This is a genomic window from Actinomadura meridiana (assembly GCF_039537545.1).
GTDB lineage: Bacteria > Actinomycetota > Actinomycetes > Streptosporangiales > Streptosporangiaceae > Spirillospora > Spirillospora meridiana.
In genome coordinates this window covers 1-113,099 of the sequence record NZ_BAABAS010000027.1, presented here as the reverse complement: position 1 = coordinate 113,099, position 113,099 = coordinate 1, and the positions used below count along the sequence as shown (strand labels likewise).

General features: G+C 72.3%; 107 protein-coding genes (1 of these 107 running past the window's edge). 69 read left to right on the top strand and 38 right to left on the bottom strand.

Translation table 11 applies throughout. From position 1 onward, the window contains the following. A protein-coding gene (locus ABD808_RS34420) for a M20/M25/M40 family metallo-hydrolase (protein WP_344906248.1) crosses the window boundary here: on the bottom strand, positions 1 to 24 show its 5' portion. 1,272 nt of this gene lie to the left of the window's left edge; only the first 24 of its 1,296 coding nucleotides appear in the window; the start codon lies at positions 22 to 24; its stop codon lies off the left edge, out of view. A 558-nt stretch (positions 25 to 582) separates the two neighbouring features. Here ABD808_RS34420 and ABD808_RS34415 point away from each other — a divergent pair. Next, positions 583 to 1,338 carry a spermidine synthase gene (locus tag ABD808_RS34415; protein WP_344906245.1) on the top strand — a complete coding sequence of 252 codons (756 nt, stop codon included), beginning with the start codon at positions 583 to 585 and terminating at the stop codon, positions 1,336 to 1,338. Positions 1,339 to 1,404: 66 nt separating this feature from the next. Beyond that, positions 1,405 to 3,411 (top strand): ATP-binding SpoIIE family protein phosphatase, encoded by a 2,007-nt coding sequence (locus tag ABD808_RS34410; RefSeq protein WP_344906242.1) that lies wholly within the window; start codon positions 1,405 to 1,407, stop codon positions 3,409 to 3,411. Here the strand turns inward: ABD808_RS34410 and ABD808_RS34405 are convergent. The 10 genes from ABD808_RS34405 to ABD808_RS34360 form a co-directional block, all read right to left on the bottom strand. Then, the gene (locus ABD808_RS34405) at positions 3,395 to 4,990 is read right to left on the bottom strand and encodes a SpoIIE family protein phosphatase (RefSeq protein ID WP_344906239.1); all 1,596 of its coding nucleotides are present in this window, start codon (positions 4,988 to 4,990) and stop codon (positions 3,395 to 3,397) included. The genes ABD808_RS34410 and ABD808_RS34405 overlap by 17 nt on opposite strands. Before the next feature lie 5 nt (positions 4,991 to 4,995). After that, positions 4,996 to 6,771 carry an ATP-binding protein gene (locus tag ABD808_RS34400; protein ID WP_344906236.1) on the bottom strand — a complete coding sequence of 592 codons (1,776 nt, stop codon included), beginning with the start codon at positions 6,769 to 6,771 and terminating at the stop codon, positions 4,996 to 4,998. A gap of 4 nt (positions 6,772 to 6,775) precedes the next feature. Beyond that, positions 6,776 to 7,897, bottom strand: coding sequence for an ATP-binding protein (locus tag ABD808_RS34395; protein ID WP_344906233.1), 1,122 nt, complete (start codon positions 7,895 to 7,897; stop codon positions 6,776 to 6,778). Beyond that, a complete protein-coding gene (locus ABD808_RS34390; protein WP_344906230.1) occupies positions 7,885 to 8,325 on the bottom strand; it encodes an ATP-binding protein in 441 nt (146 codons plus the stop codon). Before ABD808_RS34390 ends, ABD808_RS34395 begins: the two co-directional genes overlap by 13 nt. Further along, entirely contained in the window at positions 8,322 to 8,711 is a 390-nt protein-coding gene (locus ABD808_RS34385) for an STAS domain-containing protein (RefSeq protein WP_344906228.1), read from the bottom strand. The genes ABD808_RS34390 and ABD808_RS34385 overlap by 4 nt, the downstream gene beginning before the upstream one ends. Then, a complete protein-coding gene (locus ABD808_RS34380; RefSeq protein WP_344906225.1) occupies positions 8,711 to 9,625 on the bottom strand; it encodes an STAS domain-containing protein in 915 nt (304 codons plus the stop codon). Before ABD808_RS34380 ends, ABD808_RS34385 begins: the two co-directional genes overlap by 1 nt. A 107-nt stretch (positions 9,626 to 9,732) precedes the next feature. Further along, complete coding sequence (locus ABD808_RS34375) at positions 9,733 to 10,563, bottom strand: DUF4253 domain-containing protein (protein ID WP_344906223.1); 831 nt, start codon at positions 10,561 to 10,563, stop codon at positions 9,733 to 9,735. A gap of 75 nt (positions 10,564 to 10,638) precedes the next feature. Next, a complete protein-coding gene (locus tag ABD808_RS34370; protein ID WP_344906220.1) occupies positions 10,639 to 10,806 on the bottom strand; it encodes a hypothetical protein in 168 nt (55 codons plus the stop codon). A gap of 29 nt (positions 10,807 to 10,835) precedes the next feature. Continuing rightward, positions 10,836 to 13,274 (bottom strand): FtsX-like permease family protein, encoded by a 2,439-nt coding sequence (locus ABD808_RS34365; RefSeq protein WP_344906217.1) that lies wholly within the window; start codon positions 13,272 to 13,274, stop codon positions 10,836 to 10,838. Further along, positions 13,271 to 14,020: an ABC transporter ATP-binding protein gene (locus ABD808_RS34360; RefSeq protein ID WP_425549012.1), complete on the bottom strand. Its 750-nt coding sequence runs from the start codon at positions 14,018 to 14,020 to the stop codon at positions 13,271 to 13,273. Before ABD808_RS34360 ends, ABD808_RS34365 begins: the two co-directional genes overlap by 4 nt. 173 nt (positions 14,021 to 14,193) lie before the next feature. Here ABD808_RS34360 and ABD808_RS34355 point away from each other — a divergent pair, with 173 nt between their 5' ends. Genes ABD808_RS34355 through ABD808_RS34345 form a run of 3 tightly spaced genes read left to right on the top strand, consistent with a single transcriptional unit; the run spans position 14,194 to position 16,507 of the window. Next, positions 14,194 to 15,429, top strand: coding sequence for a sensor histidine kinase (locus tag ABD808_RS34355; protein ID WP_344906214.1), 1,236 nt, complete (start codon positions 14,194 to 14,196; stop codon positions 15,427 to 15,429). Next, on the top strand, positions 15,417 to 16,055 hold the full coding sequence (locus ABD808_RS34350; RefSeq protein ID WP_344906211.1) for a response regulator: 639 nt from the start codon (positions 15,417 to 15,419) through the stop codon (positions 16,053 to 16,055). The genes ABD808_RS34355 and ABD808_RS34350 overlap by 13 nt, the downstream gene beginning before the upstream one ends. Next, positions 16,052 to 16,507, top strand: a complete 456-nt coding sequence (locus tag ABD808_RS34345; protein ID WP_344906208.1) for an NUDIX domain-containing protein — start codon at positions 16,052 to 16,054, stop codon at positions 16,505 to 16,507. Before ABD808_RS34350 ends, ABD808_RS34345 begins: the two co-directional genes overlap by 4 nt. Here the strand turns inward: ABD808_RS34345 and ABD808_RS34340 are convergent. Both ABD808_RS34340 and ABD808_RS34335 read right to left on the bottom strand, forming a co-directional pair. Beyond that, entirely contained in the window at positions 16,502 to 17,149 is a 648-nt protein-coding gene (locus tag ABD808_RS34340; protein WP_344906205.1) for a TetR/AcrR family transcriptional regulator, read from the bottom strand. The two genes, ABD808_RS34345 and ABD808_RS34340, sit on opposite strands and share 6 nt — an antisense overlap. Before the next feature lie 81 nt (positions 17,150 to 17,230). Continuing rightward, positions 17,231 to 17,725 carry a MarR family winged helix-turn-helix transcriptional regulator gene (locus ABD808_RS34335; protein ID WP_344906323.1) on the bottom strand — a complete coding sequence of 165 codons (495 nt, stop codon included), beginning with the start codon at positions 17,723 to 17,725 and terminating at the stop codon, positions 17,231 to 17,233. Positions 17,726 to 17,785: 60 nt separating this feature from the next. Between ABD808_RS34335 and ABD808_RS34330 the strand changes: the two genes are divergently transcribed. The 3 genes from ABD808_RS34330 to ABD808_RS34320 all read left to right on the top strand — a co-directional run bounded on the left by ABD808_RS34330 (position 17,786) and on the right by ABD808_RS34320 (position 21,854). Beyond that, positions 17,786 to 19,264 (top strand): FUSC family protein, encoded by a 1,479-nt coding sequence (locus ABD808_RS34330; protein ID WP_344906201.1) that lies wholly within the window; start codon positions 17,786 to 17,788, stop codon positions 19,262 to 19,264. 83 nt (positions 19,265 to 19,347) lie between these two features. Beyond that, the gene (locus tag ABD808_RS34325) at positions 19,348 to 20,961 is read left to right on the top strand and encodes an ABC-F family ATP-binding cassette domain-containing protein (RefSeq protein WP_344906198.1); all 1,614 of its coding nucleotides are present in this window, start codon (positions 19,348 to 19,350) and stop codon (positions 20,959 to 20,961) included. Between the two features lie 29 nt (positions 20,962 to 20,990). Continuing rightward, positions 20,991 to 21,854 (top strand): alpha/beta hydrolase, encoded by an 864-nt coding sequence (locus ABD808_RS34320; protein WP_344906195.1) that lies wholly within the window; start codon positions 20,991 to 20,993, stop codon positions 21,852 to 21,854. Here the strand turns inward: ABD808_RS34320 and ABD808_RS34315 are convergent, their stop codons facing one another. Beyond that, entirely contained in the window at positions 21,855 to 22,784 is a 930-nt protein-coding gene (locus ABD808_RS34315; protein WP_344906192.1) for a LysR substrate-binding domain-containing protein, read from the bottom strand. It lies immediately after the preceding gene. Positions 22,785 to 22,893: 109 nt separating this feature from the next. Between ABD808_RS34315 and ABD808_RS34310 the strand changes: the two genes are divergently transcribed. From ABD808_RS34310 to kynU, 7 genes are all read left to right on the top strand, one after another. Beyond that, the gene (locus ABD808_RS34310; RefSeq protein WP_344906190.1) at positions 22,894 to 24,330 is read left to right on the top strand and encodes a 2-hydroxymuconic semialdehyde dehydrogenase; all 1,437 of its coding nucleotides are present in this window, start codon (positions 22,894 to 22,896) and stop codon (positions 24,328 to 24,330) included. Between the two features lie 11 nt (positions 24,331 to 24,341). Then, the gene (locus ABD808_RS34305) at positions 24,342 to 25,130 is read left to right on the top strand and encodes a 2-keto-4-pentenoate hydratase (protein ID WP_344906188.1); all 789 of its coding nucleotides are present in this window, start codon (positions 24,342 to 24,344) and stop codon (positions 25,128 to 25,130) included. Positions 25,131 to 25,203: 73 nt separating this feature from the next. Continuing rightward, on the top strand, positions 25,204 to 25,947 hold the full coding sequence (locus ABD808_RS34300; RefSeq protein ID WP_344906186.1) for a 2-keto-4-pentenoate hydratase: 744 nt from the start codon (positions 25,204 to 25,206) through the stop codon (positions 25,945 to 25,947). After that, on the top strand, positions 25,944 to 26,390 hold the full coding sequence (locus tag ABD808_RS34295) for a RidA family protein (protein ID WP_344906184.1): 447 nt from the start codon (positions 25,944 to 25,946) through the stop codon (positions 26,388 to 26,390). Before ABD808_RS34300 ends, ABD808_RS34295 begins: the two co-directional genes overlap by 4 nt. Then, positions 26,387 to 26,959: a 3-hydroxyanthranilate 3,4-dioxygenase gene (locus ABD808_RS34290; protein WP_344906181.1), complete on the top strand. Its 573-nt coding sequence runs from the start codon at positions 26,387 to 26,389 to the stop codon at positions 26,957 to 26,959. The genes ABD808_RS34295 and ABD808_RS34290 overlap by 4 nt, the downstream gene beginning before the upstream one ends. Positions 26,960 to 26,970: 11 nt before the next feature. Next, positions 26,971 to 28,011 (top strand): amidohydrolase family protein, encoded by a 1,041-nt coding sequence (locus ABD808_RS34285; RefSeq protein ID WP_344906178.1) that lies wholly within the window; start codon positions 26,971 to 26,973, stop codon positions 28,009 to 28,011. Further along, positions 28,008 to 29,264 (top strand): kynureninase, encoded by a 1,257-nt coding sequence (gene kynU / locus ABD808_RS34280; RefSeq protein WP_344906175.1) that lies wholly within the window; start codon positions 28,008 to 28,010, stop codon positions 29,262 to 29,264. The genes ABD808_RS34285 and kynU overlap by 4 nt, the downstream gene beginning before the upstream one ends. Here kynU and ABD808_RS34275 read toward each other — a convergent pair. Then, entirely contained in the window at positions 29,245 to 30,192 is a 948-nt protein-coding gene (locus ABD808_RS34275) for a hypothetical protein (RefSeq protein WP_344906172.1), read from the bottom strand. The genes kynU and ABD808_RS34275 overlap by 20 nt on opposite strands. Positions 30,193 to 30,491: 299 nt before the next feature. Next, on the bottom strand, positions 30,492 to 31,664 hold the full coding sequence (locus ABD808_RS34270; RefSeq protein WP_344906169.1) for an MFS transporter: 1,173 nt from the start codon (positions 31,662 to 31,664) through the stop codon (positions 30,492 to 30,494). A gap of 72 nt (positions 31,665 to 31,736) precedes the next feature. Between ABD808_RS34270 and ABD808_RS34265 the strand changes: the two genes are divergently transcribed. Continuing rightward, the gene (locus ABD808_RS34265; protein ID WP_344906166.1) at positions 31,737 to 32,759 is read left to right on the top strand and encodes an ROK family transcriptional regulator; all 1,023 of its coding nucleotides are present in this window, start codon (positions 31,737 to 31,739) and stop codon (positions 32,757 to 32,759) included. 123 nt (positions 32,760 to 32,882) lie between these two features. On the opposite strand, the gene ABD808_RS34260 is transcribed toward ABD808_RS34265, so the two are convergent. Further along, positions 32,883 to 33,557 (bottom strand): response regulator, encoded by a 675-nt coding sequence (locus ABD808_RS34260; protein ID WP_344906163.1) that lies wholly within the window; start codon positions 33,555 to 33,557, stop codon positions 32,883 to 32,885. Between the two features lie 71 nt (positions 33,558 to 33,628). Further along, positions 33,629 to 34,882: a sensor histidine kinase gene (locus ABD808_RS34255; RefSeq protein WP_344906160.1), complete on the bottom strand. Its 1,254-nt coding sequence runs from the start codon at positions 34,880 to 34,882 to the stop codon at positions 33,629 to 33,631. Positions 34,883 to 35,012: 130 nt separating this feature from the next. On the opposite strand from ABD808_RS34255, the gene ABD808_RS34250 reads away from it, so the two are divergent. The 4 genes from ABD808_RS34250 (at position 35,013) to ABD808_RS34235 (ending at position 40,006) form a co-directional block, all read left to right on the top strand. Next, positions 35,013 to 35,642 carry a class I SAM-dependent methyltransferase gene (locus tag ABD808_RS34250; RefSeq protein ID WP_344906157.1) on the top strand — a complete coding sequence of 210 codons (630 nt, stop codon included), beginning with the start codon at positions 35,013 to 35,015 and terminating at the stop codon, positions 35,640 to 35,642. 90 nt (positions 35,643 to 35,732) lie between these two features. Beyond that, on the top strand, positions 35,733 to 37,172 hold the full coding sequence (locus tag ABD808_RS34245; RefSeq protein WP_344906154.1) for a sugar porter family MFS transporter: 1,440 nt from the start codon (positions 35,733 to 35,735) through the stop codon (positions 37,170 to 37,172). A 248-nt stretch (positions 37,173 to 37,420) separates the two neighbouring features. Continuing rightward, positions 37,421 to 39,397, top strand: a complete 1,977-nt coding sequence (gene thrS / locus ABD808_RS34240; protein ID WP_344906151.1) for a threonine--tRNA ligase — start codon at positions 37,421 to 37,423, stop codon at positions 39,395 to 39,397. Between the two features lie 66 nt (positions 39,398 to 39,463). Beyond that, positions 39,464 to 40,006, top strand: a complete 543-nt coding sequence (locus ABD808_RS34235) for a hypothetical protein (RefSeq protein WP_344906148.1) — start codon at positions 39,464 to 39,466, stop codon at positions 40,004 to 40,006. On the opposite strand, the gene ABD808_RS34230 is transcribed toward ABD808_RS34235, so the two are convergent. Next, positions 39,985 to 40,545, bottom strand: coding sequence for an Asp23/Gls24 family envelope stress response protein (locus ABD808_RS34230; RefSeq protein ID WP_344906146.1), 561 nt, complete (start codon positions 40,543 to 40,545; stop codon positions 39,985 to 39,987). The genes ABD808_RS34235 and ABD808_RS34230 overlap by 22 nt on opposite strands. Positions 40,546 to 40,744: 199 nt before the next feature. On the opposite strand from ABD808_RS34230, the gene ABD808_RS34225 reads away from it, so the two are divergent. After that, positions 40,745 to 41,314, top strand: coding sequence for an HIT family protein (locus ABD808_RS34225; protein ID WP_344906143.1), 570 nt, complete (start codon positions 40,745 to 40,747; stop codon positions 41,312 to 41,314). Between the two features lie 52 nt (positions 41,315 to 41,366). Here the strand turns inward: ABD808_RS34225 and ABD808_RS34220 are convergent, their stop codons facing one another. Further along, on the bottom strand, positions 41,367 to 42,206 hold the full coding sequence (locus ABD808_RS34220) for a polysaccharide deacetylase family protein (RefSeq protein ID WP_344906140.1): 840 nt from the start codon (positions 42,204 to 42,206) through the stop codon (positions 41,367 to 41,369). 134 nt (positions 42,207 to 42,340) lie between these two features. Then, on the bottom strand, positions 42,341 to 44,506 hold the full coding sequence (locus tag ABD808_RS34215) for an elongation factor G-like protein EF-G2 (RefSeq protein ID WP_344906137.1): 2,166 nt from the start codon (positions 44,504 to 44,506) through the stop codon (positions 42,341 to 42,343). Positions 44,507 to 44,845: 339 nt separating this feature from the next. Between ABD808_RS34215 and pgsA the strand changes: the two genes are divergently transcribed. The 18 genes from pgsA (at position 44,846) to ABD808_RS34125 (ending at position 63,163) form a co-directional block, all read left to right on the top strand. Continuing rightward, entirely contained in the window at positions 44,846 to 45,481 is a 636-nt protein-coding gene (pgsA, locus tag ABD808_RS34210; protein ID WP_344906134.1) for a phosphatidylinositol phosphate synthase, read from the top strand. After that, positions 45,478 to 46,392 (top strand): phosphatidylinositol mannoside acyltransferase, encoded by a 915-nt coding sequence (locus ABD808_RS34205; protein WP_344906131.1) that lies wholly within the window; start codon positions 45,478 to 45,480, stop codon positions 46,390 to 46,392. The genes pgsA and ABD808_RS34205 overlap by 4 nt, the downstream gene beginning before the upstream one ends. Before the next feature lie 10 nt (positions 46,393 to 46,402). Further along, a complete protein-coding gene (locus ABD808_RS34200) occupies positions 46,403 to 47,575 on the top strand; it encodes a glycosyltransferase family 4 protein (protein ID WP_344906128.1) in 1,173 nt (390 codons plus the stop codon). Further along, the gene (locus ABD808_RS34195) at positions 47,575 to 48,117 is read left to right on the top strand and encodes a LemA family protein (RefSeq protein ID WP_344906321.1); all 543 of its coding nucleotides are present in this window, start codon (positions 47,575 to 47,577) and stop codon (positions 48,115 to 48,117) included. The genes ABD808_RS34200 and ABD808_RS34195 overlap by 1 nt, the downstream gene beginning before the upstream one ends. Before the next feature lie 92 nt (positions 48,118 to 48,209). Next, the gene (locus ABD808_RS34190) at positions 48,210 to 49,247 is read left to right on the top strand and encodes a DUF3048 domain-containing protein (RefSeq protein ID WP_344906125.1); all 1,038 of its coding nucleotides are present in this window, start codon (positions 48,210 to 48,212) and stop codon (positions 49,245 to 49,247) included. Positions 49,248 to 49,360: 113 nt separating this feature from the next. Next, on the top strand, positions 49,361 to 50,299 hold the full coding sequence (pdxS, locus tag ABD808_RS34185; protein ID WP_425549011.1) for a pyridoxal 5'-phosphate synthase lyase subunit PdxS: 939 nt from the start codon (positions 49,361 to 49,363) through the stop codon (positions 50,297 to 50,299). 153 nt (positions 50,300 to 50,452) lie between these two features. Beyond that, positions 50,453 to 51,067, top strand: a complete 615-nt coding sequence (locus ABD808_RS34180; protein WP_344906122.1) for a DUF6928 family protein — start codon at positions 50,453 to 50,455, stop codon at positions 51,065 to 51,067. 144 nt (positions 51,068 to 51,211) lie between these two features. Beyond that, a complete protein-coding gene (pdxT, locus tag ABD808_RS34175; protein WP_344906119.1) occupies positions 51,212 to 51,829 on the top strand; it encodes a pyridoxal 5'-phosphate synthase glutaminase subunit PdxT in 618 nt (205 codons plus the stop codon). Positions 51,830 to 51,833: 4 nt separating this feature from the next. Further along, on the top strand, positions 51,834 to 52,586 hold the full coding sequence (locus ABD808_RS34170) for a YebC/PmpR family DNA-binding transcriptional regulator (RefSeq protein ID WP_344906116.1): 753 nt from the start codon (positions 51,834 to 51,836) through the stop codon (positions 52,584 to 52,586). 42 nt (positions 52,587 to 52,628) lie between these two features. After that, on the top strand, positions 52,629 to 53,780 hold the full coding sequence (locus ABD808_RS34165; RefSeq protein WP_344906113.1) for a GNAT family N-acetyltransferase: 1,152 nt from the start codon (positions 52,629 to 52,631) through the stop codon (positions 53,778 to 53,780). Positions 53,781 to 53,844: 64 nt separating this feature from the next. Next, on the top strand, positions 53,845 to 54,438 hold the full coding sequence (gene ruvC, locus ABD808_RS34160) for a crossover junction endodeoxyribonuclease RuvC (protein WP_344906112.1): 594 nt from the start codon (positions 53,845 to 53,847) through the stop codon (positions 54,436 to 54,438). Then, positions 54,435 to 55,040: a Holliday junction branch migration protein RuvA gene (ruvA, locus tag ABD808_RS34155; protein ID WP_344906109.1), complete on the top strand. Its 606-nt coding sequence runs from the start codon at positions 54,435 to 54,437 to the stop codon at positions 55,038 to 55,040. The genes ruvC and ruvA overlap by 4 nt, the downstream gene beginning before the upstream one ends. 23 nt (positions 55,041 to 55,063) lie before the next feature. Beyond that, positions 55,064 to 56,245: a Holliday junction branch migration DNA helicase RuvB gene (gene ruvB / locus ABD808_RS34150; RefSeq protein ID WP_344906316.1), complete on the top strand. Its 1,182-nt coding sequence runs from the start codon at positions 55,064 to 55,066 to the stop codon at positions 56,243 to 56,245. Positions 56,246 to 56,423: 178 nt separating this feature from the next. Further along, on the top strand, positions 56,424 to 56,945 hold the full coding sequence (gene yajC / locus ABD808_RS34145; protein ID WP_344906106.1) for a preprotein translocase subunit YajC: 522 nt from the start codon (positions 56,424 to 56,426) through the stop codon (positions 56,943 to 56,945). 42 nt (positions 56,946 to 56,987) lie between these two features. Continuing rightward, positions 56,988 to 58,808 (top strand): protein translocase subunit SecD, encoded by a 1,821-nt coding sequence (gene secD, locus ABD808_RS34140; RefSeq protein WP_344906103.1) that lies wholly within the window; start codon positions 56,988 to 56,990, stop codon positions 58,806 to 58,808. A 4-nt stretch (positions 58,809 to 58,812) separates the two neighbouring features. Further along, positions 58,813 to 60,024 (top strand): protein translocase subunit SecF, encoded by a 1,212-nt coding sequence (gene secF / locus ABD808_RS34135; protein ID WP_344906099.1) that lies wholly within the window; start codon positions 58,813 to 58,815, stop codon positions 60,022 to 60,024. Between the two features lie 62 nt (positions 60,025 to 60,086). Further along, positions 60,087 to 60,611 (top strand): adenine phosphoribosyltransferase, encoded by a 525-nt coding sequence (locus ABD808_RS34130; RefSeq protein WP_344906096.1) that lies wholly within the window; start codon positions 60,087 to 60,089, stop codon positions 60,609 to 60,611. A 377-nt stretch (positions 60,612 to 60,988) separates the two neighbouring features. After that, positions 60,989 to 63,163 carry a RelA/SpoT family protein gene (locus ABD808_RS34125; protein ID WP_344906313.1) on the top strand — a complete coding sequence of 725 codons (2,175 nt, stop codon included), beginning with the start codon at positions 60,989 to 60,991 and terminating at the stop codon, positions 63,161 to 63,163. Between the two features lie 30 nt (positions 63,164 to 63,193). Here ABD808_RS34125 and aspS read toward each other — a convergent pair whose 3' ends face one another. From aspS to ABD808_RS34110, 3 genes are read right to left on the bottom strand one after another with little or no spacing between them, the layout of a single operon-like run. After that, positions 63,194 to 64,963, bottom strand: a complete 1,770-nt coding sequence (aspS, locus tag ABD808_RS34120; protein ID WP_344906093.1) for an aspartate--tRNA ligase — start codon at positions 64,961 to 64,963, stop codon at positions 63,194 to 63,196. After that, positions 64,960 to 66,240 (bottom strand): histidine--tRNA ligase, encoded by a 1,281-nt coding sequence (gene hisS, locus ABD808_RS34115; RefSeq protein ID WP_344906090.1) that lies wholly within the window; start codon positions 66,238 to 66,240, stop codon positions 64,960 to 64,962. The genes aspS and hisS overlap by 4 nt, the downstream gene beginning before the upstream one ends. 13 nt (positions 66,241 to 66,253) lie before the next feature. Beyond that, entirely contained in the window at positions 66,254 to 66,994 is a 741-nt protein-coding gene (locus ABD808_RS34110) for an MBL fold metallo-hydrolase (protein ID WP_344906087.1), read from the bottom strand. 197 nt (positions 66,995 to 67,191) lie between these two features. On the opposite strand from ABD808_RS34110, the gene ABD808_RS34105 reads away from it, so the two are divergent. Beyond that, the gene (locus tag ABD808_RS34105; protein WP_344906084.1) at positions 67,192 to 67,956 is read left to right on the top strand and encodes a peptidylprolyl isomerase; all 765 of its coding nucleotides are present in this window, start codon (positions 67,192 to 67,194) and stop codon (positions 67,954 to 67,956) included. Between the two features lie 72 nt (positions 67,957 to 68,028). Next, entirely contained in the window at positions 68,029 to 69,264 is a 1,236-nt protein-coding gene (locus ABD808_RS34100; RefSeq protein WP_344906081.1) for a DUF349 domain-containing protein, read from the top strand. Positions 69,265 to 69,298: 34 nt separating this feature from the next. Here the strand turns inward: ABD808_RS34100 and ABD808_RS34095 are convergent, their stop codons facing one another. The 4 genes from ABD808_RS34095 to ABD808_RS34080 all read right to left on the bottom strand — a co-directional run bounded on the left by ABD808_RS34095 (position 69,299) and on the right by ABD808_RS34080 (position 71,730). Next, positions 69,299 to 69,859, bottom strand: coding sequence for a TIGR03086 family metal-binding protein (locus ABD808_RS34095; protein ID WP_344906078.1), 561 nt, complete (start codon positions 69,857 to 69,859; stop codon positions 69,299 to 69,301). Between the two features lie 87 nt (positions 69,860 to 69,946). Further along, entirely contained in the window at positions 69,947 to 70,582 is a 636-nt protein-coding gene (locus tag ABD808_RS34090) for a DUF305 domain-containing protein (protein ID WP_344906075.1), read from the bottom strand. Beyond that, a complete protein-coding gene (locus tag ABD808_RS34085; RefSeq protein WP_344906072.1) occupies positions 70,579 to 71,211 on the bottom strand; it encodes a thioredoxin-like domain-containing protein in 633 nt (210 codons plus the stop codon). Before ABD808_RS34085 ends, ABD808_RS34090 begins: the two co-directional genes overlap by 4 nt. An 84-nt stretch (positions 71,212 to 71,295) precedes the next feature. Beyond that, positions 71,296 to 71,730, bottom strand: a complete 435-nt coding sequence (locus ABD808_RS34080) for a hypothetical protein (protein ID WP_344906069.1) — start codon at positions 71,728 to 71,730, stop codon at positions 71,296 to 71,298. A gap of 95 nt (positions 71,731 to 71,825) precedes the next feature. Between ABD808_RS34080 and ABD808_RS34075 the strand changes: the two genes are divergently transcribed. From ABD808_RS34075 to ABD808_RS34045, 7 genes are all read left to right on the top strand, one after another. After that, a complete protein-coding gene (locus tag ABD808_RS34075) occupies positions 71,826 to 73,205 on the top strand; it encodes a replication-associated recombination protein A (RefSeq protein WP_425549010.1) in 1,380 nt (459 codons plus the stop codon). A 129-nt stretch (positions 73,206 to 73,334) separates the two neighbouring features. Next, a complete protein-coding gene (locus tag ABD808_RS34070) occupies positions 73,335 to 73,817 on the top strand; it encodes a DUF948 domain-containing protein (protein ID WP_344906066.1) in 483 nt (160 codons plus the stop codon). Then, positions 73,814 to 74,134: a hypothetical protein gene (locus tag ABD808_RS34065; RefSeq protein WP_344906063.1), complete on the top strand. Its 321-nt coding sequence runs from the start codon at positions 73,814 to 73,816 to the stop codon at positions 74,132 to 74,134. The genes ABD808_RS34070 and ABD808_RS34065 overlap by 4 nt, the downstream gene beginning before the upstream one ends. Before the next feature lie 2 nt (positions 74,135 to 74,136). After that, the gene (alaS, locus tag ABD808_RS34060; RefSeq protein WP_344906060.1) at positions 74,137 to 76,806 is read left to right on the top strand and encodes an alanine--tRNA ligase; all 2,670 of its coding nucleotides are present in this window, start codon (positions 74,137 to 74,139) and stop codon (positions 76,804 to 76,806) included. A gap of 58 nt (positions 76,807 to 76,864) precedes the next feature. Beyond that, positions 76,865 to 77,323, top strand: a complete 459-nt coding sequence (gene ruvX, locus ABD808_RS34055) for a Holliday junction resolvase RuvX (protein ID WP_344906057.1) — start codon at positions 76,865 to 76,867, stop codon at positions 77,321 to 77,323. Next, positions 77,320 to 78,483 carry an endolytic transglycosylase MltG gene (gene mltG, locus ABD808_RS34050; RefSeq protein ID WP_344906054.1) on the top strand — a complete coding sequence of 388 codons (1,164 nt, stop codon included), beginning with the start codon at positions 77,320 to 77,322 and terminating at the stop codon, positions 78,481 to 78,483. The genes ruvX and mltG overlap by 4 nt, the downstream gene beginning before the upstream one ends. Continuing rightward, positions 78,480 to 79,310, top strand: a complete 831-nt coding sequence (locus ABD808_RS34045) for a shikimate dehydrogenase (protein ID WP_344906051.1) — start codon at positions 78,480 to 78,482, stop codon at positions 79,308 to 79,310. Before mltG ends, ABD808_RS34045 begins: the two co-directional genes overlap by 4 nt. A gap of 34 nt (positions 79,311 to 79,344) precedes the next feature. On the opposite strand, the gene ABD808_RS34040 is transcribed toward ABD808_RS34045, so the two are convergent. Further along, the gene (locus ABD808_RS34040; RefSeq protein ID WP_344906048.1) at positions 79,345 to 80,733 is read right to left on the bottom strand and encodes a prenyltransferase/squalene oxidase repeat-containing protein; all 1,389 of its coding nucleotides are present in this window, start codon (positions 80,731 to 80,733) and stop codon (positions 79,345 to 79,347) included. Positions 80,734 to 80,900: 167 nt separating this feature from the next. Between ABD808_RS34040 and ABD808_RS34035 the strand changes: the two genes are divergently transcribed. Further along, positions 80,901 to 81,602, top strand: a complete 702-nt coding sequence (locus ABD808_RS34035) for an HIT family protein (RefSeq protein ID WP_344906045.1) — start codon at positions 80,901 to 80,903, stop codon at positions 81,600 to 81,602. On the opposite strand, the gene ABD808_RS34030 is transcribed toward ABD808_RS34035, so the two are convergent. Together ABD808_RS34030 and ABD808_RS34025 are read right to left on the bottom strand one after the other, a co-directional pair. After that, positions 81,578 to 82,552: a carbohydrate kinase family protein gene (locus ABD808_RS34030; RefSeq protein ID WP_344906042.1), complete on the bottom strand. Its 975-nt coding sequence runs from the start codon at positions 82,550 to 82,552 to the stop codon at positions 81,578 to 81,580. The genes ABD808_RS34035 and ABD808_RS34030 overlap by 25 nt on opposite strands. Positions 82,553 to 82,563: 11 nt before the next feature. Continuing rightward, entirely contained in the window at positions 82,564 to 83,061 is a 498-nt protein-coding gene (locus tag ABD808_RS34025; RefSeq protein ID WP_344906039.1) for an NUDIX domain-containing protein, read from the bottom strand. Positions 83,062 to 83,552: 491 nt separating this feature from the next. Here ABD808_RS34025 and infC point away from each other — a divergent pair, with 491 nt between their 5' ends. From infC to pheT, 8 genes are all read left to right on the top strand, one after another. Beyond that, complete coding sequence (infC, locus tag ABD808_RS34020; protein ID WP_344906307.1) at positions 83,553 to 84,101, top strand: translation initiation factor IF-3; 549 nt, start codon at positions 83,553 to 83,555, stop codon at positions 84,099 to 84,101. 181 nt (positions 84,102 to 84,282) lie between these two features. Continuing rightward, positions 84,283 to 84,477: a 50S ribosomal protein L35 gene (rpmI, locus tag ABD808_RS34015; RefSeq protein ID WP_344906036.1), complete on the top strand. Its 195-nt coding sequence runs from the start codon at positions 84,283 to 84,285 to the stop codon at positions 84,475 to 84,477. A 67-nt stretch (positions 84,478 to 84,544) separates the two neighbouring features. After that, entirely contained in the window at positions 84,545 to 84,952 is a 408-nt protein-coding gene (rplT, locus tag ABD808_RS34010; protein WP_344906033.1) for a 50S ribosomal protein L20, read from the top strand. A gap of 34 nt (positions 84,953 to 84,986) precedes the next feature. Continuing rightward, positions 84,987 to 85,802, top strand: coding sequence for a TrmH family RNA methyltransferase (locus tag ABD808_RS34005; RefSeq protein WP_344906030.1), 816 nt, complete (start codon positions 84,987 to 84,989; stop codon positions 85,800 to 85,802). 291 nt (positions 85,803 to 86,093) lie between these two features. Further along, a complete protein-coding gene (locus ABD808_RS34000) occupies positions 86,094 to 86,684 on the top strand; it encodes an STAS domain-containing protein (protein WP_344906027.1) in 591 nt (196 codons plus the stop codon). Between the two features lie 125 nt (positions 86,685 to 86,809). After that, a complete protein-coding gene (locus ABD808_RS33995) occupies positions 86,810 to 87,904 on the top strand; it encodes a sensor histidine kinase (RefSeq protein WP_344906024.1) in 1,095 nt (364 codons plus the stop codon). A gap of 138 nt (positions 87,905 to 88,042) precedes the next feature. Beyond that, complete coding sequence (gene pheS, locus ABD808_RS33990; RefSeq protein WP_344906022.1) at positions 88,043 to 89,152, top strand: phenylalanine--tRNA ligase subunit alpha; 1,110 nt, start codon at positions 88,043 to 88,045, stop codon at positions 89,150 to 89,152. Then, positions 89,152 to 91,716 carry a phenylalanine--tRNA ligase subunit beta gene (pheT, locus tag ABD808_RS33985; RefSeq protein WP_344906020.1) on the top strand — a complete coding sequence of 855 codons (2,565 nt, stop codon included), beginning with the start codon at positions 89,152 to 89,154 and terminating at the stop codon, positions 91,714 to 91,716. Before pheS ends, pheT begins: the two co-directional genes overlap by 1 nt. Positions 91,717 to 91,762: 46 nt before the next feature. Here pheT and ABD808_RS33980 read toward each other — a convergent pair whose 3' ends face one another. Genes ABD808_RS33980 through ABD808_RS33965 form a run of 4 tightly spaced genes read right to left on the bottom strand, consistent with a single transcriptional unit; the run spans position 91,763 to position 97,099 of the window. Beyond that, entirely contained in the window at positions 91,763 to 92,557 is a 795-nt protein-coding gene (locus ABD808_RS33980; protein ID WP_344906018.1) for an ABC transporter permease, read from the bottom strand. Further along, positions 92,554 to 93,327 (bottom strand): ABC transporter permease, encoded by a 774-nt coding sequence (locus tag ABD808_RS33975; RefSeq protein WP_344906015.1) that lies wholly within the window; start codon positions 93,325 to 93,327, stop codon positions 92,554 to 92,556. Before ABD808_RS33975 ends, ABD808_RS33980 begins: the two co-directional genes overlap by 4 nt. After that, positions 93,324 to 94,277 (bottom strand): ABC transporter ATP-binding protein, encoded by a 954-nt coding sequence (locus tag ABD808_RS33970; RefSeq protein WP_344906012.1) that lies wholly within the window; start codon positions 94,275 to 94,277, stop codon positions 93,324 to 93,326. The genes ABD808_RS33975 and ABD808_RS33970 overlap by 4 nt, the downstream gene beginning before the upstream one ends. 59 nt (positions 94,278 to 94,336) lie before the next feature. Next, on the bottom strand, positions 94,337 to 97,099 hold the full coding sequence (locus ABD808_RS33965) for an ATP-binding protein (protein ID WP_344906009.1): 2,763 nt from the start codon (positions 97,097 to 97,099) through the stop codon (positions 94,337 to 94,339). Between the two features lie 259 nt (positions 97,100 to 97,358). On the opposite strand from ABD808_RS33965, the gene ABD808_RS33960 reads away from it, so the two are divergent. Further along, positions 97,359 to 98,975 (top strand): ABC-F family ATP-binding cassette domain-containing protein, encoded by a 1,617-nt coding sequence (locus tag ABD808_RS33960; RefSeq protein WP_344906006.1) that lies wholly within the window; start codon positions 97,359 to 97,361, stop codon positions 98,973 to 98,975. A 47-nt stretch (positions 98,976 to 99,022) separates the two neighbouring features. Here ABD808_RS33960 and ABD808_RS33955 read toward each other — a convergent pair whose 3' ends face one another. From ABD808_RS33955 to ABD808_RS33945, 3 genes are read right to left on the bottom strand one after another with little or no spacing between them, the layout of a single operon-like run. Further along, positions 99,023 to 99,883, bottom strand: coding sequence for an ABC transporter permease (locus tag ABD808_RS33955; protein ID WP_344906003.1), 861 nt, complete (start codon positions 99,881 to 99,883; stop codon positions 99,023 to 99,025). Continuing rightward, positions 99,880 to 100,848 carry an ATP-binding cassette domain-containing protein gene (locus ABD808_RS33950; RefSeq protein ID WP_344906000.1) on the bottom strand — a complete coding sequence of 323 codons (969 nt, stop codon included), beginning with the start codon at positions 100,846 to 100,848 and terminating at the stop codon, positions 99,880 to 99,882. The genes ABD808_RS33955 and ABD808_RS33950 overlap by 4 nt, the downstream gene beginning before the upstream one ends. Beyond that, positions 100,845 to 101,357 (bottom strand): MarR family winged helix-turn-helix transcriptional regulator, encoded by a 513-nt coding sequence (locus tag ABD808_RS33945; protein ID WP_344905997.1) that lies wholly within the window; start codon positions 101,355 to 101,357, stop codon positions 100,845 to 100,847. The genes ABD808_RS33950 and ABD808_RS33945 overlap by 4 nt, the downstream gene beginning before the upstream one ends. Before the next feature lie 132 nt (positions 101,358 to 101,489). Here ABD808_RS33945 and argC point away from each other — a divergent pair, with 132 nt between their 5' ends. From argC to ABD808_RS33890, 11 genes are all read left to right on the top strand, one after another. Further along, a complete protein-coding gene (argC, locus tag ABD808_RS33940; RefSeq protein WP_344905994.1) occupies positions 101,490 to 102,518 on the top strand; it encodes an N-acetyl-gamma-glutamyl-phosphate reductase in 1,029 nt (342 codons plus the stop codon). After that, a complete protein-coding gene (gene argJ / locus ABD808_RS33935; RefSeq protein WP_344905991.1) occupies positions 102,515 to 103,672 on the top strand; it encodes a bifunctional glutamate N-acetyltransferase/amino-acid acetyltransferase ArgJ in 1,158 nt (385 codons plus the stop codon). Before argC ends, argJ begins: the two co-directional genes overlap by 4 nt. After that, positions 103,669 to 104,610: an acetylglutamate kinase gene (gene argB, locus ABD808_RS33930; RefSeq protein WP_344905988.1), complete on the top strand. Its 942-nt coding sequence runs from the start codon at positions 103,669 to 103,671 to the stop codon at positions 104,608 to 104,610. Before argJ ends, argB begins: the two co-directional genes overlap by 4 nt. Continuing rightward, entirely contained in the window at positions 104,607 to 105,794 is a 1,188-nt protein-coding gene (locus ABD808_RS33925) for an acetylornithine transaminase (RefSeq protein ID WP_344905985.1), read from the top strand. Before argB ends, ABD808_RS33925 begins: the two co-directional genes overlap by 4 nt. Positions 105,795 to 105,796: 2 nt before the next feature. Continuing rightward, positions 105,797 to 106,726 (top strand): ornithine carbamoyltransferase, encoded by a 930-nt coding sequence (gene argF / locus ABD808_RS33920; RefSeq protein ID WP_344905982.1) that lies wholly within the window; start codon positions 105,797 to 105,799, stop codon positions 106,724 to 106,726. Positions 106,727 to 106,734: 8 nt separating this feature from the next. After that, positions 106,735 to 107,238: an arginine repressor gene (locus ABD808_RS33915; protein WP_344906304.1), complete on the top strand. Its 504-nt coding sequence runs from the start codon at positions 106,735 to 106,737 to the stop codon at positions 107,236 to 107,238. A 126-nt stretch (positions 107,239 to 107,364) separates the two neighbouring features. After that, the gene (locus ABD808_RS33910) at positions 107,365 to 108,561 is read left to right on the top strand and encodes an argininosuccinate synthase (RefSeq protein WP_344905979.1); all 1,197 of its coding nucleotides are present in this window, start codon (positions 107,365 to 107,367) and stop codon (positions 108,559 to 108,561) included. Positions 108,562 to 108,686: 125 nt separating this feature from the next. Continuing rightward, positions 108,687 to 110,105, top strand: a complete 1,419-nt coding sequence (gene argH, locus ABD808_RS33905) for an argininosuccinate lyase (protein ID WP_344905976.1) — start codon at positions 108,687 to 108,689, stop codon at positions 110,103 to 110,105. Positions 110,106 to 110,125: 20 nt separating this feature from the next. Then, entirely contained in the window at positions 110,126 to 110,761 is a 636-nt protein-coding gene (locus ABD808_RS33900; protein WP_344905973.1) for a DNA-3-methyladenine glycosylase, read from the top strand. Between the two features lie 118 nt (positions 110,762 to 110,879). Continuing rightward, positions 110,880 to 112,157 carry a tyrosine--tRNA ligase gene (tyrS, locus tag ABD808_RS33895; protein WP_344905970.1) on the top strand — a complete coding sequence of 426 codons (1,278 nt, stop codon included), beginning with the start codon at positions 110,880 to 110,882 and terminating at the stop codon, positions 112,155 to 112,157. Between the two features lie 133 nt (positions 112,158 to 112,290). Then, on the top strand, positions 112,291 to 112,575 hold the full coding sequence (locus ABD808_RS33890) for a hypothetical protein (RefSeq protein ID WP_344905967.1): 285 nt from the start codon (positions 112,291 to 112,293) through the stop codon (positions 112,573 to 112,575). The last annotated feature ends 524 nt before the right edge of the window (positions 112,576 to 113,099 follow it).

The following is a 113,099-nucleotide window of genomic DNA, read 5'->3' as shown; positions in this document are numbered from 1 at the left end:
CGCCACTTCGTCCGCAGCCGTCATGCCACCCCTCAAGAGAGCCCGCCCGTTGTCGAACCCGCCCGGTCGGCGCCCCCGGTCCTGGCGTCTTCCGGTCCTGGCTGTCTTGACGTCCTACTCAGGCGCTGGAGCCGATTACGCGGGCACGTGGATCATTGATCTGGGTTGGGGCGGATCCTCAGGAGTTTCGAAGATATCCCCGCCCTCGTGGAGTCGGACGCACTCGTCGTGCACCGCCGGAAGGCTTCGGGGGACGTTGGGGAAGGACCAGGCGGCGGGCGCGATCGTTTACGCCGTTCGTACGCCCGTGGTCTCGGTGGTGTTCGACATCGGCGTGGCTCTGGGTTTGCGACGTCGGTGGGGACGGCGTGCGCGATCTTGGTCGGCCTCGTATGCCTGGCGGATGCCTGCGCTGTTGGCGAGACGAGGGCGGGCGGGGGTGGCTTGTGGGGTTTCGTGGGGTGGGGTCCGTAGGGTGGGGGGATGGCACGCAAGGGTAGGCGTGGGCCCCGGGCGAACCTGTTTGAGATCGACGCTGGGGAAGCTGAGTTGTTGCGTGACGCTGATCGTGACGGTGGGTGGATGTTGCTGGTCGGTGGGGTGCCTCAGTCGTACGTGGACCTGTCCGACCCCACTTATCTTGACTTCGAGTACATGCGGTTGATGGGGGACGTCGTCGACTGTTTGCGCGGGGACGTGTTCGACGCGGTGCATGTGGGTGGTGCGGGGTGCACGTTGGCGCGTTATGTCGCGGCTACGCGGCCCGGGTCCCGGCAGGTCGTGTTCGAGCCGGACGCGGGGCTGGTGCGGCTTGTTCGAGAGCGGTTGCCCGTTAAGGGGGTTTCGGGGCTGCGGATCCGTGTGGTCGATGGGCGTAGTGGGGTCGCGGCGCTGGGGGATGAGGTTGACGACCTTGTGGTGATGGACGCGTTCGCGGAGGCGTCCATGCCGCCCGATCTCGCCACCCGGGAGTTCGTTCTGGACGTGGCGCGGGTCCTGCGGCCCGGTGGGGTCTACATGCTGAACGTGGCCGACGGGTTCCGGTTGCCGTTCGCGCGGCGGGTCGCCGCCACCGTGCGGTCGGTGTTTCGGCACACGTTGATGATGGGCGACCCGGGGGTGCTGCGCGGTCGGCGGTTCGGGAATCTGATCGTGGCCGGGTCGCGGGAGCCGCTTCCGGTGGACGAGTTGCGGCGCCGCGCGGCAGGTGGCGCGGTGCGGGCGCGGCTGCTGGACGGGGGCGACCTCGCCGCGTTCTGCGCGGGTGCGGCCCCGTTGCGCGACGGGGAGGAGATCGTGGCTCCCGTCCCGCCCCCGCAGGTTTTCGGGAGGTCGTGAGTATTCCGGACGGCCTACCGTTCCGTATCGGCCTCACGGACCCCGGCCATGTCCCATAATCGAGCGATGGAGTCGTCCACCCGAATTCTGATTCTCGGCATGGATTCGTCGGGGAGAGTACTCCAGTTCGACCGTAATGCCGCCGCCGTCTTGGGACCGGATGGCAACGGCCTACTGGGCGCTCACCTCGACGAGGTGATCCCGGGCGCGCGGGAGCCGCTGCTGGAGGCATTGAAGGCCGGGCGGGAGCGCACCGCCATGCTCGCCGTGGAGGCGGCGTCGGGCGGGCTGCTCGACGCGGTCGTGACCGTGCATCCGATGAACGGGTCCGCGCCGGACATCGCGGCGCTCGCCGTCGTCCGGGTGCCGGTGCCGCTCGCCGACCGGTTCGTCGACCCCGCGGTCATCCGCCGGGCGCTGCTGGACGACGCGCTCCCGCGGATCGGTTCGACGCTCGACCTTGAGATGCTGGCGCGCGGCCTGATGGACGTCCTGGTCCCGCATTTCTGCAACTCCGGCGCATTGTTGCTGCTGGAGACCCATTTGGACGCCGACGAGGCGCCGGATGGTCCTGACGGCCCGCAACTGCGGCGGATGGCCATTGGGTTCGACGACGACGATCCGGCGTGGGACGCGACATTCCCGACCGGGGAGTCGGTCGTCTATCCGGCGGGCACTCCGTATGCGCAGTGCCTCTCGTCCGGGGAGGCCGTGTTGCGGGCGCTGGGCGGTGACGGCGCCTCGGTGCTCGCCTCCGACCTGCGGCGCCCGCCGGTCGGCGACCTGTTGAAGGGCGCGTCGATGCTGTTGCTGCCGATCACGTCGGCGGCGGGCGTCCTCGGGTTCTTCGTCTGCACGCGGACCGTGGCGCACCGTCCGTTCGACGCCTACGACGTCGAGATCGGGATGGAGTTCGCCAACCGGGCGTCCATCTTCATCGAGAGCGCCCGGCAGTACTCGCGGGAGCGTGCCACCGCGCTCACCCTTCAGCGCAGCCTGTTGCCGACAGGGCTGTCGGCACCGTCGCCGGTGGAGGTGCACCACCGGTACCTGCCGGGCAGCCGCCTCATCGAGGTCGGCGGCGACTGGTACGAGTCGATCGCGTTGCCCGGCGCGCGGGTCGCCCTCGTCGTGGGGGACGTCGCCGGGCACGGTGTGAAGGCCGCCGTCACTATGGGACGGTTGCGTACCGCCATTCATACTCTCGCCGGTCTTGAGCTGCCGCCCGCGGAGGCCCTGGAGCGGCTCGACTCGTTGATGCGGACGCTCGGCGAACGCGAGCCGCACTTCGCGACCTGCGCCTACGTCGTGTACGACGCGGTCAGCGGACGGTGCGAGGTCGCCAGTGCCGGGCATCTGCCGCCGCTGCTCGTCCCGCCCGGCGCGGAGCCCGAGTACCTGCCGGTGCCGCCCGCGCCGCCGCTCGGTGTCGGCGGTGACGGGCCGATCGTCAGCCGCGAGTTCGACGTCGAGGACGGGACGCTCCTGTTCCTCTACACCGACGGCCTGGTCGAGAACCGGGCCCGCGACATCGACGACGGCCTGGCCCGGCTGCGCGGCGTGTTCGGCGACGGCGCCGCCCGCCCGCTCGACGAGCTGTGCCAGACGGCCCTCGACGGCGTCTACGACGACGAGCACCGCGACGACATCGCGATGCTCGTGGCGCGCCTCGCGCGCATCCCCGCCGACCGGCACGCCACGTGGGAGTTGCCCGCCGAGCCCGCCGCCGTCCGGAGGGCGCGCGGCCTCATCCGCGACCAGCTGAACCGCTGGGGTCTGGACGACCTGGCGCACCCCACGATGCTGCTGGCGTCGGAGCTGGTCACGAACGCGATCCGGCACGCGGGTGGACGGATCAAGCTGCGGCTGGTCCGGGAGGGCGGGCTGGTCTGCGAGGTGTTCGACTCCGCCGACGGCCGTCCCCGCGTCCGGCACCGCGACGAGGACGGCGACATGGTCGAGTCGGGCCGTGGCCTGCACGTCGTCGGGCGGCTGGCCTCCCGGTGGGGCGTGCGCCGCACCCCGGAGGGCAAGGTCGTGTGGTGTGAGCAGGCGCTCAGCCCGCCCCGCTGAACCTCTCGTCCCGGCGCAGGACGACGAGGGCGACGTCGTCCTCGCGGTGGCCGAACTCGGCGATGATCCGGTCGCCGTACCGTTCGAGTTCGTCGTCGACGTCGGCCGCCAGGGTGCGCAGCCGTTCCAGGTTGTCGGCGAGGGGGATGCCACGGTCCTCGATCAGCCCGTCGGTGAGCAGCACGACGGTGCCGCCGGGCGGGATCCGCGTCTTCTCGACCGTGACGCCGCTCAGGTCGCTCGGGGCCCTGGGGAAGCCGAGCAGGACGCCGCCGCCGTCGCCGTAGCGGGCCCGGCCGCCGGAGATGTGCAGCGGCGGGATGTGCCCGGCGCTGGCGACATGCGCGTCGCCGCTCAGCGGGTCCACGGTCATCAGGCACATGGTGGCGGTCTGGTCGTCGTGGTAACGCTCCATCACGCCGTTCAGCAGCCGCAGGATCGTGACGGGGTCGTGGCCCTCGGCGGCGAACGCGCGCAGCGCGTGCCGGATCTCCGCCATGACGGTCGCGGCGTGCAGCGAATGCCCCTGCACGTCCCCGATGGCGACCAGCATCCGGTCGCCCCGGTCCAGGACCTCGTAGAAGTCGCCGCCGACCTCGGCCTGGTCGCTGGCCGGTTCGTAGCGGACGGCCAGCGACCAGCCCGGCACGGACGGCAGCGACGACGGGAGCAGGCTGTGCTGGAGGGTCAGGGACGTCGTGTGCTCCTCGGTGTAGGAGCGCAGGGCCTCCATGGCGAGCGCCACCGCCTGCCCGAGCTGGCGCAGCACGTTCGTGTCGTCCTCGGAGCGCGCGCCACGGCCCCCGAGGCCGATGCCGATGGGCGGACGGCCGTTCTTGAACCGCGCGACCACGAGCGACACGTCGTCCTCCACGACGCTGTCGGGCAGGATCTCCAGCCATCGTTCCAGCGGCACCTGCGTGACCTCCGCGCCGGTCGCGTCGTCCAGCCCGCTGATCGCGGCCAGCCGGGCGGGGAGGTCCGGCGGGCAGTCGCGGCGCCATGGGCCGATGCCGAGCTCCGACGTCCACCGCGCCCGGCCGTCGGGCGGCAGCACGAACACCGAGGCCGGGGCCCCGAAGATCGCGAACGCGCCGCGGGCGGCGACCGCGGCCACGCCGTCGAAGGACTCGGCGGCGTTGATGGCCATGGTCGTGCGGGTGAGTTCGTCCAGGCGGGCGGCCAGCCGTTCGGCGCGGCGGCGGGCCTGGTAGTAGCGCAGCACCGCCTCGACGGTGGCGAGGAACTCGCCGGGGTCGATCGGGTCGGTCATGTAGGCGTCGGCGCCGCTGCGCAGCCCCTCGGTACGGTCGGCGACGTTGACGGCCTGCGCCGAGATGTGGATCACGGGCAGCGCGGAGGTGTCCGGCGCGGCCTTGATCCGTTCGCAGACCTCCATGCCGCTCATGTCGGGGAGCCGGACGTCCAGCACCACCAGGTCGATGGTGCGCTCGGTGAGGCGGCCCCAGGTCTCGGCGGCCGTCGCGGCCTCCACGACGGTGTGGCCCGCGCGCCGCAGCCAGCTTCCGATGATGTACCGCTTGGTGTCGTTGTCGTCGACCACCAGCGTCGTGGTCACGGCCGTCACCTCCCGTCCGCCACGTCGCGGGCCCTGCGCGCCGCGTCGGCGAGCGTCTCCGGGCCGATGAGGTCCTTGCTGAGCACGGCGCCCGCGCGTGCGCCGGGGCCCTCCGGATAGGGACGGGCCGGGACGTCCGACGAGGTGACCAGCACGACCGGCATGTCCGGGGGCAGCCGGTCGAGGACGTCGTAGCCGCCCATCCCCGGCATCCGCAGGTCGAGCAGGACGAGGTCGGGCGGGTCGGCCTCGGCGACGGCCAGGGCGGCGTGCCCGTCGGCGGTCTCGGTGACCCGTCCGGCGGAGTCCTCCACCAGCCCGCGCAGGACGCGGCGGAACGCGTCATCGTCGTCGGCGATCAGCACGTGGCGGAGCCGGAGGTCGGCGAGGCTCGCGCACGGCGGCAGCCGCAGCGTCACCGTCGTGCCCTCGCCCACGACGCTGTGCAGGTGCAGGTCGCCGCCGAGCGCCCCGGCGAGGCGGCGCGCGTAGGGCAGGCCGAGGCCCGTGCCGCCCGCCTTCCCGCCCGGCGCCCGGAAGAACTCCTCGAAGACGCGGGCGAGGTCGGCGGGCGCGATGCCGGGCCCTGTGTCGGAGACGACGAACTCGACGCACTCCGGTTCGTTCCGGGGGGCGTGGGGGGTCGTCCCCTCACGAGAGGCAGGCCCGGACCGTGCCGTGACGTTGACCTCGCCCGACGCGGTGAACTTCAGCCCGTTGCCGATCAGGTTCCGCAGGATGCGGGAGAGCATCTCCAGGTCGGTGACGATGATGGGCGGCGCGGTGGCGGCGTTCACGGTGAGCGCCAGCCCGGCCTGGTCCGCGATCGGGGTCAGCAGCTCCGACAGCTCCGCCAGCAGCGCGGGGACCTCCACCGCCTCCAGGCGTGGCTCCAGCGCGCCGCGTTCGGCCTTCGCCATGTCGAGGAGCTCGTTGACCAGCGTCAGCAGGGTCTCGCCGGTGTCTCCGATCAGGGTGAGCTGCTGGCGCTGCTCGTCGGTGAGGGGGTCGGCGGCCGGGTCGAGCAGCAGCCGGACGAGCCCGATCACGCCGTTGACGGGCGTGCGCAGCTCGTGGCTGACGGCGGCCCAGAACCGGTTCTTCGCCTCGCCCGCCTCCCGGAGCTGGTCGGACTTCTCCTCCAGCTCGGCGTACAGCGCCACGACGCCCCGGTTGGTCTGCTCCAGCTCCGCGGAGATCTCGTTGTAGAGCGCCATGACGCCCTGGTTCGTCGCCTCCAGCTCGGTGTTGAGGGACCGCAGTTCCTCGCGCTGCCGTTGGAGGTCGGCGAGCGCGGCCATCAGCTCGGCGTTCTGCGTCCGCAGCTCCTCCAGCGCGCGGACGGGACGCAGACGTCCGAGGCGGGCGCGCAGGTCGTCCAGGTCGGCGTCGCCGGGCGGTTCGGCGCCCGCGGGCAGGTCCTTGCGGAGCCGGACGCGCATGCCGTCGCCGGTGCGCTCCTGCTCGACCAGGGTCAGCAGGCGCGAGACGGCGGCCTCGCACTCGCGGGCCCCGTCCATGCTGGTCCGGGGCACCAGGTCCAGTTCGATCACCAGTGCGGGGCGGTGCCCGCGGTCGAGGTGGAACGCGACCGTGACCCGTCCCGAGCAGGCGTACAGTTCCCGTCCGGCCTCGCTGAGCGCGGTGGCGACCCGCACCTGGTCCTGGTGTTCGAGGCCCACCTCGGCGGCGACGCGGCGGCCCAGCCGCCGGACGGCGAAGACGCCCTCCTCGTCGACGATCTCGGTCCGCAGCAGCTCGCCGGACGGGTCCCCGGTCATCGGCTCACCCCCCGCCGAACCTCGTGACGTCGGACGCCGTGTCATCGGACCTCGTGACGTCGGACGCCGTAGCAGCAGATGTCGTGACGGCGAGCACGGAGCGGTCGTCGTGGCGGATCCCGGCGTCGCGCAGCAGGGCGGCGGCGATCAGCAGCGGGTCGCGGCCCAGCAGCCCCGGCTGGTCGGTGAGCCGCCACCGGCTGGTGAGGCCGTCGGAGTGCAGGACCACCACCGCGCCCGGCGGCAGCGGGTAGGCGTGCTCGCGGATCCGCTCGGTGTGGGCGCCCGCGATCCCCGGGACGGAGATCATGCCGTGTCGACGCTCCGGCCCGACGATCCACGCCGCGACGTTCCCGATCCCGGCGAACCGCACCCGCCGGGCGGCGGGCTCCACGGCGGCGACGGCGACGGCGCCGCCCCGGGTGGCGGCCATCCGCCGGTGCGCGTGCCGCAGGACGTCGGCGGGACGGGACGGCGACGGCGTCTCGTGCGCGGCGCCGATCGCGGCCCACGCCGCCCGTGCCGCCAGCGGGCCGTGTCCGAGGCCGTCGCAGAGCATCGCGTAGACGGTGCGTCCGTCCGCCGTGTCGCCCGTCTCCCAGGCCGTGTAGGCGTCGCCGCACTCGTCCTCGCCGTCGATCGGGACCGCGAGGCCCGCCATCGGCGGCCCCGGCGCGGACGGCGAGCCCGGCGGCCGGAACCGCGCGTACAGGACGGTCCCGACCCGCGGCCGCGAGTACAGGCCGCTGCGGTCGGCCAGCCGCTCGATCGAGCCGAGCCCGAGGCCGAGGGTGCCGCCGGTCGAGTAGCCGTCCGTCCGCGACACCGGCACGTCGGCGATGCCGGGGCCCCGGTCGACGCAGACGAACTCCAGGGCGGGGCCGCCGCCGTCCCGCACGATCCGCAGCAGCATCTCGCCTTCGCGCGCGTGCGCGGCGAGGTTCGTGGCCGCCTCCGTCGCCGCGAGCTGCACCTGGCCGAGGCGTTCCCCGCCGAACCCGAGCCGCTCGGCGAGCACGGTGATCCGCCGCCGCACCCCGGCGGCCGCGCTGGGCTCCTCCACCCGCACCCGCAGCGAGTCCCCGGCCAGCGGGCTGGTCGTCCATCCGCCGGTCAGCGGGTCCATTTGGCCACCGTCACCGTGGTGCCCCGGCCCGTCTCGCTGCACAGGCTGAACTCGTCGCTCAGCCGCCGCGCGCCCGACAGGCCGAGGCCGAGGCCCGTCCCGCTCGTCCAGCCCTCGCTGAGCGCCTGCTCGATGTCGGCGATGCCGGGGCCCTCGTCGGCGAAGACGATCCGGACGCCCGTCCGGCCGCGGTCGCCGACGGCCCGTTCGACCCGCATCGTGCCGCCGCCGCCGTGCGCGTAGGTGTTGCGCGCCAGCTCGCTCGCGGCCGTGACGATCTTGGTCTGGTCGACCAGCGACAGTCCGGCGGCGGCGGCCGCTGCGCGCACCACCTGCCGGACGCGGACCACGTCGTCGTTGGACGCGATCGGCACCTCCTCGCCCGGTGCCCGCTCGGTGGGCGCCCCCTCGCCGGGCGGGGACGTCATGGGGTGCCCGCCGGGTGGGTGGGACGGGCGGCCGCGACCCGGGTGCCGAGCAGCCGCATGCCCTCCTCCAGGTCCAGCGCGGTGCGCACGCCGCCGAGCGACAGCCCCAGCTCCACCAGCGTGATCGCGACCGCCGGACGCATCCCGACCACGACCGTCTCGGCGTCCATGAGCCGCGACATGGACGCGATGGTGGCGAACATGCGGCCGATGAACGAGTCGACGATGTCCACGGCCGTGATGTCGATGATCACGCCGTGGGCGCCGGTCGCGACGATCCGCGCGGCGAGGTCCTCCTGGAGTGCCAGGACCGTCTGGTCCTGCAAGTCGACCTGGATCGACACGAGCAGGACGTCCCCGATCTTGAGAATCGGCACCCGTTCCATCAGCCCTCCCCGCTCTTCCGGGGGGTGTGGGGGGTCGTCCCCCCAGAGTCCGCACTGGGGACGACGCGGCGGCCGCAGCGTTCGAGGACGTAGGACAGGGCGTCGGCCATGGTCGCCTTGGTCACGATGTCGCCGAACTCGATGCCGAGCGCCACGATCGTCTGCGCGATCTGCGGCCGGATCCCGGAGATCACGCAGTGCGTGCCCATCAGCCGGGCCGCCAGTACCGCCTTCATCAGGTGCTGGGCGACCTCGGTGTCCACGGCGGGGACGCCGGTGATGTCGATGACCGCGAACCGGGAGCCGGTGTCCACGAGCGTCTGGAGCAGGGTCTCCAGCACGACCTGGGTGCGGGCCGAGTCGAGCGTGCCGACCAGCGGCACCGCGACGACGTCCTCCCACAGCTTGACCACGGGAGTGGACAGTTCGAGCAGCTGCTCGGCCTGGTCGGCGATGATCTGTTCGCGGGCGGCGGCGTAGGTCTCGAACGTCACGAGGCCGAGTTCGTCGACGAAGGACGTGAAGTCGAGGAGCGCGCCGAACGCCCCCTGATCCTGGGAGGCGCGGACCTGTTCGTACATGGCCTTCTTCAGCGCGAACACGCTGACCGCCGTCTCCTTCGGGCTGAAGCCCTGCCGGGCGCGGCTGCGGGAGATCTCCGACAGCGCCGCGCGCAGTTCGCCCGCGGCGGTGCCGTCGGCGCTGAATGCCTGTTCGACCAGGTCGTACAGCTCGGTCAGTTCCAGGCGGATCTCGCCCTCGGTGATCCGGCCGCGGACGGCCTCGCTCACCAGCCCGATCCACCGGTCCAGGATCGGCTCCCGTCTGGATCGCAGGAGCGCGGTGATCGGTGTCTCGTCCGAGCCGTCGGCCATGGCCGCGCCCCCATCCCTGCCGCGCCACCCGGTGCTCACCCGCCCAACCGTAACCCCCCATACGGTGCAGACCACCCGGTATGACCTGGACGTTTACGTGGGATGACCGCCTTTTTGGCTTCGGTTCCGCGGTGACCTTTTGTGGGTTAGTCCCACCAGAAGGACCAGTTGGTCTTGCCGCGGATCTCCTCGGCGTACCCGGCGAGGGTGCCGGGGCCCTGGAACAGGATGTCGGGGCAGAAGGCCCAGTGTTCGGCGGCGACCTGGACGGCGTGCCGGGTCGTGACCGGCGGCGCCGCGACGCTGAGTTCCAGCGTGTTGAACCCGAGGGCGACGACGCGGGCGCCGAAGCGGTCCTCCCAGCCCCGCAGGACGGCCGACAGCGGCGCCGTCCACTCGTTGTGGTTGAGGGCCCCCTGCCAGCCGACGGCGGCCAGCGCGTCGGCGCCGCGCTCCACAGGGACGAGGCCCAGCGAGAGGCCGCGGGCGGCGAGGGCGCGGGAGCACCGGTCCGCCATGGCGTCCGGGTCGTCGAGGGGGACGCCGGGCGGTGCGAGCCCCGGGCAGTGCCGCCCGAACGGGGCCAGGTCGTCCAGGTCCTCGGTGGCGGCCTGCTCGGCCCAGTCCGACCACACCTCGGACATGAACGCCTGCGGGACGTAGTTCTCGACCTCCGCGACCGGCTCGGGGGCGATCTGGCCGGACGCCCACGGCTGGTCGGTCTCGTCCATCAGCAGCGGCCACAGGCCCGACCGGTCGTGCTCGGCGCGAAGGCCCGCCCACAGGCCGCCGGGGGCGGGCTCCTCGCTCAGCCAGAACGCGGGGCGCAGGACCTGGCTCCGCTGCGGATACCCCGGGTCGGGCCAGACCAGGTCGCCCGCGGGCAGTGACGTCGACAGCGTCCGCTCGGCTGGCCCCGGCGGGCCGAACAGCCGCGGCAGGTCGCCCGGCAGGTGCCGGACCTCCACATCATCCATCTCACGCCGTTCCGGTACAGAGCATCCCAACAGGATCGAGATGGTAACGGCGTCCGGCCCCCGCGTGTCGGGTAGTCAGCCCTCCCGGCCACGCACCAGATAGTCGATCAGTAGCGCGATGACGCCGACTCCGGTCGCGGCGCTGGCCGCGATCCCCAGCCAGCCGTCGCCCAGGATGGTGTTGACGCCGACGTTCACGGCGATGAGGACGCCGACCAGGGTCCATCGGGTCTGGTTGCTCATGGTTCATGCCTTTCGGAGGTAGGTGCAGGTCAGGAGAGCGTGGGGGAGGTGCGGCGACGCAGGACGGCCCGTGCCGGCAGCAGGATCGCGGCGCCGCCGGACCCCACCACGGCGGCGAGGATCACCGCGCACGACACCGGAGAGATCGACGGCAGCGGCAGCCCGGTGACCGCCGTCGCGAACACCGGCAGCGTGACCGCGACGATCAGCGTCCCGGCGGCGATGCCGGTGCCGAGCACGATCGCGGCCTCCAGCCGGAGCATCCGCAGCACCTGGCCGCGGGTCGCGCCGACCAGTCGCAGCAGCGCGAACTCGCGTCGCCGCGCCGCCGTCGCGACCGCCAGCGTCGTGACGAGGCCGATCAGGATGAAGCCCGTGATCGCGCCGACCACCACGAGGTTGACGAACCCCTGGAGCCGGATCTCCTGCGAAAGGCTCGCGCCGAAGGCGTCCGGCGTGATCACCCGGGTTCCGGCGTAGGCGGCGGTGACGGCCCGCAGGTTCGAGGTGTCGCCCCGGACGAGCACGTGGTCGTCGAGTGGAGAGGCCCCGTGCGCCGCCACCAGGTCGTGGGGGAGCAGGACGTCCCCGAAGCCGAGGCCCCGCTCGTACACGGCGACGACCTTGGCCTCGACCTTCGTCCCGTCGCCGAGCCACAGCCGCGCCGTGGACCCGACGTGCAGGCCGCCAGCCACGTCCCGGCTGAGCGCGACGGTGGTCCCGCGCAGGTCGCCGAGGCGGCCGGACGTCACCTTCGGGTCCATGGTCGCGGCGGCGTCCGCGCCGATCCCGCGGGCGTTCAGCGACCGCAGGTTCTGCTCGCCCAGCTCCTTGACGGGCATGACCACGGTGGTGCTCTTGACGGGGGTCGCGGCGGTGACGCCCGGGGCGCGGCGGGCCGCGTCGGCGACGTCGCGGGGGAGCCCGGGGCCGTCCGCCACGATGACCCGGTCGGCGCGGTCACCGGCGTGCGCCTGCGTCCGAGTCGCGTGCGCGACCGTCGTCTGCGCGAACAGTTGGACGCCCGCGAACGCCACGGCCAGCGCGACCGGCGTGATGAGCGACCCGGCGCGCACGGCCGCGGCTCCCGCCGTGTGCTGCGCCATCCGTCCGGACACCGGCGACACCGCTCGGGCGGCGCGGCCCAGCACCCGGTTCCCGATCCGCGCCACCAGCGGCCCGAGCAGCGCCATCGCGGTGATCAGCGCCATGACGAGACCGCCGATCGACGCTGCGGCGGTCGGCCCGGTCGTCACCGCCGCGACGCCGAGCGCGTTCAGGCCGACGACGAGGAACCCGACGCCGGTGACGACGCGCCAGCGGGGCAGCGCGGCGCGCTCGACGGCCGCCTCCCCGAGCGCCTCCACCGGACGGATCCGCGACACCCGCAGCGCGGCGAGGAACGCGGTCCCGACGGCGGCGAGCAGCGTCACCGCGACCGCGGCGAGCGCCGGGAGCGGGCTGAGCGACAGCCCGAAACCGTCCGGCAGGACGCCCTCGTGGCGCATCGCGGCGTGCATCGCCGCGCCGAGCCCCAGCCCGAGGACGCCACCGGCGAGCGCGGCCGGCACGCCGATCCGCGCCGTCTCGCGGACGAGCCGTCCCCGCACCTGGCCGGGTGTCGCGCCGACCGCGCGGAGCAGCGCGAACTCGCGGGCCCGCTCCCGTACCGACAGCACGATCAGCCCGCCGACGATCACCAGCGCCGTCATGATCGCGATACCGCCGAACGAACCGGCGATCTCCACGATGTCGGGACGGGCGGCGGCGACGGCGAGATCCTCGGCGTCACCGCGCTCCGCGCCGGTCGCGACGGACAGGCCGGGGGCGGCGGCGCTGAGCGCGTCCTTGTCGAGATCCGCTTTGCCGAGCACCGCCAGCGCGTCGGCCTTGCCGGGATGCCCGTAGAGGGCCGTCGCCGTCGCGGTCGTGAAGAACGCCGCGCTGGGGCCCGCCTCGACGAGGCCCGCAACGCGGTAGGGGCGGGGCTTGCCGTCCGCCTGCACCTGGACTGTCGCCCCAGGCTTTACGCCAGTGCCGCTGCTCAGCACGACCTCGTCCGGTGCCTGCGGGGCGTGGCCCGCGGTCAGCTTGTAGGGGCGCAGCGCCGCCGACTGCCAGCCGTGGCCCGTCACCGCCTGGCCGGAGGACAGGACGACGGGGAACGACACGTCCGGGACGACGTTCTGGACGCCGTCCACGGCCCGCAGCTTCGCGGCGGCCGCCAGCGGCACCCGGGCGGGCTCGGTAAGTGGACGGGTCTGCTTCTCCGGCTCCGACCCCCACGGCTTCACCCAGTTCTCGACGCTCCGCGGCCCCGTCACGACGGCCGCCGCCGCGCCGTACCGCTCGACCGGCGCGTGCGCCCGCAGCCCCGACTCCAGCAGCACGCCGCACGCGCCCACCAGCGTGGCCGCGAACGCCAGCGCCACGAAGATCCCGGCGAAGATGCCCTTGTTCTGCTTCACAGCGACTCCCAGCGGCCCATGACGGTGGAGACCGTGGGGGCGACGAGTTCGTCCACGATGCGGCCACGGCTGAGGAACACGACGCGGTCGGCCCACGCGGCGGCCACCGGGTCGTGGGTGACCAGCACGACCGTCTGCCCGGTCTGGTCGACGGCCTCGCGCAGCAGCCGCAGGACGTCGCGGGCCGTGCGGGGGTCGAGCGCGCCGGTCGGCTCGTCCGCGAAGACGACCTCGGGACGGGTCACGAGCGCGCGGGCGAGCGCCGCCCGCTGCTGCTGACCGCCCGACAGCTCCGACGGACGGTGCCGCAGCCGCTCCGCCAGCCCGACGCGCCGGACGACCTCGTCCAGCCAGGCCCGGTCAGGCTCCACACCGCCGAGCTGCAACGGGAGCGTGATGTTCTGCTCGACGTCCATGGACGGCACCAGGTTGAACGCCTGGAACACGAACCCGATGCGCTCGCGGCGCAGCCGTGTCCGCTTGGCCTCGCTCAGCTGGCCGAGGTCGGTGCCGCCGATCCGGACGGTGCCGCTCGTCGGACGGTCCAGCCCCGACGCGCAGTGCAGGAACGTGCTCTTGCCCGATCCGGACGGCCCCATCACCGCCGTGAACGTGCCGCGTGGGAACGTCCAGGAGACGCCGTCCAGCGCCCGGACCTCCCCGTAGGTCCTGGTGACCGCGTCCAGCGTCACCGCCGCGCCCGGCCCGGCGGTGCGGGTCGCGGTCTCGGCCGTCATCGTCGTCATGGGTCCCCTCCGTGGGATGCCGCCTCTCACCTGCTCGAACCTAGAATTCGGAGGGCCTGAGCACATGGGCGCGCGCTCCCGAATCCGTGGTGTAGCGGGCTACACCACGGACCGGGGTGCCCGCCCTGTGTGCGCGGCGCTCCGGCGTCGCTTACGGTGTGCAACGAGGTGACATGAGCAGCGACATCGGACAGGCGGTACGCCGCAGCGCGCGGGCGACCCGGCAGGTCGCGGGCGGCCTGGTCACGGCCGTGCCCGCGCTGTTCGGCCTCGTCCCGCTGGCGGCCTTCCTGGTGCTGATCGTCATCGCGCTGCCGTGGCTTCCGACGGCGGTGCGGCCGCTCCGGGCGCTCGCGAACGCCGAACGGCGCCGCGCGGGCCGCGTCCTCGGCCGCGAGATCCCCGAGCCGTACCGGCCGTCGCGCGGGCAGGGACTGGACGAGGCGCGCCGCCTCGTCCGCGCACCGGACACATGGCGCGACATCGCGTGGATGGTCGGACACGGGTTCACCGGGCTGATAGCGGGTGTGTTCGCCGTCGGGCTGTGGCCCGCGATCCCGTACACGCTGTCGTTGCCGCTGTGGTGGTGGGCCGCGCCGGACGGGTCCACGTCGGCGTTCATCGTCCTGGACAGCTGGCCGAAGGCGCTGACGATGCCGTTCGTCCAGGGCGCGTTCGACCTGTTCCTCCTGTTGTGGCTGGTGCCGAGGTTCGCGCGCTGGCAGGCGCGGTTCGCCGAGCGGCTGCTCGGCCCGACCCGTGGGACCAGCCTGTCCGAACGGGTCGAGGAGCTCACCGAGACCCGCGCCGAGGCACTGGAGGCGCACGGCGCCGAGCTGCGCCGCATCGAACGCGACCTGCACGACGGGACACAGGCCCAGCTCGTCGCCGCCGCGCTCCGGCTCGGCCTCGCCGACCGCCGCTTCACCGCCGACCCGGACGCGGCCCGCACCCTGTTCCTGGAGGCGAGGGAGGGCATCGAGGAGGCCCTCACCCAGCTCCGGACCGTGATCCGCGGCATCTACCCGCCGATCCTGTCGGACCGGGGCCTCGCCGGGGCGCTCAACGCGCTCGCCGCCGCGCAGCCGATCCCCGTCGAGACGGACGTCCGGGTCGACCGGCGGGCGCCCGCCGCCGTCGAGGCCGCCGCCTACTTCGTCGTCGCCGAGGCGCTCACCAACATCGCCCGCCACAGCGGCGCCCGGCACGGCTGGGTCGTGGTCCGCCGCGAACCCGCCCGGCTCGCGGTCACCGTGCGGGATGATGGCAAGGGCGGCGCCGACCCCGGTCGCGGCAGCGGCCTGTCCGGCATCCGCCGCCGGGTCGCCGCGCTCGACGGGACGACCCGCATCCACAGCCCCGACGGGGAAGGGACGACGCTCGAAGTGGACCTGCCGTGCGGATCGTGATCGCCGAGGACAACGTGCTGCTCCGGGAGGGGCTGATCATGCTGCTCGGCTCCGACGGCCACGAGATCGTCGCCGTCGCCGACAGCGGCCCCGACGTGCTGCCCGCGCTGCTGGAGCACCGTCCGGACGTCGCCGTCCTCGACGTCCGGCTGCCACCCGGGTTCCGGGACGAGGGCCTGCGCGCCGCCGTCCAGGCCCGCAAGCGGCTGCCGGGGCTGCCGGTGCTCGTGCTGTCCCAGTACGTCGAGGAGACCTACGCCGCCGAGCTGCTCGCGGGCGGCGCCGAGGGCGTCGGCTACCTGCTCAAGGACCGGGTCAGCCGCGTCGACGAGTTCCTGGACGCGCTGAACCGCGTCGCCGCGGGCGGCACCGCGCTCGACCCGGAGGTCGTCTCGCAGCTGATGTCGTCCCGGCAGAACCCGCTCCAGGCCCTCACGCCCCGCGAGCGCGAGGTCCTCGGCCTGATGGCGCAGGGCCTCGACAACGCCATGATCGCCACCACCCTCGTCATCACGGAGAGGTCCGTCAGCAAGCACATCGGCGCCGTGTTCGCCAAACTCGACCTCCCGCCCACCGACAGCGGACACCGCCGCGTCCTGGCCGTCCTCGCCTACCTCAACTCATGACCGAACAGCCACCGATCAGGCGTGCGGTCCGGGCCCTCCTGCTGGACGGTGACGCGCTCGTCCTGCTCCGCCGCACGCGCGATGACCGGCCCGTCTACTGGACGACCCCCGGCGGCAAGATCGAACCCACGGACGGGACGCCCGAGGCGGCGCTGCGCCGCGAACTCGACGAGGAACTCGGCGCCACCGCCGGGCCCGTCCGCCAGGTGTTCGCCTGCGCCGAACTGCGGCCCGACCTGCACCGCGTCACCACGTTCTACGTGTGCCGCCTGCTCGCGATGGACCTGTCCCGCAGGCACGGCCCCGAGTTCGACGACCCCGCCAACGGCCGCTACGACGTCGACCGCTTCCCGTGCACGCCCGCCGCGCTCACGTCCATCGCGCTGATCCCCGAGATGCTCACCGGCTTCCTCCAGGACCACGCGACCGACCTTTCCGGCCTGCTCTCATAGCGGCGCCATGCCGGCGAGGAGGTAGTCCAAGCCCTGCGCGAACGCGGCGTCCCACCCGTCGCCGGGTAGGTGTCCGTGCTCAGCGAGCGCCGGATAGCGATCGCGGTTGCGGGCGAGGTACTCCTCGACGGCGTGTTCGGCGCCGTCCCGCGCGCCGATCTGCGTGAGCGCCGATCCGATGACGTAGTTCGCGACCGCGTACGCGGCGGCGGCGAGCCGAGGACCGGTCACGCCCGTGGCGGCCAGCGCCGCGTACAGGGCGTCGGTGCGGGCCAGGACGTTGGGCCCGAGCAACGGCCGTCCGCCGAGAACCGCCGCCGACCAGGGATGGTCGAGCATCGCGCGCCGCCACCCCGACATCAACGCGACCACGGCGCCGCGCCAGTCCGCACCGTCGTCGGGGATCGGGACGTCCCCGAACACGGCGTCGAGAGCCAGCTCCAGCACGTCGTCCTTGGTGTCGACATGCCAGTACAGCGTTGTGGACCCGGTGTTCAGGCGCTCGGCGAGCCGCCGCATCGTGAGCCGCCCGATGCCCTCCTCGTCCAGCAGCGCCACCGCCTCGGCGACGATCCGCTCACGGGTCAGAGGCGGCGCGCCCCGGCGGGAACGCTCCTCACGCAGCCACACACTCTCGGTCACCCACCCAGGCTAGTACCTTGGCCGAGTACCAGATCGACGATCCGGCGACTCGAACGTCGTATGGGAGGCCCGTGCGGCTCCTCACAGGTCGGGGTCGGACGGGTGGTCGGCGGTGCCGTCGGTCGTCGACGCGGCGGGCTCGTCGCTCGCCAGGCGGTTGAGCAGCTGCGCTCCCAGCCGTAGGACCTCCTGCTCGACCTCGCTGAACTCGGCGATCGCGGAAGCCAGCCAGGCGTCCCACTGCGCGACCTCGCGGGCCAGGGACTGCCGCCCGGCCTCGGTGATGGCGACCACCGCCTGCCTTCCGTCCCGGGGACCGCGGTTCCGCGAGATCAGGCCCTCGCTCTCCAGCTCGGCGAACACCCTGGTCAGGGTCTGCGGGAGCCGGTGCTCGGCGGCGGCCAGCTCACCGGCGGTCGCCGGACCCGACCGGTTCAGCCTGCCGAGCACGCTGAGCTTGCTGACGCTCAGAGATTGGGCCGAACGCTGCGCGCGCAATCGCCGTGACAGGCCGATCACCCCTTGGCGGACCTCGGCGGCCGTTTGCAGCTGGAACGCTGAATAGGAACTACCCATGGACGAGGTTCGCGGTGGTTCGATCCCGGGTTCGGGCATCTGCGCGCGAGGTTGATCGCCATGTGCGCGGTGCTGGCCACCTACGCCTCGGCCCTGGCGATCGAGCGCCGCGCGCACCTGCACGTCGACGTCGTCGTCCAGGCGGTCGTCCTGGCGCTGTCGGCCGCCCGCGTGCAGCGCCGGGTCGACCGACTTGACCGGCTGATCGGCTTCGCGGTCCTGCCCGCCACCGCGATGGCGGCGACCGGCGCGCAGTGGCTCATGGCCGTCCACCCAGCCGTCGGCGACACCCTGTTCGTGGTCGTGATCGCCGCGTCCATCTGGGTGCGCCGGTTCGGTTCCCGTGCCGTCCGCGCGGGCACCCTGATGGTCCTGCCCTTCGTCGCCATCCTGGTCGTCCACGGCCAGGCCGCCGCGATGGTCACCTGGCATGGCGCCCTGTGGTCGGCGGTGATCGCCCTGGTGGCCTGCGCGTGGGTCACCGTACTCCAGTTGCTCGCCGCGCAAGCTGGCTTCGGTGACATCCCCACCCGGACGACCGTGCCTCCCGTCCGGCCCGGCGCGCGGCGCCTCTCGCCCTCCACTCGACTGGCGTTGCAGATGGGTACCGCGCTGGCGGCGGCGTTCGTGGTCGGACGCACGCTGTGGCCACAGCACTGGGCGTGGCCGGTGCTCACCGCGTTCATCGTGTGCAGCGGCGCTCGCGGTCGAGGTGATGTGCTGCTCAAGAGCCTGCTGCGCACCCTGGGCGCGGGCGTCGGCACCCTCGCGGCGGCTCTGATCGCCGGGTCGTTCGCCCCGCACGCCGATGGCGCCGTCGTAGTGATCTTCGTGGTTCTCGCGGTGGCGGCCTGGCTACGAGAAGCCAGCTACGTCTACTGGGCCGGTGGCGTCACCGCGGGCCTGTCCCTGCTGTACGACTGGTTCGGGGAGCCCCCGGGCGACTTGTTGCGCACTCGCCTGGCCGGAATAGCCGTGGGAGGAGCGCTCGGTCTCGCCGCCTCCTGGCTGGTGCTGCCCATCAGGACCGGCCAGGTACTGCGGCGACGCGCCGCCGACGCGGTGGCGGCCCTGGGGGGTGTGCTGGCCGCCGCCTGCGACAGCGCGGGAGTTGAGAAGGACGAGCTGTGGCGGCGCCAGCGCGGATTCGAACACGCGGTAGGGCAGTTGGAGCAGATCGCCCGCCCGCTGCGCGCCCGCCGGACGCTGGAATCCCGATGGGCGCCCGGCCGCCCCCACCAGGCCGACGCCATCGACCTGATCCGCGGCTGCCTCCCCGAGGTGAGGACACTGACCGAGGCACTGCCTGAACTCCGCCCCCTACCTCCGTGTGTGACCGACCTCGGTGTCGCCGTCTCGGCCAACGCCCTGGCAGCGCTCAAAACGATCGGCCGCCGACCGGAAGCGCACCTTCGGCAAGCAACGGCCTCCGCATCCCGTGACCCCGACAGCACGCCAGCGATAACCGCCCTGGAGCAGATCAACCACCGGCTGACGGACCTCACAACCGTCTTCAGCACACCACCGGGCCCCCGGTGAACAGACCGACCTGCAGCGGCCCGATGGCTCAGCCAGTACATTGGGCGAGTGTCGGATCAATGATCCAGCGACTCGAACAGTGTATGAGGAGTGTTGTGGGCCATATCGAGGTGAGCCGCCTGACCTACGCGCCGCCGGGCGGCCGGACCCTGCTGGACGGCGTGTCGTTCCGTGTCGGGGCCGGGACGAAGGCGGCGCTCGTCGGCCCAAACGGCGCGGGCAAGACCACCCTCCTCCGGTTGATCGCGGGCGACATCGCGCCGTCGGACGGGGGCGTGACGAGTTCTGGCGGCCTCGGCGTCATGCGCCAGTTCATCGGTCACATCCGCGACGGCCGCACCGTCCACGACCTGCTGTTGTCGGTGGCCCCTGCTCGGCTGCGCGACGCGGCGGACGCCCTGGCGAGGGCGGAGAGCGCGCTGTCAGAGAGCGAACGGAGCCAGCTCGCCTACGCCCAGGCCATCACCGACTACACCGACGCGGGCGGATACGACATCGAGATCGTCTGGGACACCTGCACGACGGCGGCGCTCGGTCTGCGCTTCGACGAGGCGAAGGACCGTGGGGTGACGACGCTGTCCGGCGGCGAGCAGAAACGTCTCGTCCTGGAGGCGCTCCTGCGCGGTCCGGACGAGATCCTGCTGCTGGACGAGCCCGACAACTACCTGGACGTACCGGGCAAGGAACGGCTGGCGGAAAGGCTGTGTGGCACGAGCAAGACCGTGCTGCTCGTGTCGCACGATCGCCAACTGCTGGCGGACACCGCTGACCGCGTCATCACGGTGGAATCCCGCGACGTCTGGGTGCACGGCGGCGGGTTCGCGGGCTACACGCAGGCCCGTCGTGACCGCACCGACCGCCTTCACGAACTGCGGCGGCGCTGGGACGACGAACATCAGCGCCTCAGACAACTCGTCCACACATTGCGGCAGCGCGCCACCAACAACGACGCCGTCTCCTCCGCCTACCAGGCCGCTCGCACCCGGCTTCAGCGTTTCGAGGAGGCCGGGCCGCCGCGAAGCGCCCCCAAAGAGCAGAACGTGCGAATGCGGCTGCGTGGCGGGCGCACCGGAAAGCGTTCTCTTATCTGCGAATCGCTTGAACTGACCGGATTGGTCCGCCCTTTCGACCTTGAGGTTTGGTATGGCGAACGAGTCGCGGTCCTCGGCTCGAACGGCTCGGGCAAATCGACATTCCTGCGCCTGCTCGCCGGAGACGACATTCCGCACGACGGGACGTTCCGGCTGGGCGCGCGGGTCGTGCCCGGCCATTTCGTCCAGACGCATGTGCGGCACGATTTGCAGGGCCGCACACCGGCGCAGATCGTCATGGCGGAGAACGCGCTGACCCGCAACGACGCGATGGCCGCGCTCGCCCGCTACGAGCTGGCACCCGCCGGATCCCGGCCGTTCGAGACCCTGTCGGGAGGCCAGCAGGCCCGCCTGCAAATTCTGCTGCTGGAACTGTCGGGCGCGACCCTGCTGTTGCTGGACGAGCCGACCGACAATCTCGACCTTGCCAGTGCCGAGGCATTGCAGGAGGGATTGGCGTCCTATTCGGGCACGGTCCTCGCGGTCACCCATGACCGCTGGTTCGCCGCCGAATTCGACCGTTATCTCATTCTCGGAGCGGACGGCGACGTCCACGAGTCGGACGAGCCCATCTGGGCCCCGTTCCCCGTCGGCGGCGGCCGGTAGCGTGTCGGGCCGAGGGTGAGGAGGCCGATGTGGGCGACTGGCCGGGCAGCGACCTGAGCGACGAGGAACTCGACGTCGCGTACAACGTGCGGCGCAAATCCGGGACGGAGGCGATGAACCTCCATCTGGCCCGCTACAAGACCGAGTCCGAGCAGGCCGTGGCCGGTCTCCCCGGGCATCCCGGCGTCGTCTACGACGAGACGAGCGGCGAACGCCTCGACGTCTGGGGTATCGACGACCAGGCCCTCCGACCCGTGTTCGTCTTCTTCCACGGCGGTTACTGGTTCGCGCTCTCCCGCGAGGAGTCGTCGTTCATGGCGCGGACGCTCCACGAGCAGGGCATCGCGACCGTCGTCCCGGACTACACGCTCGCGCCGAAGGCGACGCTGGAGGAGATCGTCCGGCAGGCGCGCGCCGTGGTCGCGTGGGTGCACCGGCACGGCCGCGAACACGGTCTCGACCCGGACCGGATCGTGGTCGGCGGAAGCTCGGCGGGCGGGCACCTCACCGCTATGACGATGGTCGGCGGATGGCAGCAGGATTACGGGCTGTCCGAGGACGTCGTGAAGGCGGTGATGCCGATCAGCGGTCTGTTCGACATCAGGCCCGTCACCCGCATCTACGTGAACCAGTACGTGCGGCTCGACCTGGAGCGGGCGGCGGCGCTGAGCCCCGCGCTCCTGCCCGTCGGCGCGCGTTGCCCCGCCGTGTTCGTCGTCCCGGAGAACGACGGCACCGGTTTCCTGGAGCAGTCTCGCCTGTTCCAGCCGCACTGGGAGGCTGGCGACCTGATGGTGGTCCCCGGACGCGACCACTTCGACGTCGTCCTCGACCTGGGCGACCCCGACTCCACCGTCGGCAGGACGCTCATCGACCTCGTCCGGTCCGTGTGATCATGGCGCGGTGATCGCTTCGGCCTCGCGGCACAGGTGGTCGAGCATCAGCCGGGCGGACGGCGTCGGCGCGCGGCCGGCGGGCAGCGTCACGCCCACCTGGCGGCGGACGCTCTCCAGCGGCACCGGCAGCGGCGCGATGTCCGCGTCCGTGCGGGCCACCAGTTCGGGCAGCGCGGCGATCATGTCGGTGTCGCGGACGAGGGTCCGCACGGTCAGCACCGACGTGCACTCGACCAGGTTCTCCGGCGGGACGAGCCCGTCCGCGCGGAACACCTCCTCCAGCTCGGCGCGCAGCGCGGTCTGCTCCAACGGCAGCACCCACGGATAGTCGAGCAGGTCGGCGAGGCACAGTCCCGGCCGGGCCCGCGCCGGATGATCACGCCGGGCGACGAGCCGGACGGGTTCGCCGTACAGCGTGATCTGGCGCAGGCCGCGCTGGTCGCCGATCGGGTTGAGACGGCCCAGGATCAGGTCGATCTCCCCGTCGAGCAGGCGCGGGACCTGCGCGTCGAACGTCGCCTCCCGCACGATGACCGTGATGCCGGGACGGTCCCGTTTCAGCGCGGCGATCGCGCGGGGCAGCAGTACGTTCGACCCGGCGAGCAGCGTGCCGATCGTGACGGTGCCGACATCGCCGTCCGCGAGGCCCGTGATGCGTTCGCCCGCCCGGCGCAGTTCGGCGAGGGCGGCGCGGGCGTGCTCGACGAAGACGTCCCCGAACATCGTCGGCGTCGCGCCGCGCGGCCCGCGCGTGAACAGCTCGACGCCGAGGACGCCCTCCACCTCGCGCAGGCTCCGGGTCACGGCGGGCTGCGCGAGCCGCAGATGCTCGGCGGCCCGCAGGACGCTGCCCTGGTCGGCGATCGCGACGACGAGGACGAGATGGCGGAGCTTCAGCCGCCCGTTGAGCAGGTCGATCGCGCGCATGTCCGACTTGGTATCACAGTTTCGTGATAACTCGACCGCCGATTGGTATTTGTCAGGCATACCTTCGCGGGCGGAGGATCGAGGGTGTCGAGCCGAGTGGGAGGAAGCGATGAAGGCTGAGCACTACGTCGGCGGCGCCTTTCGTTCCGACGGATCGGCCTTCCCGCTCATCGCGCCCGCCGACGGCTTTGAACTCGGCACCGTCCCCGAGGCGACCCGCGAGGTCGTGGACGACGCCGTCACGGCGGCGCGCTCCGCCCTGCGCGGCCCCTGGGGGACGGCGAGCGCCGAGGAGCGGGCCGCCGCGCTGCGCTCCGTCGCCGACGGGATCCAGGCCCGGTTCGAGGAGTTCGTGGACGCCGAGGTCGCCGACACCGGCAGGCCCCGCGAGTTCGCCAGGACGGTCGACGTCCCCCGCGCCGTCGGCAACTTCCGCGCCTACGCCGACCTGCTGTATGGACGTCCCGAACGCGCGTACACGACGCGGGTCCCGGGCTGGAGCGCGGGCGCGGGGGAGGCGCTCAACTACACGGTCCGGCGACCGCTCGGCGTCGTGGCCGTCGTGTCTCCGTGGAACCTGCCGCTACTTCTCTCGACATGGAAGATCGCGCCCGCGCTCGCGTGCGGCAACGCGGTCGTGTTGAAGCCGTCGGAGGAGACGCCGTCCACCGCGACGCTGCTCGCCCACGTCATCGACGACGCCGGACTCCCGGACGGCGTCTTCAACGTGGTGCACGGCCACGGCCCGGACGCGGCCGGGGAGTTCCTCACCGGGCATCCGGACGTGGACGCGATCGCGTTCACCGGCGAGTCCGCCACCGGCGCGGCGATCATGCGGAACGCCGCCGACCACGTCACGCCCGTCTCGTTCGAGCTGGGCGGCAAGAACCCGGCGCTGGTGTTCGCCGACGCCGACATCGACGCCGCCGTCGCCGGGACGGTCCGCTCGTCGTTCACGCACTCCGGCCAGATCTGCCTGTGCACCGAGCGCGTCTACGTCGAACGCCCGATCTTCGACGAGTTCGTCACGCGGCTCGGCGAGCGGGCGGGGGCCCTGGACGACTACGGCCCGATGATCTCCGCCGAGCACCGCGACAAGGTCCTGGCGTACTACCGGCTCGCCCGCGACGAGGGCGCCACGGTCGTCGCGGGCGGCGGGACGCCCACGTTCGGCGACGACCGCGACGGCGGCTTCCATGTCGAGCCGACCGTCCTCACCGGGCTCCCGGAGTCGGCCCGCGCCGTCCGCGAGGAGATCTTCGGCCCGGTCTGCCACGTCGCGCCGTTCGACACCGAGGACGAGGCGCTCGCGCTCGCCAACGACAGCCCCTACGGGCTCGCCTCCACCGTCTGGACGCGGGACCTGTCGCGCGCGCACCGAGTGGCGCCCCGCGTCGAGACCGGAATCGTCTGGGTGAACTGCTGGAACCTGCGTGACCTGCGCACTCCGTTCGGCGGGGTCAAGGCGTCCGGGATCGGAAGGGAAGGAGGAGAGTACTCCCTGGACTTCTTCTCCGAACCCGTGAACGTCTGCATCCAGATCTGAGAGCGAACCACGTGACCACCACGAACATCGACGACGCCGCCGAACGGCTCGACGGCGCGTACACGCACGGCGTACCGTGCGACCCCGTCCGCGACCTGATCACCACCGTGGAGGACGCGTACGCCGTCCAGAACCTGATGACCGAGTGCTGGCTGGACGAGGGTCGCCGCCTCACCGGACGCAAGATCGGCCTCACGTCGCGGGCCGTGCAGGCCCAGCTCGGCGTCGACAGCCCCGACTTCGGGATGCTGTTCGCCGACATGGCCGTCCCGGACGGGGCTGAGATCCCGGCGGGCGCCGTCCTGCAACCGCGCGCCGAGGCCGAAGTCGCCCTGGTCCTCGACCGGGACCTGACCCACGAGCGGCACACCGTCGCCGACGTGATCCGCGCGACGGCGTTCGCGCTGCCCGCCATCGAGGTCGTCGGCAGCCGCGTCCGCGACTGGGACATCACGCTCGCCGACACCGTCGCCGACAACGCCTCGTCCGGGATGTACGTGCTGGGCGGACGCCCCGTCCCCCTCTCCGACGTGGACCTGCGCCTGTGCGGAATGGTGATGGAACGGCGCGGCGACCAGGTCTCCACCGGCACCGGCGCCGCCTGCCTCGGCCACCCGCTGAACGCGGCCCTCTGGCTCGCCGACACCCTCGTCCGAGTCGCCCGCCCCCTGCGCGCCGGGGACACCGTGTTGACCGGTGCCCTCGGCCCCGTCGTCGCAGCCGCCCCCGGCGACGTCTTCGAGGCCCGCATCGAAGGCCTCGGCGACGTCCGCGTCGCCTTCGGCAAGGAGCCCCGATGACCGCAGCGAAGCGAGGATCTTCGGGGCTCCCCTCCGGGGGTCTGGGGGTCGCCCCCCAGAGAGGCAGGAGCTGATGGTGGACGTGAACCTGCTCGCGAAGCGGCTCGACGACGCCGCGCGTGGCCAGCAGGCAATCACACAGCTCACCCACGACACGCCCTTCGACGTGCCGCTTGCGTATGCGGTGCAGCGGGCCGGGATTGAGCGGCGGCGTCATAGGGGGGAGCGGCTCGCCGGGGTGAAGATGGGGTTCACCAGCCGCGCGAAGATGGCGCAGATGGGCATCGACGACGTCATCTGGGGCCTGCTCACCGACGCGATGCTCACCGACGGGCCCGTGGACATGTCCCGGCTCATCCACCCGCGCGTCGAACCGGAGATCGCCTACCTGATCGGCCGCGAGGTCCGTTCGGCCGCCGACGTCGAGACGGCCGTGGCTGGTGTCGCGGTCGGGTTCGAGGTGCTCGACTCCCGGTACCGCGACTTCAAGTTCACCCTCCCGGACGTCATCGCCGACAACGCGTCGGCCGCGCGGTTCGGGTTCGGGGCCTGGCATCCGCCGTGCGACGTGTCGAACCGGGGGATGCTCCTGGAGATCGACGGGCGTCCCGTGGAGACGGGCTCGTCCGCCGCGATCCTCGGTGATCCGGCGCGGTCGCTGCGGGCCGCCGCCCGGCTCGCGCTCGGCGCGGGTCTCACGCTGGAACCCGGGTGGGTCGTGCTCGCGGGCGCCCCGACGGCGGCCGTCCCGCTGCCGAAGGACGCGCACGTGCGGATCACCGCCGCCGGGCTCGGCTCCGTCGAGGTGACGACATGACGGACGACGCGATCCTCGTCGACGGCAAGGCCCCGCCGCGCGGACGGTTCCCGCATATCAAGCGGGCGGGCGACCTGGTATTCGTGTCCGGGACGAGTTCGCGCCGCCCCGACGGCACGTTCGCCGGGGCGTCCGCCGACGCGATGGGCGTCACCGACCTCGACATCCGGGCGCAGACCCGCGCCGTCATCGAGAACGTCCGCGATCTGCTGCGGGCGGCGGGCGGCGACCTGTCCGACCTGGTCAACGTCACCGCGTACCTGGTGAGCATGAACGACTTCGGGGGATACAACGAGGTCTACGGGGAGTACTTCGACGAGACCGGTCCCGCCCGCACGACCGTCGCGGTGCACCAGCTTCCGCACCCCCACCTGCTCATCGAGATCTCGTGCGTCGCGCACGTCCCGAGGAACCGCCCACCCGGTAAGGAGGCCGGAGCATGACCCTGCCGCAGCTCTCGTTCGGACATCCCTTCAACTTCGACTCGTGGATCGACGAGCACCGCGACCTGCTGAAACCGCCGGTCGGCAACGTCCAGGTGTTCCAGGACGCCGGGTTGATCGTCATGGTGGTCGGCGGCCCGAACCAGCGGACCGACTTCCACGACGACCCGAAGGAGGAGTTCTTCTACCAGCTCAAGGGCAACATGGTGCTGCGCGTGATGGAGGAGGAGGGCCGTCCGCCCACCGACGTTCAGATCAACGAGGGCGACATCTTCCTGCTGCCGCCGCACGTCCGGCACTCGCCGCAGCGGCCCGAGGTCGGGTCGATCGGCCTGGTCGTGGAGGTTCCGCGTCCGGAGGGCACGACCGAGGCGTTCGAGTGGTACTGCACCGAGTGCCACCATCTCGTGCACCGCGCCGAACTCCAGGTCCGCTCCATCGTGGACGACCTGCCGCCCACGTTCCAGCGCTTCTACGACGGTGACCGCACGTGCGCGAACTGCGGCGCCGTCCACCCGGGCAAGCACTGGCCGCAGGCCATGATCCCGGCCACCGCGCCTCGCGACTGACCGGGGGACCCGTGACGGTCATCGACGTCCACACGCACGTCTTCCCGCGCATCGCCCGGCGGGAGGGCGGGGTCCTCGCCGACTCCGGGCAGCCGTGGCTGCGCGTCGACGAGGGCGGCACCGGCATGATGATGAGCGGCGACGACGAGTACCGGCCGGTCGGGGAGGCGCTGTGGGACCCGGCCCGCCGCCTGGCCGACATGGACGCCGCGGGCGTCGACGTCCAGGCCGTGTCGTCCACCCCGCTGATGTTCGGGTACTCCGCCGAGCCGGGTCGCGCCGCCGACTGGTGTGACCTGGTGAATGAGCGGATCCTCGCGTTCTGCGCCGACGCGCCCGACCGGCTGCTGCCGCTCTGCCAGGTCCCGTTGCAGGACCCGGCGCTCGCCTGCGACGTCGCGTCGCGCGCGAAGGCGGACGGGCACCGCGGCGTCCACATCGGCAACCATGTCGGCGACCGCAACCTCGACGACGACGGGATCACCGCGTTCCTCGCGTACTGCGCCGGGCTCGGCCTGCCGGTGCTGGCGCACCCGTGGGACATGCTCGGCGCCGACCGGATGCGCGGCCACATGCTGCCGTGGCTGTGCGGGATGCCCGCCGAGACGCAGCTCAGCATCCTCGGGCTGATGCTGTCCGGGGCGTTCGAGCGGATCCCCGAGTCGTTGCGGCTGTGCTTCTGCCACGGCGGCGGCAGCTTCGCGTTCCTGCTCGGACGCGCCGACAACGCCTGGCACCGGCGCGACATCGTCCGCGAGGGGTCGCCGCGCCCGCCGTCGGAGTACCTCGACCGGTTCTACGTCGACTCGGCCGTCTTCGACCCGCGCGCCCTCCGCCTGCTCGTGGACGTGATGGGCGCCGACCACGTGATGCTCGGCACCGACTACCCGTTCCCGCTGGGGGAACTGGAGCCGGGCGCCACGATCCGCGGCTGCGCCGGACTGGACGACGCCGAATGCGCCCTCCTCCTCGGCGGCAACGCGCAGGTGTTCTTCGCCACCGCGCCCGCCGCCGCTGACGATCTGGTGACCACCGAAGGAAGCACCCCGTGAACCGTGAAGAGGAGGCGCGGCGGCTCGACGAGACCGACCCGCTGCCCACGCCGCGCGACGAGTTCCTGGTCCCGCCCGCGCCCGGCGGCCGATTCGACGAGGCCGCCTACTTCGCCGGGAACTCCCTCGGCCTCCAGCCGAAGGCCGTCGCCGGGCTGCTCTTCGAGGAGCTGGACGACTGGGCACGCCTCGCCGTCGAGGCCCACACGCAGGGGCGCCGCCCGTGGGTCGACTACCACGAGCTGGCGCGCGAGCCCGCCGCCCGTCTCGTCGGGGCCCGTCCCCACGAGGTCGTCGCGATGAACTCGCTGACCGTCAACCTGCACCTGCTGATGGCGAGCTTCTACCGGCCGGCCGGGACGCGGACCCGCATCGTCATCGAGGACGCGGCGTTCCCGTCCGACTCGTACGCGGTCGCCAGCCAGGCCGCCCACCACGGCCTCGACCCGGCCGAGGCCGTGGTGCGGCTCCGTCCTCGCCCCGGCGAGGACACCCTGCGCACCGAGGACGTCCTCGCCCATCTCGAACGCGAGGGCGACACGGTCGCGCTCGTGCTGCTCGGCGGCGTCAACTATCTGACCGGCCAGCTGTTCGACATCCCGGCGATCACCAAGGCGGGCCGCGCGGCCGGGGCCGTCGTCGGCTGGGACCTGGCGCACGCCGCCGGGAACGTCCCGCTGCGCCTGCACGACTGGGACGTCGACTTCGCGGCCTGGTGCAGCTACAAGTACCTCAACAGCGGGCCGGGCGCGGTCGCGGGAGCGTTCGTCCACGAACGGCACGTCCGGGACGAGTCCGTGCCGAAGCTGTCGGGCTGGTGGGGCACCGATCCCGCCGTCCGGTTCCGGATGGATCCCGACATCTCGCCGCCCTCGTCCGCCGACGCCTGGCAGCTGTCCAACCCGCCGATCCTGGCACTGGCGCCCGTCCTGGCGTCCCTGGAGATCTTCGACCGGGTCGGCATGGACGCCCTGCGCGCCAAGAGCGAGCGTCTGACCGGGTACCTCGCGTCCCGGCTCGCGTCCATCGGTGGCGTCACCGTCATCACGCCCCCGGACCCGGCGGCACGTGGCGCCCAGATGTCGCTTCGCGTGCCCGACGCGGGCGGTCTCACCCGCCGCCTCGCCGGGGACCACGGGGTGATCGCCGACGCCCGCGAACCCGACGTCGTCCGCCTCGCCCCGGTCCCGCTGTACTGCACGTTCCACGACTGCCACCGCGCTGCCGACGCGCTCACCGATGCGCTCGGATGACGGCGGTCACCAGGGCCAGGCCCGCGCCGATGCTCACGACATGCTCGACGACGGCGACCGCCGCGTACTCGGCGGGCACGAAGCCTCCAGGACTGAAGACGACCATCGCGAGCTTCCAGGCGCTCCAGGCGAACAGGGAGCCGGACGCCCCGAACGCCAGCGTCATCGGAACCCACTGTCGCAGCCGGGCAGGGCGCCGGTTCGTCAGCGTCCACACGCTCCACGCACCCGCCAGGGCGCACATCCCCGAACTCGCGTTGAGCAGCTGCCCGTTGAGGTCCCAGTGGTCGCGATGCCCCGGGTCGAAGCCCGCCGTCCCGCCCAGCGCCCAGTACGACCAGAGCAGGCCCAGCCCGGCGGCCGCGACCACGCCCGCCGTGGCCAGCACGGATGAGGGGGCCGGGCCGTCGCCGACCCTGCCGAGGAACGCTCGCGGCCACCTCTCCCGCAGATAGATCGGCAGCGCGACGGCCAGGCCCACGGCCGTCCCGGCGAAGCCGAGGCCGAGGAAGACCGTCTCCCATCCCGGCATCGCCCCCGAGCCGTCCCCGCCGCCGTCGCCACCACTGTCGGCGCCGCCGTCCAGGTCGACGCCGAGCATGCCCAGCCCGACCGAGGCCACCATGTACGGAAGCATCGGGACCAGGAAGCCCGCGCCGACCCACGAGAAGAAGAGCACCGGACCGGCGCGGAGCCCGCGCCCCCACAGCTGGGCCAGCGCCAGCCCCAACGCGACCCCCGTCGCCGACATGACCACGGTGACCGCGTTGAGCACGACCCAGTCGGCCTGGCCGAAGTCGTCCGGCCCGTAGCCGAACAACCCCACGGCGACCCACACGACCTTGACGGCCAGGTAGAGCGACATGCTGGTCGCCGCGCCATAGCCCGCGAGCCTGCGGATCGTGCTCCAACGCGCGCCCACGCCCATGGCAACAGGCGGTCCTACCGAAACCCGTGTCATCCGAATCCGCACCTCCCGAGATCAGCTCAATGAGCCTCCCGGAGCGGTGATCCGGCCAGTACCCGCCGAGGTAGGAATCGTGGGCGCGCGGTTCCCCCATACGGGTGAGCTTCAGGAGGCGCCGAGCATCCGCAGCAGCAGGCGGTCACGCGAGCGGTCGGGGACCTTCGCCAGCGCCGCGCGTTCGCGTCGGCGCGCCACCCGACCGCGTCCCGGGCCGCGCGGGACCTGTCGAAGATCTCGGTCCTCATCAGGCCGGGTTCCCGCTAGCGCAGCGCGGTCTCCTGGGCCGTGGCCGCCGTCGTCGCCTTGCCCGCGCGGGGACGCAGGGCGCCCGCCGACAGGGTCATCAGCGCGACCACTCCGGTGATCATGGCGAAGGCGGCCGGGTAGGACAGGGCCCCGGCCGTCCAGCCGGTGACGGCGGGCGCGGTCAGCCCGGACAGATAGGTGATCGTCGCGACGCCCGCGACGCCCTCGCCGGGGGTCGAGCCGGTGTCGGCGGCGGCCACGAACACCAGCGGGACGACGGTCGCGACCCCGACGCCGAGCAGCGCGAACCCGCCCATGGCGAGCCACGGGACGCGGGCCGCCACGACCAGCACACCGCCGAGGACGGCGACCGACCCGCCGCACCGCACGACCGTCGCGGCGCCGAACCGGCGGACCAGCAGGTCACCGGCGAGCCGGGTGGCCGCCATGCACGACATGAAGATCGTGAACGCGGCGGCGGCGAGGCCGGGACCCGAGCCGGTGACCTCGGTGAGGTAGACGGCGGCCCAGTCGGCGCTCGCGCCCTCGGCGAACGTGCCGCAGAACCCGACGAGCCCGATCGCGAGGACGGCCCGGGTCGGCAGCGCGAACCGGCGCGGCGCCGGGACGCCCTCGGACGGCCGGTCCGCGAGCAGCCCCCGTCCGGCAAGGGCGCCGATGGCGAGCAGGACGGCGGCGACCAGGCCGAGGTGGAGGCGGGCGTCCACGCGGGCGTGCGCGGCGAGGATGCCGACGCCCCCCGCCGTCAGGCTGCCGATGCACCACAGGCCGTGCAGGCCGGAGATGATCGGGCGCCGCAGTTGCCGCTCCACCGCGACGCCGTGGCCGTTCATCACGACGTCGCACATGCCGGACGCGACCCCGTACAGCAGCATGGCCCCGAACAGCCAGACGGGCGCGGGCGCGAGCGCGGGCAAGGCGAGGACCGCGCACCACGCGAGCAAGAGGAGGCGGACGGTCCGCCGCTCGCCGATCCGGTGCGCCAGGCGGCTCGCGGTCGGCATGCCGGTGAACGCGCCGATGGACGGGCACAGCAGGGCGAGGCCGAGGAGGCCGGGGGACAGGTCGAGCCTGTCCTGGATCCAGGGGATGCGGGTGGCGAGGGTGCCCGCGACGGCCCCGTGGACGGTGAACACGATGCCGATGGCGCGGTGTCGAGGGTCCATGGCCCAGAAACTAACAGGCAGGCTTCCTGATGAAAAGAGAAATATGCAGGCTCCCTGACTAATATGACCGGCATGAAGACCGCCGACCCGACGATGGCCCGCGCGATCAACGACCGGCTCGCGCTCGACCTGCTGCTGGAGCGCGGCCCGCTGACCGCGCCGCAGCTGCGCGCGCTGACCGGGCTGTCCCGGCCGACCGTGTCCGACCTGATCGAGCGGCTGCGCGCCGCCGGGCTGATCGAGGTGGCGGGGGAGACGGGCGCCGACCGGCGGGGCCCGAACGCGCGCCTCTACGGGCTGGTGGCGGGCCGCGCGCACGTGGCGGGCGTGAACCTGCGCCGCGACGTCGTCCAGGTGGGCGTCGCCGACATCGCGGGCACCGAGATCGGCGTCGTGTCCCGGCCCCTGTCGGCGGAACCGGACCTGGTGCAGGTCATCGCCTCGGCCATCGACGAGGCGGGGGAGGGGCGCGTGCCGCACACGGTCGTCCTCGGCACCCCGGGCCTGATCCATCCGCGGACCGGGCTCGCCAGCGACAGCGGCGTCCGCGGCGGACGGCCAGACCTCGGCACGGCCCTCGCGGAACGGCTCGCCGCGCCGGTGATCGTGGAGAACGAGGTCAACCTCGCGGCGATCGCCGAGCACCGGGGCGGCGCGGCGGCGGGTCGCGACGACTTCGCGCTGCTGTGGATGGACGACGGCGTCGGCGCGGCGATCGTCCTGGACGGCAGGCTGCGGCGCGGCGCGTCCGGCGGCGCGGGCGAGGTGGCGCTGCTGAAGTTCGGCGGCGAGGACTTCTGCTGCCTGCTGGAGGCCGAGGTCGAACGGGACCTCGGCCCCGAGGCGCTCGCCGACATGATCGTCAAGAGCGTGTTCGTGCTCGTCGCCGTCCTCGATCCGGGGCTCGTCGTGCTCGGCGGCGGGATCGGCCGCCGGGGCGGCGAGGGGCTCGCCCGGCTGGTCGCCGACCGGCTCGGTGCCATCTCGCCCGCGTCCACCGAGGTGCGGCCGAGCGCCGTGGAGGGCGACGCCATCCTGCGCGGCGCCGTGCTGACCGCCCTCGACCTCACCCGCGACGCCGTCTTCGGCGGCTAGCCCGCCGGTGTTCGCCTAACCGACCTGTGCTTGTTAGCCGACCTGTGCTTGTTAGCCGACCTGTGCTTGTTAGCCGACCTGTGCTTGTTAGCCGACCTGTGCTTGTTAGCCGACCTGTGCTTGTTAGCCGACCAGGCCGTTCTCGTAGGCGTAGACGACGGCCTGGGTGCGGTCGCGCAGGGTGAGCTTGGTGAGCACGTGCCCGACGTGCGTCTTGACCGTCTGCTCGGCCAGCACCAGCTCGGCCGCGATCTCGGCGTTGGACAGCCCGCGGGCGATGAGTCGCAGCACGTCCAGCTCCCGGGGCGTCAGGCCCGCGGTCGCCTTCGGGCTTGGCCGCTGGTGGCGGCGGCGCCGGGCGAAGTCGCCGATCAGGCGGCGGGTGATGGAGGGCGCCAGCAGCGCGTCGCCCGCCGCGACGACCCGCACGCCGTTCACCAGGTCGGCCGCCGAGGCGTCCTTCAGCAGGAAGCCGCTGGCCCCGGCCCCGAGCGCCTCGTAGACGTACTCGTCCAGGTCGAACGTCGTCAGGACGAGCACCTTCGGCCGCGCCCCGGCCGGGTCGGCGTCGGGGTCGTGGCCGCCGGTCAGTTCGGCGGTGGCGGCCAGACCGTCCATCTCCGGCATCCGGATGTCCATGACGATCACGTCCGGGTCGAGTTCGCGGGCCAGCTCCACCGCCTCGCGGCCGTTGCCCGCCTGCCCGATCACCTCGATCCCCGCATCGGAGGACAGCAGCGCCGCGAGCCCGTCGCGGATCATCACCTGGTCGTCGGCGATCAGCACCCGAATCGTCACGTGCCAACCCTACGGGGCGATTCCGGGGGGCGTGGGGGGTCGTCCCCCACAGCGGCCCGGGGTACGGAAGATCAGTCAGGATCTCCGTAGGGGAGGTCGGCGACGACCGACCAGCCGCCCTCCTCGCGGGCGCCCGTGTCCAGGCTGCCGCCCAGCATCGTGACGCGCTCGCGCATCCCGACCAGGCCGTGCCCGCCGCCGTGCGACTCCTCGGGCGTGCTGCGCGGCCCGTCGTCGGACACCGACACCGTCAGCGCCTCCGTGCCGTACCTCACCTCGACGTGGACCCGGGCGCCCGGTGCGTACCGGGCGGCGTTGCTCAGCGACTCCTGGACGATCCGGTACGCCGACAGGTCGACGCCGGCGTTCAGCGGCCGGGGCATCCCGACGACGACGGTCGCGACCGACAGCCCGGCGCGGCGGGCCGCCGAGACCAGGTCGTCGAGCCGGTCCAGGCCGGGTTGCGGGGTCCGCTCGGCGCCCTCGTCGTCGGAGCGCAGCAGACCCACGACGCGGCGGGTCTCGGTGAGCGCCTCGCGCGCCGCGTCCCGCACCACGCCGAACGTCTGCTTCGCCGCGTCCGGCAGGTCCGGGATCTTGTAGGGGGCGGCCTCCGCCTGCATCGCGATCACCGACATGTGGTGCGCCACGACGTCGTGCAGCTCGCGGGCGATGCGGGCCCGTTCCTCCAGCACCGCCTGCCGGGCGAGGTCCTCGCGATGCTGCTCCTCGCGCCTGCGCAGCTCCTCCACGGCGGAGTGCCGCCCGCCGACCGCGTCGCCGAACGCCAGCGCGACCACCGTGATCCCGGCGAGGATCATCCCGAACCAGCCCGGCATTCCGAACAGCACGGCGGGCGTCAGCACCCCGCAGATCGTGACGGTCCCGACGCCGACGCTGGTCTGCCGGTCTGCGCCGACTCCGGTGAAGAACAGGATGATGACCAGGGCCAGGACCGCGGGGACCGGCCACGGCATGAAACCCGTCCCGTGCCGGGCGAAGACCGTCAGCAGCAGCCCGAGCGCGGCGACCCGCCACGCGGCCAGCGGCCACCGCGCCGCGAAGATCAGCGGCGCCGCCTGGAGCAGGCCGAGCGGCCAGGCGGCCTCCGGGTTCACGCTGTACTCGACGATGAAGATCGCGATGGACCCGCCGGTGAAGCCGATCGTCATCGCGAGCAGGATCGCCAGCAGCGGGAGGCGCAGCGCGAGCAGCCCCGGCAGCAGCGTGACGGCCGGGTCGTCCCGGCCGGGGAGGACGGCCGAGCGGACGCCGGAGATCAACTGGGTTCGGGCCCCCGACGCGGCCTGATCTGGATCGTTCATCACGGTCGAGCCTAGAACCAACGCTCCGGACACGGCCTGCCCCGGCGGAGGGAGATGCGACCCGCCCCCCTGGTATCACCTGGCAGGGAGTGATCTTGCGGTGATCGGCGGGGCGACGGACACTGCGGAGATGAGCGATCTGAGCCATCCGATCTTCGCCCGGCTCTATCCGCGCCTGGACGCCGGGTGCGCCAAGGCCGGCGGCGACGCGCACCGCGCCGAGCTGCTCGCCGGGGCGTCCGGCCGCGTGCTGGAGGTGGGCGCCGGTTACGGGGCCAACTTCGCGCACTATCCGCCCGAGGTCACCGGGGTCGTCGCCGTCGAACCCGAGCCGCGGCTGCGTGCGAGGGCCGGGTTCTCCGCCGCGGCGGCGTCCGTGCCGGTCACCGTGCGGCCCGGCCTCGCCGAGCACCTCGACGAAGACGACGCCTCGTTCGACGTGGCGGTGGCGTCCCTCGTGTTGTGCTCGGTGCGCGATCCGGTGCGGGCCCTCGCCGAGTTGCGGCGCGTCCTGAAACCCGGCGGGGAGCTGCGTTACTACGAGCACGTCCGGGGCCGGACACCGGGGAAGGTGCGGTTCCAGCGCTACGCCGACCTGCTGTGGCCGTTCCTCGCGGCGGGCTGCCACGTGTCCCGCCCGACGGACGAGTGGATCGCCGGATCCGGGTTCACCGTCCGGGACGAGCGGCGCTTCGAGTTCCCCTCCGGCCGGGCCAACCCGGCGTCGCCGCACGTCATCGGCGTCGCCATCCGCGACTGAGGACGCCCACACAAGGTCCCGCGCACGGACCCGCACGCCGTCCCGCGCAAGGCCCCGCATAAGGTCATCCCGCCGGGGAAGATCAGGCGCATGACCGACCGGCCCTCCCACTCCACCGCCACCGCCGTCCTCCTCGCGGGTGCCGCCGCACTCGGCGGGTTCCTGTTCGGCTACGACTCCTCGGTGATCAACGGGACGGTCGACGCGCTCAAGGAACAGTTCGACCTGAGCGGCTTCGTCGTCGGGTTCGTCGTGTCGGCCGCGCTGCTCGGCTGCGCGGTGGGCGCCTGGTTCGCCGGGCCGGTCAGCGACCGGATCGGACGGGTCCGGGTGATGCTCGCCGCGGCGCTGCTGTTCGTGGTCAGCTCGCTCGGCTCCGCGCTGGCGTTCAACCCGGTGGACCTGACGTTCTGGCGGCTGGCCGGGGGCGTGGCGATCGGCGCCGCGTCGGTCATCGCGCCCGCCTACATCGCCGAGATCGCGCCCGCCGAGCTGCGCGGACGCCTCGGCTCGCTCCAGCAGATGGCGATCGTCCTCGGCATCTTCGCGGCGCTCGTCGTCGACTACGTCATCGCGCAGGTCTCCGACGGCGGCGCGACTGGAACGTTCCCCTGGGGCGGTTCTGCGTGGCGGTGGATGTTCGCCAGCGCCACGGTGCCCGCCGTCGTGTGGGGCTTCATCGCCACGAGCATCCCCGAGTCGCCGCGATACCTGGTGAAGAAGCACGACCTGCCCGGCGCCCGGAAGGTCCTGGCCCGTGTCCTCGGGCATGGCGACGTGGACGCCAAGATCGGCGAGATCTCCCGGTCGATCGCCGCCGACCGGCCCGTCCGCCTGCACGACCTGCGCGGCTCCCGGCTCGGGCTGCTCCCGATCGTCTGGATCGGGATCCTGCTGTCGGTGTTCCAGCAGTTCGTCGGCATCAACGTGATCTTCTACTACTCGTCCTCGCTGTGGCAGGCCGTCGGGTTCTCCGAGGACAACGCCATGCTCACCTCGGTCATCAACTCGATGGTGAACGTCGTGTTCACGCTGGTCGCGATCGCCCTCATCGACCGGGTCGGACGGCGTCCGCTGCTGCTGGTCGGCGCGGCGGGCATGGCGATCTCCCTCGGCACCCTCACGGTCTGCTTCGCCACCGCGCCCGTGGTGGACGGCGACCCGCAGCTGGGCGGTGCCGCCGGTCCCATCGCGCTGGTCGCCGCCAACGCGTTCGTCGCCTCGTTCGCCGCGACCTGGGGCCCCGTCGTGTGGGTGATGCTCGGCGAGATGTTCACCAACTTCATCCGGGCGTCCGCGCTCGCCGTCGCCGCCGCCGCGCAGTGGCTCGCCAACTGGGTGATCACCACGACGTTCCCCGGCATCTCCGGGTTCTCCCTGGGCCTCGCCTACGGCATCTACACGCTGTTCTCCGTCCTGGCGCTGCTGTTCGTGATCCGCGCCGTCCCCGAGACCAAGGGCCGCGAGCTGGAGGACATGGACGGGCTCACCGCCCCGAAGGCACCTGCCCGGCCGAAACCCATCGGTTAGACTCGGAGACATGCCGTACGTGTTCGAGACGACGACGCCGGGTCACTCCCGGCGCGACGGCGGCATGTCCTGACATTGCACGCTGTGGGGCCCCGGGAGCGATCCCGGGGCCCTACTGCTGTCCGGGATCGCCGATGGGGCCCTCCACCAGGAGAGGAACGCTCATGAAGGCGGATGCGTCCGGGAGCCATCCCGAGTCGATAGCATCGGAACCCGCCGATCCCGGCCCAATACCACGAGGAGTATCCGTGTCCGAGCTGCGCATCATCCTCGACGGGAGCGAGCGGGCGGTGCCGGTCGGCGCCACCGCGGGCCAGGCGCTGGACGCCGACGGCCGCACCGTGATCGCGGCCCGGGTCAACGGCGAGCTGCGCGACCTCGCCGCCGAACTGCGCGACGGCGACGCCGTCGAACCCGTCGAGATCGGCTCCGCCGACGGCCGGGCGATCATGCGGCACTCCGCCGCGCACGTGATGGCGCAGGCCGTCCAGGAACTGTTCCCCGACGCGCGGCTCGGCATCGGCCCGCCCGTGGAGAACGGCTTCTACTACGACTTCGACGTCGCCGAGCCGTTCACCCCCGACGACCTCAAGCGCGTCGAGAAGCGGATGCGCGAGATCGTCAAGCAGGGGCAGCGGTTCGCCCGCCGTCCCGTCTCCGACGCCGACGCCCGCGCCGAACTGGCGGCCGAGCCGTACAAGCTGGAGCTGATCGGGCTCAAGGGCTCCGGCTCCGCCGAGGACGCGGCCGAGGGCGCGAGCGTCGAGGTCGGCGGCGGCGAGCTGACCATCTACGACAACCTCGACGCCAAGTCCGGCGAGCTGCGCTGGAAGGACCTGTGCCGCGGCCCGCACCTGCCGTCCACCCGGGTCATCCCCGCGTTCAAGCTGATGCGGTCCGGCGGCGCCTACTGGCGCGGCAGCGAGAAGAACCCGCAGCTCCAGCGCATCTACGGCACCGCGTGGGAGTCCAGGGAGAAGCAGGACGAATACCTGAAGTTCCTGGAGGAGGCGGAGAAGCGCGACCACCGCAGGCTCGGCGCCGAGCTCGACCTGTTCTCCTTCCCGCCCGAGATCGGCAGCGGCCTCGCCGTCTTCCACCCGAAGGGCGGCGTCGTCCGCCGCGTCATGGAGGACTACTCCCGCCGCCGCCACGAGGAGAGCGGCTACGAGTTCGTCAACACCCCGCACATCACCAAGGGCTCCCTGTTCGAGACCTCGGGCCACCTGCCCTACTACGACGAGGACACCTTCCCGCCGTTCGAGGTGGACGGCTCGGAGTACCGCCTCAAGCCGATGAACTGCCCGATGCACAACCTGATCTTCAAGGCGCGCGGGCGGTCCTACCGTGAGCTGCCGCTGCGGCTGTTCGAGTTCGGCTCGGTGTACCGGTTCGAGAAGTCCGGCGTGGTGCACGGCCTCACCCGCGTCCGCGGCATGACCCAGGACGACGCGCACATCTACTGCACCAAGGAGCAGATGGGCGACGAGCTGAAGGGCCTGCTCACCTTCGTCCTCGACCTGCTGCGCGACTACGGGCTGAACGAGTTCTACCTGGAGCTGTCCACCCGCGACGACTCGCCCAAGTTCATCGGCGAGGACGCCGACTGGGAGGAGGCCACCGAGGCGCTGCGGCGGGCCGCGCAGGAGTCCGGGCTCGACCTGGTCGCCGACCCCGGCGGCGCCGCGTTCTACGGCCCGAAGATCTCCGTGCAGGCCAGGGACGCCATCGGCCGGACCTGGCAGCTGTCCACCATCCAGGTCGACTTCAACCAGCCCAAGCGGTTCGGCCTGGAGTACCAGGCCGCCGACGGCACCCGGCAGCAGCCCGTCATGATCCACCGGGCGCTGTTCGGGTCGATCGAGCGGTTCTTCGGCGTGCTGCTGGAGCACTACGCGGGCGCGATGCCGCCGTGGCTGGCGCCGGTGCAGGCCGTCGGGATCCCGATCGCCGACGACCACGTCCCGCACCTGCGCAGGGTCGCCGCCGCGCTGCGCGAACGCGGCGTCCGGGTCGAGGTGGACGCCTCCTCCGACCGGATGCAGAAGAAGATCCGCAACGCGCAGAAGCAGAAGATCCCGTACATGCTCCTGGCGGGCGACGACGACGTGGCCAGGGACGCCGTGTCGTTCCGCTACCGCAACGGCGAGCAGCGCAACGGCGTGCCGATCGACGAGGCGGTCGACGAGATCGTCAAGGCGATCGAGGCCCGCGTGCAGATCTGACGGGCCCGGATGGCCCGTCCACCGACAAGAAGGAGACGCGGATCCGCGCGGCGACGACCGCGCCCGGTGTGGGTGCGGATCGCCGGGTACGGCGGGTCCGCGCTGCTGGCGGCGGCCGCCGTCGCGGTCCTCCTCATGCCGTTGCTGGACGACGGGAAGCGCGGCGCCGGTACCGCGGGTGCCCAGGCCTCCGCGGCCCCGTCCGCCGCGCGCCCGCCGTCCGGCCAGCCCGCGTCCCCGGCGGCGCCCACGCCCGGACGGGACGGCGGCAGCACCTACCCCGGTGAGCAGGGCGACGGCGGGCCGCCGATCCCCGAGCAGGGCGGGTCGGGCGGCGTGTCCCTGTGCCCGCGCGGGGCGGCGTCCTACCGGGCGGCGCGCGACGGCGTGGACGTCGTCGTCCGCGTCTCCGCGAGCGGCGCCGTCCGCGCCGAACTGACGCTGGGCGGGGGAGAGGCCCCGGAGTCGCGGCAGACCACGGTCAGGGGTGGCGGCCAGCACACGTTCCACTTCACGGGCGTCGCGCCGGGGCTCGTCCAGCGCGTGAAGGTCACGACGATCTCCGTCGGGATCACCATGCAGACGTGTTACGCCCGTCCGGTGGCGTGACCGTTCGGCACGTGGACGTCCTGGACGGTCACGTGCACCGCCGCGACCCGCGTCCCCAACATCAGCCCCGTGACCCGGGCCACGTTCGTCTTCACGAGCTTGGCGACGTCCCTGACCACGGTGCCGTACTCCACCGCGATGACGACGTCGAGGGTGACCTCGTCCGCCGCCTCGTCGAAGTCGACGTGCACGCCCGTCCCCGCCGCGCCCGCGTCCGGTATCAGGGCGGCGACCCCGCCGACCTCCAGCGCGGCGAGCGCGGCGATCTTCCCGATGACGCCGTCCTCGATGGTGATGCGGCCGTCCACGCCGGTCGAGATGTCGCCGGGCGAGCCGTGCAACGTCATCGGCAGCGCGTTCGCACCCGAGGTCGTGACGGAAGGCCGCGCGGGTGCGGGCGCTGGTGCGGGTGCGGGCAGTGGCACGCCGGGCGGCGGTACCGTCCCCTGCCTTCCGGCCGGTCCGGGAAAGAACGGCCCCGGCCCCGTGCGCGGCGCCGGCTCGCCGTCCCCGGCGAGGCCCTCGTCAAACCCGGTCATGATCGCTCCCAGGGGTCGGTCGGGTGACCATCGTGGCGGAGCGACCCGCGAAACGTCACGCGAACGCGCCTTCGCGGCCGCGTTTTGGCCCCCCTGTTACAGGCGCGGTTGCGGCCACAGGGCGGCATCCCGCCTACTGCCCGGGGCCCGCCGCTCTCTATGCTGCTGCTCAGGCCTTGGACAAAAGGAGACCGCCGTCTTGAGCGCAGAGAATGAGCGCACGCCCAGCTCCGAGGAGGAGAGGGGGGGCGCGGGCACGCCCGACAACTTCGAGCGGCTGTGGACTCCGCACCGGATGGCCTACATCAAGGGCGAGAACAAGCCGACCGGGGCGGGCTCGGACGACGGCTGCCCGTTCTGCGAGATCCCGAAGATGCCGGACGAGGACGGCCTGGTCGTGGCGCGCGGCGCGGCGGTGTTCACGGTGCTGAACCTGTACCCCTACAACTCCGGGCATCTGATGGTCGTCCCGTACCGGCACGTAGCCGACTACTCCGACCTGGACGAGCCGGAGTACACGGAACTGGCCCTGTTCACCCAGCGGTCGCTCACGGCGCTGCGCAAGGCCAGCGGTGCGCAGGGCTTCAACGTCGGCATGAACCTCGGGCTCGTCGCGGGCGCGGGGATCGCGGCGCACCTGCACCAGCACGTCGTGCCGCGCTGGGGCGGCGACACCAACTTCATGCCGGTCGTCGGCCACACCAAGGTGCTGCCGCAGCTCCTGCGCGACACGCGCCGCCTGCTCGCCGACGCCTGGCCCGACGACTGATCCCTCAAACGTGCCGTTGCTCAGGCACGCCATTTCTCAGGCGTGCTGTTTCTCAGGCGTGCAGGGCCTCGGTGGGCGGGGCCGGGGGAGGGCCCGCCGCCGCCGTCAGTTCGGAGACCGTGACGAACTCGAAGCCCTTGGCGCGCAGGCCCCGGATCATAGGGACCAGGTTCCGCAGCGCCACCAAGCGGTCGGGGTTGCCGGTGTCGTGGGCGAGGACGATCGTGCCTGGCTGGGTGTTGTTGACGATGTAGTCCACCAGCTGCGGCGGGTGGTCCTGGTACGTCTTCTCCAGCATCTTGATCGACCAGAGCGTGATGTCGTAGCCGAACTTCCCGGCGGCGCTCAGCGTCGCGCCGCCGAGCCGCCCGTAGGGAGGCCGCAGATGCTTGGGCTCCTTGCCGGTGATCCTCGTGATGGCGGCGTGCGCGCGCTGCACCTGACGGCAGGCGTCCGGGTGGGTGAGCTGCGCCAGGTCGGCGTGCGTCCAGGTGTGGTTGCCCGCCTCGTGGCGGTCCATCCGGCCGTGCACGATCCGCGCGTGGTGCACCAGCCGTTGGCCGACCAGGAAGAACGTCGCCTTGACGCGCTCCTGGTCGAGGATGTCGTGGACCATCGGCGTCCACTTCGGCATGGGGCCGTCGTCGAACGTCAGCGCCACCAGCTTCTGCGACGTGTCGACGGACCAGGTGACGTCGACGTGGCCGTGGGACGGTCGCCAGGGCCCGGCGATCGGGATGGCGCTCGCCTTGGCCTCGTGGTCGTCGTCGCGTGGTGCCGCGGCGCCGACGCCCGCTCCGAGGGCGAGTCCGCCCGCCGCGATCCCCAGCCCCTTGATGACCTTGCGACGCGCGGGCGCTGGGCGCGCGTCACGGTCCCCCGTTTCGCTCATGACGGTTCGAGCGTCCCACGGCTGAACCTCGTTCGGCCTCCGTCTCAGGGCCGAACAGTGATCAGACTCCGGGATGACACTCCGGTACGGGGCCTCCCCCGTACCGGAGTGTCCCGGATTCTCCCGGAGGGGGATCAGCCTTCCTTCGCGTCCGCGGTGACCTTGTCGGCGAGGTGTGAGGGGAGCGGTTCGTACCGGAGGAACGTCCTGTTGAACGTGCCGGTTCCCTGCGACATCGACCGCAGGTCGATCGCGTACCGGACGATCTCCAGCTGCGGCACCTCCGCCTTGATCATGGTGCGGCCGCCGGGCACCGCCTGGGAGCCGAGCACCCGGCCGCGCCGCGACGACAGGTCGGACATGATCGGGCCCACGTAGTCGTCGGCGATGAGCACGTCCACCTCGTCGACGGGCTCCAGCAGCAGGATCGGCACCTGGCCCGCCGCGTCCTTCAGCGCGAGCGACCCGGCGGCCTGGAACGCCATGTCGGACGAGTCGACCGAGTGGGCCTTGCCGTCGTGCAGGGTGACCTTGATGTCGACCAGCGGATATCCGGCGGACACGCCGCGCGTCATCTGCTGCCGCAGGCCCTTCTCCACCGACGGGATGAACTGCCGGGGGACCACCCCGCCGACGATCTTGTCGACGAACTCGAAGCCCGCGCCGGACGGCAGCGGCTCCACGTCGATGTGGCAGATGCCGTACTGGCCGTGGCCGCCGCTCTGCTTGACGTGCCGGCCGAGGCCCTTGGCGGCCCCGCCGAACGTCTCCCGCAGCGGGACGCGCAGCTCGACCCGTTCGACCTCGACGCCGTACCGGGAGCGGAGCCGCTCGATCAGCACGTCGGCGTGGGCCTCGCCCATGCACCACAGCACGAGTTGCCGCGTCTCGGAGTTGTTCTCCAGCCGCAGCGTCGGGTCTTCGGCGACGAGGCGCCCGAGAGCCTGGCTGAGCTTGTCCTCGTCGGCCTTGGACTTGGCCTGGATCGCGACCGGCAGCAGCGGGTCGGGCATCGACCAGGGCGCCATCACCACGGGGGAGCCGGGGTCGGACAGCGTGTCGCCGGATTCGGCGCGGCTCAGCTTCGCGACCGCGCAGATGTCGCCCGCGGCGCAGGACGCGACGGTCCGCTGCGCCTTGCCGAGCGGCGAGGCGAGCGCGCCGACCCGTTCGTCGACGTCGTGGTCCTCGTGCCCGCGCTCCTCCATGCCGTGCCCGGAGACGTGCACGGTCGTGTCCGGACGCAGCGTCCCGGAGAACACCCGCACCAGCGAGATCCGCCCCACGTACGGGTCGGACGTCGTCTTGATCACCTCGGCGATCAGCGGGCCCTCCGGGTCGCAGGCGACCTCCTTCGGGGGGCCGCCGCGCACCGGGGTCACCGGGGGGATGCCGTGTTCGAGGGGGGACGGGAACGCCTGGGTGATGACCTCCAGCAGCTCCAGCATGCCGACGACCGGGCCGGGATGGTCGCCGTGCGGGACGGACGTCGCGAGGACGGGGTAGAAGCTGCCGCGCGCCACCGCGGTCTCCAGGTCCTCGATGAGCGCCTTGACGTCGATGTCCTCACCGGACAGGTACCTGTCCATGAGCGACTCGTCCTCGCTCTCCTGGATGATCCCCTCGATCAGCGTCGCGCGCTGCTCGGCGATCTGGTCCAGGTACTCCGGGTCGGGGTCGCAGTCGGCGCGCTTCCCGGTGGAGTAGTCGAGGCAGCGCCGCGTGAGCAGCCCGACCAGGCCCTTCAGCCCGTCCGGGCCGCCGACCGGGAAGTACAGCGGCGCGACGCCCTCACCGAAGACGTCCTGGCAGGTCAGCACCACGTCGTCGAAGTCGCCGCGCTGCTGGTCGACCTTGGTGATGACGACCGCGCGGGGCATCCCGACGGCCGCGCACTCCTCCCACAGCATCCGGCTGAGGCCGTCGATGCCGTCCACCGCCGAGATCACGAACAGCGCCGCGTCGGCGGCGCGGAGCCCGGCCCGCAGGTCGCCGACGAAGTCGGCGTAGCCGGGCGTGTCGATCAGGTTGACCTTGATGCCGCCGTGGTTGAACGGGGCGAGCGACAGGTTCACCGAGCGCTGCTGGCGCACCTCGACCTCGTCGTAGTCGCTGACGGTCGTGCCGTCCTCGACCTTCCCCGCCCGTTGCAGCGCGCCGGTGGCGGCGAGCATCGCCTCCACGAGCGTCGTCTTGCCCGACCCGGAATGGCCGACCAGCGCGACGTTGCGCACCTTGTCGCACCCGTCGGCCTCCGGTGCTCTGCCGGGCGTTCCCGGGTGTCCTCCCCTGTCCGCCATGCCTACCTCCTCGGACGGGTCCGCCCGCGCGTGGCGGGCCCGCGTACGGTTGGGGCCCGGCCCCTGGTGCGGCGGCCCGGCCCTGACGTCCGAGTGCGGCGTCCGACCTCGTCCAACGGGTGACCGACGTCACACCCGTACCGCCACCCTTTCCCGTGACGCGCGGGATCACAAGGGGTGAACGGCAATCAACCGTGATCTGCCCGCGCCGCCACGGCCCGAACCAGGCCCCGGCCGGGCGGCCGCCGGGCGGCGACCGGGTGATGACCATGGTCCGGCCACGTCGCTCCACTGGTCGCACTACCATTGGGCCGCCCGAGACCACGAGAACGGACGGCGATGCTCAACAACTTCAGGCCCGCGCTGGAACGGGCGTTCAAGCCCATCGGGACCACGGTCGCGCGGACCGGGCTGTCGCCCAACGCCATCACCGTCATCGGCACGCTGGGCGTGTCGGCCGGGGCGCTCGTGCTGTTCTCGCGCGGTGAGTTCTTCTGGGGGACGATGGTCATCACCGCGTTCGTCCTGTTCGACATGCTGGACGGCGCCGTCGCCCGCGTCACCGGCAAGATCTCCAAGTTCGGCGCGTTCCTGGACTCCACGATGGACCGGGTCGCCGACGCCGCGATCTTCTCCGGGCTGATGATCGGGCTGTACCGGGACGGTCAGGAGGCCCTCGCCGGAGTCGCGCTGTACTGCCTGGTCTCCGGGGTCGTCGTGTCCTACGCCAAGGCGCGCGCCGAGGGCCTCGGGTACACCTGCAACGTGGGCATCGCCGAACGCGCGGAACGTCTCATCGTCGCGCTGGTCGCCGCCGGGTTCGACGGGCTGGGCGTCCCCTTCATCCTGGCCGTCGCGTTGTGGGCGCTGGCCGGGCTGAGCACGATCACGATCGGGCAGCGGTTCGCGACCGTGTACGCCCAGGCGAGGGACGCCGTCCGGCCCGGGGACCCGGCGCCGGAGCCGCGCCCATGAAGGCCGCCCGTCCACGGTCCCGCGCCGCGGGTCTGCGGGACGAGGCGATGGACGCCGCGTTCACCGCGGGCTGGACGATCGTCCGGAAGATGCCCGAGCGCGCCGCCCGGCTCGCGTTCACCGCGCTCGCCGACCACACCTGGCAGCGGCACGGCACGGGCGTCCGGCAACTGGAGAAGAACCTGTGCCGCGTCCTCGGCAAGGACGCCGTCGACGACGAGGTCCGCGTCCTCGCCAAGCGGGTGCTGCGCTCCTACTTCCGCTACTGGCTTGAGGTGTTCCGGCTGCCCGAGTACGACCGGGCGCGAATCCTCGGCAGGATGCGGGTCACCGGCGAGAAGAAGATCTTCACCAATCTCGACTCCGGCCGCGGCGTCATCCTCGCGCTGCCGCACATGGGCAACTACGAGCACGCCGGGGCCTGGCTGGTGCACTGCGGATACCCGTTCACCACCGTCGCCGAGCGGCTCAGGCCCGAGTCGCTGTTCGACCGGTTCGTCGAGTTCCGGGAGGGGCTCGGCATGGAGGTCCTCGCGCACCGGGGCGCGTCCGCGTACGGGCGGATGGCGCAGCGGCTGCGCGCCGGACGGCCGGTGTGCCTCGTCGTCGACCGCGACCTGACCGACAGCGGCATCGACGTCGAGTTCTTCGGCGCCACCGCCCGGATGCCCGCCGTTTCCGCCGCGCTCGCGATCCAGACCGGCGCCGCCCTCATCCCCGTGACACTCTGGTACGAGGGCGAGTACTGGGCGGCGCGCGTCCACGACGAGATCCCGGTACCGGACGAGGGCGGCAGGCAGGAGAAGATCCAGGCCATGACCCAGCGGCTCGCGAACGTCTTCGAGGCGGGCATCGCCGCCCACCCCGAGGACTGGCACATGCTCCAGAAGGTCTGGGTCGACGACCGGTGAGAGCGGGCCGGTGAGAGTAGGCATCGTCTGCCCGTACACGTGGAACGTGCCGGGAGGCGTCCAGCAGCACATCGGCGACCTCGCCGAGGCGCTGATCTCGCTCGGCCACGACGTGTCGGTCATCACGCCCGCCGACGACGACGCGGCGCTGCCCCCGTACGCGGTGTCGGCGGGACGCGCCGTCCCCGTGCCCTACAACGGGTCGGTGGCGCGGCTGGCGTTCGGGTTCCTGTCGGCGGGCCGCGTCCGCCGCTGGATCCACGAGGGCGGCTTCGACGTCCTGCACGTCCACGAGCCCGCGGCGCCGTCGCTGGGCCTGCTGGCCTGCTGGGCGGCCGACGGCCCGATCGTCGGCACGTTCCACGCCTCGTTCGGCAAGTCGCGGGCGTTGTCGGTGGCCGCGCCGATCCTGCGCAGCGCCCTGGAGAAGATCACCGGCCGGATCGCCGTGTCCGAGGCCGCCCGCACCAGCCTGGTCGATCATCTCGGCGGCGACGCCCTGCTGATCCCGAACGGCGTCGCGACCGACCGGTACACGATGGCCGAACCGCTGCCCGGCTGGCCGGGGCGCGACCCGGCGGCCCCGCCCGCGTCGCTCGGCGGCGGCGCCCTCGGCTTCCTCGGCCGGATGGACGAGCCCCGCAAGGGCATGGACGTGCTGGTGCGCGCCTTCGAGATCCTGGGACGGCGCCGCCCCGGGCTGCGGCTGCTGATCGCCGGGCCCGGCGACGTCGAGGACGTGCGCGACCGCGTCCCGGCCGACCTGCGCGACCGGGTCGCCGTCCTCGGTCAGGTCAGCGAGCGCGACAAGGTCCGCGCCTACCACTCGGTGGACGTGTTCGTCGCCCCGAACCTCGGCGGCGAGAGCTTCGGCATCGTCCTCGCCGAGGCCATGTCGGCGGGCGCCCCCATCCTGGCCAGCGACATCGAGGCGTTCGACCGGGTGCTGCGCGGCGGACGAGCCGGGGCGCTGTTCCCGGTCGGCGACCACGAGGCCCTCGCGGCGGCCGCCGGTGACCTCCTGGACGACCCGGCCCGCCGCAAGCAGCTCTCGGCGGAGGCCCGCGCCGCCGTCCGCGCCTACGACTGGTCGGCCGTGGCCCGCGACGTGCTCCGGGTCTACGAGACGGTCACCCTGGGCGGCGCCGGAGCGGGCGTCGTCGAGTCCGAGGGGCCGCGATGATGTCGTACGACTGGATCATCGACTTCCTGTTCTGGGTGGCCGCCGCGTTCCTGGTCGCCGTGTACGTGTCGTGGCGCGCGACGCGGCTCGACCGGCTGCACGTCCGCGTCGAGACCGCGCGGGCCGCGCTGGACGCCGCGCTGGTCAGGCGGGCCGCCGCCGCGCTGGAGTTGGCCGCGTCCCGGCTGCTGGACCCGGCCGCCAGCCTGGTGCTGGCCACCGCCGCGCACGAGGCCCGCACCGCCGACGCCGACAACCGCGAGTTCGCTGAGAGCGACCTGTCGCGGGCGCTGCGCGCCGTCGTCGACCAGCCGGAGTTCGTCGGCGCCGTCACCGCCGGGGGAGCCGCCGAGGGCGAGGCGGTGCTGGACGAGCTGTCCTCGTCCGCGGCGAAGGTCGCCTACGCCCGCCGCTTCTACAACGACGCGGTGTCCCAGGCCAGGATCGCGCGCCGCAAGCCCCTCATCAGGGTTCTGCCGCTCGCGGGCCGCGCGCCCCTGCCCGGCTTCTTCGAGATCGACGACGACCCGCCCGGCATCTGAGCGCGGGGGAGGGGCCCGTCCGTATCTCCGGCGGGGCGCGGTCGATCGTGTCCGCTACCCTCTGGCAGGTGTTTCAAGGGGAGGGGCTGATCGTGCGATCCGTTCGGGATGTCGCCGTCCGGCGGCGGGCGGGGGCGTGGGTCGGCGTCGTCGCGCTCGGAACCGCGGCCCTCGCGGCCTGCTCCGACTCCGGCGGCCCGGCGTCGGCGCCGCCCCCGCGCAGCACCGGCCAGCCGTCCCCGTCCGCGACGCCGACCCCCGCGACACACCCGTTCAACGGCGGCACGAGGGGGCTGACCAACCCCGTCCTCGCCGTCAAGATCGAGAACACCCGGCCCGCGCTGCCCCAGTACGGGGTGAGCGCCGCCGACATCGTCTACGTCGAGCAGGTCGAGGGCGGCGAGACCCGGCTGATGGCGGTGTACTCGTCCAAGCTGCCGAAGCGGGTCGGGCCCGTCCGCAGCGCCCGGATCTCCGACCTGCACATCCTGCCGCAGTTCGGCCGCCCCGCCTTCGCGTTCTCCGGCGTGCAGAGCAAGATGAAGAAGTACGTCCGCAAGGCGCCGGTGTACGACATCTCACAGGAGAACGCGGGCGGCGCCTACGCCAGGTCCAGCGCCAAGCCGATCCCGTACAACCTGTACGGAGATCCGAGGGCGCTGCTCGAACGGGCGCCGAAGGCGCAGGGTCCGCGCGACATCGGCTTCCGCTTCGGGCCCGCGCCCGCGGGCGGCAAGGCGATCAAGTCGTTCACCGCCCGCTGGCCCGCGGCGACCATGGGGTTCACCTGGTCGGCCAAGCAGAAGCGGTGGCTCGCCAGCTGGGGCGGGCGTCCCGACCTCGCCGCCGAGGGCGGCAGGCTCGGCGGCCGGACCGTCGTCGTGCAGTACGCCAGGACGACCCGGTCGAAGTTCCACGACTTCCTCGGCAGCTACACGCCGCTGATCCACACGACCGGGACGGGGCGGGCGCTCGTCCTGCGCGACGGCAAGGCGTACAAGGCCGCCTGGTCGCGCTCGTCCGAGAACGAGGGCACCACGTACACCACCCCGGAGGGTGCGCCGATGACCTTCGCACCGGGGCAGGTCTGGGTCGTCCTCGTCAACGACGGCAAGCCCTACACCCCGTAGAAGACACCCCGTAACGGAAACCACCGAAGTGGTTGACACCCTGCCGTCGAACAGCCCAACGCACAGCGAATAGCATGGAAGACGACTTATCACCCGTTCACGTGAGGTATGCCGTGTCGACTTCCACTCCCGTCCCTGCGAACATCGCGCCCGAGGCCGAGAACATCGCGCCCGCGACGGGGACCGCCCGCGTCAAGCGCGGCATGGCGGAGATGCTCAAGGGCGGCGTGATCATGGACGTCGTCACGCCCGACCAGGCGAAGATCGCCGAGGACGCGGGCGCCGTCGCCGTGATGGCCCTGGAGCGGGTGCCCGCCGACATCCGCGCCGAGGGCGGCATCTCCCGGATGAGCGACCCCGACATGATCGACGGGATCATCGCCGCGGTCTCCATCCCCGTCATGGCCAAGGCCCGCATCGGCCACTTCGTCGAGGCCCAGGTGATCCAGGCGCTCGGCGTCGACTACATCGACGAGTCCGAGGTGCTCACGCCCGCCGACTACGAGCACCACATCGACAAGTGGGCGTTCACCGTCCCGTTCGTCTGCGGCGCCACCAGCCTCGGCGAGGCGCTGCGCCGCATCACCGAGGGCGCGGCGATGATCCGCTCCAAGGGCGAGGCGGGCACCGGCGACGTCTCCAACGCCACCACCCACATGCGTAAGATCCGGCAGGAGATCCGGCGGCTCCAGTCGCTGCCCGAGGACGAGCTGTTCGTCGCCGCCAAGGAGCTCCAGGCCCCCTACGAGCTGGTCAAGGAGGTCGCCGAGGCCGGGAAGCTGCCCGTCGTGCTGTTCACCGCGGGCGGCATCGCCACCCCCGCCGACGCGGCGATGATGATGCAGCTCGGCGCCGAGGGCGTCTTCGTCGGCTCCGGGATCTTCAAGTCGGGCAACCCGGCGCAGCGCGCCGAGGCCATCGTGAAGGCCACCACCTTCCACGACGATCCCGGCGTGATCGCCAAGGTGTCCCGCGGGCTCGGCGAGGCCATGGTCGGCATCAACGCCGCCTCCCTCGGCGAGGACCAGAAGTTCGCCGGACGCGGCTGGTAACCGATCTGGGACCCCCACTCCACAACGCGCCCTGACAGGGTTTACGCTGGCGGCGCGGCCGGTGACAGGAAGCTTTCCGGGGGGAAGGTCCGGGGGTCGTCCCCCCGGTGTCGAGCGATCCCTGGGCGGCGTCCGGCCGCGGGAGGGGAGAGCATGGCTTGGTCGGTCGCGCTGGCGTGTGCGAGCGAGGGTGATCCCGTCGAGGTGTTCCGGCCGGGCCTCGCCCCCGACCCGGACGCGGCCGACGAGCTCGCCCGCCGCCTCTATCCGGCGGACACCCTGACCGGTACCGGCGACACCGTCCTGGACTTCGCGCTCTGGCCCTACGAGGACGAGCTGTTCGTCGGCGCCTTCGACCGGGCGCTGCTGCTGTGCGACCGGCGGCTGTTCTGCCTCGACGACGACGCCCGCCGGATCGCCGACACCGCCGCCGCGGCGCTGCCCGGCTCGCGCTGCGGCGTGCTCGTCCTGCACACGGTCATCCGCGGGTGCTGGTTCCGCTGGTACGAGTCGGGCGCGCTGCGTCGCGACGTGTTCGTCACGGCCGAGGACGGCGTCGTCGTCGACCAGGGCGAGCGGCTCCCCGCCGAGCGGCCGTTCTGGGCGGCGATCGACGCCGGGACGCCCGACGTCCCGTTGCCGTTCGACCCGGAGGAGTTCGGGCTCGCGCTCGCCGCCGCGCACATGTTCGGCCGCGGCATCGCCGACCGGGGCGACGACGGCTTCCTCCCGTTGGAACTGCCGCTGCGCCGCTACAAGCACGTGTGACGCCCCTACGAGCGTGACGCGGCTACAAGCACGTGTGACGCGCGGGCCCGTCCGGCGGCGGAGAGGGAAGATCCGCCGCGCCGGTGGACGTTGTACGAATGTCCACCATCGGACGACCCCCGCGAACGATTCGGAAGGTTCTACGTGACTGCTGTGCCGACGATCGGTGTCCTCGCGCTCCAGGGCGACGTGCTAGAGCACACCCGCGCGCTGGAGACGGCCGGGGCGCGCACCCTGCGCGTCCGCCGTCCGGTGGAGCTGGAACAGGTCGACGGGCTCGTCCTGCCCGGCGGTGAGTCCACCACCATGTGGCGCCTGGCGCGCTCGTTCGACCTGCTGGAGCCCCTCCGCAAGCGGATCGAGGCGGGGATGCCCGCCTACGGCTCCTGCGCGGGCATGATCATGCTCGCGGACCGGATCAGGGACGGCGTCGCGGGCCAGGAAACGGTCGGCGGCATCGACATGACCGTCCGCCGCAACGCCTTCGGCAGGCAGGTCGACTCGTTCGAGTCCGACGTGCCGCTGGCCGGGATGGGCGACACGCCGTACCACGCCGTTTTCATCCGCGCCCCCTGGGTCGAGTCCGTCGGGGAGGCCGTCGAGGTCCTCGGCCGGGCCGAGGGCGGCTCGAACGCCGGTAGGATCGTCGCCGTCCGTCAGGGGCGCCTCGTGGCGACCGCGTTCCATCCGGAGTTGACAGGCGATTTCCGCGTGCACCACTACTTCGCCGATCTGGTGCGCCGGACGACAGAGGAGGAATGACAGAATGTCCGGCCATTCCAAGTGGGCGACGACCAAGCACAAGAAGGCGGCGCTCGACGCCAAGCGGGGCAAGCTCTTCGCCAAGCTCATCAAGAACATCGAGGTCGCGGCCCGCACCGGCGGCGGCGACCCCGACGCCAACCCGACCCTCTACGACGCCATCTACAAGGCGAAGAAGAACTCGGTCCCCAACGACAACATCGAGCGCGCGCGCAAGCGCGGCGCCGGTGAGGAGGCCGGAGGCGCGGACTGGCAGAACATCACCTACGAGGGGTACGCGCCCGGCGGCGTCGCCATCCTGATCGAGTGCCTCACCGACAACCGCAACCGGGCCGCCTCCGAGGTCCGCGTCGCCCTGACCCGCAACGGCGGTTCCCTCGCCGACCCGGGCTCGGTGTCGTACATGTTCACGCGCAAGGGCGTCGTGATCGTGCCGAAGAAGGACACCAGCGAGGACGACGTGATGTTGGCCGTCCTGGACGCCGGCGCCGAGGAGGTCAACGAGCTCGACGAGGACAACTTCGAGGTCGTCAGCGAGGCCGGTGACCTGGTCGCGGTCCGCTCCGCGTTGGTGGACGCCGGGATCGACTACGAGTCGGCCGAGAGCAAGTTCCTGCCGAGCGTCACCGTCCCTCTCGACGAGGACAACGCCAAGCGGGTCTTCCGGCTTCTGGACGCCCTTGAGGACTCCGACGACGTCCAGGACGTCTACGCCAACTTCGACGTCCCCGACGAGGTCCTCGCCACACTCGACTAGCCGCGCGCCCGCCCGCCGGTCGGCTGGCATACGGTCGGGATCATGGAGATCCGCGCCCTCACCCCAGATGACATGGACCGCGTCCGCGACATGCAGGCCCGCGCCTTCGGCCCGATGCCGGACGAGCGGTGGGAGCGGATGCTCCGGCACACCCTGCCCCTGCTGGCGGACGGGCGGAAGGTCGCCGGTTTCGACGGCGACCGGATGATCGCCACCGGAGTCGTGTACGACATGACGCAGTGGTGGCACGGCCGGGCCGTGTCCGCGGCCGGTGTGAGCGGGATCACGGTCGCGCCGGAGGAGCGCGGCCGGGGCGTCGGACGCCGGTTGATGACCGAGCTGCTGGACCGCTGCGCCGGGTTCGGGCACGCGGTGAGCATGCTGTATCCGGCCACGACGTCGCTGTACCGGTCGGTCGGCTGGGAGCACGCGGGCGCGCAGCACCACGTCGAGCTGTCCACCGAGGCGCTGCGCGGCCTCGCCGCCGATCGCGTCCCGGTCCGCCGGGTCGGCCCGGAGGACGCCGCCGAGGTGGCCGCCGTCGTCGGCCGCGCGCATGAGGCGGCCCGCGACTGTGGTCCTGTCGGCTGGCGTGAGGAACGCTGGAGCCAGCTCCTCGAATCCCGCGAGACCTTCTCCTATCTGGCCGAGGACGGGTTCCTCTCCTACCGCTGGTCAGAGGGAAACAAGGGCCTTGAGGTGCTCCGCGTCGTGGCGTCGTCGGAGCGGACGCAGCGGGCGCTGTGGGCCATCGTCGGTTCCGGCTCCTCGACGGCGGAGAGCGTCCGGGCGTGCGTCGCGCCGTTCGACCCGGTGCTGTGGCTGATCCGCGAGCGCGAATGGGACACGATCCGCCGCAGCCAGTGGATGATGCGGATCGTCGACGTGCCCGCCGCGATCGCCTCGCGCGGCTACCCGCCCGGCGTGGACGTCCAGGCGTCGCTGCACGTCGACGACCCGCAGCGTCCCGCGAACTCGGGCCACTGGCGGCTGGAGGTCAAGGACGGCGAGGGGCGCCTGGAACGCTCCGGCGACGACCCGGACGCCGTCCGGCTCGGCGCCCGTGGCCTCGCCGCGCTCTACGCGGGCGTCCCCGTCGCCACGCTGCGCCGCACCGGGCTCCTGCACGGCGGCGACGCCGACGCGCTCGCCCCCGCGTTCGCCGCCACCCCCTACTCCCTCGACTTCTTCTGACGACACACCCGGCGTCGCTGGCCTGCGGTGCCATGCTTGCTTGGTAGCGTGTCCGTCCGAACAGATGATCGAAGGAGCGGCCGTGCGGGTGATGGGGGTGGACCCCGGGCTCACCCGGTGCGGGGTGGGGGTCGTCGAGGGCACCCCGGGCAGGCGGCTCCACCTGGTGCACGTGTCCGTCGTGCGGACCGCCCCCGGCGACGACATCGCCCAGCGCCTGCTCGGCATCGAGACGGGCATCGAGGCGCTGGTCGACGAGCTGCGCCCCGACGCCGTCGCCGTCGAGCGCGTGTTCGCCCAGCACAACGTCCGCACCGTGATGGGCACCGCGCAGGCCGCCGGGATCGCCCTGCTGATCGCCGCCCGCCGCGGGCTGCCCGTCGCGCTGCACACCCCGAGCGAGGCCAAGGCCGCCGTCACCGGCAACGGCCGCGCCGACAAGGCGCAGGTCACCCGGATGGTGACCCGGCTGCTGTCGCTGGAGGTCGCGCCGAAGCCCGCCGACGCCGCCGACGCGCTCGCCCTCGCCATCTGCCATGTGTGGCGCGGCGGCGCGCAACAGCGGCTCGCCAGCGCCCAGAGGTCCCGGATCGAGGAGGCGGCGCGCGCCGAGCGGGACCGGCTCGCCGCCCGGAGCAGAGGAGGAAGCAGCGAATGATCGCCTTCGTCAGCGGCCGGGTGGCCGCCGCCGGACCCGACGGGGCGGTGATCGACGTGCACGGCGTCGGCCTGACGGTCCGGTGCACGCCCGCCACGCTCGCCGGGCTGCGGGTAGGCGAGCCCGCGAAGGTGCCGACGTCCCTCGTCGTCCGGGAAGACTCCCTCACCCTGTTCGGCTTCGCCGACGACGACGAGCGCACCGTCTTCGAGCTGCTCCAGACCGCGAGTGGCGTCGGCCCGCGCCTCGCGCTCGCGATGCTCGCCGTGCACAGCCCGAACGCGCTGCGCCGCGCCATGGCCACCGAGGACGTCACCACGCTCACCAAGGTCCCCGGGATCGGCAAGAAGGGCGCCCAGCGCATCGTCCTGGAACTGCGCGACCGCCTCGGCGGCCCGGTCGGCGACGACGCGGCCGACCTGCGCGCGCCCTCCCGCTCGGAGCCGTGGCGCGAGCAGGTCCAGATGGGCCTGATCAACCTCGGCTGGTCCGCCAGGGACGCCGACACCGCCGTGGACGCCGTCGCCGCCGACCTCGACGGCACCGAGACGCCTCCCGTCGCGGCGCTGCTCAGGTCTGCCCTCAAGAAGCTGAGCAAATGACGAGCGACGGCGGACCCGGGGATATGGGGTACGGCATAGGGAGCGAACCCGACCGGCTGGTGTCGGCGGACGCGGACGGGCCCGACGAGCAGGTGATCGAGGCCGCGCTGCGCCCGAAGAAGCTCGACGACTTCATCGGGCAGGAGCGCGTCCGCGAACAACTGTCGCTCGTGCTGCACGGCGCGCTGCGGCGCGGCCGGACGCCCGACCACGTCCTGCTGTCGGGCGGCCCCGGCCTCGGCAAGACCACGCTCGCCATGATCATCGCGGCGGAGCTGGGGCGGCCGCTGCGGATCTCGTCCGGTCCCGCGATCGAGCGCGCCGGTGACCTCGCGGCCGTGCTGTCGACCCTCGCCGAGGGCGAGGTGCTGTTCCTGGACGAGATCCACCGGCTGGCCCGTCCCGCCGAGGAGATGCTCTACATGGCGATGGAGGACTTCCGCGTCGACGTCGTCGTCGGCAAGGGCCCCGGCGCCACCGCCATCCCCCTGGACATCGCGCCGTTCACCCTCGTCGGCGCCACCACCCGGGCCGGGATGCTGCCCGGCCCGCTGCGCGACCGGTTCGGGTTCGTCGCGCACATGGACTTCTACGAGCCCGCCGAACTGGAGATCATCGTCCGCCGGTCGGCGGCGCTGCTGGACGTCGAGATCTCCGACGAGGGCGCCGCCGAGGTCGCCGGACGCTCCCGCGGCACGCCCCGCATCGCCAACCGGCTGCTGCGCCGCGTCCGCGACTATGCCGAGGTTCGGGGCGACGGCACCGTGACCAGGGAATCCGCGCGGACGGCCCTCGCGTTGTACGAGGTGGACGAACGGGGCCTCGACCGGCTCGACCGGGCCGTCCTCGGTGCGCTGCTGCGCAAGTTCGGCGGCGGGCCGGTCGGCCTGTCGACGCTGGCGGTGTCGGTGGGGGAGGAACCGGAGACCGTGGAGGTCGTCGCGGAACCCTTCCTCGTCCGGCAGGGCCTGCTGGCCAGGACGCCTCGCGGCCGGGTCGCCACGGGTGCCGCCTGGGCGCATCTGGGGCTGACCCCGCCGCCGACCGCGCCCATGGCCGGGACGTTGTTCGATTTGGGCGACAGGGTAGTACCGGGGGGTGTGGGGGGTCGCCCCCCCACAGACGACGGGGTAGTACCGGGGGGTGTGGGGGGTCGTCCCCCCACAGGATCCCAACCGGACGAGGGGACCGATCCCCCCGAATAGTGATCATTCGGGTAACGGGTTGGGAACTTCCCGGCGTCGCCGATCGTCGCGTCGTTGCCGGGGTCTCGCGTACTCTCTAGACTCCGGGACTTGGTTCACCGTCTCCAGCCGGCGGTCCCGTGGACGTGGCCGATCCGGTCACAAGGCTGGCAAACGACATCGGAAGGACGCCCCTGTAATGGGCAGCGACATGATTCTCGCGGCGGGTTCGGGCGGAAGTGGGGCTTTCAACCTGCTTCTGCTCCTCGCCGTGCCCCTGGTCTTCTACCTACTGCTGATCCGGCCGCAGGGCAAGCGCCGCAAGCAGCAGATGGAGATGCAGAACGCCATCGAGCCCGGAGCCCGGGTGGTGACGACCAGCGGTATGCACGCGACGGTCGTTGAGTCCGACGACGACGGCGTCCTGCTGGAGATCGCGGACGGCGTCGAGGTGCACTTCCTCCGCCAGGCCATCATGCAGGTCCTCAAGGACGACGAGCCCGAGGACCTCGACGACGAGGCCGACGAGGACGAGGACGGGGCCGACGAGCGGGGGGACCGGATCGATCTGTCCAAGGACGCCGACGCGGAGGCCGACGAGGCCGACGACCCGGCGGACGAGACGGACGAGACCGGCGCGGCACAGGGGGACGACGAGGACGCGGAGTCCGGGTCCAAGGGGAGGACCAAGGTCAAGGCGGCGGACAAGCCGTCCGCCTGACCCTCCGCCGGTGACGACTCAAGACGGGAAGTAAGACGACAAGTGGCCCCGCCCAGTAACGCTCCCAAGCCAGGGCGCACGCTTCTCGCGCTCTTCGCAACCCTGCTGGTCCTGGCCGGCGTCGCGGTCTGGCAGGGCCAGACCAAGCCGAAGCTGGGGCTCGACCTCGCCGGTGGCACGACGGTGACCCTCACCGCCAAGACGCCGAGCGGCAAGAACCCGCCCGCGAACCAGATGAACCAGGCCGTCAAGATCATGACCAAGCGGGTCAACGGCCTCGGGGTGTCGGACGCGGAGGTCGCCAAGCAGGGCAGCAACAACATCGTGGTGAACGTCCCCGGTGAGGGGCAGAGCCGCGTCGTCAGCCTGATCGGCACGACGGCGAAGCTCCAGTTCCGCCAGGTGTTCGCGGTCGCCGAGGGCAAGCCGACGGCGGCCGCGCCGCCGGTCCCGTCCACGAGTCCGTCCGGCAAGGCGAAGAGCAAGGACAAGGGCGCGAGCCCGACCCCGTCCACGTCGCCGTCGAAGTCCACGTCGCCCTCGAAGAGCGCCACGGCCTCGCCGTCGTCGACCCCGCGCGGCCGGGCGCTGTCCGGGGCCCTCACGGCCCCGACGCCACCGCCGTCCGGGGCGGCGAAGACGCCGGGCGCGCAGCCGACGCCGTCGTCGCCGCTGGTGCCGCCGTCCGGCGCGCCCACCCCGCCCGCGCAGCAGTACGCGGGCGTGACCGACCCGGCCGTCATCAAGCAGTTCGAGGCCCTCAACTGCTACCAGGGCGACCGGCGCGCCCCCGGGTCCAACGACCCCAAGCGCGCGTTCGTCGCCGCCTGTGACCAGGACGAGGAGAACGGCCAGGTCGCCAAGTACATCCTCGGTCCCGTCCGGGTGCTCGGCGAGAACGTCGACGAGGCCAACGCGATGCCGCCGAACTCCCAGCAGGGACAGGCGAGCTGGTCGGTGGCGCTGAAGTTCGACGGCAAGGGCGCGGGCCAGTTCGGCGCGGTCACCACCGACGCCTACCGCGCCTACCAGCAGGACCCGAACGCCCCGCAGGCGCAGGTCGCGATCGTCCTGGACGGCCAGGTCGTCTCCGCGCCCAGCATCAGGGAGGGCGCGATCACCGGTGGCACCGCCACCATCGACGGCCCGGCCCAGAGCTTCAACCAGCGCTACGCGACCGACCTCGCCAACGTCCTGAAGTACGGGGCGCTGCCGCTGGAGTTCACGCAGAGTTCCATCGACGAGGTGTCGTCCACGCTCGGCTCCGACCAGCTGACCGGCGGCCTCATCGCGGGCGCGATCGGGCTCGGCCTCGTCGTCCTGTACTGCATGTTCTACTACCGGGGCCTCGGCCTGATCGCGGTGTCCAGCCTGGTCGTCGCCTCGATGATCACCTACCTGGCGGTGGTGATCCTCGGTGAGGGGATGGGCTTCCGGCTGTCGTTGCCGCACATCATCGGCCTCATCGTGTCGATCGGCATCACCGCCGACTCGTTCATCGTCTACTTCGAACGGTTGCGGGACGAGCTGAGAGCCGGGCGCAGGCTGCGCCCGTCGGTGGAGACGGCCTGGAAACGGGCGCGCCGCACCATCCTGGTCGCCGACGCCGTGACCTTCCTCGCCGCGCTCGTGCTGTACTTCCTCGCGGTCGGCGGCGTGGCCGGATTCGCGTTCGCGATGGGCCTGACGACGCTGATCGACATCATCGTCGTGTTCTTCTTCACCAAGCCGCTGGTCGCGCTGGCGTCGCGGACGCGGTTCTACGGCCGGGGCCATCCACTGTCCGGCGTCGATCCGCGCAAGCTGCACCGCGCGCCGCAGAAGCCGTCCACCGCCACCGCCGGCACGAGCCAGGAGGCCTGACACCATGGGACTGCGTGCCGTCACCTCACGGATCTACCGGGGCGAGATCAGCGCGGACATCGTCGGGCGGCCGAAGATCTGGGCCGGGATCTCCGGGTTCCTGCTGGTGCTGTCCATCGCGGGGCTGCTCGTCCAGGGCCTCAACTTCGGGGTGGAGTTCAAGGGCGGGTCGGTCTTCACCTTCAAGGACTCCAGCGCCTCCATCGAGGAGGTGCGCGGCGCCGTGGCGGGCGGCGGCGCCCACCAGGTGATCGTGCAGAAGGCGGGCGGCGACTGGCGGGTCACGACCGAGAGCCTGTCCTCCGCGCGCGTCACCCAGATCAAGACGAACGTCGTCAAGGAGCTCGACGTCCCCGCCAACAAGATCAGCACCCAGGTCGTCGGCGCGTCCTGGGGCGGTGAGATCCAGAAGAAGGCCTGGCAGGCGCTGGTCGTCTTCATGATCTTGATCATCGCCTACCTGTCGATGGCGTTCGAGTGGCGGATGGCGGTGGCCGCCGTCGTCGCGCTCGTCCACGACCTGATCATCACGGCGGGCGTGTACGCGTGGTCCGGGTTCGAGGTCACTCCGGCGACCCTGCTCGGGTTCCTGACGATCCTCGGTTACTCGCTGTACGACGCGGTCGTCGTGTTCGACATGATCAAGGAGGTCACGAAGCCGCTCAACGCGTCCTCCAAGACGACCTACAGCGAGGCTGCCAACAAGGCGCTCAGCAGCACGCTGGTGCGGTCCCTGAACACCTCGCTGGTCGCGATCCTGCCGGTCGGTGCGATCCTGTTCATCGGCACCACGTTGTTCGGCGCGGGCACGTTGAAGGACCTGTCGCTCGCCCTGTTCGTCGGCATGATCGTCGGTACGTACTCGTCGATCTGTGTGGCGACGCCGCTGCTCGTCCAGTTCAAGGAGCGCGAGCCGAAGTACAAGCAGATCCGCGAGAACATCGCCCGGCGCGACCAGAGCTCCAAGCGTCAGTCCGGCAAGGCCAAGTCCGCCAGGGTGAAGGCCGGGGCGGGCGGTCCGCGCGGCGGCGACGCACCGGATGACGCCGACACCGGGGCCGACGACGCGGACGGCGACGAGTCGGCCGGGGCGTCCGGCAACGACGACATCGACATCCGGAGCAGCGTCACCGTGCGTAAGGTGGTGCAGACCGGGCAGCGGCAGCAGCCGAAGCGCGGCGGCTCCCGCCAGCAGCGCCGCGGTGGTGGCAAGTAGTCGGCAGCCGGTAGGTGGCGGCAAGTGGCAGGCGCGGCACGTAGGACGGGTGGGGGCGCGACGTGGACCTCGGCAAGCTGATCCAGGAACGGATCCGTGACGTCGCCGACTATCCCAAGCCGGGGGTCGTCTTCAAGGACATCACGCCCCTGCTGGCCGACCATGTCGCGTTCGCGGGCGTGGTGGACGCGGTCGTCAACCACTACGGCCGCGGCACCATCGACAAGATCGTCGGGATCGAGGCCCGTGGCTTCATCCTCGCCGCTCCCGTCGCCTACCACTTCGGCGCGGGCTTCGTCCCGGTGCGCAAAAAGGGAAAGCTGCCCTCGCGGACCCACGAGGAGACCTATGATCTCGAGTACGGGACCGAGACCATCGAGATCCATCTGGACGCCTTCCAACCGGGCGACCGGGTTCTGATCGTCGACGATGTTCTCGCCACCGGCGGGACGGCCGCGGCCGCCGCCGGGCTCGTCCGCAGGGGCGGTGGCGAGGTCGTCGGGCTGTCCGTCCTTCTCGAACTGTCGTTCCTCCAGGGGCGCGACAAGCTGGGGAATCTGGACGTCCACTCGCTGGTTACGGTCTAGTACCGAATGGGCGCCGGATACACTGGCGCCATCAGGGCCCGGTGGGGAACGGGCGCATCCCGCTGGACGCCGGAGTGCGCGCCCGCACAGACCAAGGAGGCTGGGTGCCCGGTGAGGTGGTATCGACCGACGCGGTGAACGACGCTGCGCAGTCCCGGCCCGCCGAGGTCCCCGAACAGCCCGCCCCGCCCCCCGAGGGCACCGACCCACGGCGCGCCCCCGGCCCGTCGCAGGGGTCGGGCCCACCGGCGGACCCGGCCGAGTCCGAGGCCGAGCCCGCCGCCGTCCCGTCCAGGCCCACGCCGGCCACGATTCCACCGTCTGCCGCCCGGGTGCGCCGTAGGCTCGCCAGGTTGGGCGCCCAGCGCGGCCCCACTATGAACCCGGTACTGGAACCACTGATCAAGACCGTCCGCAACACCCACCCCAAGGCGGACCTGCGGCTGATCGAGCGCGCCTACGATGTGGCCGCGCACCATCACCGCAACCAGAAGCGCAAGAGCGGCGACCCGTACATCACGCATCCGCTGGCCGTCGCCACCATCCTCGCCGAACTCGGTATGAACACCGAGACGCTCTGCGCGGCGCTGCTGCACGACACCGTCGAGGACACCGACTACACCCTCGAGCAGCTCAAGACCGACTTCGGCGACGAGATCGGCGCCCTGGTCGACGGCGTCACCAAGCTCGACAAGGTCAAGTACGGGGAGGCCGCGGAGGCCGAGACCGTCCGCAAGATGGTCGTGGCGATGTCCCGCGACATCCGCGTCCTGGTGATCAAGCTCGGTGACCGGCTGCACAACATGCGGACGCTGCGCTACATGCCGCGCCACAAGCAGGAGAAGAAGGCCCGCGAGACCCTGGAGGTGTTCGCGCCGCTCGCCCACCGCCTCGGCATGAACACCCTGAAATGGGAGCTTGAGGACCTCGCGTTCGCGACGATGTACCCGAAGCGGTTCGACGAGATCGCCCGGCTGGTGTCCGAGCGCGCCCCGCGCCGCGACGTGTACCTCCAGGAAGTGATCGAGAACGTCTCCACCGACCTGCGCGAGGCCCGGATCAAGGCCACCGTGACAGGTCGGCCGAAGCACTACTACTCGATCTACCAGAAGATGATCGCGCGGGACGTCTCGTTCGACGACATCTACGACCTGGTCGGCATCCGGGTCCTGGTCGACAGCGTCCGCGACTGCTACGCGGCCCTCGGCACGATCCACGCGCGGTGGAACCCGGTCCCCGGCCGGTTCAAGGACTACATCGCGATGCCGAAGTTCAACATGTACCAGTCGCTGCACACGACGGTGATCGGCCCGGAGGGCAAGCCCGTCGAGTTGCAGATCCGCACCTGGGGCATGCACCGCCGCGCCGAGTACGGCGTCGCCGCGCACTGGAAGTACAAGGAGGAGACGGTCGGCGGCCGCAAGGCCGGCGACATGCAGTGGCTCCGCCAGCTCCTCGACTGGCAGAAGGAGACCGCCGACCCCGCCGAGTTCCTGGAGTCGCTGCGGTTCGACCTGTCGGTGTCCGAGGTGTTCGTGTTCACCCCGAAGGGCGACGTGATCGCGTTGCCGCAGGGGGCCACGCCCGTCGACTTCGCGTACGCCATCCACACCGAGGTCGGGCACCGATGTATCGGCGCCCGTGTGAACGGGCGGCTCGTCCCCCTCGAATCGACCCTCGACAACGGCGACACCGTCGAGGTCTTCACCTCCAAGTCGCAGGACGCGGGCCCGAGCCGCGACTGGCTCGGCTTCGTCAAGAGCGCCCGCGCCCGCAACAAGATCAAGCACTGGTTCTCCAAGGAGCGCCGCGACACCGCGATCGAGTCCGGCAAGGACGCCATCGCCCGCGCGATGCGCAAGCAGAACATGCCGCTCCAGCGGATGATGTCCGGCGAGGCGCTCCTCGCCGTCGCCCGAGACCTGCGCTATCCCGACGTGTCGTCGCTGTACGCGGCCGTCGGCGAGAGCCAGGTGTCGGCGCAGCATGTCGTGCAGAAGGTCGTGGAGGCGCTCGGCGGCGTGGAGAGCGCCGCCGAGGACCTCGCCGAGATCGCGTTGCCGACGCGCCGCAAGCGGGGCCGTCCGGCGGGCGACCCGGGCGTCGTCGTCGCCGACGACCCCGACGTGTGGGTGCGCCTGTCGCGGTGCTGCACGCCCGTCCCCGGCGACGACATCGTCGGGTTCGTGACGCGCGGCCACGGCGTGTCGGTGCACCGCGCCGACTGCTCCAACGTCGCGAGCCTGAAGTCGCAGCCCGACCGGCTCATCGACGTCACCTGGTCCCCGGGTGAGGAGTCGGTGTTCCTCGTCGCGATCCAGGTCGAGGCGCTCGACCGCCCCCGGCTGCTGTCGGACGTGACGCGCGTCCTGTCCGACCAGCACGTCAACATCCTGTCGGCGTCGGTCACCACGACCCGCGACCGGGTGGCGGTGTCCCGGTTCACGTTCGAGATGGGCGACCCGAAGCACCTCGGGCACGTGCTGAAGGCGGTCCGGTCCATAGACGGCGTGTACGACGTCTACCGGACGACCAGCGGCGCCACCCGGTAACGGGCGGCGCCGCCTGATCCTTGCGGCCGATCAGTTCTCGGCGGTCTCGTCGGCGTCGTGCTCGGGGGTCGCGTCTACGCCCGCCTCGGCGCGCTGCTCCGGCGTGATCGGCGTCGGCGCGCCCGTCAACGGGTCGTAGGCGGACGCCGCCTTCGGGAACGCGATCACGTCGCGGATCGAGTCGTGCCCGGCGAGGAGCATGACCGTCCGGTCCCAGCCGAACGCGATGCCGCCGTGCGGTGGCGGCCCGAACTTGAACGCCTCCAGCAGGAACCCGAACTTCGACTCGGCCTCCTGCTTCGACATGCCGAGCACGTCGAACACCCGCTGCTGCATCTCCGCGCGGTGGATACGCAGGGACCCGCCGCCGATCTCGTTGCCGTTCAGGACGAGGTCGTAGGCGTTGGCGAGCGCGCCGCCCGGGTCGTCCTGGAAGGTGTCGGCGAACTCGGGCTTCGGCGCCGTGAACGGGTGGTGCACGGACGTCCAGCCGATCCGCTCGCCGTTGTCGTCCTCGACGGGCTCGAAGATCGGCGCGTCGACGACCCACACGAACTTCCAGGCCGACTCGTCGATCAGGTCGCGGCGGCGGCCGATCTCCAGCCGGGCGGCGCCGAGCAACTCCTGCGTGCCGTGCCGCTTTCCCGCCCCGAAGAAGATCGCGTCGCCGGGCTCCGCGCCGGCCTTCGCGGCGAGGCCCGCCTTCTCGGTGTCGGACAGGTTCTTGGCGACGGGGCCTCCGAGCGTTCCATCCTCCTGGACGAGCACGTAGGCGAGGCCGCGGGCGCCCCGGGACTTCGCCCAGTCCTGCCAGGCGTCCAGCTCCTTGCGGGTCTGGGCCGCGCCGCCCGGCATCACGACGGCGCCGACGTAGGGTGCCTGGAACACGCGGAACGACGTCCCGGCGAAGTACTCGGTCATGTCGGTCAGCTCGACGCCGAACCGCAGGTCGGGCTTGTCGGAGCCGAACCGGGACATCGCGTCGGCGTAGGTGATGTGGGGGATCGGGCGGGGGATCTCGTACCCGGCGATCTCCTTCCACAGCCGCGCGACGAGGGTTTCGCCGACCGTGAGGACGTCGTCCTGGTCGCAGAACGACATCTCGATGTCGATCTGGGTGAACTCGGGCTGCCGGTCGGCGCGGAAGTCCTCGTCGCGGTAGCAGCGCGCGATCTGGTAGTAGCGCTCAAGCCCGCCGACCATCAGCAGCTGCTTGAACAGCTGCGGCGACTGCGGCAGCGCGTACCAGTGGCCCGGCTGGAGCCGGACGGGAACGAGGAAGTCGCGGGCGCCCTCCGGCGTCGACCGGGTCAGCGTCGGGGTCTCGACGTTGACGAACCGGAGCTCGCGCATCACCTCGTGCGTCAGGAACGACGCCTCGGAACGGATGCGCATGGCCCGCGCGACGTTGTCGCGGCGCAGGTCCAGGTACCGGTACTTGAGCCGGATCTCCTCGTTGACGTTGACGTCCCCCTCGATGGGGAACGGCAGCGGCGCGGCGTCCGACAGCACCTCGATGTCGGTGGCGGCGACCTCGACGTCACCGGTGGGCAGTTCCGCGTTCTCGTTGCCCTCCGGCCGGACGCGGACCTCCCCGACGATCTTGACGCAGAACTCCGAGCGCAGGTCGTGCGCGGTGTCCTCTTCCCTGAACACGACCTGCGCGGTGCCGGACGCGTCGCGCAGGTCGATGAACGTGACGCCGCCGTGGTCGCGGCGGCGTCCGACCCAGCCGGCCAGCGTTACCTGCTGTCCGGCGTGCTCCTTGCGGAGCGTCCCCGCCTCGTGCGAGCGGATCATTGTGCGAGCCTTTCCTTCAACGTCGTGATGATGGCGGTGAGCGGGACGGCGGTCTGCTCGCCCGCGGTCAGATCCTTGACCTGGGCGACGCCGTCCGCGATATCTCGCTCCCCGAGGATCACGGCGTACCGGGCGCCGGACCGGTCGGCGTCCTTCATGGCGCCCTTCAGCCGCTTGCCGCCGAAGGTCATGTCGGCGGCGATCCCGGCCCGGCGCAGCTCGTCGACCAGCGTGAACAGGCGACGTTCCGCGGCGTCGCCGAGCGGGACCGCGAACACCTCACAGCGCGGCGCGACCGGCGGCGGGGCGCCGCCCGCCTCCCGCGCCTCGGCGTCCAGGGCGAGGAGCGTGCGGTCGAGGCCGAGGCCGAACCCGATGCCGGGCAGCGGCGGGCCGCCGATGTCCTCCGAGAGCCCGTCGTAGCGTCCGCCGCCGCCGATCCCGGACTGCGCGCCGAGCAGCGGGTGGTCGAACTCGTAGGTCGTCCGGGTGTAGTAGTCGAGGCCGCGGACGAGGGTGGGCGTGTCCTCCCACTCGATGCCGAGGTCGGCGAGCAGCTCGCGGACCCGGTCGTGGTACGCCTTGCACTCCGGGCACAGGTGGTCGGCCATCAGCGGGGCGCCCGCGAGTTGGGCCCGCACCTGGGGACGCTTGTCGTCCAGCACCCGCAGCGGGTTGATCTCGACGCGGGCGCGGGTGCCCTCGTCAAGATCCAGGCCGCGAAGGAAATCCTGGAGGAGGGCCCGGTAGGCGGGACGGCACTCGCGGCAGCCGAGCGAGTTCAGCAGCAGCCGCACCCGCGTCAGCCCGAGCGACCGGTACCAGTTCCACGCGATCGCGATCGTCTCGGCGTCGACCCGCGGGTCCTCGCTGCCGATCGCCTCCAGGTCGAGTTGGTAGAACTGCCGGTAGCGGCCCTGCTGCGGGCGTTCGGCGCGGAACGCGGGGCCCGTCGTCCACACCTTCACGGGCAGCGCGCCCTTGTGCAGACTGTTCTCCAGGACGGACCGCAGCACGCTCGCGGTGAACTCGGGACGCAACGTCAGCGACCGGCCGCCCCGGTCCTCGAACGTGTACATCTCCTTGGACACGACGTCCGTCGACTCGCCGACACCGCGTTTGAACAGATTGGTGTCTTCGAAGACGGCCAACTCCAGGTAGCCGTAACCCGCCAGCCGCGCCTGTTCGGCGAACGCCTCGCGGACGGCGTAGAAGAGGTCCGCGCGCGGCGGAACGTATTCACTGACCCCCTTGGGGGCCTGAAAACTCGAACTCATGGTCTCTTTAGGCTCAAAATCCCTTGTTGGGCCCGTCCGCCGGAAGTAGCGGGTCGTTCAGGGGGCACGACCCCCCTGAACCCCCCGGCAAAATCCCGGTGAGGAACGGATTGGTTGTCCGCTCACGGCCGATTGTGGTCTGGTCGCCATGGCCGGGAAGGACGGCCGTTTCGTCGGGCAGCGTGAGGCACACCCGGGCCAGGCTCGCGAGGATCTCCTCGTACGATCCGCCCGGCAGGTCGGTGCGTCCGATGGACCCGGCGAACAGCAGGTCGCCGGTGAACATCACGTCCGGTATCTCCCGCGTCTTCGGGGTCCGGAACGTCACCGACCCGGGCGTGTGGCCCGGCGCGTGGTCGACGGTGAAGCTCAGCCCCGCCAGCTCCAGCACCGAACCGTCGGCCAGTTCCCGCACGTCGTCCGGCTCGGTCAGCGTCAGACCGCCGAGGAGCTGCTGCCCGGCGGCGAGCGACAGCCCCTTCGCCGGATCGGTGAGCAGCTCCCGATCGTCCGGATGGATGTAGGCGGGGACGTCCTTCGCGCCGCACACCGGCGCCACCGACCAGACGTGATCGAGATGGCCGTGCGTCAGCAGCGCCGCGACCGGCTTCAGCCGATGCTCGCGCAGAATCTCGTCGATCCCGGCCTCGGCGTTCTGGCCGGGGTCGATGATGACGCACTCCTCACCCGCCGCGGGCGCCACGATGTAACAGTTCGCGGCCAATGACCCGGCGGGGAACCCGGCGACGAGCACGGTCGTCCTTCCTTCGAACCATCTCGGGTGGGCGAGTCCGAGGGTACCGGCGCGGCAGTTGGCTCCGCGAACGAGATAGCGGTCGCCGTGTCGCGTGCCCGGCCGGAAAGCGCTCCCTGAAAGTGAAGGCGCTTTTGGTGGCGGGTGCCGCTACTATGCGCTCCACGTTCATCTGATCACATCGAGAGGTGCGGCACGTGGCGGGGAAGGACCGCAAGAAGGAGCTCGCGCGGCAACGTTACGAGCGCCAGCAGCAGCGGCGGGCACAGGAGGCGGCCAGGGCGCGCCGACTCAAGATCATCGGCTCGGCCGCCGCGGTGGCGGTCGTCGCCGCGGGCGGCGGCGTGTTCATGGTCGTCACCGGCGACGAGGAGTCCACGGCCGCCGGCCCGAAGTGCGACTACAAGACCGCGGCGACGGGAGGCGCCCCGCAGGGCGTCGGCAGGCCTCCGGGCAAGCCCGCCCACACGGGCACCGTCCAGGCGACGCTCAAGACCAACCGCGGCGACGTGGAGGCGCAGTTGTTCGGCGCGAAGGCGCCCTGCACGGTCAACTCCTTCGCGTACCTGGCGCAGAAGAACTTCTATGACAAGTCCCCGTGCCACCGGCTCACGAGTGGCGGCCTGAACGTCCTGCAATGCGGCGACCCCACCGGCACGGGCAAGGGCGGTCCCGGCTACCAGTTCGCCAACGAGAACACCTCGGCGGCCACCTACACCGAGGGCACGCTGGCCATGGCGCACAGCGACGCGCCCGACTCCAACGGCAGCCAGTTCTTCGTGGTGTACAAGGACTCGCAGCTTCCGCCCGACTACACGGTGTTCGGAAAAATCACCAAGGGCCTGGATGTGGTGAAGAAGATCGCCGACGACGGGATCACGCCGGAGAAGGGGCGCCCCGAGGGCGACGGCAAGCCGAAAAAGACGGTAGAGATCCAGGACGTCGCGATCGCCGGGAAATAGGCGAACGGGATACTAAGGTGTGAAGAATCCGGAGGGCGTAGGTCGTTCGGATTCGCGATTCAGGAGGCAAGGGTGTCCAGCGCGACCGATCCCTGGGGCCGGGTGGACGAGGACGGCACCGTCTATGTCAGGACGTCCGGCGGCGAGCGGGTCGTCGGGTCCTGGCAGGCGGGCGCCCCCGAAGAGGCCCTGGACTACTTCAAGCGCAAGTACGACTCGCTCCGCACCGAGATCGGCCTGCTCGAACAGCGCGTCCGCACCACCGATCTGCAGCCCGCCCAGGCCCAGCAGAGCATCGAGCGGCTCCGCGAGGCCGTCGCCGAGGCGCACGCCGTCGGCGACCTCGACGCGCTCGGCCGCCGCCTGGACGGCCTGACCGAGCAGGTCGGGCGGCGCCGCGAGGAGGTGAAGGCGCAGCGCGAGCAGCACCGCAACGAGGCCCGCGAGGTCAAGGAGCGGATCGTCGCCGAGGCCGAGCGGATCGCGGTCGAGGAGACCCACTGGAAGAACGGCGGTGAGCGGCTGCGCCAGCTCGTCGAGGAGTGGAAGGCCGCCGACCGCATCGACCGCCCCACCGAGACCTCCCTGTGGAAGCGGCTGTCCTCCGCGCGCAACGCCTTCACCAAGCGCCGCAAGGCCTACTTCGCCACCCTCGACGACCAGCGCGACGAGTCCCGCCGCGAGAAGGAGCGCCTGGTCACCGAGGCCGAGGCGCTCTCGGGCTCCACCGACTGGGGCGAGACGGCCGCCGCCTACCGCGACCTGATGCGCCGCTGGAAGACGGCGGGCCGCGCCTCCCGCGAGGTCGAAGAAGACCTGTGGACCCGCTTCAAGGGTGCCCAGGACGTCTTCTTCCAGGCCCGCGGTGCCGCGTTCGCCGAGCGCGACGCCGAGTTCCGCGGCAACGCCGAGGAGAAGGAGAAGCTCCTCGCCGAGGCCGAGCGCCTCCTGCCCGTCAGGGACGTCCGCCAGGCCCGCCAGTCGCTGCGCGGCATCCAGGAACGCTGGGAGGCCGCCGGAATGGTCCCCCGCGACCAGCGCGACCGCCTGGAAGGCCGCCTCCGCAAGATCGAGGAGACCGTCCGCGGCGCCGAGGAGAACGAGTGGCGCCGCACCAACCCCGAGGCTCGCGCCCGCGCCGAGGCGACGGTGACCCAGCTCCGCAGCTCCATCGACCAGCTGGAGAAGCGCCTGGCCAAGGCCCGCGACGCCGCCCGCGAGAAGGACATCAAGGACGCCGAAGACGCCCTGAGCGCCCGAAAGGCCTGGCTGGAAGAGGCCGAACGAACCCTCACGGAGTTCTCGTAACCACCCCCTGACCCCGGCCCCCGCCGGGGGTGGGTCAGGCGCGGCCCAAGAAGGCCAGTAGGCGGGTTTGTTCGTTGGCGCCTTTGGGCGGGGTCAAAGGCGCGGCCAGGTGGCCTCGGGCGCGGAGCGGGGCCGCTACCACCTGGGCGGTGGCGAAGGCGTGGTGGACCAGGTCCGGGTCCAGGCGGGACGGTTGGGCCGTCGCCTGCGCCAGGTCCCAGGCGTGGACGAGCGGTTCCAGGATGTAGCCCTCAAGGAAGGTGCACAGCGGCAGTTCGCCCAGGCGGCCGAAGGGGATGAGAGCGGTCAGGGCGTCGCCGGTGAGGGCCGCCGTGCATTCCTTGCGCGCCTTCTGCCAGCTCGGCAGGACGTCGCCGGGGACGAAGCGGGCCGGGTCCTTGTTCGTGTCGGGGCGGGGGGTGCCGGCGGCCAGGGCTCGGATCATGTGCTGGCCGCCGGTCACATGTCCGGCGACGTCCCGGGCGGTCCAGCCCTCGCAGGGCGACGGCGCGTCCCAGCCGTCCCGGGAGACTCCGGCGACCAGGCCCTCGAACAGGTCGAGGGCCCGGTGGTAGCCGTTGAGGTTCTGAGCCATGGTGGTCAGTGACGCGCGATCCGATCGCCCTGTCAAGCGTTATCGCCAGAGTCGCCTCGCTCGGGCGCCCCGCCCAGGGCGCCTTCCTCAGACCGTGGGGCTGCCGCGTTGCCGGAGCATCCCGTTCATCTGTGTGATCTCGGCGCGCTGGCCGTCCACCATCGTGCGGGCGAGGCGGCGGACCCGGTCGTGCCCGGTGCGGGTGAGGACCGCCTCGGCCATGCCGACGCCGCCCCGGTGGTGGGCGATCATCAGGCGCAGGTACAGGACCTCGGCGGCGCGGCCGGACGCCTTCTCCAGGTCGGCGAGCTGCGCGCGGGTCGCCATGCCGGGCATCGCGGCTCCGGGGCCCGCGGCTCCGGGGCCCTGGTGCCCGGCATGGCCCGACATCCACCGCATCGGGCCCGCGGGATCGGTCTTGGGCAGGCCCCACTCGTCCAGCCAGGCCGTCATCATGCCGATCTGCGCGGACTGGGTGTTGATGATGTCGTAGGCGAGGAGGCGGACGGCGGGGTCGTCGGTGCGGTCCCGGACGATGAACGACATCCGGACCGCCTGGGCATGGTGGGTGCTCATGTCGCGGGCGAAACCGGCCTCCGGGTCGTTCGTTCCCGGGTCGCTCGATCGGAACGCGGTCAGCGCTACGAGGGCCACGCCGGTGAGGAGGACGACCGCCGCGAGGACGATGGTGACCTTTCGTCCTCGCGCTGGCTCGGCGGTCACGGGGTGTCCTTGGAGCCGTCGCAGGGGGCGCCGGGTTCCGGCGTCTGCGGGCCCTTCACGAAGGCCTTCAGGAACTTGTCGACGCGCGGGTCGGAGGCCTTGTCGATCTTGAGTTGCCTGCCCCACGCACTGAGCACGATCGGGGAGGTCAACGACGGGTACGGGCTCATCAGCGTGTAGTCGGTGTTGCCGACCTTGGCCTTGAGGGCGTTGACCTCGGCGGCGGCGAGGCCGGGACGATAAGTGATCCACACGGCGCCGTGCTCCAGCGAGTGGACGGCGTTCTCGTTGCGCAGCGGCGCGTCGTAGACGCGGCCGTCGCAGTTCTGCCAGACGGGGTCGTGGTCGCCGCCCATCGGCGGGTCGGTGGCGTACTTGACGGCACCCTGGGTGTGGTCACGGCCCAGGCCGTCCTTGGTGACCAGGCCGGGGATGGACGCGGCGCCGTCGGCGGACGACGGCCTGGACTGGAGGAAGGCGTAGCCGACGGCCACGACCGCGACCACGGCGACGACGGTGAAGAAGGCGATGGCTCCCCACGGCGTCTCGCGCTCGGTGAGCGCGTTCTTGCGGGCGTTCTTGCGGACGTCCGCGCTACGGGCGTTCTTGTTACGGGTGCTCTTGGACATGCGGGCCTCTCAGGGCGATGTGACTGTGGACATGAGAGCCGCGCCGTACGGCGTGATCGCGGGTACGGCGTGGCCACGTGTCCGTTACAGCCGGAGCACCTGGAGGGCGGGACGGAACAGGGGGCTGGACGTGCGCCCGGCGGCCGGGACGAGCGTCCAGCCGAGGCGGGCGGGCAGGCGCGCGGCGGGACGGCGCAGGATCGCCGCCAGGCCGAGCAGGACGAGGGTGAACAGGGCGGCCACGCACAGGCAGGCGTCCATCGGCACCCGGTGCTTCTCCGGTGTCAGCGTGGCGTCAGCGGCCCTGTGAAGGCCGTGGAGCAGTGAAACGCCCGGTTCGGGGGTGTTGGTGCCCGTTGGCGGGGGCGCGGCCGGTACGGGCGCGCTCATCGAGTGCTCGGTGCACACCCGGTCGGGCGGGCCGTGCCCCAGCCCGTAGCTGAAGATCAGCCCGCCCACGACGAACAGCGCGATGAGCAGCCCGGCCGGGCCGTTCCGCCGCTTTGAGGGCACCATCACGCTCCTGCTCGTACGTTTCGCGCAGTTCCAACGCGGGACGGCGGCGTCAGGTTCCCCGGTCCGGCGATGTCCCTGCCCCGAGATAGTGTCGGAGCGTGACCAGCGGGGCGGAATCGGGCGAGCCGGAAGGCCTTTTCGACGCACCAGGCCGGGAGACCGGGAGAGCGGCCCCGCCCGCCGCGCCCGCGCCCGGCGGCGGAGGGCCGAAACCGCTCGCCGTGCGGATGCGTCCGCGGGCGTTGGACGAGGTCGTCGGCCAGGCCCATCTCCTCGGCCCCGGCACCCCGATCCGGCAGCTCGTCGACCGCGACGTGCCCATGTCGCTCGTCCTGTGGGGCCCGCCGGGCACGGGCAAGACGACCCTCGCCACCGTCGTCAGCCAGGTCACGTCCCGCCGGTTCGTGGAGGTCTCCGCGGTCAGCGACGGCGTCAAACGGGTCCGCGCCGAGATCGACCTGGCCCGGCGCGAGCTGGGCATGACCGGGCGGCAGACGGTCCTGTTCGTCGACGAGGTCCACCGCTTCAACAAGGCCCAGCAGGACGCCCTGCTCCCCGCTGTGGAGAACCGCTGGGTCTCCTTCATCGGCGCCACCACCGAGAACCCGTTCTTCTCCGTCATCAGCCCGCTGCTGTCGCGCTCGCTACTGCTCACCCTGGAGCCCCTCGGCGACGACGACCTGCGCGAGGTCGTCCACCGCGCGCTCACCGACGAGCGCGGGCTGGACGGGACGGCGACCCTCGACCCCGCCGCCGAAGATCACCTGATCCGGCTCGCGGGCGGCGACGCCCGCCGCGCCCTCACCTACCTGGAGGCCGCGTCGCTGGTCGTCGACGACGGCGGCGTGATCGACGCGGCCGTGCTGGAACGGGCCGTCGACCGGGCCGCCGTCCGCTACGACCGCGAGGGCGACCAGCACTACGACGTCATCAGCGCGTTCGTCAAGAGCATCCGCGGCAGCGACGCCGACGCCGCGCTGCACTACCTGGCTCGCATGATCGAGGCCGGGGAGGACCCCCGGTTCATCGCCCGGCGGCTGATCGTGCACGCCAGCGAGGACGTCGGCATGGCCGACCCGACCGCGCTCCAGACGGCGGTCGCGGCGGCGCAGGCGGTCGAGTTCGTCGGCCTGCCCGAGGCGCGCATCAACCTCGCGCAGGCGGTCATCCACCTGTCGCTGGCCCCCAAGTCCAACGCGGTGATCGTCGCGGTGGACGAGGCGCTCGGCGACGTCCGCAAGGGCCTCGTCGGGCCCGTCCCCGGGCATCTGCGCGACGCGCACTACAAGGGCGCCGCGAAGATCGGGCACGGGGAGGGCTACAAGTACGCGCACAACCACCCCGGTGGAGTGGTGAAACAGCAGTACGCCCCCGACCCGGTCGACGGACGGGAGTACTATCGGCCGACCCGGCACGGCGCCGAGTCGCGGTTCACCGAGGTGCTCGCGCGGATCAGGTCCGTCCTGCGGGACCGCTGATGGATCTTGCTCCACCGTGCTCCCACGGAGCGGGCGGGCGGACCGGTAAGGTCGGTCTGGCCAGGTCCCGGCCCGATCACGAGGACCGATGGTGAAGGCGGGGCCGGGCTCGCACGAACGGAAAGCTCAATGCTCACTGGTGGACAGCTCGCTGGTCTCATCGTGGCCGTGTTCTGGGCGGTGCTCGTCACGGTCATCGCGCTCACCCTGCTGAGGCTCGCCCGCCTCCTGCGCGAGGCCGGCGACGTCGTCCGCGAGTTCGGCGACCAGGCCGGCCCGCTGCTGGACGACATGAGCCGGACGGTGCGACGCGCCAACGAGCAGCTCGGCCGCACCGAGGCCGTCACCAAGCAGGTCGCGGGCGTCACCCAGAACGTCTCGGCCGTCACGACGGTGATGTCGTCGGTGGTGGGCGGGCCGCTGGTGAAGGCCGCCGCGTTCTCCTACGGCGTCCGCAAGGCCCTCGGCAACCGCGACGACGCCGACGACCGCACCGGCGACCGCACCGGCGACCGCGCCGCCGACCGCGCCGAACAGGGGGGCCGCAACGGGCGCTCCAAGACGGCGCGCAAGGAGCTGCCCGCCAGGTCCTCGGGCCGGGGACGCCGATGAGGCGCCTGTTCTGGCTCTCGGTCGGCGCGGGCGCCGGGGTCTACGTCTCGCACCGCGTCAAGCGCCGCGTCGTGCGGTTCACGCGCAGCTGGTCCCCGGACGGCGTCGCGGCGCGGGCGGTGGCGGGCGGGCAGGGGGCGGGCGAACGACTGAGGCATTTCGTCTCGGACGTGCGTACGGAGATGCACGCCCGCGAGGAGGAGCTGCGCGAGGCCGTCCGCACGGACCAGGCCCCGCCGGACGCCGCGCCGTCCCGCGTCCTCCGGGCGCGGTACACGATCATCAACGACATCGACGACGACAAGGATGGCCACTGATCATGGAGTCGGCAGAGGTGGCACGCCGCTTCCTCAGGTTCTTCGAGGAGCGCGGGCACACGGTGGTGCCCTCGGCCAGCCTGATCGCCGAGGACCCGACCCTCCTGCTGGTCAACGCCGGAATGGTCCCGTTCAAGCCGTACTTCCTCGGCCAGCGAACCCCGCCGTCCCCGCGGATGACCAGCGCGCAGAAGTGCGTGCGGACGCCCGACATCGAAGAGGTCGGCAGGACCACCCGGCACGCCACGTTCTTCCAGATGCTGGGCAACTTCTCCATCGGCGACTACTTCAAGGAGCAGGCGATCCCGTTCGCCTGGGAGCTGCTGACCCGGTCCCGGGACGAGGGCGGCTTCGGGTTCCCCGAGGAGAAGCTGTGGGTGACCGTCTTCGACGACGATGACGAGGCCGCCGGGCTCTGGCACGACAAGGTCGGCGTCCCCCTCGACCGCATCCAGCGGCGCGGCATGGTGGACAACTTCTGGTCGATGGGCGTCCCCGGCCCGTGCGGGCCCTGCTCTGAGATCTACTACGACCGCGGCGCCGAGTACGGCCGCGAGGGCGGGCCCGTCGTCGACGAGGACCGCTACCTGGAGGTCTGGAACCTCGTCTTCATGCAGTTCGAGCGGGGGCCGGGGGAGAGCAAGACCGACTTCCCGATCCTCGGCGACCTGCCCGCCAAGAACATCGACACCGGCATGGGCCTGGAGCGCATGGCGGCGATCCTCCAGGGCGTCGACAACATCTACGAGACCGACACGCTGTGGCGCGTCCTCGCCCGCGCCGCCGAGCTGACCGGCGCCCGGTACGGCCGCGACCACCGCGCCGACGTGTCGCTGCGCGTCATCGCCGACCACGTCCGCAGCGGGACGATGATGGTCGCCGACGGCATCCGTCCCGGCAACGAGGGCCGCGGCTACGTGCTGCGCCGCATCCTGCGCCGCTCCATCCGCAACCTGCGGCTGCTCGGCGGCGCCGACGCGGGCCTCATGCACGAGCTGACCGCCGTCGCGATCGCCGCGATGGGCGAGCAGTACCCCGAGCTGGTCCGCACCGCCGCGAACATCCACACGGTCATCGACGCCGAGGAGGACTCCTTCCTCGCGACGCTCCGCACCGGCACCGCCATCTTCGACACCGCCGTCGCGGAGACCCGCGGGTCCGGTGGCGGGACGCTGGCGGGCGCGCAGGCGTTCAAGCTGCACGACACCTACGGCTTCCCGATCGACCTCACCCTGGAGATGGCGTCCGAGCAGGGCCTCCAGGTGGACGAGGAGGGCTTCCGGCGGCTCATGCGCGAGCAGCGCGACCGCGCCAAGAAGGACGCCCGCGACAAGAGGACCGGCAACCTGGACGTGTCCGTCCTCGACGAGCTGCTCACCGGCGCGGGCGGCAAGGTCGACTTCATCGGCTACCGGCACCTGCTCGGCGACGCCCGCCTGGTCGGGCTGCTGGTGGGCGGCGCCAACGCGCCCGCCGCCGGGGAGGGCACCGAGGTCGAGGTCGTCCTGGACCGCACCCCGTTCTACGCCGAGGGCGGCGGCCAGCTCGGCGACCACGGCACGATCCGGCTCGGCAACGGCGCCGTCATCGAGGTGACCGACGTGCAGTCGCCGCTCGCCGGGCTGGTCGTGCACCGCGGCCGGGTCGTCAGCGGCGAGGCGCAGGCGGGTGACACCGCGCACGCCGAGGTGGACGTGGAGCGCCGCCACGCGATCTCCCGCTCGCACACCGCGACCCACCTGGTGCACGCCGGGTTCCGCCGCGCGCTCGGCGAGTCCGCGGCGCAGGCCGGGTCGGAGAACTCGCCCGGCCGGTTCCGGTTCGACTTCACCGCGTCCGGCGCCGTCCCGCCGAGCGTGCTGCGCGACGTGGAGGACGAGGTCAACGAGGTCCTCGTCGGCGACCTTGACGTTCGCGCGTTCCACACCTCGATCGACGAGGCCCGCGCGATGGGCGCGCTGGCCCTGTTCGGCGAGAAGTACGGCGACGAGGTCCGCGTCGTCGAGGTCGGCGACTACTCCCGCGAGCTGTGCGGCGGCACCCATGTCGCGCGCTCCGGTCAACTCGGCCTGGTCAAGGTGCTGGGCGAGGCGTCGATCGGGGCGGGCGTCCGCCGCGTCGAGGCCCTCGTCGGCATCGACGCCTTCCGGTTCCTGGCGCGCGAGAGCGTCCTCGTCGCGCAGCTCGCCGAGCAGCTGAAGACGCGCAAGGAGGAGCTGCCCGAGCGGATCTCGGGTGTCGTCACCCGGCTCCGCGACGCCGAGAAGGAGCTGGAGAAGCTCCGCTCGCAGCAGGTCCTCGCCATCGCGGGATCGCTCGCCGACTCCGCCACCGACGTGCACGGCATCGCGTTCGTCGGGCACCGCGCCCCGGACGGCACCGGCGCCGACGACCTGCGCAAGCTCGCCGTCGACGTGCGCGGCCGCCTCACCGCGCGGCCCGCCGTCGTGATGGTCACGGGCGTGCCGAAGGACCGTCCCGTCGTGGTCGTCGCCGTCACGGCGGGCGCCCGCGACCGGGGCCTGAAGGCGGGCGCGCTCGTCGGGCTCGCCGCGAAGGCGCTCGGCGGGGGCGGGGGCGGCAAGGACGACCTCGCCCAGGGCGGCGGGGCCGACCCGTCCGCCATCGGCGCCGCCCTCGCCGCCGTGGAACAAGCCGTAGGGGCCGCGTGAGGCCGGGGCGTCGGGGCAAGAGACCGGGGCCGTCCCGTGGCGGGACGGGGACGCCGCGATGAGGCGCGGCGTCCGGCTGGCGGTGGACGTCGGCAGCGTGCGGATCGGGGTCGCGCGGTGCGACCCCGGCGGCATCCTCGCCACGCCACTGGAGACGGTCAAGAGCGGCAAGGGCGACATCGACCGGATCGTCGCGCTCGTCGCCGAGCACGAGGCGATCGAGGTGGTCGTCGGCCTGCCGACGTCGCTGTCGGGCCGTGAGGGTCCGGCGGCGCGGACGGCGCGCGGGTTCGCGACGACACTGGCCGACCGGCTCCCCCCGGAGACGGTCCGGCTGCACGACGAGCGGCTCACCACCGTGACGGCGGAGAGCGGGCTGCGCGCCGGAGGCGTGCGCGGCCGGGCCCGGCGCGCCGTCGTCGACCAGGCCGCCGCGACGGTCCTGCTCCAAGCGGCACTTGACGTGGAACGGTTGACTGACCGCCCCCCAGGCGAGATCGTCCGGGGGAACTCATGAACGATTTGGACCTCTTCTCAGACCCGTACGGCGAGGGGCCGCCGCACGAGGAGCAGCGGTACGGCAGGCGCGATCAGAGGCGCGCCCGCAAACGCCAGAAGCGCCGCAGGCGCAACGGCCGTGCCGCCGCCCTGTTCGCGATGGCGTTCCTGGTCGCGGTGTTCGGCACCGGCGGCGTGCTCGGGTACGCCTGGCTCGACAGCAAGCGGCACCCACCGGACTACGAGGGGCAGGGCAGCGGCAACATCACCGTCCAGATCAAGGACGGCGCGAGCGGCGCGGTGATCGCGGCGACGCTGGAGGGGCACAGCGTCGTCAAGAGCGCCCGCGCGTTCGTGAAGGTCTACAACGGCGAGACGCGGGCCTCCAGCATCCAGCCCGGCTTCTACCAGATGCGGCTGAGGATGTCGTCGGCCGCGGCGATGTCGCTGCTGCTCGACCCGAAGTCCCGCGCCGGCAACCAGCTCTCCGTCCCGGAGGGCAAGCGCGCCATCGAGATCTACGAGCTGCTGTCGAAGAAGACGGGCATCCCCGTCAAGGACTTCCAGGCCGCCGCGAAGAAGCCGGAGTCGCTCGCGCTGCCCGAGTACGCGAAGGGCAAGGTGGAGGGGTACCTGTACCCGGGCCGCTACGACCTCGACCCGAACGGGACGGCCGAGCAGATCCTCAAGCAGATGGTGGCCCGGTACAACGAGGAGGCGCAGAACCTCGACCTGGTCGGCAAGGCGCGCGCGGCGGGGATGAAACCGGCGACGGTCATCACGCTGGCGAGCCTCGTCCAGGCGGAGGGCGGCAAGCCCAGCGACCTGCCGAAGATCTCCCGCGTCATCTACAACCGGGTGAAGAAGGGCATGAAGCTCCAGTTCGACACGACGGTGCTGTACGCGCTCAACAAGCGGACGCTGACCGTGACCGAGAAGGACTTGCAGACCCCCTCGCCCTACAACACCTACCTGCACGCGGGCCTGCCACCGGGCCCGATCTCCAGCCCCGGCCCGCAGGCGATCGAGGCGGCCCTGTCGCCCGCCGACGGCACCTGGATCTTCTTCATCGCCACCGACCCCACCAACAAGATCACCGAGTTCGCCACGACGGAGGCGGAGCGGGTCCAGCTGGAGAAGAAGTTCCGGGCCTGGCAGAAGGCGCACCCGGGCCAGTGACAGAAAAGGCGCACCGCGCGGCGGTGCTGGGGTCGCCGATCGCGCATTCGCTGTCGCCGGTCCTGCACCGGGCGGCGTACGCGGCGATGGGCCTGGACGCCTGGTCCTACGACGCCGTCGAGTGCGGCGAGGACGGCCTCGCCGCACTGCTGGACGGCCTCGGCCCCGAATGGGCGGGCCTGTCGCTGACGATGCCGCTCAAACGGGTCGCGCTCGGCCTGGTCGACACCGTGTCCGACCTGGCGGTGAACGTCGGCGGCGCCAACACGATCGTCCTGCGCGACGGCCGCCGCCACGCCGGCAACACCGACGTGCACGGCATCGTGACGGCGCTGACGGAGGCGGGCGTCAAGGCCCCCGCCTCCGCGCTGGTGCTCGGCGGCGGCGCGACGGCGGCGTCCGCGCTGGTCGCCCTCGCCGGGCTCGGCCTGGACGAGGCCGTCCTCGCCGTGCGGACCCCGGAACGCGCGGTGGGCGCGGTGGAGGTGGGGGAGCGGTTCGGGCTCACGGTCCGCGTCGTGACACTCGACCGGGCCACCGCGCACCTCCCCGCCGACCTGGTGGTGTCGACGCTGCCCGGACGGGCCGCAGACCCGGTCGCCGAACCGGTCGCCGAGTCCGGCGCCGCCCTGTTCGACGTGGTGTACGCGCCATGGCCCACGGCGCTCGCGGCGGCGGTCGGACGCGCGGGCGGCACGGTCGTCAGCGGGTTCGCGATGCTCCTGCACCAGGCGGTCCGGCAGGTGACGCTGATGACCGGGCGCGAGGACATCCCCGTCGAGGCGATGCGCGCGGCGGGCGAGGCCGAACTGGACCGCCGGGCCTGAACCGCCCGCGCTGTCACGACGCGGGCGGAGCCCGTCATGACGCGGCCGGGGGCGGGCCGCGTGCCGCGCGGCGCCGCGTCAGCGACTCGTTGATCCCGGTGAGCACGATCGGCAGGATCACGCTCATCCAGAAGTCCTTCCACCCCCACAGGTCGACGGCGACCCCGGCCGCGCTGCACAGGCACACCAGGACCAGCAGGATCGACGCCCAGTGCCGCCGCGCCAGCGTCACCGCGTCGACGACCCGGCGGTGCGGGAACAGATCGGCGAGGGGGAGGTCGCGGGCGTGTTCGCGCTGCACCACCGTGGCGTCCGGCAGCCAGTGCAGGACGTCGGCGCCCCCGGCCAGCGGCATCCGGCCGAGCGCGACCAGCGTCTCCAGCCGCCACCACAGCGTCCACAGCGACGTCCGCCCGCCACCGATGTGACCGTTCCAGCGCCGGTCGCCCACCTCGCTGCGAGCCAGCGTCCGGAACGCGCGGGCGACGGCCGGGCCGTTCGGGCCGCGCGGGTCCCGCAGCAGGGCGGCGAGCGCGATCGGCAGGCCGTAGTGCCACAGCGCGAGCCGCCACACCGGCTTCGCGCCGGGACCGTGCGGCGAGACGTCGTAGGTCTCGATCCACGTGTGGTCGTCGTCGGGGTCGAGGTTGTCCAGCAGCCAGTCGTAGGCGTCCAGCAGCCGCTCGGACCGCAGCTCCGGCCGCGCCTCCGCCAGCGTCACCAGCGCGAACGCGGTGTGGGTGACGGTCGGCCGCGCCGCCTGCGTCGGCCCCCAGCCCGGCCGGTGCGCCGTGCGGTCCGCGGTCAGCCACTCCACGCCCCGGTCGACCGCCGTGTCGTAGGGGTTGAGCTGGGTGAGCGCGCGCAGCGCCAGGCACGTCAGCCACACCCGGGACCGGGAGCCGTGCAGCGACCCCCAGCCGCCGTCGGGGTTCTGGTTGTGCCGCAGCCACGCGTACGCGCGCCGCAGGTCGGGCGCGTCGTCGCGCAGGTCGCAGCGGGCGCGGGCGAGGAACCGCGCGATCCACGCGGTCGCCTCCACCACCGGCATGCCGAGGCTGGTCTTGGTGGCCCAGCCGCCGTCGCGCAGCCCGTCGTCGGACACCGTCTGCCGGGACGCCAGGAACGCCAGCCCGTCGTCGAAGTACTCGAACGGCCGCCCCGCCTCCACGAACGCCAGCAGCCCGACGGCCGTCGCGGTCGTGCCGGGCTCGGGCCGGGACAGCTCGTGGTACCAGCCGCCGCCGGTGCCGATCGCGGGCGCGTAGGCGTCGCGGAGCACGTCGAGCGACTCGTCCAGCCGGGCGGCGAGGAGCGCCATGTCGATGGCGGGGACGTCCGGGCCGGAGCGCCGTGCCCGGTGCGGCGCGGCGGGACGGTGGGGGCGGGGTGCGGGCGCGGGGAGCCGAGATGTCTGGTTCACAGTTTTGCCTTCTGCTTCTGTTGTGCCCCCAAAGCCGGGCCGCGTACCTCGCCGGTCACATATCTGTCCCTTGTCGTAGAGACCTGTGGCCGGACGGGACGGTCCAGCGGCCCGCCGGGCACGCTGGAAGGCGAACGTCCCCCGCCACCAGGTGATTTGGAGGAGGCTTGGCCGAGCCGACGGTGTGGACCGAGCCCGGTCACGACTGCGTCCTGTGCCCGCCGCTGAGGTTCCGGTTCAACGTGATGGCCGATCTGCCGGGGGAGTCGAGCGTCATCGCGCGCGACGGCGACTTCCTCCTGATGCCGGACATCGCCCCCCTCAGGGAGGGGCACGTGCTGCTGGTGACCCGCGACCACCACATGTCCGCCGGGGAGTTCGGCCCCCGGATGTGGGAGGGCGCCCTGCGGTGGCGCGACCGCGTCGCCGACCTGTACCGCCGGGCGTACGGCGACGGCGACCTACTGCTGTTCGAACACGGACCGGCCACCTCCCAGGGCGGAGGCGCGTGCATCGACCACGCCCACTGGCATTTCCTGCCCGGTGTGTCCGGCGTGCGGACGGTCGTGGAGGAACGCGGCCACCCCGGCGCTCCCGTCGACCACGCCGCCCTCCGCGAACTCCTTCGCGCGGGCCGCTCCTACCTGTTCATCGAGGAGGGCGGCGCCGCGACCGTCCATCCCGGCGACGGGGTGCAGAGCCAGTTCCTGCGCTGGGCGGTCACGGCCGCCGGGCGCGACTCGACCTGGCGCTGGCAGGAGAGCTTCGGCCTGCCCGCCAGCCGCAGCCGGTTCCTGCACACCCTGGAAGACCTGCGCGCGGCGTCGTCGGCGCAGGGTGAGGATCAGTTACCGGACAGCCAGCGGTAGAGCTCGGCCGCGGCGAGCCGGTCGCCGAACCCGACCCGCTCCACGCCGTCCCTGTATCCGGTCGGGTACTCCACCGGCGGCCGTCCGCGCCGGTGGACGAGGACCCGCTCCAGGGACGTCGGCCCGAAACGCAGCAGCCAGGTCGGGCGGCCGGGCACGGCCCGGTCCAGGCACGGCAGCAGGTCGCGCACCTCCTGCCCGCCGCACGGCACCGGACGGCCGAGCAGCCGCGCCACCGTGGGCGCCTCGGAGATGACGAGGTCGGCCAGGTCCAGCATCGGCAGGACGTCGTCGGCCGCGAGCCGCGCGTCGACGTCGTGCGGGACGACGTCGAACGCCACCCGAGTCCCGGCGTCGCGGGCGATTCCCGCCGCCGTGTGCAGCGCGGCCCGCGAGACCGGGGACAGCAGCGAGTACCCGTCGGTGACCAGCACGTCGCAGCCCTCGATCGCGGCCGCCGCCGCGCGGACCTCCGGGACGGTCAGGCGGCGGCACGGCGGATCGTCGTGGACGACCAGCAGCCGCACGCCCCGCCCGCCCGCCGGGCCGTCGCCGTTCGGACGGTCGCGCAGCATCACCGAGACGCCGTTCGGCGTGCCCGGCTCGACGCACAGGTGGTCGTCGGCGCCGAGGCGCCGCAGCTCCCGGCGGATCGTCCGGGTGTGGTCGTCGTCGCCGATCTTGCCGAGCACGCCCACGCTGCGGAAGTAGCGCGTCGCGCACCGGGCCAGGTTGACCGCCGTCCCCGCCACCATCGCGCGGGCCGGGGCGTAGGCGAGACGGTCGGCGACGACGTCGACGAACCGGACGTCCGGCAGCGTCGCGCGGACCTCGATGCCGACGTCTCCGATGACGAACAGCGAGAAGCGGCGCTCGTCGGCGCCGTCCAGCCCCGGCCACTCGACGGGGGAGGCGGCGGGTGGCGGGACAGGTGACGGGAGCGGGTCCATGCCTTCGACGGTCACCCGGCCGCGAGCAGGAACGCCCGCATCACCGGGCGCAGGCTCGGGATGAGGTCGTAGGTACCGGCCTCGTCCAGCGGGACCCAGGCGCAGCCGTCGAGATGGTCGTCGCTCTCCTGGTTCTCCAGGGTCGCGTCGACCGTCACCGGCCGGCACCTGCGCGCCGTCGCCACGACCCGAACCTGCCCGCGCCCGGCGAGATCGGCCCTGTCGGGCATGAACCACTGCCACAGATGGAAGGGCGGCCCCGGATCGATCTTGAGGCCGACCTCCTCCCACACCTCGCGGCGGATGTGGTCGTCCAGGTCGAGGTCGTCCTCCACCTCCAGCCGCCCGCCGGGAACCTCCCAGCGGCCCGGATGGAACGGGTCGGACGCGGACTTGCGGACGAGGAGCAACCGTCCGCCCGAGACGATGAACGCCTTCTGGGCGAACTCCAGCCTGATCGGGGACAAGGCGGTGAGGGGGCCGGCCGTGCCGGCCTCGACCGAGGGCATCGCGGGAACAACCTCCCTGGTGCCGGGCCCACCGGGCCGTCTTCGCCTCACCGTAACAGCCGGGGGCCGCGCTGCCGAGAGGACCGGCGGGCAAGAACGTCGTCACCCGGACGCGGGAATGGGCGGCGCCTCCCGGTCGTTGATCAGGGTGGCGTACCTCACGAGGACTCCCACGGGCAAGTCTCCGCCGTGGCGCACGAACCTCCCGCAGGTGGTAGTCTTTGTGGCCGACCGGCCTTACGCGCACCCGGAAACGGAGAGCGCGCATGGCGCACAAGCGGAGGCCACCTCCCACCTGACCAGCCGCAAGGCTGATGGGTCTCGGTCCGGCGAACGAGCGCATGGCGCTCGTCCCGCCGTCGTCCCTGGGCGGCTCTGCCGCTCGGGGAGACCGAAGGTGGCCCCGTACGTGAGTCGTGCGGGGCTTTTCTCGTGGAAGCCTCGGGGTACGACCGGTCCAACGAACGTGAGAACGGCCCCAAGGAGGTCCCATCAGCGCCGAACCGCGTATCAACGATCGCATTCGCGTGCCCGAGGTCCGGCTCGTCGGCCCGAACGGCGAACAGGTGGGCATCGTGCCCATCGCCAAGGCCCTTGAACTCGCGCGCGAGTCGGATCTCGACCTCGTCGAGGTGGCGCCCACCGCGCGCCCGCCCGTCGCCAAGCTCATGGACTACGGCAAGTTCAAGTACGAGTCCGCGATGAAGGCGCGCGAAGCGCGGAAGAACCAGGCGCACACGGTCATCAAGGAGATCAAGCTCCGCCCGAAGATCGACCCGCACGACTACGAGACCAAGAAGGGTCACGTCGTACGGTTCCTGAAGGCCGGGGACAAGGTGAAGGTCACGATCATGTTCCGTGGTCGTGAGCAGTCCCGCCCCGAGCTTGGCTACCGGCTCCTGCAGCGGCTCGCCGACGACGTCGAGGAGCTCGGCTTCGTCGAGTCGCGGCCCAAGCTGGACGGCCGGAACATGATCATGGTGATCGGTCCGCACAAGAAGAAGGCGGCCCGCGGCCAGGAGACGGCCGGCACCGTCTGACGGCCGCCCGCCGCGCGGCGGCCCCGGCCCCTGCGTGACCGCACGGGCCAGGGCGGGGACGCGGCGGACGTACATTGAAGCCTGACCGGGCGCGCTCACGAGAACTCGTGCGAGGCGCCGATCGGGTGCGCCCCCGTGCCGTCCGGGCGGGGGTCGGACAGTTAGGGAGACGACGGCGACCATGCCGAAGACCAAGACCCACAGCGGTGCCAAGAAGCGCTTCAAGCTGACCGGCTCCGGCAAGGTGATGCGCCGCCGCGCCAACCGCAACCACCTGCTCGAGCACAAGCCGTCCAAGCGGACCAGGCGGCTCGACGGCCCCGTGGTGGTGGCCCCCTCGGACGCCAAGAACATCAAGAAGCTGCTGCGCAAGTAGCGCCCGACCAGAACATCAGCGACCGGCCGAGGCCCGACGGCCCCGGCCCCCACGAAGGAGTCAGCACGTGGCACGCGTGAAGCGGGCGGTCAACGCCGCCAAGAAGCGTCGGGTCGTCCTTGAGCGGTCGAGCGGCTACCGGGGCCAGCGTTCGCGTCTGTACCGCAAGGCCAAGGAGCAGCAGCTCCACTCGATGACGTACGCCTTCCGGGACCGCAAGGACCGCAAGGGCCAGTTCCGCCGGCTGTGGATCCAGCGGATCAACGCCGCCGCCCGCGCCAACGGGATCACCTACAACCGGTTCATCCAGGGTCTGAAGGCCGCGGAGGTCGAGGTCGACCGCCGCATGCTGGCCGAACTGGCCGTCAACGACGCGCCCGCGTTCGCCACCCTGGTCGAGGTCGCCAAGAAGGCGCTGCCGGCCGAGCGGAACACCGCCGGAAACAACGCCGCCGGAAACACGGAGGCGGCCTGATCCGGGCCTTCCGGACCCGGGCGAGCATCTCGACATGGCGGGCCGCGAGCTGACCTCCGTCCGATCACCGCGGGTGAAGGCCGCTCGCCGGCTCGCCAAGCGCGCCTTCCGCCGCCGCGAGAACCGGTTCCTCGCCGAGGGGCCGCAGGCGGTGCGGGAGGCGCTGGATAGCCCCGGCGGCCTCGCCGAGCTGTTCACCACGGCGGAGGCCGAGGCGCGCCATCCCGAGTTGATCGCCGCCGCCGAGCGGGTGGGCGCGCCGGTGCTGCGCGTCAGTGGCGAGATCATGGCCGAGCTGGCGCAGACCGTCACCCCGCAGGGGCTGCTGGCGGTCTGCGAGTTCGTCGACGTTCCGCTGGCCACGGCGTTGGAGCGCGGTCCCCGGCTGGTGACCGTCCTCGCGCACGTCCGCGATCCCGGCAACGCGGGCACGGTGCTGCGCACCGCGGACGCCGCCGGGGCGGAGAGCGTCGTGTTCACCGACGCCTCCGTCGACCCGTACAACGGCAAGTGCGTGCGGGCGTCGGCGGGCAGCCTGTTCCACCTGCCGGTCGTCGTCGGCCCGCGGTTCGACGCGCTCGCCCCGGAGTTGCGGGGCGCCGGGCTCACCGTCCTCGCCGCGGACGGCGGGGGTGACCGCACCCTCGACGAGGCGATCGACGGCGGCCTGCTGGCGCGTCCGACCGCCTGGGTGTTCGGCAACGAGGCGTGGGGCCTTCCGGACGAGATCCTCCAGCATGTGGACGAGGTCGTCCGGGTCCCGATCCACGGGCGCGCCGAGAGCCTGAACCTGGCCACGGCGGCGGCCGTATGCCTGTATGCGTCGGCCCGCGCGCAGCGCGGGAGGTGACGTCCGCACGCGACGCCGATCCCGGATCTTGACTGCGTTCCGTGATCGGATGGCCGCAATCGGTCGTCCAATAACCCGCTTTCCGGTCGTTGAGCTGCGAAGATGGTCAACGCGCGGGCAGTGGGCCGAGGGGACCGGTCGCAGTACCGCTGCCGTGCCGGGCTCCTTCGCAGGTAGGAGCGGGAAACGGTCGCTCGGCGGATCCGTTCGGCGGCACCCCGCGCCTACGGTGTGATCAGTGGGTTGACCAGGGGCGACATCGGTGCCGTACAGAGTTGGGGGCGAAACGTGATGACCGAGGACAGCAGACCGGCGAGGCGGCCGGGGCGGCGCGGGCCGGAGGTGCGGTGCCGGTTGGGCGCGTCCCTCGGCGTGGCCGCGAACTCGTCGATGGCGTCCACGGCGGCTAAGGCGTCCATGGCGTCCACGGGGCCCGCCGCGTCGGTCGCGGTCCGGGGCGTTCACGTGCCAGGGCCGGACGACCCGTTGACCGTCGAGATCACCCGGGCGCGCGGCGACACGGTCGTCGTCGCGGTGACCGGTGAGATCGACCTGCGCACCGCCGACACGCTGCGGGCTCGGCTCGTCGCCGTGCACGGCGCAGGTCTCGGCGCCGGTCTCGGTACCGGACCCAACGGCGAGGGCGCGCGCCGCGTCGTGGCCGACTTCGCCGCCGTCCCGTTCTGCGACGCGGCCGGGCTCGGCGCGCTGGTCGCGGCCCGCAACCGGATCGTCGCGTCCGGCGGCGAGATCGCGCTGGCCCGCGTCCGTCCCGCCCAGGCGCGGCTGCTGCGCGTGACCGGGCTCGACCGCCTGTTCGCGGTCCACCCGGACGTCGCGAGCGCGCTCGCCGAGCACGACCCGTCCGCGACGTCCAGGTGAGCGCGGACGCCCGGAGGCTACACATGCCTTGCCGTGGGGCGCTTTGCGGGTGCCGCGACGCCCCCGACTGCGGCTAGAGTCTCTTCTCGACAGGCCGCGTTCTCTTCGGTGTTCTGGAGGCCGCCGTGGGCAGAGAGGATCACCCTCGTGTGCCCGCGCCCGCATCGGCACCCGGCGGGCTCTCGCCGGACGATCTGCCCGACGGGCTGCTGGTCGCCGGTCGCGACGCCCGGGTGATGGTGTTCAACGCCGCCGCGACGCGGATGACCGGCGTCGCCGCCGCGTCCGCCGTCGGCCGCGACTTCCGCGACGTCCTTCCGCTGCACGACGCCGAGGGGCGCGACTGGTGGAAGTGCCTGGCCCCCTACGACGGGCTGTCCACCCGCACCCGGCATCCCGAGCGCTCGTTGTTCCTGCCCGACGGCACCGAGGTCCTGGTGGCCGCCGCGTACCGCAGGGACGACCGCCGCCGCGTGGAGAGGTTCACGGTGTCGCTGCGCGACGCCCTGCAACGGGCCCGCCGCGAACGCGACCGCGCCGACCTGGTCTCCACCGTCGCCCACGAGCTGCGCTCCCCGCTGACCAGCGTCAAGGGGTTCACCGCGACGCTGCTGGCCAAGTGGCACCGCTTCAACGACGACCAGAAGCGCGTCATGCTGGAGACGGTCAACGCCGACGCCGACCGCGTCACCCGGCTGATCACCGAGTTGCTGGACGTGTCCCGCATCGAGGCCGGGCGGCTGGAGATGCACCGCCAGGTCGTCGACCTTCCGGACGAGATCCGCAAGATCATCGCGGGCCGGGTCGCGGCGGGCGAGCCGGAGGACCGGTTCAGGTTCGAGTCCCACGGCGAGCTGCCCGAGATGTGGCTCGACCCCGACAAGATGGACCAGATCCTCGGTAACCTGGTCGAGAACGCGGTCCGCCACGGGGCGGGAACCGTCACCATCGTGGTGGAGCCGGACGCGCACAAGGAGGGAACCGCCGTGTCGGTGCGCGACGAGGGCGCGGGCATACCGCCCGAGGCCGTCCAACGCGTCTTCCGGCAGTTCTGGCGTGGTCCCGGCGGCGACCGCAGGGGCGGCACCGGCCTCGGGCTCTACATCGTCAAGGGCCTGGTCGAGGCGCACGGCGGCGTGATCACCGTGCGGCGGGCGCCCGGCGGCGGCGCCGAGTTCCGATTTACCGTGCCCGCAGGGGCCCCCGACTACGCCAGCTGACCCGGCGCGCACCGCCGGGCAGGGCGATCACCCCGGGGTCCCGGACGGGCCGCGCGTCACGCGCACGCTTTCCGGATCCTCACCGCCCGCGCACTAGACTGCGGGCGTCCCACGCCGACCGGAGTCGATCACACAGCCATGTCTGCACCCAACAAGTCCTTTGACCCCGTCGAGGTGTCCGCGCTCCAGCCCGAACAGCTGGAGCGGGCCCGCGCCGACGCGCTCGCGGCGATCGCCGCGGCCGCCGACCTCGACGCCCTGAAGCAGGTCCGCCTGGCGCACGCCGGGGACCGTTCCCCGCTGGCGCTCGCCAACCGCGAGATCGGCGCGCTGCCGCCCGCCGCCCGCGCCGAGGCCGGGAAGCGCATCGGCGCCGCCCGTGGCGCCGTCTCCCAGGCGCTGAAGGCGCGCCAGACCGAACTGGAGGAAGAACGCGACCAGCGCGTCCTGGTCGAGGAGACCGTCGACGTCACCCTGCCGTGGGACCGCGCGCCGCGCGGCGCCCGGCACCCGCTGACCACCATGCAGGAGCGGATGGTCGACGTGTTCGTCTCGATGGGCTTCGAGCTGTCGGAGGGCCCGGAGATCGAGGCGGAGTGGTACAACTTCGACGCCCTCAATTTCCTGCCCGACCATCCCGCCCGCACCATGCAGGACACCTTCTTCGTCGAGTCGGAGGAGTCCGGGCTGGTGATGCGGACCCACACGTCCCCGATGCAGATTCGGTCGCTGCTGTCCAGGGAGCTGCCGGTGTACGTCGTGGCCCCCGGGCGCACGTTCCGCACCGACGAGCTGGACGCCACGCACAGCCCCGTCTTCCACCAGCTGGAGGGGCTCGCGGTCGACGAGGGCCTGACGATGGCCGACCTGCGCGGCGGCCTGGACGCCTACGTCACCGGCATGTTCGGCGCGGGGTTGAAGACGCGGTTCCGGCCGTCGTACTTCCCGTTCACCGAACCGTCCGGCGAGGTCGACATGCAGTGCTTCGTCTGCCGGGGCGCGTCCGCCGAGCCGGGCGGCGACCCGTGCCGGACGTGCGGCTCGGAGGGCTGGATCGAGCTCGGCGGCTGCGGCATGGTCAACCCGCGCGTGCTGGTGGCCTGCGGCATCGACCCGGACCGCTACAGCGGCTGGGCGTTCGGGCTGGGCGTCGAGCGGACCCTGATGTTCCGCCACGACGTGGAGGACATGTACGACATGGTGGAGGGCGACGTCCGGTTCACCCTTCCGTTCGGGATGGAGATCTGATGCGGGCGCCGCTTTCCTGGGTGCGCGAGTACGTCGAGCTGCCCGCCGGTGTCACCGGACGCGCGCTCGCCGAGAAGCTGATCGCGGCGGGCCTGGAGGTCGAGACCGTTGAGCAGGCGGGCGCCGACATCACCGGCCCGCTGGTCGTCGGCGAGGTCCTCGCGATCGAGGAGCTGACCGGTTTCAAGAAGCCGATCCGCTACTGCCAGGTGGACGTCGGGCAGGCCAACGGCACCGGCGCCCCGCAGAACATCGTCTGCGGCGCGACGAACTTCGCCGTCGGCGACCACGTGGTCGTGATCCTGCCGGGCGGTGTGCTGCCCGGCGGGTTCGCGATCAGCGCCCGCAAGACGTACGGGCACGTGTCGGAGGGGATGATCTGCTCGGTCGACGAGCTGGGCATCGGCGACGACCACGCGGGCATCCTCGTCCTGCCGCCGGACACGCCCGTCGGCGTGGACGCGGTGGAACTGCTCGGGCTGCGCGACGACGTCCTGGACATCGCCGTCACGCCCGACCGTGGCTATGCCCTGTCGATCCGTGGCATCGCCCGCGAGGCCGCGACCGCCTACGGCGTCCCGTTCAAGGACCCCGCCCGGGTCGACCTCCCGCCCAGAAGGGGGTCGAGCGGAGCTCGTCGTTTGAATGGTGGTGGGCGGGGGCTGGAGGACGGTGGCGAGGGGTACCCGGCGAGCATTGGTGACCCGTCCGTGTGCGACCGGTTCGTGCTGCGCGAGGTGCGGGGGTTCGACCCGGACGCGCAGACCCCGATCCGGATGCGGGTGCGCCTGCACCGCGCCGGGATGCGGCCGGTGTCGCTCGCCGTCGACGTCACCAACTACCTGATGCTGGAGCTGGGGCAGCCGCTGCACGCGTTCGACCGGGGCAAGCTCACCGGCCCGATCGTGGTGCGGCGGGCCGCGCCCGGCGAGAAGCTGGAGACGCTCGACCACGTCCGGCGGAGCCTCGACCCCGAGGACATCCTGATCACCGACGAGTCGGGCCCGATCTCGATGGCCGGGGCGATGGGCGGTCTCACCACCGAGATCGACGAGCGGTCGTCCGACATGGTCATCGAGGCCGCGCACTTCGACGCGATCGGCACGGCCCGGATGGTCCGGCGGCACCGGCTGCACAGTGAGGCGTCCTACCGGTTCGAGCGGGGCGTCGACCGTGAGCTGCCGCTGTACGCGTCGTACCGGGCGGCGCGGATGCTCGCCGAGCTGGGCGGCGCGGAGATCATGCCCGGGGTGACGCACGCCGAGGCGCCCGTCCCGCCGGTCACCGTCACGATGGCCGCCGCGCACCCCGACCGGGTCGCGGGCGTGACCTACGGGCGCGACGCCGTCGTCCGGCGGTTGGAGCAGGTCGGCTGCGCGGTCACCGGGAACGCCACGGTCGCCGGGAACGCCACGGTCGCCGGGGACGACACGCTGACGGTGACGCCGCCGTCGTGGCGTCCCGACCTCACCGACCCGAACGACCTCGCCGAGGAGGTCGTCCGGCTGGAGGGGTACGAGGACATCCCGGCCAGGGCGCCGCGCCCCGTCGCGGGCACGGGCCTGACCGCGACGCAGCGGCTGCGGCGCCGCGTCGGCCGCGCGCTCGCGTGCGCCGGGTACGTCGAGGTGCTGGCGTTCCCGTTCGTCGCGGAGAAGGACTGGGACAACCTGCACCTGCCCGCCGACGACGCCCGCCGCGCGACGCTGCGGCTCGCGAACCCCATGTCGGAGGAGGAGCCGCTGCTGCGCACCACGCTGCTGCCGGGCCTGTTCAAGGTTCTGGCGCTCAACGTGGGTCGCGGTTTCGGTGACGCCGCGCTGTACGAACTGGGCACCGTGTTCCGGCCTCGTCCGGACGCGCCGGAGCGCGCGCCGCGTCTCGCGGTCGACCGCGGTCCGACGCCCGCCGAGCTGGCGGAGCTGGAGGCGGCGCTGCCGGACCAGCCGCAGCGGGTCGCGGTCGTCCTGTCCGGCGACCGGGAGCCGTCCGGCTGGTGGGGCGAGGGCCGTCCGGCGCTGTGGGCGGACGCGATCGAGGCCGCCCGCACGGTGGCCCGCGAGGTCGGCGTCGAGCTGACGGCGAAGGCCGACCAGCACGCCCCGTGGCATCCGGGCCGCTGCGCCGCCCTCTACGTCGGCGACACGCTCGCCGGGCACGCGGGCGAACTGCACCCGCGCGTCACCAAGGCGTACGGGTTGCCGCCGCGGTCGTGCGCGATGGAGCTGGAGCTGCGCCGCCTCGGCGACCCGGTGACGGTCCGCGCGCCGCACGTGTCGAGCTACCCGGTCGCCACCCAGGACGTCGCGCTGATCGTCGATTCGGCGGTCCCCGCCGCCGAGGTGGAGGCCGCGTTGCGCGACGGCGCGGGCGACCTGCTGGAGGCGATCCGCCTGTTCGACGTCTACACCGGCGAGCAGGTGGGCGAGGGCCGCAAGTCCCTGGCGTACACGCTGCGGTTCCGCGCCGCCGACCGCACCCTCACCGCCGAGGATGCCTCGCAGGCCCGCGAGGCCGCCGTGACCACCGCGTCCGACCGCACGGGCGCCGTCCTGCGCGGCTGACGGAACGCCACCGCGTGAACGCGCGCCCCGGCCTTGGGGCGCGCGTTCACCCGGAGTGGTCGAGGCTTCCGTCCCGGCGGCCCACGGACACGAGCCGTTCCATCGACAGCGCCGCCACCGCGTACCAGCCCGCGCCCACCAGTGCCTCGATGCCGAGCAGCCCACTGATGTGGGCGGTCGGCGCGCCGTCCAGGATGCCGCGGACCGCCTGGAGCCCGTGCGTGACCGGTAGGCATTGCGCCGCGACCCGGACCGGGGCGGGCCAGGTGCTGATCGGGACGTTGACGCCGCCGAACGTCATGACGATGCCGTACGCGAAGTTCAGCACCAGCCATTCGACGCCGCGCAGCCGCAGCGCGATGCCCGCCAGCGCGCATCCGTACCCGTAGCTGGACGCGATGACGAGCACGATGACCGGGACCGCGTACGCGGCGCGCGGCCACGGCAGCGGGACGCCCAGCAGCGGCGGCAGCACCACCCAGGCGATCAGGGAGCTGGCCAGCCCGGTCGCCGTCCACTGGATTCCCCGGCCCAGGTACACGGGCAGGTGCCCGGACGGCGCGACGGCGAGCAACGGCAGCGTCCCGCCCGCCCTCTCCGCGGCAAGCGAGATCACCACGATCGTTGACTCCATGCAGGCCAGCACCACGATGTTGCCGACCAGCACGTACCGCATGGTCGGCTCGTCGCCGACGTAGCGGCCGAGCAGGGCGTAGAAGGACGCCTGGCACAGCAGCCGCACCAGCCAGCCGAACGTCCACGTCCGCCAGGTGTAGACGGCGGCCAGGTCGACGAACCCGAGGGCGGCGGACGCCCGGACGACCCTGAGCGTGTGCCTCACGCGAACCCCACCGTCCCGTCGCGGCGGGCCCGGTCGACGTAGTGGCGCGTCAGCCACAGCCCCGCCGCCATCGCCGCCGCGCCGAGCCCGAGGATCACCGCGACCGACCGCGGCCAGCCGTGCGCGTCTCCGTGGACGGTGTCACGCAGCAGGTCCGCGCTCCACGACAAAAACACGGCGCGGCTGAAGGGGTGCAGCCAGCCGGGCAGCACGGTCACCGGGACGAGGACCCCGCCGAGAATGTAGAACGGGTAGCTGAGCGAGTTCTGGAGCACGTCGCCGGCCCGTGACATCACGAACACCGCCGAGATGAGCGTGGCCGTTCCGACCGTCGCCAGGCAGGTAGCCGTGATCGCGACCGCGAACGGGCCGGGGTCGGCGACCGTCAGCACCCGGCCGAATCCGAGGGCCGCGACCAGCCACGACTCGACGAACGCGGCCGCGCCGACGAGGACGACGGTCGCGACCCGTCCGGCCACCACCAGACCGAGCGGGACGGGCGCGGCGATCAGCGCGGAGAACCGGCCCGCCCAGCGGTCCTCCCTCACGACGCGTCCGGCGTAGTCGAGCGCGGCCACCCAGAGCCCGATCAGGCCAGGCGCGATGACGGCGTTCGCCACGACGTCCTGGCGGTGCGTCGTCACCGCGAGCGCGAGCATCGTCGTCGTCTGCATGGGCGCGATCAGCAGGATGAGGGCGTGCTCGGGGCGCCGCCGCGACAGCGCGACCTGGAGCAGCACCGCGGACCACATGACCCGGAGCGCGCTCATACCCGCATCCCCCGGTCGCCGACCGCGCGCAGGTAGACCTCTTCGAGGGTGGGCTGGCCGCGCCTGGCGGTGAGGACGTCGCGGTCCAGCAGCCAGCCGAGAACGCGGCGGGTGGCGTCCCGGTCGGCGGTGTGGACGCGCCATCCGCCCGGCGAGCCGTCGCGCCGCTCGACGTCGGTGACGCCCGGCAGCACCGCCACGGCGGTCGCGAGCGCCGGGTCGTCGCCGGTGTAGTCGACGCATTCGCGGTCGCCGAGGAACCGTCCGATCCGCGCGGGCTCGCCGTTCAGCAGCATCCGGCCGTGGTCGATGAGCGTGACCCGGTCGCACAGCGCCGTCGCCTCGTCCATGTCGTGGGTCGCGAGCAGGAACGCGCGGCCCTCGTCGCGCAGCTCGCGGACGAGCCCCCGGAACGCGGCGGCCGCGACCGGATCGAGCCCGGAGGTCGGTTCGTCGAGGAACAGCACGCGCGGTTCGTGCAGCAGCCCGCGCGCCAGGTGCAGCCGCTGCCGCATGCCGCGCGAGTAGCCCTCGACGGGGTCGTCGGCGCGGTCGCCGAGGCCGACCCGGTCCAGCAACGCGGCCGCGCGGTCGCGGATCGTCCGGGGGTCGAGCTTGTAGAGCGCGCCCCAGAACAGCAGGTTGCGGCGGGCGCTCAGCCGGTCGTACAGGCCCCGGTCGCCGCCGAGGACGAGCCCGACGAGCGCCCGGACGTCCCGGGTCTCGGCGACGACGTCGTGGCCGAGGACGCGCGCCGTCCCGGCGGACGGCAGCAGCACGGTCGACAGGATCCTGACGAGGGTGGTCTTGCCCGCGCCGTTCGGCCCGAGCAGCCCGTGGATCTCGTCCCGGCCGATGGTCAGGGACAGGTCGTCCAGGGCGACGACCGGTTCCCGTCGCCGGTGCGTGTAGACGCGACGCAGGTGTGAGGTGTGCACGGCGGCTTCCATGCCGCCACCGTCCAGGTAAGGCGGGCCCCTGAGCCATAAGACGCCTCCCTATTTCCGGCTCAGAGCAGTCCGCGGTCGCGGGCGACGGCGGCGGCCTCGCTCCGGGAGGAGACGTCGAGTTTGGCGAGGATGTGGGACACGTGGACGCTGGCGGTCTTGGGGGAGATGAACAGTTCCTCGGCGATCTCCCGGTTCGACCGGCCGCGCGCCAGCAGCCGCAGCACCTCCGACTCGCGCGCGGTGAGCGGGCCACCGGACGGGCCGGACAGCCCGGCCCGGCGAGCGCGCTCGGAGACGCGCCGGGCCAGCGGCGCCGCACCGAGCCACGCGGCGATCCCGGCGGCGCGGTCGAGCCGTGCGGCGGCGGACGCGCGGTCACCGGCCGACAGGTCGGCGCAGGCCGCATGGAACAGCGCCCGCGCGAGCGGATAGGGCTGCGCCAGGCCCTCCCACCCGGCGATGGCGACGGACCACGCGGCGGAGTCGCCGGACTGGGCGGCGGAGTCGCCGGTCGGCGCCGCGGAGCCGCCGGTCAGCGCGGCGATGGTCGCCGCGTACGCCCGTGCCGCCGGGTTCAGGGCGGGCAGCCGCGCGGCCACCTCGGCGACCTCGGGGAGGCGCGGCCCTCCGGCGAGCGCGGCGGACTCCAGCAGCGGCCACACATGGCAGGGCTGTGCGGTCAGCCGGGGATGGCGCAGCGCGGCGGCCACGACGACGCGGGCGGCCGGGCGGTCGTCCTGCGCCAGCCGCCATTCGATGGTCGCCTGTGCGAGGAGGAGCGCGGTCTGCGGGAACCCGGCGTCGAACGGGACGGTGAGGGCCTCGGGGTCGGGCTCGGGGCCCGTTCCCCGCGCCGCCAGCAGGGCGGTCCGCCAGATCATCATCTGGAGCCGGAACGCGGGCGCGTGGTGCCGCTCCAGGTGCCGTCGCAGCGCGCGGTCGGCCTCGTCCCAGCGGCCCAGCCGGTACAACGCCTCGACCTGGTTGACGGCGAGCGCCAGCCCCCCGCTGTAGCCCGGCGCGATGTCGGCCGCGACCGCGAGCCCCTCGGCGGCGCGTGCCAGCGCCTCGTCCAGGCGGCCGGTGTTCAGCGCGCAGTGCGTCAGCGTGTTCAGCACGGAGACGAGGACCCTCGGGTCGAGGTCGCGGTGCCGGAGCCGTTCCAGCCCCGCCGGGTCGCCGTCGCCGTCCCGCGCCGCCGCGGCCGCGACGGTGACCTCCAGGTAGGTGCGGGTGTGCGGGTCGCCGTGGTCGCGGGCCAGCGCCAGCCCCTCCCGGCCGAGCCGCTCGCCCTCGTCCATCTCGCCGTAGATGACCAACCGGTAGCTCAACCGCCCCAGGACCGGGACGCGGACCGGGCCGGTGGCGAGCCGCTCGGCCTCCCTCAGGTCGCGCAGTTCGTTCTCCCGGCCCTGGAAGCCGCGCAGCATCGCCCGGACGGTCAGCAGCCACGGGACGCGGCCGGGGTCCGCGCCGTCCAGGGCCGCCTGGACGAGGGGCAGCCCCCGCCCGGGGTCTCCGTCGGCGGCCGCGGCCTCCGCGGCCGCCTCCAGCACCCGGTGCCGGGTGAGACCCGTCCGGGTCCCGGCGTCGGGAACGCGGTCCCACAGGCGCAGGACGCGTTCCAGCAGCGACCGCTGCTCGGCGTAGGCCGCGGCCGCCTGCCGTTCCCCGGCGGCCCGCCACGCGGCGGACAGGGCGCGGGCGTGGTCGCCGCAGCCCTGCCAGTGGACGGCGAGCGCGCTCGCCGGTGCGTCGCTGAGGTCGGGGGAGCGTTCGATGGTCTCGGCGTACCGGCGGTGGAGGGCGGTGCGCTCGCCGGGCAGCAGATCGGCGTGGACGGCCTCGCGGATCAGCGCGTGCCGGAAGGTGTACCCGTCGGTGTCGGCGACGAGCAGCCCGTGGTCGGCGCACGGCCGCAGCGCCTCGCTCAGCGCGGGATCGTCCAGCCCGGTGACGGCGGCCAGCAGGCCGTGCCCGACCCGGTCCCCGGCGGCGCTCGCGGCCCGCGACACGTCCCGGGCGGGTCCGGGGAGCTGGTGGACGCGGCTCAGCAGCAGGTCGCGCAGCGACCCGGGCACCGCCGTGCCGGGGTCCCCGACGAGCGCCTCGACGAACAGCGGGTTGCCGCCGCCGCGTGTGTGGACGTCCCGCGCCAGGCCCGGGTCGGCGGCCCCGAGGATGCCGCGGACCTGGTCGGCGACCTCGCCGGGGGACAGCGGCGGCAGGTCGAGCCGGGTCACGTGGGGGAGCCGGGCGAGGTCGGCGAACAGCGGGCGGGTGCCCGGCTCCTCGGGACGGAACGTCACCACCGGCAGCACGCTTCCGCGCGGCGGGTTCCGGAACAGGAACGACAGCAGGTCGCGCGTGGAGTGGTCGGCCCAGTGCGCGTCCTCCACCACGAGGACGGCCGGTTCCGCCGCGCCGAGCCGCTCGACCAGCGCCAGGACGTGCTCGAACAGCCGAAGCTGGCCGGTCCCGTCGTCGGGCGGCGGCGCGGCCGCGGTGAGGCCGGGCATCAGCCGTCCGAGCTCGGGGACGGCGGACGCGGGCATCAGGGCGGCGACCGTGTCGCGGCCGAGGCTCCGCAGGATCGCGGTGAAGGGCGCGTACGGCAGACTGGCGGCGCCAAGATCCAGGCACGCCCCGCGGACCGTCCGCAGACCCCGCGTGAACTCGGCGACCAGGCGCGTCTTGCCGCCGCCCGCCTCGCCGCCGACGAGCACGGCGGCGGCCTCGCCCGCGCACGCCCGCGCGTGCGCGGCCCGTAACGCGGCCAGTTCCGCGGATCGCCCGGCGAACACCGGGCTGACGATTCCCATTCGGCCTAGCATGGCCCCTCTCAACGCTCCTTGTGTTGCGATAGCGCGTCGGATATCCTCGGTGCCGTCACATTTCCGCCCGGTTGGGGAGTCCATTGAGGATCTGAGGTCCGACACCGCGCGTTGGCCGCTTTCCGGCACGCGCCCGTGACCTCAGTGCGGACTTCCGTGCAGCCGGGCTTTCTCATGCCCTCCGGCGCGTCCCGCGGTGTCTCCATGCGTCCCGCATCAGCTCGACCATCCATGGAGGCGACCTCTCATGTCTTTCGCCATCGTCTGCTCGGACCTGTCGTTCGCGTGGGCGGACGGCACCATCGTCCTGGACGGCCTGGACACCGCGTTCGGCACCGGCAGGACCGGCCTCATCGGCGTCAACGGGTCCGGCAAGTCCACCCTGCTGAAGATCGTCGCCGGTGAGCTGCGCGCCGCGTCCGGCACCGTGAGCGTCGAGGGGGAGATCGGCTACCTGCCGCAGAACCTCGTGCTGGACGACGCCGCGACCGTCGCGGATCTGCTCGGCGTCGCCGGGACCCGCGCCGCGCTGCACGCCATCGAACGCGGCGAGGCCACCGAGGAGAACTTCGCCGCGGTCGGGGACGACTGGGACGTCGAGGAACGCGCCCGCGCCGAACTCGACCGGCTCGGACTCGACCACCTGGACCTGGACCGGACCGTCCGAACGCTGTCCGGCGGCGAGGCCGTCATGGTCGGCCTGGCGGCCCGGTTCCTCGCCCGGCCGGACGTCCTGCTGCTGGACGAGCCGACCAACAACCTCGACCTGGACGCCCGGCACCGCCTCTACGACGCGGTCGCGTCCTGGACGGGCGTCCTGGTCGTCGTCAGCCACGACCGGGAGCTGCTCGACCGGGTCGACGCGATCGCCGACCTGCGCGGCGGCGCCGTCCGGACGTTCGGCGGGAACCTGTCCGCCTACGAGGAGCTGCTGGCGGTCGAGCGGGAGGCGGCGGAGCGGGGCGTCCGCGCCGCCGAGACCGACCTGCGCCGCCAGAAACGCGAACTGGAGGAGGCCCACGTCAAGCTGGCCCGCCGCAGGCGCTACGGCGCCAGGATGCAGGAGACCAAGCGCGAACCGAAGATCGTGATGGGCGCCCGCAAACGGCAGGCACAGGAGTCGGCGGGCAAGCACCGCATCATGCACGAGGAACGCCTCGCCGACGCGAGGTCGCGGCTGACCGAGGCGGAGGAGGCCGTCCGCGAGGACGCCGAGATCCGTGTCGAGCTGCCCGCGACCCGCGTCCCGGCGGGCCGGACGGTCGTGACGGTGACGGGCCTGGACGCCCCCGACCCGGACGTCGGCACCCTGACCGAGCTGATCGTCCGTGGCCCGGAGCGGATCGCGCTGACCGGCCCGAACGGCTCGGGCAAGACCACGCTGCTGCGGACGCTGATCGGCGACCGCGTCCCCGAGGGGGTGACGGTGCGGATCGGCGTGGACGGCGTCCGATACCTGCCGCAGCGCCTGGACGTCCTGGACGGGTCGCTGAGCGTCCTGGACAACGTCCGCGCGCAGGCCCCGTCGACATCGCCGTCCGAGGTCAGGGCGGCACTGGCGCGGTTCCTGTTCCGAGGCGCCCGAGCGGAACGGCCCGCCGGAACACTGTCGGGCGGCGAACGCTTCCGCGCCGTCCTGGCGTCCCTGCTCCTCGCCGAACCGGCACCCCAGCTCCTCCTACTGGACGAGCCCACCAACAACCTGGACATGGCCAGCGCCGCCCAACTGGCCCAGGCCCTGACGGCTTACCAGGGCGCCCTGATCGTGGTCAGCCACGACGTCCCCTTCCTCCGCACCCTGGGGATCATCCGCTGGCTCCACCTGACCCGCGAATCAGGCCTGACCGAAACCGACCCCATGTAAAACAGAGGGCCCGCCCCATGTGGGGCGGGCCCTCAACACCTGCTCTTCTAGCTCAACACCCGCTTCGTGAAGGTGCGCATGGAAGCCCAGGTCAGCAGGATCGTTCCGCCGACGATGGCGAGGAGGAAGGCCCAGACCGGCATGTGGGGGATGTCCGGTGTCAGCGCGCTGCGCAGGCCCTCGCTGATGTAGACGAGGGGGTTGAACAGGCTGATGATCTGGAGCCAGCGGATGTTGTCCAGCGCCGACCACGGGTAGTACACGCAGCCGAGCATGGTCATCGGCAGCAGCACCATCGCGAACAGCATCTGGACCTTCTGCGGGTTCATCAGCGTGCCCAGCAGCAGGCCGCCCGCCGCCGACAGCAGCGCCCCGGCGACCATCACCAGGATCAGGATGGGCCAGTTGGCCACGTGCACGTCCGGCGCCTCGCCGTCGGCGTGGATGAGGAGCACCGCCGGGAACACCAGGAGCCCGCCGATCAGGCCCTGCGCCGCCGCCGCGATGATCTTCTGGGCGGCCAGCATCGGGATCGGCACCGGGGCCAGCGCCCGGTCGGTGATCGACTTCTGCCAGTTCAGCTCCATCATCAGCGGGAAGATCACCGCCATCTGCGCCTGCATGATGATGGACGAGCCGACCAGGCCGGGCACCAGGATCGTGGAGAACGTGGCCCCGCCGGGACGGCCCGCCGCCGCGCCGCCGCCGAGCTTCGGCAGCACGTAGGCGAACACGAACACGAACATCACCGGCTGCACCAGCACCCGGACGAAGGTGGACACGAAGTTCTTGCGCAGGACCCGCGCCTCGCGCGACATCATCGCGGCGAACGTGCGGGAGAGCGTCGCCCGCGCGGGCGGCGGTGGCGCCAGGACGGCGGGGGCGGCGGGAACGGCGGATGCGGTCACTCTCGATAGTCCCTTCCGGTGAGGGTGAGGAAGACGGTCTCCAGGCTGGGACGCAGCTGGGTGGCGTCGGTGACGCCGACCCCGGCGCGGGAGCCGATCGTGACCAGTTCGCCGAGGAGCCCGTCGGGTTCGGAGGCGAACACGCGGACCTGACCGTCGTTGATCTCGACCTTGCTGATGCCGTCCCGGTCGCCCAGCGCCTTGATCTCCTCGGGCGCGGCGGCGTCGTAGGCGACGGTGATGACGGTGTCGGCGCCCGTGGTGGACTTCAGCTCGTCCACCGTGCCGCTGGCGAGGATCCTGCCGTGGTCGACGACGGAGACCCGGTCGCAGAGCGCCTCCGCCTCCTCCATGTAGTGGGTGGTGAGCAGGATGGTCTGCCCGGCCGCCTGGAGGCCGCGCAGGACGTCCCACAGGTTGGTGCGGGTCTGCGGGTCGAGCCCGGCGGTGGGCTCGTCCAGGAACAGCACCTCGGGGCCGTGCATGAGGGCGCGGCAGATCATCACGCGCTTGGCCTGCCCGCCCGAGATCTGGAACGGGTTGCCGCCGCGCGTCTCGGTCAGCCCGAACAGGTCCAGCAGTTCGGCGGCGCGCTTGCGGGCGTCGCGGGCGCCGAGCCCGAAGTACCGGCCCCGGAACTCCAGGTTCTCGGCGACGGTCAGGTCGCTGTCGAGGGTGTTGTTCTGCGACACGACGCCGATGCGGCGCTTGATCTCGACGGCGTCCTTCACGACGTCCAGCCCACTGACCCGCGCGGTGCCGCCCGTCGGAACGACGAGCGTGGTGAGCATGCCGATGGTGGTGGACTTGCCCGCGCCGTTCGGCCCGAGCAGGCCGAAGAACTCGCCGCGCGGGACGTCCAGGTCGATGCCCTGCACGGCGGGTACCGCGGGCCGCGGCCCGGACGCGGGAAAGGTCTTCTTCAGGTCGACCGTGCGAACGGCGGCCTCCGAGGGTGCTGTCACGCGCCGTCTCCCTTCGCTTCGCAGTCTGGATGGTCCTCTGCGTTCGCGTGGTTTTCGAACTGTTTTATGAGATTGAGGAGGAACCGCCGGACGGCCGGCTCGTCACCCTCCTCCACGACGTCGTAGACGCGGCCGAGGTCACGGCGAATGGGCTTGGACTTCTCGGCGAACAGTCGCCGTCCGTCGTCGGTGATGTACACCAGCACGCCCCGCCGGTCGCGGTAGGAGCGCTCGCGCCGGACGTGTCCGTTGCGTTCGAGCGTGTCGACCACGGAGGTGACCGTCGCGGGGGTGACGACCAACCGTTTGGCGACCTCGCTCGGACGCAGCCCGTCCTCGACGGTGAGCAGGCGCAGCAGGAAGAAGCCGATGGGGCTCATGCCGTGCCGTCCCACGATCCGCCACGCGACGGGCATCGACAGCCGCGCCGCCGCCGCGAACAGTTGCCCGATCGGCAACTCCTCGTCGGGACCGAACGGTTGCAGATCGCCGAAGCCGGGGTTCTCCATGACGAAGGATGTTAGCGCCCTGATTATTAGGGAGCAAACCTTTAGATGCCTAACTACATCTGACGGATTGAATACACATCCAACATCATGCATACTCTTGCTGGTAGGGATCGCGAAGGGCAGAGTGGGGACATGGGAATCCGGACGGCGGTGGCAGGCGCCAGCGGGTACGCGGGCGGAGAGCTGCTGCGCATCCTGGCGGGACATCCAGAGTTCGAGATCGGCGCGCTGACGGCGGGCTCCAACGCGGGCACCGAACTCGGCGCCCACCAGCCCCACCTGCGATCGCTGGCCGGGCGCGTCCTGGCCGAGACCACCCCCGGGACGCTGTCCGGCCACGACGTCGTGTTCCTCGCGCTGCCGCACGGGCAGTCGGCCGCCCTCGCCGCCGAACTCGGCGCGGACGTGCTGGTCATCGACTGCGGCGCCGACCACCGGCTCACCGACCCCGCCGCCTGGGAGACGTTCTACGGGACGCCCCACGCGGGCACCTGGCCCTACGGCCTGCCCGAACTGCCCGGCCACCGCGACGCGCTGCGCGACACCAAGCGCGTCGCCGTCCCCGGCTGCTACCCGACGGCCGTGTCGCTCGCGCTGTTCCCCGCGTTCGCCGCCGGGCTCGTCGAACCCGACGTCGTCGTGGTCGCCGCGTCCGGCACCTCCGGCGCGGGACGCGCGCTCAAACCGCACCTGCTCGGCAGCGAGGTCATGGGCTCCGTCTCCGCGTACGCGGCGGGCGGCGCGCATAGGCATACACCGGAGATGGTCCAGAACCTGAGCGCGGTCGCGGGCGAGCCGGTCACGGTCTCGTTCACCCCGACGCTCGCGCCGATGAGCCGCGGCATCCTCGCCACCTGCACGGCGAAGGTGCGTCCCGGCGTCACCGCGGCCGCGCTGCGCGCCGCCTACGCCGAGGCGTACGCCGACGAACCGTTCCTCGGGCTGCTTCCGGAGGGGCGGTGGCCCGCCACGTCCATGACGCTCGGGGCCAACACCGTCCTCGTCCAGGTCGCGCTGGACGAGGCCGCCGGACGCGCCGTCGCCGTCGCCGCCGTCGACAACCTCGCCAAGGGCACCGCGGGCGGCGCCGTCCAGAGCGCCAACCTCGCCCTCGGCCTCCCCGAAGAACTCGGACTGACCACGATCGGAGTGTCCCCTTGAGCGTCACCGCCCCCCGGGGCTTCCGCGCGGCGGGAGTCGTCGCCGGGCTGAAGCCCAGCGGCAACCGCGACCTGGCCCTCGTCGTCAACGACGGGCCGTCCCGCGCGGCGGCCGGGGTCTTCACCCGCAACCGCGTGAAGGCCGCGCCCGTCGTGTGGTCCGAGCAGGTGCTCAAGGGCGGCCGCGTCCACGCCGTGGTGCTGAACGCGGGCGGCGCCAACGCCTGCACCGGCGCCCCCGGCTTCCGCGACACCCACGCCACCGCCGAGAAGGTCGCCGACGTCCTGACCGACTCGGCGGGTGAGGTCGCGGTCTGCTCCACCGGCCTGATCGGCGAGCGGCTCCCGATGGACCTGCTGCTACCCGGCGTCGACAGGGCCGCCGAGGAGCTGTCGCGCGGCGACGGCGGGCTGGCCGCCGCCGACGCGATCCGCACCACCGACACCGTCGCGAAGATCTCCTTCCGGCAGGGCGCGGGCGGCTACATGATCGGCGCGATGGCGAAGGGCGCGGGCATGCTCGCCCCGTCCCTGGCGACGATGCTGTCCGTGATCACCACCGACGCCGACCTGCCCGCGGACGCCCTGGACCGGGCGCTGCGCGCGGCCACCGGCGTCACCCTCGACCGGCTCGACTCCGACGGCTGCATGTCCACCAACGACACCGTCCTGCTGATGGCGTCCGGCGCGTCCGGGATCGTCCCCGCCGAGGACGAGTTCACCGCGCTGCTCACCGAGGTGTGCGGCGACCTGACCCGGCAGCTGCTGGTGGACGCCGAGGGCGCGTCCAAGGCCATCGCGATCGAGGTCGTCGGCGCGGCGTCCGAGGCCGACGCGGTCACCGTCGGACGGTCCATCGCCCGCAACAACCTCCTCAAGTGCGCCATCCACGGCGAGGACCCGAACTGGGGCCGGGTGCTGTCCGCCGTCGGCACCACCGACGCCGTGTTCGAGCCGGACGAGCTGAACGTCGCGATCAACGGCGTGTGGGTCTGCCGCGACGGTTCGTTCGGCGACGACCGCGACAAGGTCGACCTGCGTCCCCGCGACGTGACGATCACCGTCGACCTGTCGGCGGGCCCGCACAGCGCCACCGTCTGGACGACCGACCTCACGGCCGACTACGTCCACGAGAACTCGGCGTACTCCACATGAGCGCGATCACCTCGGGCGCCGAGCTGCGCAAGAACCGCGTCGGCGTCATGTCGAAGGCGGAGACGCTGATCAAGGCGCTGCCGTGGCTGGAGCGGTTCCACGGCACGACCGTCGTGATCAAGTACGGCGGGCACGCGATGACCGACGAGGAGCTGCGCCACTCGTTCGCCGAGGACGTGGTCTTCCTCCGCTACGCCGGGCTGCGCCCGGTGGTCGTGCACGGCGGCGGCCCGCAGATCAACGCGGCCCTCGCCCGCAACGGCATCGACTCGACGTTCACCGCCGGGCTCCGGGTCACGACCCCGGAGGCCATGGAGGTCGTCCGGATGGTGCTGACCGGCCAGGTGCAGCGCGACGTCGTCGGGCTGATCAACCGGCACGGCCCGTTCGCGCTCGGCATGTCCGGCGAGGACGCCAACCTGTTCACCGCCGAGCGCAAGCACGCCGTCGTGGACGGCGAGGCCGTCGACCTCGGCCAGGTCGGCGAGATCGTCGAGGTGCAGGTCGGGGCCGTCCGGGCGCTGCTGGACGACGGCCGCATCCCGGTGATCTCCAGCATCGCGCGCGGCGACGACGGCGAGGTCTACAACGTCAACGCCGACACCGCCGCCGCCGCGCTGGCCGTCGCGCTGGACGCGACGAAGCTCGTCGTCCTCACCGACGTGGAGGGCCTGTACGCCGACTGGCCGGGCAGCGACGACGTGATCGACCGGCTGACCACCGACGAGCTGGCCGAGCTGCTGCCGAGCCTGTCGGCGGGGATGGTCCCGAAGATGGAGGCGTGCCTGTCGGCCGTGCGCGGCGGCGTCCCGCAGGCGCATGTGCTGGACGGCCGCGTCCCGCACTCCCTGCTTCTGGAGATCTTCACCGACGAAGGGATCGGAACGATGGTGCTGCCCGGCCTCCCAGGGACGCCCGCTTTGGAGGAGACGGCATGAGCGGCCTGCGGGAGCGGTTCGAGACCGCGTTCATGCCGAACTACGGCGTCCCGCCGGTGGCGCTGGCGCGCGGCGAGGGCTGCCGGGTGTGGGACGCCGACGGCCGCGAATACCTCGACCTGATCGCCGGAATCGCGGTCAGCTCGCTCGGGCACGGCCACCGGGCCATCGTGGCGGCGGTGTCGTCGCAGGTCGCGACCCTGGCGCACACGTCCAACCTGTTCGTGAACGAGCCGGAGGTGCTGCTCGCCGAGCGGCTCCTCGGCCTGCTCGGCGGCGACGGCAGGGTGTTCCTCACCAACAGCGGCACCGAGGCGAACGAGTGCGCGCTCAAACTCGCCATCAAGTACGGCAAGGCCAACGGACGCTCCTACATCGTCGCGGCGGAGAACGGGTTCCACGGCCGCAGCATGGGCGCGCTGTCCCTGACCGGGAAGGCGGCGATCCGGGAGCCGTTCGGCCCGTTCGGCGTCAACGTCCGGTTCGTCCCCTACGGTGACGCGGACGCCCTGAAGGCCGCCGTGGACGAGCACTGCGCCGCCGTCTTCATGGAGCCCACCCTGGGCGAGGCCGGGGTCGTCCCCCCACCGGACGGCTACTTCGCCGCCGTCCGGGAGGTCTGCGACGCCACCGGCGCGCTGTTCGTCGCCGACGAGATCCAGTCCGCGATCGGCCGGACCGGCACCTGGTTCGCGTTCCAACACGAGAACGCGCGCCCGGACGTCATCACCCTGGCCAAGGGCCTCGGCGGCGGCCTGCCGATCGGCGTGTGCATCGCGTTCGGCCCGCACGGCACCCTGTTCGCCAAGGGCGACCACGGCAGCACGTTCGGCGGCAACCCCGTCAGCGCCGCCGCCGCGCTCGCCGTCCTCACCACGATCGACCAGGACGGACTCCTCGCCAACGCGGCCGCCGTGGGAGATACCCTGGCAGAGGGCCTGCGGGCCATCGACCACCCGCTGCTCGGCCGCGAACGGGGCCGCGGGCTGTGGCGCGCCGCCGTCCTCACCGGGCCGCACGCGCCCGCCGTGGAGGCGGCCGCCCGCGACGCGGGCTTCCTGATCAACGCGGTCGCGCCGGACGCCCTGCGCATCGCGCCGCCGCTGATCCTCACCGCCGAGGAGGCGCGGTCCTTCACCGCCGCGTTCACCGCGATCCTCGACGCCGCCGGAACGGAGAGCTGACCATGACCGGGAACCAGACCAGGCACTTCCTGCGCGACGACGACCTCGCGCCCGCCGAGCAGGCCGAGGTGCTCGCCCTCGCCGCCGAGGCGAAGAAGGCCCGGTTCCGGTTCCGTCCGCTGGAGGGCCCGCAGTCGGTCGCCGTCCTGTTCGACAAGCCGTCCACCCGGACCCGGCTGTCGTTCGCCGTCGGCATCGCCGAACTGGGCGGCCACCCCCTCGTCATGGACGCCGGAACGAGCCAGCTCGGCCGCGGCGAGTCCATCGCCGACACCGCCCGCGTCCTGGAACGCCAGGTCAGCGCCATCGTGTGGCGGACCGGCGGGCAGGAACGCATCGACGAGATGGCGGCGGGCACCACCGTCCCCGTCGTGAACGCCCTCACCGACGAGTTCCACCCCTGCCAGATCCTCGCCGACCTCCAGACCGTCCAGGAGGCCAGGGGCGACCTGACCGGCGCGACCCTCGCCTACTTCGGCGACGGCGCCAACAACATGGCCCACTCCTACCTGCTGGGCTGCGCCACCGCCGGGATGCACGTCCGCGTCGCCGCGCCCGCGTCCCTGCCCCCCGACCCCGAGATCGTGGCGCGCGCCGCCGAGATCGCCGCGATGACCGGCGGGTCCGTCACCGTCACCGACCTCGCCACCGAGGCCGCCGCCGGGGCCGACGTCCTCGCCACCGACACCTGGGTCTCAATGGGCCAGGACGGCAAGGACACCTCCCGGTACGAGCCGTACGCCGTCACCGAGGATCTGCTCGCCCTCGCCGATCCGGCCGCGATCGTGCTGCACTGCCTGCCCGCCTACCGCGGCAAGGAGATCGCCGCGTCCGTCCTGGACGGCCCCCGCAGCCGCGTCTGGGACGAGGCCGAGAACCGGCTGCACGCCCAGAAGGCGCTGCTCACCTGGCTGCTGGAGCGCTCCCGGTGACGACGCCCATGACCAAGACGGCCCGGCACGCCCGGGTGATCGAGCTGCTGACCCGGCACCCCGTCCACTCGCAGGGCGAACTCGCCAAGCTCCTCGGCGACGAGGGCGTCGACGTCACCCAGGCCACGCTGTCGCGCGACCTGGTGGAGATCGGCGCGGTGCGGCTGCGCGCCGACGACGGCAGCCTGATCTACGCCGTCCCCGGCGAGGGCGGCGACCGGATCCGGCGGGCCCGCACCGGCGCCGCCGAGACCTTCACCGGACGGCTCTCCCGGCTCGCCGCGGAGCTGCTCGTCTCCGCCGAGGCGTCGGCCAACCTGGTCATGGTGCGGACCCCGCCGGGCGCCGCGCAGTACCTGGCCTCGGCGATCGACCACGCCGAATGGCCGACGATCCTCGGCACCGTCGCGGGCGACGACTCCATCCTCGTCATCGCCCGCGACCCGGACGGCGGCGACGGCGTCGCACAGGCGCTGCTCAGGCTGACCGACGGCCGCGAACGACGAAGCTAGGGCCGCACCACGGCCCCGCCTCCGCTCGCACGACCCGCGCCCAGTCCGCACGACCCGCCTCGGCCCGCACGACCAGCCTCGGCCCGTACGACCCGAAACGTCACGCACACACAGGAGACAACGATCATGAGCGAGCGCGTCGTCCTCGCATACTCCGGGGGTCTGGACACCTCCGTCGCCATCCCGTACCTCGCCGAGCAGACCGGCGGGGACGTCATCGCGGTCGCCCTCGACGTCGGCCAGGGCGGCGAGGACCTGGAGAACATCCGCAAGCGGGCCCTCGCCTGCGGCGCCGCCGAGGCGGTCGTCGTGGACGCCAAGGAGGAGTTCGCCGCCGACTTCTGCGTCCCGGCGATCCAGACCAACGCCCTTTACATGGACCGCTACCCGCTGCTGTCCGCGCTGTCCCGGCCGCTGATCGTCAAGCACCTCGTCGCCGCCGCCGAGCAGTACGGCGGGACGACCGTGTCGCACGGCTGCACCGGCAAGGGCAACGACCAGGTCCGGTTCGAGGCGGGCCTGTCCGCGCTCAACCCCGACCTGAAGGTCATCGCGCCCGCCCGCGACTTCGCCTGGACCCGCGACAAGGCCATCGCGTTCGCCGAGGAGAAGGGCCTGCCGATCGACGTGTCGGCCAAGTCCCCGTACTCCATCGACCAGAACCTGTGGGGACGCGCCGTCGAGACCGGGTTCCTCGAGGACATCTGGAACGGCCCCATCGAGGACGTCTACGACTACACCGCCGACCCCGCCGAACCCCGCGAGGCCGACGAGGTCGTCATCACCTTCGCGTCCGGCGTGCCCGTCGCGCTCGACGGCCGCCCGCTCACCCCGTACCAGGTCATCGCCGAGCTGAACCGGCGCGCCGGGGCCCAGGGCGTCGGCCGCATCGACATGGTCGAGGACCGGCTCGTCGGCATCAAGAGCCGCGAGGTCTACGAGGCGCCCGCCGCCATCGCGCTCATCGCCGCGCACATGGAGCTGGAGAACGTCACCGTCGAACGCGACCTCGCCCGCTTCAAGCGGTCCGTCGACCAGCGGTGGGGCGAACTCGTCTACGACGGCCTCTGGTTCTCGCCGCTGAAGGACTCCCTGGACGCCTTCGTCGCCGACGCGCAGAAGCACGTGTCCGGCGACGTCCGGATGACCCTGCACGCCGGGCGCGCCGTCGTCACCGGACGGCGCAGCGCCGCGTCCCTCTACAGCTACGACCTCGCCACCTACGACACCGGCGACACCTTCGACCAGAGCCTCGCCAAGGGCTTCGTCGAGCTGTGGAGCCTGCCCAGCAAGATCGCCGCCAGGCGCGACCGGGAGTCCTGAACGGGACGCCGGGCATCATGGGGGACGCCGGGATCGGCGTCCCCCAAGTCGCGCGTGCCCGGACACGGTGAGCGCGGACATGGTGAGATGGAACGACAACGTACAGACGCGGGGAGAGGAATTTCGTGACGAAGGCACCGACGCGGTTGTGGGGCGGCCGGTTCGAGGGCGGACCGTCCGACGCGCTGGCGCGGCTCTCGGTGAGCGTCCAGTTCGACTGGCGGCTCGCCCCCTACGACCTGATGGGCTCGCGCGCGCACGCCCGCGTCCTCAACCGGGCCGGGCTGCTCACCGATGACGAGCTGGAACGCATGATCGGTGCCCTGGACGACCTGGAGGAGGCCTGCCGCACCGGCGAGTTCCGGCCCACCGTCGCCGACGAGGACGTCCACACCGCCCTCGAGCGCGGCCTCCTCGAACGGCTCGGCGCCCTCGGCGGCAAGCTCCGCGCGGGCCGCAGCCGCAACGACCAGGTCGCCACCGACCTGCGCCTCTACCTGCGCGACCACGCCCGCCAGGTCGTCTCCCGGCTCGTCGAGCTGGAGACCGCGCTGATCGCGCAGGCCGAGCACAACCTCGGCGTCGCCGCGCCCGGCATGACGCACCTGCAACACGCCCAGCCGGTGCTGTTCTCCCACCAGCTCCTCGCGCACGTCCAGCCGCTCACCCGCGACGTCGACCGGCTCCGCGACTGGGACCGGCGCGCCGCCGTGTCCCCGCTCGGGTCCGGCGCCCTCGCCGGATCGTCGCTGCCGCTCGACCCGCAGGCCACCGCCGCCGAACTCGGCTTCGACTCGGCCGCGCCCAACTCGATGGACGCCGTCGCCGACCGCGACTTCGTCGCCGAGTTCCTGTTCGTCGCCGCGATGGTCGGCGTCCACCTGTCGCGCCTCGGCGAGGAGGTGTGCCTCTGGGCGTCGCAGGAGTTCCGCTGGATCGAGATGGACGACACCTACGCCACCGGGTCGTCGATCATGCCGCAGAAGAAGAACCCCGACGTCGCCGAACTGGCGCGCGGCAAGGCGGGCCGCCTCATCGGCCACCTCGTCGGCCTGCTCACCACCCTCAAGGGCCTGCCGCTCACCTACAACCGCGACCTCCAGGAGGACAAGGAGGGCGTGTTCGACGCCGTCGAGACGCTGCTGCTCGTCCTGCCCGCCATGTCCGGGCTGATCGCCACCATGCGGATCAACACCGAACGCCTGGAGGCCCTCGCCCCCGACGGCTTCGCCCTCGCCACCGACCTCGCCGAACTGCTCGTCCGGCGCGGCGTCGCCTTCCGCGACGCGCACGAGGTCGTCGGGCACCTCGTCGTCTGGTGCCAGGTCAACGACAAGGACTTCGACGACCTCACCGACGAGGAACTCGCCAAGGTGTCGCCGCACCTGACGCCGGACGTCCGCGAGGTCCTGAACGTCCAGGGCGCGCTCGCGTCGCGCAAGGCGTACGGGGGGACCGCGCCCGACCGCGTCAGCGAACAGCTCGGCGCGCTGCGCGCCCTCGCCAACGAGCACGCCGCCTGGGCGACCGGGTCGGACGCCTGACGGCCCTAGGGTGTGAGGCCATGGACGGAGCGTTGCTGCCACGGGACTTCTTCGACCGTCCCGTCGACGAGGTGGCGCCCTCCCTGCTCGGGCACGTGCTCACGCACCGCGCGCCGGGCGGGGAGGTCGCGGTCAGGCTCACCGAGGTGGAGGCGTACGCGGGGCCGCTCGACCCCGCGTCCCACGCCTACCGCGGCCCGACGCCGCGCAACGCCGTGATGTTCGGGCCGCCCGGGCACGCCTACGTCTACTTCACCTACGGCATGCACTTCTGCATGAACCTCGTGTGCGGGCCGGACGGGACGTCCATGGCGGTGCTGCTCCGCGCGGGCCAGATCATCGCGGGGGAGGACCTGGCGCGTTCTCGTCGCCCGCGTTCGTCCGTCCGCGACCTGGCCCGCGGCCCGGCACGGCTCTGCCAGGCCCTCGGCATCGCCCGCGAACAGAACGGCCTGGACGTCTGCACGCCCGGCGGCCCGCTCACCATCCACGCCGGTGACCCCGCCGACCCCGCGCTCGTCCGGAACGGCCCGCGTACCGGCGTGAACGGCGCCAAGGAGGTGCCGTTGCGGTTCTGGATCGACGGAGACCCGTCCGTCTCCCCGTACCGCGCACACGTCCCGAGGCAGCGAAAAAAGGTCCCCGCCACCGACTGACGAGGCGTGCGCCAACGCCCGCCACCGCGTCGCCGGGCGCTGAATATCGTTAGCGTGACACCCGCCCGCCGGGCACCCTGGTAGGCGCATCCGAACGCAAGCCGGAACGAGGGAGACCGTGACCGACATCCTGGACGATCTCGCGTGGCGCGACCTGATCGCGCAGTCCACCGACCTGGACGAACTGCGGGCCCTGCTCGCCGCGGGACCGGTCACCCTCTATTGCGGGTTCGACCCGACGGCCCCCTCCCTGCACCTCGGGAACCTGATCCAGATCCTCACCCTGCGCCGCTTCCAACTGGCGGGACACCGTCCCATCGGCCTCGTCGGCGGCGCCACCGGACTGATCGGCGACCCGAGCGGCAAGAGCACCGAACGGGTCCTCAACTCCGAGGAGACCGTGGCGGGCTGGGTCGAGCGCATCCACGGCCAGGTGTCGAGGTTCCTCGACTTCGACGACGGACCCACCGGCGCGACGATGGTCAGCAACCTCGACTGGACGGGCCCCATGTCCGCGATCGAGTTCCTCCGCGACATCGGCAAGCACTTCCCCGTCAACCGGATGCTGGCCCGCGAGACCGTCAAGGCCCGCCTCGACAGCACCGGCATGAGCTACACCGAGTTCAGCTACGTCCTGCTCCAGTCGATGGACTTCCTCGAGCTGTACCGGCGGTACGGATGCCGGTTGCAGACGGGCGGCAGCGACCAGTGGGGCAACCTCACCGCGGGCGCCGACCTGATCCGACGCGTCGAGGGCGGCAGCGCGCACGCCCTGACCACACCGCTGCTCACCAAGGCGGACGGATCCAAGTTCGGCAAGACCGCGGGCGGCGAGACGTACTGGCTCGACCCCGAGCTGACCTCGCCGTACGCCTTCTACCAGTTCTGGATCAACGCCGACGACCGCGACGTCGAGAAGTTCCTGAAGGTCTTCAGCTTCCGCTCCCACGAGGAGATCGACGACCTGGTCAAGCAGGGCGCCGACCGTCCCGCCGCCAGGGCCTCCCAACGGGCGCTGGCCGAGGAGATGACCACCCTCGTCCACGGCGCCGACGAGACGGCCCGCGTCATTGCCGCGTCCCGCGCCCTGTTCGGCCAGGGAGCCCTGGACGAGCTGGACGAACGCACCCTGAGAGCCGCGCTCGCCGAGGTCCCCCGCACAGAGGTGCCGCCAGGCGAACTACCAGCCGTGGTCGACCTCCTGGCGGCGTCCGGCCTCTGCAAGAGCAAGTCCGAGGCCCGCCGGGCGATCGCCCAGGGCGGCGCCTACCTCAACAACGCCAAGGTCGAGTCGGAGGATGCGACACCGTCCACGTCCGACCTCCTCCACGGCCGCTACCTCGTCCTACGCCGCGGCAAACGCAACGTGGGCGGCGTAGAGGTGACCACCCCCTAGCCCCACCCAGACCGCCCGCCCAAAGCCCCACCAGGGCGGGCGGTCCCCACAACGAGCACCCAACGGCAAGCAGTGGTCGGCGGCTCCCAGCTGACCCGCTCGCCGCAGCACGCTGGTCAGCGCCGACCTGAGCGTGACGACCCTGCTGACCGGCGTCGACGACCATGCCGTGGTGATCGAGATCGCCGGGTTGAAGGCGCTGTGGAGACTGGCGCGGCACGCTCGCCCGCAGCGGGTTCGGCGGGCCGCGCCAGTTCCGCAGGACCGGCTGGCCCGTCTGTATACGGACCTCACCCACGTCCGCGCTAATGCGTACGCCCCAAGCCACCAGCATGCACGCGGCAAGCTACGAGACGGCGGCGGAGGACCTCAAGTAACGCGATGCTGGCCCACCAGCAGCCGCGCCGAGCGCCGGTGACCAGGGGGTTTGGGCGGGTGCCGCGAATGGTCGCCCGCGAGACCGGCCGGAGCGTGAAGTGGAACCTGGCGGCACACCTGGAGTGGGCGGAGACCGGGGCCGTCGCAGGTCAAGTGACGGCAAGCCCCCAGCGACCGCTCACGTTCGCTCACACCTTGGGCAACGGCAAACTTCGGTAGATACACGTCACAGTGCGGTTACAAGCGGCGGGCTCTGGGCATGCTTCTAGTCTCGAAAACCGTACCTGAACTGGGGTTTCCCGCCCGCCGGGCCGATTTGACGGTCCCTGCGGAGGGTCCTAGTGTTCTACACGCCCCACGGGGGAGCGGGACGCCGACAAGGCGGCCGGCCCCGACGGGGAACCCCTTACGAACCGATCGGGTCGAGGCTTGCCTTGCCCGAAAGGGATGTATGGGGACGATCCGCCCAGAGTTTGACAAACGGGATGGATCGGATAGATTAGAAGGGTTGCCCCGAAGCCAGGGACGCGGAAGCGGGTCTGGTCCGGTGGGTGTCCGTTTCTT

What these genes read in the sequence shown, in the direction of transcription:
- ABD808_RS34415 (WP_344906245.1), top strand. Translation starts at nt 583, where the DNA reads ATGTTGCTGGTCGGTGGGGTGCCTCAGTCGTACGTGGACCTGTCCGAC.
- ABD808_RS34410 (WP_344906242.1), top strand. Translation starts at nt 1,405, where the DNA reads ATGGAGTCGTCCACCCGAATTCTGATTCTCGGCATGGATTCGTCGGGG.
- ABD808_RS34400 (WP_344906236.1), bottom strand. Translation starts at nt 6,771, where the DNA reads ATGACCGGGGACCCGTCCGGCGAGCTGCTGCGGACCGAGATCGTCGAC.
- ABD808_RS34395 (WP_344906233.1), bottom strand. Translation starts at nt 7,897, where the DNA reads ATGGACCCGCTGACCGGCGGATGGACGACCAGCCCGCTGGCCGGGGAC.
- ABD808_RS34390 (WP_344906230.1), bottom strand. Translation starts at nt 8,325, where the DNA reads ATGACGTCCCCGCCCGGCGAGGGGGCGCCCACCGAGCGGGCACCGGGC.
- ABD808_RS34385 (WP_344906228.1), bottom strand. Translation starts at nt 8,711, where the DNA reads ATGGAACGGGTGCCGATTCTCAAGATCGGGGACGTCCTGCTCGTGTCG.
- ABD808_RS34375 (WP_344906223.1), bottom strand. Translation starts at nt 10,563, where the DNA reads ATGGATGATGTGGAGGTCCGGCACCTGCCGGGCGACCTGCCGCGGCTG.
- ABD808_RS34370 (WP_344906220.1), bottom strand. Translation starts at nt 10,806, where the DNA reads ATGAGCAACCAGACCCGATGGACCCTGGTCGGCGTCCTCATCGCCGTG.
- ABD808_RS34360 (WP_425549012.1), bottom strand. Translation starts at nt 14,020, where the DNA reads ATGACGACGATGACGGCCGAGACCGCGACCCGCACCGCCGGGCCGGGC.
- ABD808_RS34355 (WP_344906214.1), top strand. Translation starts at nt 14,194, where the DNA reads ATGAGCAGCGACATCGGACAGGCGGTACGCCGCAGCGCGCGGGCGACC.
- ABD808_RS34345 (WP_344906208.1), top strand. Translation starts at nt 16,052, where the DNA reads ATGACCGAACAGCCACCGATCAGGCGTGCGGTCCGGGCCCTCCTGCTG.
- ABD808_RS34335 (WP_344906323.1), bottom strand. Translation starts at nt 17,725, where the DNA reads ATGGGTAGTTCCTATTCAGCGTTCCAGCTGCAAACGGCCGCCGAGGTC.
- ABD808_RS34330 (WP_344906201.1), top strand. Translation starts at nt 17,786, where the DNA reads ATGTGCGCGGTGCTGGCCACCTACGCCTCGGCCCTGGCGATCGAGCGC.
- ABD808_RS34325 (WP_344906198.1), top strand. Translation starts at nt 19,348, where the DNA reads ATGAGGAGTGTTGTGGGCCATATCGAGGTGAGCCGCCTGACCTACGCG.
- ABD808_RS34315 (WP_344906192.1), bottom strand. Translation starts at nt 22,784, where the DNA reads ATGCGCGCGATCGACCTGCTCAACGGGCGGCTGAAGCTCCGCCATCTC.
- ABD808_RS34310 (WP_344906190.1), top strand. Translation starts at nt 22,894, where the DNA reads ATGAAGGCTGAGCACTACGTCGGCGGCGCCTTTCGTTCCGACGGATCG.
- ABD808_RS34300 (WP_344906186.1), top strand. Translation starts at nt 25,204, where the DNA reads ATGGTGGACGTGAACCTGCTCGCGAAGCGGCTCGACGACGCCGCGCGT.
- ABD808_RS34295 (WP_344906184.1), top strand. Translation starts at nt 25,944, where the DNA reads ATGACGGACGACGCGATCCTCGTCGACGGCAAGGCCCCGCCGCGCGGA.
- ABD808_RS34290 (WP_344906181.1), top strand. Translation starts at nt 26,387, where the DNA reads ATGACCCTGCCGCAGCTCTCGTTCGGACATCCCTTCAACTTCGACTCG.
- ABD808_RS34275 (WP_344906172.1), bottom strand. Translation starts at nt 30,192, where the DNA reads ATGGGCGTGGGCGCGCGTTGGAGCACGATCCGCAGGCTCGCGGGCTAT.
- ABD808_RS34270 (WP_344906169.1), bottom strand. Translation starts at nt 31,664, where the DNA reads ATGGACCCTCGACACCGCGCCATCGGCATCGTGTTCACCGTCCACGGG.
- ABD808_RS34265 (WP_344906166.1), top strand. Translation starts at nt 31,737, where the DNA reads ATGAAGACCGCCGACCCGACGATGGCCCGCGCGATCAACGACCGGCTC.
- ABD808_RS34255 (WP_344906160.1), bottom strand. Translation starts at nt 34,882, where the DNA reads ATGAACGATCCAGATCAGGCCGCGTCGGGGGCCCGAACCCAGTTGATC.
- ABD808_RS34250 (WP_344906157.1), top strand. Translation starts at nt 35,013, where the DNA reads ATGAGCGATCTGAGCCATCCGATCTTCGCCCGGCTCTATCCGCGCCTG.
- ABD808_RS34245 (WP_344906154.1), top strand. Translation starts at nt 35,733, where the DNA reads ATGACCGACCGGCCCTCCCACTCCACCGCCACCGCCGTCCTCCTCGCG.
- ABD808_RS34230 (WP_344906146.1), bottom strand. Translation starts at nt 40,545, where the DNA reads ATGACCGGGTTTGACGAGGGCCTCGCCGGGGACGGCGAGCCGGCGCCG.
- ABD808_RS34220 (WP_344906140.1), bottom strand. Translation starts at nt 42,206, where the DNA reads ATGAGCGAAACGGGGGACCGTGACGCGCGCCCAGCGCCCGCGCGTCGC.
- ABD808_RS34215 (WP_344906137.1), bottom strand. Translation starts at nt 44,506, where the DNA reads ATGGCGGACAGGGGAGGACACCCGGGAACGCCCGGCAGAGCACCGGAG.
- pgsA (WP_344906134.1), top strand. Translation starts at nt 44,846, where the DNA reads ATGCTCAACAACTTCAGGCCCGCGCTGGAACGGGCGTTCAAGCCCATC.
- ABD808_RS34205 (WP_344906131.1), top strand. Translation starts at nt 45,478, where the DNA reads ATGAAGGCCGCCCGTCCACGGTCCCGCGCCGCGGGTCTGCGGGACGAG.
- ABD808_RS34195 (WP_344906321.1), top strand. Translation starts at nt 47,575, where the DNA reads ATGTCGTACGACTGGATCATCGACTTCCTGTTCTGGGTGGCCGCCGCG.
- ABD808_RS34180 (WP_344906122.1), top strand. Translation starts at nt 50,453, where the DNA reads ATGGCTTGGTCGGTCGCGCTGGCGTGTGCGAGCGAGGGTGATCCCGTC.
- ABD808_RS34170 (WP_344906116.1), top strand. Translation starts at nt 51,834, where the DNA reads ATGTCCGGCCATTCCAAGTGGGCGACGACCAAGCACAAGAAGGCGGCG.
- ABD808_RS34165 (WP_344906113.1), top strand. Translation starts at nt 52,629, where the DNA reads ATGGAGATCCGCGCCCTCACCCCAGATGACATGGACCGCGTCCGCGAC.
- ruvC (WP_344906112.1), top strand. Translation starts at nt 53,845, where the DNA reads ATGATCGAAGGAGCGGCCGTGCGGGTGATGGGGGTGGACCCCGGGCTC.
- ruvA (WP_344906109.1), top strand. Translation starts at nt 54,435, where the DNA reads ATGATCGCCTTCGTCAGCGGCCGGGTGGCCGCCGCCGGACCCGACGGG.
- ruvB (WP_344906316.1), top strand. Translation starts at nt 55,064, where the DNA reads ATGGGGTACGGCATAGGGAGCGAACCCGACCGGCTGGTGTCGGCGGAC.
- yajC (WP_344906106.1), top strand. Translation starts at nt 56,424, where the DNA reads ATGGGCAGCGACATGATTCTCGCGGCGGGTTCGGGCGGAAGTGGGGCT.
- secF (WP_344906099.1), top strand. Translation starts at nt 58,813, where the DNA reads ATGGGACTGCGTGCCGTCACCTCACGGATCTACCGGGGCGAGATCAGC.
- ABD808_RS34125 (WP_344906313.1), top strand. Translation starts at nt 60,989, where the DNA reads ATGAACCCGGTACTGGAACCACTGATCAAGACCGTCCGCAACACCCAC.
- aspS (WP_344906093.1), bottom strand. Translation starts at nt 64,963, where the DNA reads ATGATCCGCTCGCACGAGGCGGGGACGCTCCGCAAGGAGCACGCCGGA.
- hisS (WP_344906090.1), bottom strand. Translation starts at nt 66,240, where the DNA reads ATGAGTTCGAGTTTTCAGGCCCCCAAGGGGGTCAGTGAATACGTTCCG.
- ABD808_RS34095 (WP_344906078.1), bottom strand. Translation starts at nt 69,859, where the DNA reads ATGGCTCAGAACCTCAACGGCTACCACCGGGCCCTCGACCTGTTCGAG.
- ABD808_RS34085 (WP_344906072.1), bottom strand. Translation starts at nt 71,211, where the DNA reads ATGTCCAAGAGCACCCGTAACAAGAACGCCCGTAGCGCGGACGTCCGC.
- ABD808_RS34070 (WP_344906066.1), top strand. Translation starts at nt 73,335, where the DNA reads ATGCTCACTGGTGGACAGCTCGCTGGTCTCATCGTGGCCGTGTTCTGG.
- ABD808_RS34065 (WP_344906063.1), top strand. Translation starts at nt 73,814, where the DNA reads ATGAGGCGCCTGTTCTGGCTCTCGGTCGGCGCGGGCGCCGGGGTCTAC.
- alaS (WP_344906060.1), top strand. Translation starts at nt 74,137, where the DNA reads ATGGAGTCGGCAGAGGTGGCACGCCGCTTCCTCAGGTTCTTCGAGGAG.
- ruvX (WP_344906057.1), top strand. Translation starts at nt 76,865, where the DNA reads ATGAGGCGCGGCGTCCGGCTGGCGGTGGACGTCGGCAGCGTGCGGATC.
- mltG (WP_344906054.1), top strand. Translation starts at nt 77,320, where the DNA reads ATGAACGATTTGGACCTCTTCTCAGACCCGTACGGCGAGGGGCCGCCG.
- ABD808_RS34030 (WP_344906042.1), bottom strand. Translation starts at nt 82,552, where the DNA reads ATGGACCCGCTCCCGTCACCTGTCCCGCCACCCGCCGCCTCCCCCGTC.
- ABD808_RS34025 (WP_344906039.1), bottom strand. Translation starts at nt 83,061, where the DNA reads ATGCCCTCGGTCGAGGCCGGCACGGCCGGCCCCCTCACCGCCTTGTCC.
- rpmI (WP_344906036.1), top strand. Translation starts at nt 84,283, where the DNA reads ATGCCGAAGACCAAGACCCACAGCGGTGCCAAGAAGCGCTTCAAGCTG.
- ABD808_RS34005 (WP_344906030.1), top strand. Translation starts at nt 84,987, where the DNA reads ATGGCGGGCCGCGAGCTGACCTCCGTCCGATCACCGCGGGTGAAGGCC.
- ABD808_RS34000 (WP_344906027.1), top strand. Translation starts at nt 86,094, where the DNA reads ATGACCGAGGACAGCAGACCGGCGAGGCGGCCGGGGCGGCGCGGGCCG.
- pheS (WP_344906022.1), top strand. Translation starts at nt 88,043, where the DNA reads ATGTCTGCACCCAACAAGTCCTTTGACCCCGTCGAGGTGTCCGCGCTC.
- pheT (WP_344906020.1), top strand. Translation starts at nt 89,152, where the DNA reads ATGCGGGCGCCGCTTTCCTGGGTGCGCGAGTACGTCGAGCTGCCCGCC.
- ABD808_RS33975 (WP_344906015.1), bottom strand. Translation starts at nt 93,327, where the DNA reads ATGAGCGCGCTCCGGGTCATGTGGTCCGCGGTGCTGCTCCAGGTCGCG.
- ABD808_RS33970 (WP_344906012.1), bottom strand. Translation starts at nt 94,277, where the DNA reads ATGGAAGCCGCCGTGCACACCTCACACCTGCGTCGCGTCTACACGCAC.
- ABD808_RS33965 (WP_344906009.1), bottom strand. Translation starts at nt 97,099, where the DNA reads ATGGGAATCGTCAGCCCGGTGTTCGCCGGGCGATCCGCGGAACTGGCC.
- ABD808_RS33960 (WP_344906006.1), top strand. Translation starts at nt 97,359, where the DNA reads ATGTCTTTCGCCATCGTCTGCTCGGACCTGTCGTTCGCGTGGGCGGAC.
- ABD808_RS33945 (WP_344905997.1), bottom strand. Translation starts at nt 101,357, where the DNA reads ATGGAGAACCCCGGCTTCGGCGATCTGCAACCGTTCGGTCCCGACGAG.
- argC (WP_344905994.1), top strand. Translation starts at nt 101,490, where the DNA reads ATGGGAATCCGGACGGCGGTGGCAGGCGCCAGCGGGTACGCGGGCGGA.
- argB (WP_344905988.1), top strand. Translation starts at nt 103,669, where the DNA reads ATGAGCGCGATCACCTCGGGCGCCGAGCTGCGCAAGAACCGCGTCGGC.
- ABD808_RS33925 (WP_344905985.1), top strand. Translation starts at nt 104,607, where the DNA reads ATGAGCGGCCTGCGGGAGCGGTTCGAGACCGCGTTCATGCCGAACTAC.
- argF (WP_344905982.1), top strand. Translation starts at nt 105,797, where the DNA reads ATGACCGGGAACCAGACCAGGCACTTCCTGCGCGACGACGACCTCGCG.
- ABD808_RS33915 (WP_344906304.1), top strand. Translation starts at nt 106,735, where the DNA reads ATGACCAAGACGGCCCGGCACGCCCGGGTGATCGAGCTGCTGACCCGG.
- ABD808_RS33910 (WP_344905979.1), top strand. Translation starts at nt 107,365, where the DNA reads ATGAGCGAGCGCGTCGTCCTCGCATACTCCGGGGGTCTGGACACCTCC.
- ABD808_RS33900 (WP_344905973.1), top strand. Translation starts at nt 110,126, where the DNA reads ATGGACGGAGCGTTGCTGCCACGGGACTTCTTCGACCGTCCCGTCGAC.